The sequence below is a fragment of the Acinetobacter sp. SM1B genome (assembly GCF_003289665.1).
In the GTDB taxonomy this organism is placed as follows: domain Bacteria; phylum Pseudomonadota; class Gammaproteobacteria; order Pseudomonadales; family Moraxellaceae; genus Acinetobacter; species Acinetobacter schindleri.
The window spans coordinates 2,072,318-2,178,900 of the sequence record NZ_QMBM01000001.1 but is presented as its reverse complement, the minus strand read 5'-3'; the positions used below and the strand labels follow the sequence as shown (position 1 = coordinate 2,178,900).

Sequence of the window (106,583 nt, the reverse complement as noted above, 5' to 3'; positions counted from 1 at the left end):
CGCAATTTAAACCAGATTCCTTTTGGGGCTTTTATCCTTGCAGATAAAGGTTATCAAGGGATTTATACTTTGTATCCCAATAGCCTGTTGCCCTTAAAAGCCAAAAGACGCTGTAAATTGGATCCCAAACTGAAAATCTATAATCAGGAAATCAATAAAAGAAGAATCGGAATTGAGCATGTATTTGGCAGCCTGAAAACCTTCAAAATCCTTGCTGAGCGTTATCGATATAGAGGTAAAAGGCTTGGTTTGAGATTCAATTTAATCGCTGGAATCTACAACTTGGAACTGAGCAAAAAATGATTTATGAAAGAGGTCTAATGTATAACATGTTAAAAATTGAAAGTCGAATCCAGCGCCCGGAAGTTTGGATAATAGTATCTGTTGGATGAGAAAATCTGAGTTTGATAAATTGAAAAGCCGTGAGGAATGGAGAGATAAGTTTGCAGTTTGGGCAAGCTGGAATAGTAATGGGGAATATCTTGAGTATACTGTTCCAAAAGGTCAGAAACTGTATGGTTGGGAAGGTCCAGCAGCCTCTCAACAGCGAGGTGAGTTTTATTTAAAAGGTGGGGGAATACAAATAGTCTTGGATCCTAAAGATTTGATCTCTTCCGGCTTAAGTAAACGTAAATTAACTGGATGGGGGTATGGTACAGATACAATAATTGGTGATTTTTCAATTGTAGGTGTGCCAGCTTTAGAAACACGATTAGGAGATTATACTCTGGCTCCTCGTTCGGAAAATAAATCAAAATAATATATAAATTCTAGGTTTTTAATATGAATAATAGCGTCCATCCTAAAGAAGTCTATTTATTGGAAAAATTTAGTTCTTTAGATTTTTTTGAAATAATGAGAAATAATTATCATAATTTTTTAACAGGATTAGAGGGATTATTTGAGCTTTATATTCATAATTTGCCTTATGACTTGAGAACCTTACCTTTTTCAGAGCAGGCAGATATTAATTGGGGAGAAACAGTATTGCCAAATCTAAGAAATACGATGGATCGTATTGATATTGCTTATATAAAAATTAAATCAGGCGATTTTACATATCTTGATTGTGCGGCAGAAATTCGATCAAATGATAAAGGTCTTAGTGAATTTTCTTTCTATTGGATGGATAATTTACCTCATAACAAAGTTAAACAATGTTGGGATTATTACTTAATTTCGAAAAAATACGCTTTAATTATTGAAAAAACATATCCAACATATTGGGATAAAGGGTTTCTTAATAATGAGTTTCCAAAGGCAGAAATATTTAATGGAATAAATATAAAGTTGCCAGGTTCTTATCCTATTTATCGTTTAGATTCAAGAAATATAGTTAGATCTAAAGAAAAAATAAATAAAACAGGGGTTTATGTATGCAATGAATATGATAATAAATTGATATTCCTGGCAAGTAGTAAAGAAGATGATAATGGTTTTGCACCTAGATATGCATGTAGAAATAAGGAAACTAGAGAAAAATTATATTTTGAAACCTCTTGGACTTTAATAGAAAGAATTTCAGATCAAGGCGGTACAGTAGAATCTATTGTTATAGAAAATTTAAAAGCTTTAGCAGGCCAAAAATGTCCGAAAACAGGCTATTGGTGTAGTCCCGCAAATCAGTCTAATTCACGGTATTTTACAGAGGGAGATATTTTCCCTAAATTAGAAAGTGATTGGGGCGAAACAATTTGGTATTTAGAAGCAACAAATAAAGATTTAATTGGCTAAAATAAAACAATCGTAACTTGTTTAAATCTAAAAATATTTAGGTATTTAAAAGTATCCTATAAAAATAAACCCGCTTTTGAGCGGGTTTATTTTAATTCATATCAAATTACATATTTGGATATGAGAAGCACTGCTTCGCAAGAATTACCCTAACCTAACATTACATGTTAGGGTAATTAGGACCACCCGCACCTTCCGGTGTTACCCAGGTAATGTTCTGAGAAGGATCTTTGATGTCACAGGTCTTGCAGTGCACACAGTTGGCTGCATTGATCTGGAAGCGTTTTGAACCATCATCATTTTCCATGATTTCATATACACCCGCCGGGCAGTAGCGCTGAGCTGGCTCATCCCATTTTGGCAGGTTCACATTCACTGGAATTGAAGCATCAGTTAGTTTCAAATGCGCAGGCTGATTTTCTTCATGCACGGTGTTCGATACAAACACTGAAGACAGACGGTCAAAAGTCAGCTTGCCATCCGGTTTTGGATAGTTCGGCTTGAAGTTCACCGCATCAACAGTTTTCAATGTCTTAAAGTCTGGCACCAGGTCATGCAGGGTGAATGGCACTTTAAACACGTTCTGGTCGATAAAGTTGAATGCACCACCCATCCATTGCCCAAACTTATGCATTGCAGGGCCAAAGTTACGCGCGCTATACAGTTCTTCTTTCAACCAGCTGTTGTTGAACTTGTCTGTATAAGCAGTCAACTCTTTTACGAAGAAATCTTCGCCTTCAGTTACACGTGCAACTGCCAGGTCACCGCCTTTCTCTACACCGGCCTTGATTGCTTCAAAGACTGCTTCACCGCAGAGCATGCCTGACTTCATCGCAGTATGTGAGCCTTTGATCTTGGCAAAGTTCAGGAAGCCGGCATCATCACCGATTAAAGAACCACCTGGGAAAGTGAATTTTGGTAGTGAGTTAAAGCCACCTTTGGTCACAGCACGTGCACCATAAGAAATACGCTTACCGCCTTCCAGATACTGTTTGATCAGAGGATGGGTTTTCCAGCGCTGCATTTCCATAAATGGATACATATGTGGATTTTCATAAGAAAGATCCACGATCATGCCCAGTGTCACCTGGTTATTTTCCGCATGGTATAACCACCAGCCACCTGAAGAACCGGTTTCATTGAGTGGCCAGCCTGCACCATGCATAACCAGACCTGGCTTGTGCTTGGCAGGATCGATTTCCCACAGTTCTTTAATGCCGATACCGTAATGCTGTGGATCTGCATCCTTGTCCAGATTGAATTTCTGGATCAGGCGTTTACCTAAATGACCGCGGCAGCCTTCAGCAAAAATGGTGTATTTCGCGTGCAGCTCGTAACCTGGAGTAAAGTTATGGGTGGGTTCGCCATCTTTACCAATGCCCATGTCACCCGTCTGGATGCCTTTGACTGAACCATCTTCATGGTAAAGGATTTCAGAGGCAGCAAAGCCTGGGAAGATCGAGACTTCCAGTTCTTCTGCTTTCTGGCCTAACCAGCGCACCACGTTTCCCAGTGAGATGACATAGTTGCCATCGTTATGCATAGTTTTAGGCACCATCCAGTGCGGAGCTTCTTGTGATTTTTCATCAGAGAGCAGGAAGAAGGTTTTGTCTTCAGTCACTGGGACGTTTAAAGGTGCACCTTGTTCTTTCCAGTCCGGGAACAGCTCGTTCATGGCACGTGGTTCAAGTACAGCACCAGAAAGAATATGAGCACCGACTTCGGAGCCTTTTTCCACGACACAAACGGACAGATCATTCAGGTTGTTTTCAATTGCAAGCTGACGGATTTTGATCGCAGCAGAAAGACCCGCAGGGCCTGCGCCTACGATGACTACGTCAAACTCCATCGATTCACGTTCGATGTGCTCCATGTGGGACTCCTCATATTACATTCGGTGGCAACCATAATCGGATGATCGGGTGCTGCCATGAGTATTTATAATTCCTGGACACAAAAAGATTAGTGTCTTTCATCTTGTGGGCTAGTATAGTTTTAAACCCAGTTTAAGCCAATTGGCTGAAACATATTATTTTTCCGTCATTAAGGTCTTCTACTATGGATAAGTCAGCAGAAACGAATCATCCGACGAAAAAAACAGCCATGAGTGATGATAAAAATTTAACAAATATTGCACAATACATAAAAGATGCACAGGGCAGTCACAAAAGGTCAATACCCCCTTTAGATCAGTGGGAGCCAAAGCATTGTGGCACAATGGATTTGAAGGTTTTAGCCAATGGAGAATGGTGGCACGAAGGTCAATTGATTAAACGCCAAGCCATGATTGACCTGTTCTCAACAGTGCTCTGGAAGGAAGATGGCAAATTCTATCTCAAAACCCCAGTTGAGCAGATCGAAATTGAAGTCGAAGATGAGCCCTTATTTGTAGGGCAGGCTGATCAGGTAGAAATTGATGGAAAAAGCTATATTCAGCTGACGACAACGACGCAGGATGTAATCATCGTAGATAAAGATCATCCAATTTTCATGCGTACTTTTGGTGATGAACAGCGCCCTTATGTGCATGTGCGTTTTGGCATTAATGCATTGATTCAGCGAGCTGCCTTTTTACATCTGGTAGAAATGGGTGAGCTCGTCGAAAATTCTGAAGGCGACACGGTATTAAACTTGAAAAGTGGTGATTTAGACTTGCATTTAGGCACCTGAGGTTTAAGCTTTGTGCCATGTCTGTCCATTTGAGCAAACAGCCCCTGTATGAGCGCCATTTATCCGATTCCGTCCACACTCGATCCCATTATTGACGTTACTGCAGATGCACCCATTGGGATTTTTGATTCAGGAATTGGAGGCCTCTCTGTTACACTGGAAATCGCGCGCCATTTACCGAATGAACGTTTCGTCTATTATGCCGATACTGCCAATGTGCCTTATGGTCCGCGTGAGGATCAGGACATTCGTGAGCTCACCGCGCAGGCAATTGAATGGTTATATCGCAAGGGCTGTAAGGCTGCTGTTGTGGCATGTAATACCGCTTCAGCTTTTAGTCTGGATTATTTGCGTACGCATTATGGCGAGCGTTTTCCAATTATCGGTCTGGTACCGGCTTTGAAGCCGGCAGTTTTGGCGACCCATTCCAAAACTGTGGCCGTGCTTGCCACACCAGCAACTTTTCGCGGTCAGCTGATCAAAGAAGTCATGACCCGTTTTGCCGAGCCCGCAGGGGTAAATGTGATTCCAGTTACCTGTCTGGATCTGGTGCCTTTTGTCGAGGCTGGCGAGCAGATGAGTCCCGCGTGTCTAGCGACATTAACCAAGATTTTACAACCAGTTGTAGATCAGGGTGCAGACTATTTAGTACTTGGATGTACACATTACCCCTTCCTAAAATCGTCAATTCAGTATATTTTTGGTCATAAAATGACATTGATTGACTCTGGATTGGCAGTTGCAAGACAAACCGCCCGTATTTTGATCAAAAATGAGTTATTATTTGAAGGCGAGCGTAAAGAAAGTGTAAGAATCGAAATTTTTGTCAGTGGTAAAAATGCTGAACAAGTTCAACCGATTATACAGCACCTGATGCCGGATGATATTCAATGGTCTGTAAGTAATATATAAGCTGAGTTTTAAGTCAGTGAATTACATTATTTTAAAATTTGATATTTTTAAGTGGGGCACGCATATGCAACAGCTCATGGAAATCGAGGTGAACTTTGCATATTCGCGGTAGTTGGAGAGGGTTTGGAATGCTGGATAAACGTTATCAGGTCTTTATATCCACATCTGGTTCGGAAATGCAGCCAGAGCGTATCATCTTGTCGCAAACGCTGGTGGGTATGGGATTCTTCTCCTGGGGGCTGGAACAGCGTAATCCACTCAGTACTGCCTTTGCTCGCCGTCAAATTGATGACTGTGACTATGTGGTAATCCTGCTGGGAAGCCAGTATGGTGAACAGTCCGTTTCTGGCGTTGGCTATATGCACCTTGAATATATCTATGCAGTAACCAAGCAGAAACCGATTATTGTATTTATGCATGATGACCCTGCCTCTCGTGAGCCGTCCCTGCATGATGCCAAAGCGGAATTGCGTGAAAAATTCAATGACTTCCGAAAACTGCTACAAAATGAAGTCGATCAGGTCTTTACCTATCGTAGCCTGCGTGATCTGGAAATGGCAGTTCGCCTGAACATGCCCCAGATGCTAGAACGCTATCCGGTGACTGGCTGGGTACGTCCCCAAAATGCCCAAGCCCTGCATGATGAAATTGATCAGCTCAAGGCACGTATTGCCCAAATGGAAGCAGAAGCAGGCAAGCGTGAGCCTGATCCATTCCTGAGCTTGCCTAAAGTGTCCATGCATGAAATTTTTTCTTTTGAATATCGCATGCATGCCTATCAGGATGGTAACTTTAAAGAGCTCAAAATTCAGAAAAAACTGACTTGGGCTGAGCTTCTGGCAATTCTTGGATCTACTTTTGTCAATCCAACGCCAGAAGAATTCTTCTCTAAGCGTCTGAATGAATATTTAAATGAAACCGGTCTGGAAGATGCACGTATAGAAATGCCACGTGCTCATGCCGTGGCACGTGCACAGATGAACATTCGTGCCTTGCATAGCCTGAAAATGCAGATGCGACAAAATGACTGGATTGTACCGACTGGCCGTGATGACCGTCAGCGTTTACTATGGCAGATCACGGCTAAAGCCCAGAAATTGATAGAAAGTAATTTACTGGATAAAGATCGGGTTTTTCAATATAAGTCAGTATATTAATCCATATTATAAATTTATTGAAAACTGTTAAAGTACAGGGGTTGACCCCTCAAGACGGATGATCTGAATGTTTGCTAAACCGAAAGTCACCATTATACTGGCAAATCTCGGTACCCCTGATGCTCCTACCGTTCCCGCAGTACGAACTTTTTTGCAGCAGTTCCTGTCCGATCAGCGTGTCATTGAAATCCCCAAACCGGTCTGGCAGATCATTTTGCGCCTGTTTATTTTACCTTTCCGCCCTAAACGGGTTGCGCAGGCTTATGCACAAGTATGGGCTAAAGATTCACCCATGCGTGAAATCCTGCTGCAACAGGTTGAAGCAGTCAGAGCAGAATTGACTCAGCGTTATCCGCAATTCGAGCTGAATGTGGTGCCCGCCATGACCTATGGCAATCCGAACATTCAGACTGTTCTTAGCCAGATCAGCGCACAACCTCAGGATCACGTGATCCTGTTGCCCTTATTCCCGCAGTATTCAGCCACTTCCACTGCGCCGCTGTACGATGCAGTCGCGAGATGGGTACTGACTCAGCGTAATCTTCCGGGTTTATCACTGATTCGTGATTATTATCAGCATCCGCTGTTTATTCAGGCATTGGCACAGAGTGTGCGTGACTATCAGGCGATTCATGGCAAGCCAGAAAAGCTGTTAATGTCGTTTCATGGTATTCCACAGCCTTATGCCGATAAAGGCGATCCCTATGCTGACCGTTGCCGTATCACCGGGAAACTGGTAGCTAAAGCTTTAGGGTTATCTGAAGATCAGTATGCGATTAGCTTCCAGTCACGTTTTGGCAAGCAGGAATGGGTTAAGCCTTATACCGATGCCTTGATTGAAGAGTGGGGCAAGCAGGGTGTGAAATCGATTCAGGTCATGAGTCCGGCTTTCTCGGCGGATTGTCTGGAAACCCTGGAAGAACTGGCAATGGAAAATGCGGATACCTTCAAAGCTAATGGTGGTGAACGCTATAGCTATATTCCGGCATTGAATAGCCGCGAAGATCATTTGCAATTGCTCAATTCATTGCTACAGGCTAATCTTGATGCATTGACTCATACTCTCGCTCACTAATTTTTTGAGGTTTTAAAGCCTATGCTCCAAGTCAAAATTGTTCCTGTAACTGCCTTTCAGCAAAACTGTTCCATTTTATGGGATACAGACAGCAAAGAAGCAGTTTTGATTGATGCCGGAGGTGAGCCAGAAAAACTGAGAGCAGAAGTCGAAGCGCTTGGTCTGACGGTCAAAGCATTATGGCTGACCCATGGTCATTTAGACCATGTTGGAGCGGTAGGTGCTTTGAAAAAAGCCTGGAATGTGCCGGTGATTGGTCCACATAAGGATGATGCGTTCTGGCTGGAGATGATTCAGGAAGTATCTGCTCGTTATGGCTTCCCGATTCCGGAAAAGGTAGAAGTGACTGAATGGCTGGAGGGCGGTGAAATACTGAAACTGGGGGACGAAGAGTTTGAAGTTCGTTTTGCACCGGGTCATACTCCAGGTCATGTCATGTTTTATAACCGCAATCATGGTTTGCTGTGGACGGGGGATGTGCTGTTTAAGGGCTCGATTGGTCGTACTGACTTCCCACGTGGCAATCATCAGCAATTACTTGATTCAATTCAACGTGAATGCTTTAGCCTGCCTGAGGAAACTCAGTTTATCTCAGGGCATGGTCCAATGAGCACGATTGGTTTTGAAAAGCAGCATAATCCTTTTGTCGCAGGTAAAGCAGGTTAAGGGCTTAATGTAAACGTAGTAGTTATCTAAAAAATGAAAAAGGAATCGATTCTAGATTCCTTTTTTATTTGAGTGGGTTAATGGGTTATACAGATTACATATTAAGCGAAAGGGTCATTTTGTAGTTTATGTACCTGAAGTTTAATAATCCAAAAAGCCAGTGCAATGAGTATACCAATGCTAATAAAAAAATAATCATGGCGCATGATACCCGTGCCAATACTGAGACAGCATAGTAGAACAAACAAGAACATGACAGTCTTGAGTATAATTACTAACATTTATAAATCCCCAAAAAGATAAGTCATTGACATTCTTTATAAATTTTTATGTTTTCCTACTTGTTTAAAGTGAAAATTACTTTATTATCAACTATATAGAATGTTTTCACAGTTTAACATTTGACCGAAAATAAATTCAAGATAAATACTGACCTTAGTTTAATAAAACTTATAAGTAATTCTTCTTTGAGCTAGGATTTTTAACAGACTGTGCAAATATTTTGGTTTTTACTTCAAGCGAAAGGATCATGTTGCAGTTGCCGGATTTGCAGTCTTAATATCACGATGACCAGAACCAGCAGGATACCAATCAAGATAAAGATATAGTCCTGTTTCCAGAGCCCAAGGCCAATACTGGTGCAGCATAGCAGGATCAAAAACAGCATAAAAATTTTAAGCAGGAGGATAAACATCGGCATGTCCTCTTTTTTTGTTATTTTATTGGAATAGTTATTTAAATTTTATTTTATTAATCAATAATATAGTCTTTTTAGGCTAGTCTAGCAAAAAATGAAAAAGGAATTCAATCCGAATTCCTTTCCTCTGGTCAGTCTCATTTAAAACTGGTCTTCTTCACGGCCTCCATCAGCTTGCGGAGCATCTTGAGTCGGCAGCTTATAGTCTTCATTGGCCCAGGCACCCAAATCAATCATCTTGCAGCGTTCGGAACAAAAGGGACGAAACGCATTGTCTTCCCACGTAGTCAGTGCACCACAACGTGGGCATTTCAGGGTCGTTGGCATGGACAATACTCCACAAAAAATTGGATTCAATTAGGCAAACATAGCCGCACTTGTTAGACTTATGCGGTTTTCATTAGTTTGATCTGATTATGCCAATTCGTCAATTTCAAGCGCAGCGTATGCATGCCCCTCGTGATTTTCAAAGCATCAGCCCTGAACCGATTTGTGTCGAAATTGGTGCAGGCAAGGGCAAGCATGCCTTGTTATTTACCCGGACACATCCAGAGCACAAACTGATTGCAATTGAACGGACCCGTGAAAAATTTCTGGCCATGCAAAAGCAGCATGAATTGGAAGGCCAGCCAAATTTAAAAACCGTACATGCTGATGCCCTGCCATGGGTGGTACATGCACTGTATCCTGGTCAGGTAGAGCAGTTCTTTGTCCTGTATCCAAATCCGGAACCACATAACCCGGCACAGCGTTGGGCCAATATGCCGTTCTTTGAATTTTTGCTATCACGGCTGAAAACAGGTGGTTCGATTACGTTGGCAAGTAATATTCCGGAATATATTGATGAAGCTGAACAGCAGATGAAAGAGCTATGGAACCTGCCTTATGACAAGCAGATCATTGCATCCGATTCGGCCCGTACTCATTTTGAGATCAAATATCTGGAACGTGGTGAACTTTGTCAGCAGCTAATTATTACGAAACCTGAGGGTTATACCACCCGCTTTGATGATTTCCAGCCTCTGCAGGGGCAAAATGTTGCGCCTGTGGAATAAGCCATGAGTAAACGCATTGCGATTGTTGGTGCTGGCCCGGCAGGGCTGATGGCAGCAGAAGTGCTGAGCCAGCAGCATTATGACGTACATGTCTATGAGCAGAAGCCTTCAGCTGCACGCAAATTTCTGATGGCAGGCAAGACCGGCCTGAATATCTCGCATGCTGAACCGGTGGAACAGTTTATCCAGCGGTATGATCAGGCTGAATGGCTAGCGCCGTGGGTAAAACGCTGGGATGCTGCCTGGATCCAAGAGTGGATGCAAGATTTGGGTATTGAACCTTATATTGGTTCTTCTGGACGGGTGTTTCCAACCGAAATGAAGGCCGCTCCACTGTTACGTGCCTGGTTAAAACGTCTGGTCGAGCAGGGGGTACAGTTTCATTACCGCCATCAGGTAACGCAGTTAAAACAGAATCAATTGGAACTATTGGATCTGAAAACTGATGAGCCACGAACAGAACTCTTTGATGCGATTATCCTCGCCTGTGGCGCGGTATCCTGGTCAAAGCTTGGCAGTGATGGTCAATGGCAAGCATGGCTACAGACAGAAGAAATTGAGCCTTTTCAGGCCAGTAATGCCGGAGTGGAGTATCCATGGTCCAGGTTTATGCAGCCTATCTTTGGTCAGCCACTGAAACGGGTTGCAGCCTGGGTGGAAGACAGTGACAAGACTATGGGTGATATCGTCATTAGTTATTATGGTCTTGAAAGTGGCTTGATCTATAAACAGGGGCGTGGTTTGCGTGAACAGGTTAAACGTGGTCAGCCCATGCAACTGTATCTTGACCTGTTTCCCGATCAAAACGCAGCGCAACTGGCGCATAAACTGCAACCCAGCAAGAAGCAGTCTTTAAGCAATGTCTGGCGCAAGGCAGGACTGGAAGGCGCTAAAGCTGCACTGGTGCGAGAGCTGGTGCCTAAAAATATCTGGCAGGATGCTGAACATCTGGCACAGCAAATTAAACAGTTGATGGTTCCTCTTCAGGGATTCCGTCCAATTGAAGAGGCAATTAGCTGCGCAGGTGGGGTAAAACGTGATGTGCTGACGGAACATTTGCAACTTAAATCCAATCCCTATGTATTCCTGTGTGGAGAAATGCTGGACTGGGATGCGCCCACCGGTGGTTATCTGTTGACTGCCTGTATGGCAACCGGTCGTGCAGCGGGTAAAGGTGTCGCGGCTTATCTGTCTGATTCTGCTTAAAGCGAAGATATTTTAGACATTCACAGTCAGTAATTTTTTAGGCTATATTGGGCGAAAATCATTCACAAGGAGGTTTGCTGATATGTCGACTCAAGATCATTATGCCGGTAGCTGTCTCTGCGGTGGAATCCAGTATGAAGTTCGTGGATCGCTGGGTGATATTATTCAATGTCACTGCCGCCGTTGCCGCAAAGCTACCGGAACTGCCTTTGCCACCAATAGTCCGATTGCCAAAGCAGATTTTCGTCTGCTGCAAGGACAGCAACTGCTAAAGTCATTCACTACCACGACCGGCGTGAGTCGAAATTTCTGTAGCGAATGTGGTTCTCCGATTTATAGCGTGAAAGCAGATCTACCGGATGTTTATCGTCTGCGTATTGGCAGTCTGGATACACCGATTGAGCAGAAACCGACTTGCCATTTCTATGTCGGTTCTAAAGCTGAGTGGGAGGACATTCACGATACCTTAGCGCAATATCATGAACGTCCTTAACAAAAAGCAGATCAGTCTTACTGGGCTTTAGCCTGAGTTTCTGCATACTGGTTACGCCAGTGTTCCAGCTGTTCCTGAGCATGCAGATATTGTCCCAAACCTTTTACATTTTCCTTGGCATCATGCTGGATCGCTTTATCTGAAGAGGTTGTGCCCAGCAGTTTTTGCTGTTGTTCCCAGTATTGATAAATTAGCCCCTGAATATAACGACCCTGTTCAGTTTTTAGTTCCAGACTTTTTAATAAAGTCAGTGCAGACTGGATATGGTCGCGCTGGCGTTGCTGCATAAATTCTTCAGTCAGATTACCTTCCTTACGCATACGCTCAGTTTCAGCTTCAATATCCTCATTTAAGGATTGCAGGCGCTGCTCAAAGTCATCCAGTACGGCAATATCATGTTGATCATCCGCTGTTTGCGGAAAATCTTTCACCGCTTGTGTTTTCAGTTCCTTCATCACTTCTTCAGCTGCTTCATTTTGCTGGGGCGCTTCCTGTTTCGGCGCATCTTTCTGATTACACGCCACCAGCAACAGGCTAGAGGCAAGCAAGGTGATGCGGCTGAAGTTCTGAATATTTGGCATTGTTTTGTCCTGTTAAAGTTTTATCAAGGCGTTGGAATTTTTTGAAAGACATAGACATGGGTGATATAGGGGAAGTCAATCTGTTCATCAGGCTGCTTGCCAGTATGTTCTCTTACGATCTGTTCAAACTGAGATTTGAGTTGCTGCTGTGCATCATCAGACTGGGCGGCGATAAAGCTGGTCGAGAGCAAACGTTTGGACACCACCTGTTCCACAGTTCCAGAATGAAGCTGTTGCAAAGTCGTTTCTGCTACCGGGCTAAACAGCTGCTGATCCTGAAATACATCGCGCCACTGACCACTATGGTAGCGTGGCGTATCGCCTTCCATGGGGAGAATAAATTCTGCCAGAGCTTTGACCCAGTCGACATTAACATCACGCTGGTTCCAGATCAGGACCAGATAGCCCTGATCTTTCAGAATCCGATGAATTTCCTTAAGGCTGTCGAAATTGGCGAACCAGTGAAAAGACTGTGCGCAAAATACAGCATCCATCAAGGCATTTTCTAGCGGCAGGGCGTCACTCATCGCCTGCAAGGTCGGAATATCTGGATGAACCTGCTTGAGTTGCGTTAACATCTCTGCGACAGGATCAACCGCCAGAATATGCGAACTGAGTAATTTCAGCTGGGGCAGGAATTTACCGGTACCGCTCCCCAAATCAAGTAATTGGGCATGATGGGGTAAGCCAAGCTGCTGTTGCAACCAGGGCACTAATGCTTCAGGATAACTTGGGCGCACCTGCTGATAGCGCTCAGCAGCGCTACTAAAACCTTGTTGTGCAGCAGGATGTAATGATTGTGTCATATTTTGCGCTTTTTAATCTTGGTCTTCGCTATAAAATAGCATATTCATTTTTGCATCGTTTTGCGCCATTGAATTTGTAATGGAAGCGTTCGTTTTATAGGCATGGGAAAGTTATGGAAAAACAAATCGTCTTTGAAGATGAGCACATTCGCGCAATCTTTATGCCGGGTTCATCTTCAGAACTGATCTTCTCCTTTGGGGATCTGATTACCCGTGCCAAGGGAACCACCATCAATGCAGAGAAGTCGCTGCAAAAGTTTGAATTCAATGTGCTCGGGATTATGCCCAAGGATAAATCCTGGTTTCCACAAGCGTCTATGCAAGCCATGCTGGACGCAATTGCTGAACTGATTGCACCATTTGAGCAGCGTATTGCCTATGGCGGTTCAATGGGCGGTTATGCGGCGATTAAATATTCCAATGCTCTGGATGTACAGCGTGCCGTAGCCATGGTGCCGCAATACTCGATTGATCCGGAAGATGTGAAAGACGCCCGCTATAATATGTTCTATCAGCCGGAACTGAATGGCGAGATGCGCATTACTAAGGCAGATGTCAGTGAGGATCGTGAATACATTATTATTTATGATCCGCACTATGCACAGGACCGTGCGCATTATCATAAGCTCAGAGAAGTCCTGCCGCCACATCACGTATTGCATCTGGCCTTTACCAATCATGATGCCATTGCCGTGTTGGCAAGCTCCGAACTGGTGAATGATTTCCTGCTACATGAATTTGATGCCAGCTATTTTTATCAGAAGATGCGCCGGGTCAAAAAGAACAGCAAGTTTTATTACCGTAAGGTGATTGAAAACCTGTTGCCACGGCATCGGATGGCCTTGGGCCGTATCCTGAAAAATAATGATCTGCAACTGGATTCACAGTTTTTTGATGCCAATCAGAAGCAGACTATTTTGCGTGAGTTACTCAGCAATAAACAGTTGGATCAGCATGATCTGATGAAACTCGGCATTCAGGTCAACCTGCCGCAGGAAAACCGTCAGATCCTGTTGGATATTTATGGGCATGGTCTGGTGTTCAATGTCATCAGTAACAAGATTGAAAGCTATGCCGATCAGGCGATTGCGCTGAACCATAAATTCCTGATTCCAATTTATGCGCGCGGCAATGGCCTGTTGACCATCAGCTTGAATGACGAACGTTATCTCGTCGTCATGAATGACCGTCATATGATGAAGCTGGTCAAGGAACAGGAACCGCTTTCGGTCGGAATGCACCCAATTCTGATGAAACGTTATACAGATTTCTATATGTTCAGTTATAAGGAATTAAGTCTCAAAACTGATGAATACGGTGCAGCGGCATTTGTTGATGACAGTGACAAAAATACGCACTTTGTGACACGCAGTGAAGCGAATTAACTTGAAATATCACTTAAAAACAATGGCTTGACTTATTGTTTTGCTGGCATAAGATATAGTTATGCGGTATGGATTTTTCATCACCGCACGCGATCGTTTTCGTGAGAAGGGGGTATATCTTATGCAATCTACACAGTTCGCCACCATATTTTTAATGCTAACTTTGGGCCTGCCCAATCTCGCATTCGCCAAAGACAGCGTACACCCGACCATTATTTTCCTGAGTGCAACTATCGTATTTTTGATGATTCTGACCGTTTATATTGTTTATAAAATTCGTCATTCTGTGCGTAACCATCTGGATAAACCACTCGATTAAACAAGGCAGGATAAAGTCTAAAAAACGGTTGAAAACCCTGTATGACTTGTTTTAAATGACAGGATAAATTGTCTAACAGGATTGAGGGTCAGGCCATGAAAGCCGTATATTTGGATTATGCTTCTCTAGATCAACAGGATCTCGACTTTCAGGTACTGCATGGCGTATTTGACGAGTTAACCTTATATCCTGCTACTTCTGTGGCTGAACTTTTGCCACGCGTGCAAGATGTCGACGTCATCATCACCAATAAAGTCATGGTAAATGCCGAAACCATTCAGCAATGCCCTCAACTGAAACTGATTTTAATCTCTGCGACTGGTACCAATAATGTTGACCTGGCCGCAGCTAAAGCACGCAATATTGTCGTGTGTAACTGCCAAGCCTATGGCACTTCCGCTGTCGCCCAACATACCCTCATGTTAATGCTCAATCTGGCGACGTCTTTCCTGCCTTATCAGCAAAAATTACAACAAGGCGAATGGCAAAAGGCGACACAATTCTGTTTGCTGGATGCACCGATTGTAGAACTGTCTGGTAAGACTCTCGGCATTGTGGGTTATGGCGAACTGGGTAAGGCTGTCGCTAAATTGGCAGAAGCGTTTGGTATGAAGGTGATGATCGGATCATTACCCAACCGTCCGGGGGATGCCTCACGTGTACCATTCGCGGAGTTATTGCCACAGGTTGATTTCCTGAGTTTGCATTGCCCACTGACTGAAGATACCCGTAACCTGATCAGCCATGCCGAGCTGGAAGCTATGAAATCAAGTGCTTTCCTGATTAACTGTGCGCGTGGCGGTATTATTGATGAAGCGGCTCTAGCACAGGCATTACGTAAAGGCAAAATTGCAGGTGCTGCCACCGATGTACTGACGATAGAACCGCCGAAAGAGGGTAATATTCTGCTCGATCCAGGCATTCCGAATTTGATCATTACACCGCATAATGCTTGGGGCAGTGTCGATGCCCGCCAGCGCATCGTGGATCAGATGGTGGAAAATGTTAAAGCCTTTCAGGCGGGCCAGCCGATTCGCCAGGTGAACTGATCTGATTTAGTTAATCCAGATATTATATTCTCTTCAGATTAAAAAAGCCCTTAACGGGCTTTTTTAAATGTTCTATTTTTTAGAGATCATCCACTGCATAACTGGTTGCACCACCTGAACTGGATGGTGACTGCGGTGTGACATTTTGCGTTGCTGTTGAAGATTGGCTTAAAGGCTGCTGCTCAATCGGGACTTGCTGTTGCTGATTACTGCGCCAGACATCTTTGGTCTGCTGGATTTTCTGACCGGTTTGCTGAGCCACTTGCGTTGCGCCTTGGTCTACTTTTTCAATGGTGGTGGCTGCGGTGGATTTGGTATTGTCCCAGGCACGATCCACACCCGGCTTGATCTTGGCAATGCCTTTTTCTGCAGCTGCACCCACTTTTTCAGCGGTATTGATTACACCTTGTTGGGTTTTATAAGCAAATACATGCAGCAGATTGGGATTATCACCATAAGGAACAATCGGTTTTGCATCTTGCTGCGTTTCACTGGCTTGAACAGTCTGGATAAAAATAGGCGCACACATTAATAATGCGGTGCTGAGGATCTTGGTTTTTTTCATCGTCGTTTTTTTCAGGGTCATAAGGGATCGACCTCGCAGATTGGGATAACGGTCTTGATTCTGTTTTCAGTGTAATGGACGGCAATGTAAAAACAATGAATATTCTGTGCGATTCACTTAAATGATCTGAGAAAAAAAGGAAATAAAGCTGGCTGATCTCAAGAATAAGTAGAGAATAAATTTGATAGGAAAATTATTTGAAAGAGAAGCTGCCCCATATTTGATGTAAATACAGGGCGGGGTGCTTAGTTACACTGTTCGATTGCTTCTTTGGCAAAGTGGTTACGTAGTGCCAGGAAGTTCTTTTGAGCAGTTTCGCTGTGCAAGTCAAATTTCTGTGCAGTGCTGGTGTTATCGCGCTGGAAAGTTGCTGAGCCAGCATCAATCAGAGTCAAACCTTTAAATGACCATTGTTCAATTACGCGGCTGCTTTCAAGCTGACCTCTAAATTCGATCACGCATTTGTCCATGAATTTGGTCAGTTTTGCGCTGTTGTTCGTCGTTTCAGGATAAACCTCAAGATTCTGTACTTCCTGTAATACGCCGAGTTGAAGTTGTGGAACAGTCGGTTGAGATGTACACGCTGAAAGGGCAATACCCGCAAGACCAGTCAAAATAAGAGCTTTAAATTTCATATGATTCTTTCTTGTTGAGTGTTGTTAGGTTGAGTATAGGGATTTGAATGAAAAATGGCTATAAAAACTAGTTTTCAATTAATTCAAATATCGCTTCACCATTGTTTACCTGAATTAGTATTCTTTCACCTTTAAGTGTAGGTTCGATTTTAAGTAAGAATAGCCCTGTATTAAGAATTAAATCATTAAGATTTTTAAATCCGTATTCCATTTTGATTTTTTGATTAGCATCAGGAAATTTTTTATTAATTGATATGCCTACGGTTGTCAGTGAAATCCAACCATCATTTTTTTTATTATTAATGATTAAACTTTCAATTTCTTTATAAATTTCATCTGCAGGGAAGAGGAAACGTGTCTTAAACAGATTGGATTTTAAAAAATTAATTTGAGTCTCTAAGCTTTTTTGAGCCGTCAAAAAATATTGATCAAATTGATCTAAAAAAGGCTTATGCTTTTTCTCCAAAGTTAATAAAAAATCAACAGCTGCTTTGGATTCATCGAGATTGGATAAATTATATTTTTCTTGAAAGTGATGTGTTATGAAATTTCGATCTTTAACAAATTCTTGTAGTTGGCTATTTAGTTTATGATGACTGTGTTCACATAAATTAAAAGATACTTTCATATCTAGACGAAGAGCATCTTCAGGTTCAGGAATGATCGTATCTTCCTCTGAGGGATTCACGAGAAACAATGAATTTAAAGCTTTTGTAGTTAAACCACCTAATGTTTGATTTTGTACAGATGGTTCTATAATCAGTGGTAGATCATTGGGTTTAGAAATAATAGTTCTATTCATCTTCACGAGGCTTTTTAGCCTCATCTCTATTGTTTGAAAACGAATAAGGTGTTTTCCAAGTAAGGAATAAATTCTTTCTCTAATTTCATCGATATTTTGCATTCTAAATATATTAAAAAAACCCCACTAATTTATAGCGGGGTTTTATTTAACTTACAAGAAGTTATAACTTAATGCTGTAATACCGAAATATCCGCAACTTTAGTGAACAGGTCACGAAGCTGAGTAAGCAGACGTAAACGGTTTGCTTTCAGTTCAGCATCATCCGCCATCACCATGACACCATCAAAGAACGCATCTACTGGTGCACGCAGGGCAGCCAATGCAGACAGCGCAGCAGTGTAGTCTTTGGCAGCAAATAACGGCTCAACCACAGGCGTGATTCTCGCAAGTTCAGCGAACAATGCTTTTTCAGCATCTTCAACCAGGTTTGCTTCAACAACTTGACCTTCAGGTGCAGCTTCTTTTGCAAGAATGTTTGCAACACGCTTGTTGGCGGAAGCCAAAGCAGCAGCTTCAGGTAATGCACGGAAGTGATTGACTGCATTTACACGCTTGTCAAAATCAAGCGGTGATTTTGGAGACAACGCTTGAACTGCTTGAATCACATCAACAGCAACGCCTTGGTCTTCGTATTTCGCACGGTAACGACCTTCAAGGAATGCAACCGCATCTGCCAAAGTCTTATCGTGATCTTTTAATACATCGCCATAGGCAGCAAGTGCTAGTTTGATCAAATCTTCAATTGAAACATCAAGCTCGTTTTCAGTCACAAGACGCAGAATACCAATCGCAGAACGACGCAGCGCAAACGGGTCTTTAGAACCTGTAGGCGCCTGACCAATACCGAAAATACCAGTGAGCGTATCTAAACGGTCTGCAAGGGCAATGGTTGTACCTGTTTTGGTCTTAGGTAAAACGTCACCAGCGAATTTAGGTAAATATTGCTCACCTAAAGACTCAGCCACTTCATCATTTTCGCCTTCAAGACGTGCGTAGTAAGTACCTGCAATGCCTTGAAGTTCTGGGAATTCACCCACAAGCTCAGAGGTTAAGTCACATTTTGCAAGAAGCGCAGCTTTTTCAGCATCAGCAGGGTTTGCACCTGTAATAGGCGCTAAAGCAACAGCCAATTTCGCAATACGTTCAGACTTGTTCCAAAGCGTACCTAATTCTGCCTGGAAGACCATGTTCGCCAATTTCTCTTTACGAGAAGCAAGTGGTTGTTTTTGGTCTTGTAAGAAGAAGAATTCAGCATCCGACAAACGTGGACGAACCACTTTCTCGTTACCTTCAATAATTTGTGTCGGGTCTTTCGACTCAATGTTTGACACAGTAATGAAGTACGGTTGAAGTTTATTATCGCTATTCACTAAGCAGAAGTACTTTTGGTTGTCCTGCATCGTAGTGATCAATGCTTCTTGAGGAACAGCTAGGAAGCGTTCTTCGAAGCTTGCACGAAGCGCAACAGGCCATTCAACCAGTGCAGTCACTTCGTCACGTAAATCCGCAGGTACAATCGCAATGGCATTGACTTCATCAGCAAGTGCTTTCACTTGACCATCAATGATTGCTTGACGCTCTTCAAAAGAAGCCACAACATGCGCTGCTTTTAACTTCGTAAGATATTCATCAGCATGTGCAAGGGTGATTGCTTCAGGTGCATGGAAACGGTGACCATAAGTCACATTACCTGCTTTGTGATCTTGAATGGTTGCATCAACCACATCGTTGTCTTTTAACAACACCACCCATTTTACAGGACGAACGAATTCAGTACGGCTTGCCGCAGAACGCATACGTTTTGCAATTGGAAGATTATCTAACGCATTTTGTAAAATTTGCGGTAAAAGCACATCAAGGCTTTGACCTTTCACGTCTTTTAAGTAACACACTTTCTCAACTTTACCGGCTTGGAAAGTAGAAACTTGATCAACCGTAATGCCTTGACCGCGCATAAAGCCTTCAAGCGCTTTCGTCGGTTTGCCTTCAGCATCATAAGCAGCTTGAACAGCAGGGCCGTCAAAACGTTTTTGCGTATCGACTTGAGCAGCATCGACATTTACGATTTTAAGTGCTAGACGACGTGGCGCTGCATAAGCTTCGATTGCGTCGAAAGCCAGACCTGCATCTTTTAAGCCCTTTTCAGTTTCAGCTTTTAAAGCATCACGTAATTTTTTCAGGCTTTTTGGTGGAAGTTCTTCACAGCCAAGTTCAAATAAAACTGTATGTTTAGACATTATTTGTTCTCCGCTGGTTTTTCTGCTTGAGCCGCTTCTGCTTCTACTTGAGCTTTAAGCTGAGCCAGGACTTCGTCACGTAGGTGAGGTTCTGCCATTGGGAAACCAAGTTTCGCACGTGCAGCCACATAGCTGGTCGCGATTGAACGTGCCAGAGTACGAACACGCAGGATATAACGCTGACGTTCAGTCACAGAAATTGCGCCACGTGCATCAAGCAGGTTAAAGCTATGCGATGCTTTTACCACTTGCTCATAGGCAGGAAGTGGCAGTTTCGCTTCGATTAAACGCGTTGCTTCAGCTTCATAGAAGTCGAACAGTTCAAACATTTTATCGACTGGTGCATATTCAAAGTTATAAGTCGATTGTTCTACTTCATTTTGATGGAACACATCGCCATAGGTCACTGTACCGAACTGACCTTTGGTCCAAACTAGATCGTAAACTGAATCAACGCCTTGCAAGTACATTGCCAGACGTTCCAGACCGTAAGTGATTTCGCCAGTTACCGGGTAGCATTCAACACCACCGACTTGCTGGAAGTACGTGAACTGAGTCACTTCCATACCGTTCAGCCAAACTTCCCAACCTAAGCCCCAAGCGCCAAGTGTTGGAGATTCCCAGTTATCTTCCACAAAACGGATGTCGTGAACTAAAGGATCAATACCGATGGCTTTTAAAGAATCCAGATAAAGCTGCTGGATATTGTCCGGGTTTGGCTTTAATACCACCTGGAACTGGTAATAGTGTTGCAAACGGTTCGGATTTTCACCATAACGGCCATCTTTCGGACGGCGTGATGGCTGAACATAAGCCGCGTTCCAGGTTTCAGGACCTAGCGCGCGAAGGAATGTTGCAGTGTGGAATGTCCCTGCACCCATTTCCATGTCGTAAGGTTGCAAAACGACGCAGCCTTGCTCCGCCCAGTAGTTTTGTAAGGCAAGAATTAAGCCTTGGAAGGTATCAATATGCGATATGGCGCGACTCATGGTCATCCACTTAAAATTAGAGAAAAATTGTGCTTGATTATAAGGATTTTGCGAAGGCGTGGCAAAGGTTATCCATGAATTGCCTGCGCCACTTTTTATTCGCCTGACGCAACTGCCTGTTCATGCGCACGCAGACTGAGAAAGATAAAAAATCCGATAGAGGGCAGGCTAAAGCAGGAAATCATGAATAGAGTACTGAGCAGATCATTGGAACTTAGGAAATAAGCCAGAATCAGCGTTGCCAGAATACCTACCAGCACAATACTGAAGATATGAAACTGCTGTAGATGGTGTAATACGAATAGACTGATACATAAAGGAATATAGATCAGGCAGAGATAGAACAGCAGCCCGAAAATGTACATGATCAGCATGAAAGTCACCATCGAGAGTAGAAGTGAGCTCGAAGTCATAGCCAGGAATAACAAGTGCAAGATCAGCAGCACGAACATCAAAGGGCCATAGAGTGAGGCTAAACCGAGTACAGGTGCCAGCAACAGTTGTACTGCAATTCCGGTTTTGGTTTGTTGTAAAGACTGGATTAGAAAATGCATCGTTTTTATTCTTGTTTGAGAGAAGAAAATACGCCGCTTAGGCGCGGTCCTGATTATAATTTTTTAGATAGAGCACCCTCAGCATAAGCAGAAAAACCAATGAGTAAAAGATATAAAATAAATACATCTTTAAAGCCAAGGGTTTTATAATGCCTGCACTCCCCAAAACAATAATTCAGGCCAACCGTGTTGCATAGTTCCTCAGAATGGCTGCAAAGCCTCAAGCCAAATTTTAAAATTCTCCCTGTCAAAGACCGTATCCTGTGTGGTTTAGGTGCATTGATCGGTCTGGCACTGTCGTCTTTAATCAGCCTGTGGGCACTGGGTGATTTTCAGGCGTGGTATATCGCGCCGATGGGTGCTTCGTCAGTATTACTGTTTGCCGTACCTGCCAGTCCGCTGGCCCAGCCGTGGAATATGGTGGTTGGAAATACTATTGCCGCGATCGTAGGGGTGAGCTGTAGTTTGCTGTTTCCCAGCCCGACCCTAGCATTCAGTCTGGCCGTAGCAATTGCGATTATATTGATGTTAAGCACCGATTCTCTGCATCCACCGAGTGGGGCGGTGGCGATTACAGCAGTACTGGGCGGCAATGCCATTCATGAGCTGGGCTATGCTTTTGTGTTCTATCCGGTCTTGCTGAACTCGGTACTGTTGATGGTGGTAGCGATTGTATTTAACCGGATATTGGGTAAGGCTTATCCGCAACAGCTGCAGATTAATACTCGTTCTAAAGATCCAACCCCGACCCAGAAAGTGACGATTCAGCCACAGGATATTCAGGCTGTACTTGATCAACAGACCCAGTTACTGGATATCAGTGAATATGATCTGCAAAAAATTATTCTGGAAGCACAGAGCAAGGCCAGTGAACGTGCTGACAGCCCATTCCTGTGTCAGGACATCATGAGTAAAGACGTTGCCAGCTTGCAGGAAAGTGATGATATCCGGCATGCCTTGGCGAAATTCCGACAGATGAACCTGATGAGTCTGCCGGTAGTGAATGCGGAAAAGAAACTGGTTGGAACTTTGGCGATGTATCAGCTGGTGGAATGGTTTGAGCGTGCTACCGACATTCGCAGTGGCTGGGAATCTGAAGTCGGACATATTATGAGCCGGAAGGTGGTGACTGTACAGCCAGGCCAGCCGATTCAGGACCTGGTGCCGTATTTCGTTGAGCGTTCCTTTAATTATATTCCGGTACTGGACGAAGGTCAGCTGGTCGGTATCATTAGCCGTGCTGACATGATTGCTGCTTTATATCAGGAGTTAAATCATTTCAAGCTGAGTGCCTGATCTGGACGGATGTAGATCTATCTTCGAAAATGAAAAAGCACGCCGTAGCGTGCTTTTTTAATCCATTCATCTTTAGAGAAAGAACCAGTAAATAAATAGCGATACCAGGAAAATACACATGATGTTGAGGACAAAGCCAACTTTCATCATTTCCGACTGCTGAATATAACCGGTACCAAAGACAATCGCATTCGGCGGTGTTGCTACAGGCAGCATGAAAGCACAGGATGCACCGATTCCAATCACAATCACCAGAATTTCTTTAGGCATTCCCATCTGATCGGCAATGGCGGCAAAGACCGGCACCAGTAGTGCAGCGGATGCGGTATTACTGGTAAATTCGGTCAGGAAAATAATGAAGGTTGCTACCACAAAGATAATCACTAAAGGTGAAGTATCACCAAAAGTATTTGCCAGAGTTTGCCCCAAGACCAGAGAGCTGCCTGAATCTTTTAAAATGGCACTCAAGGTCAGGCCGCCGCCAAACAGATAGAGCACGCCCCAGTCAGTATTCTCTGCAATCTGCTTCCAGGTTGCGGTACCTAAAATTGCCACCATACATGCGGCCAGAATCGCAATCCAAGTATCTGGCTGGCTGATTCCAAAGTTCTCGGTCAGCTTTTTACTGAAAATCCAAGCCAGGGCAGTACAGATAAATAGTAACATTGCTGCAATACGGCTGCGGGTCCAGGGAATATCTTCAGTGACAAACTGTACTTTGTGATTCAGCTTGGGACGCAGCACCAGATAAAGACTGATCAGCATCGCAGGCAAGATAATGAACATCATTGGCAAACCAATTTTCATCCAGTCTGCAAAGTCATAACCCAGCGCTTTGGCAGCAATGGCATTCGGTGGCGAACCTACGATTGTACCTAGACCACCAATACTGGCGGAGTAGGCAATCCCGAGCAGAATAAATACGAAGGTTTTACGTTCTTTCTCGACATCCAGATGCGAAAGTAAACCCAGCGCCAGCGGTAACATCATGGCTGCGGTAGCGGTATTGGAAATCCACATGGACAGGGCGGCAGTCACGGCAAAAATGGCCAATACTGAAATACCTAAATGTCCACCGGATAAGGAAATAATCCACATGGCAATTTTCTTGTCCAGCTTTTGGATATGCAGCGCCGTTGCCAGTGCAAAACCACCAAAAAACAGGAAAATAACCGGATCGGCAAAGGTGGTTAAAGCAGCTTGTGTGGTAATGGGTACCAGCGCATCGCCGTCGGCCATCGGCATGGCTAACAGTACTGCCAGTATGGGAATCAGCAGGGCAGTAATAGTGATATGAATTGCTTCTGTCAGCCATAAAATACCAATAAAAGCCAGCAGAGCCAGACCTTTGCTAGCATTCTGGTCATAAGGTAAAACCTGATACAGGATAAAGGCTACAATGGCCGCGATGATAATCAGGATCCATCCTTTCATTACGCCTTTGGGCATAACGTTGGTGGGGGTGGCAAGGTTTTGACTTGTCATACGCACACTCCTTGTTTTTATACAGCTAATTTTTATGAAGAATCTTTCTAATCATAAAGAGGTTTGATTACAAATTATACTAATTTAAAAAAAGATGATTTGAATGTTGTAATAATGCAGTACTCTGCCATAGAGCCTGTATGCCTAAAACCATCAGCAAACCTAAGACTAAAAATTTAAAATGCCGCTGTGACAGGCGATGACGGATTTTTCCGCCAATCCAGACGCCAATCAAAGCAAAAATGGTAATACCGATCAAAATGGATTGTTGTTGTGGATTAATCTGGATCAGGATTGGGAACAATAAAAGTAACTGGATCAGTTTACTGACAATAAAATTCAGGTTACTGATAATGACGATATCGGTCTTGCTGAGCTGGCTGCTGAGCAGATACATCATCAGGAAAGGAGCCATGGCATTGGTCGCTCCACCAATCACACCAGCCAATAAACCAAAACACACCATACTCAGAATATGCGGGTTGCTCTGAAAAGGTTTGGAGCGAAGCTGATCTAGTACATAAAATATAATTACTGTTCCTAGCAGCAGTTTGAGATAGCCTTCATTCAGCCATAGCAGCAGTTTGACTCCGAACAAACTGCCAATCAAGCTGCTTAAAATCAGTGGCCAATAATGTTTGAGATAATAGCGAATGCTCTGCAGCAGACTGTGCCGCGGATCAGCATTCAGCATCAACAGATTCAGGAGTAGGCAGGGGAAAATGACCAGTGTCACTGCCAGACTCAATGGATATTGGCTGGATAGTACCGCAGTACTCATCATCGGGAAGCCAAAACCACTCAACCCATGCAACAATGCTGCTACAGCACATAAGCACAGTACAATCCATTCAGCCTGTGTCATCCTGAATCCATTTCAAGGAGTTTTTAACTAAGTTATAGAGAAATCAGCCGGTTGACAAAGGCTAGAGAAATAATTTAACAATTTATTAAATCGCCTGAAGCAGGCAAAAAAAAGCTGTGGTCATTAGGGGAAATGCCACAGCGCAAAAGGGAATTACTATTTACTCTATAAAAAGGAAACTTACAGCGGATCTTTATTTACATCACGAATTGGTCGTTGATAGCCCGTAGACTGATGCGGCGTATGTTCAACCATAGCTTGTTTTTTTGGCATGATCAGCCAAAGTACAAGATAAACCAGGATACCTGGGAAAGCGGCACTCATTATAGAGATCACCACGAAAATCAGACGCAGTAAATTTGCATTCCAACCAAAACGTTCAGCAATACCACCCATCACACCTGCAATCATGTTCGAGCGGTTAGAGCGATATAAACCAACATTGGCCATTCAGGTCTCCTTAATAATTAAGATAAAAGAACAACGACGTTCCTCTTAAAATATGGAGCTAAGTCATTATTTTTAAAGTGTCTAAATACAATTTATTCGTAAATTTATGTAAACTGGGATTAAGTATTTTTCTCGGAATCTTTAACATGAAGACGAAGGTTCCTGAATTTAATAATAATCTCCTGCCTTTGATTTTATAAAAATGCTTGGCTGTTCATAATCTGGTTGAATTAAATGAAATTTAAGGTGTTTAAAGTTTTCAAGAGACTGGAGTATCAGCTCGGTGTGATATTGCTGGGTACACTCGGGCTGGTGGGGTGTGAGCGTCATTCGGGTAAACCGATCAGTGATACTGAACTTGAGTTGCACCATAAAGAGGAGGTGGCTGTTTCTCTCGCTAATCAAGCGCTAGATGAAAGTACTCAAGCCAAGAAACTGACTGATATTGCTGGTCATGCCACTTTCAGAGAGGAAGATGGCTTTAATGGGCAGCCTATTCCAGATTATGCGGTTGACTTCGTTGGACGCTATTACACGGAAGTCAGTTGTAATGATGATGGTTTTTCTCCCTGCAAAAATGGCAAGGCAATGTTTATTCTCACCCTTGCCCCGAATGGTCTGGTATATCGCAGTATCTTGCAACATGGTCAGCTATTTACCTTCCAAAACAAGATGGCGACACCTTATTCAACCTATCGTAAAGACCGTTGGGAATTGAATCCCACTCGTAAGGAGCTGGTGGTCTACCGTAAAGAGGGCCTGGTTTTGTATTATACTGTCAAAGACAATACCAAGCTGGTGATGAATATTGCAAAAACCCAGCAAGAAAATCGTCAAGAGCTGATGGATCGACATTATGTGCTGCCACGTATATCTTATGAACTGGTAAAAGATATTGATAATCAATCCCCTTCGCCACAATAAGGCGAGGGTAGACTAAGAAAACTCACAAAAATCCTGATGCGTTGAAATAGCCCAGATACAGATAAAAAATTATAAGACGATTGAAAGAAAACTGTAGCTTGGTGGTGGTATAGGACTTGAAACCACGCCTCATAGTTTAAAAAGCTCTTGTTCTAGCAACTAGACGAATAACGCACAAATATATCTAAAATAATCCCAGCATATTTTAAAATGAAGAGAGCAAGAATTCAGAAAATACAAATCAAAGCCGTGATCGGTTGATGATCTTGATTGGAATATACAGGTGTTATGATCTTCGCAGAATAGAAGAAGAATGGTGGGTCGTCCGCGACTCGAACGCGGGACCAACGGATTAAAAGTCCGCTGCTCTACCAACTGAGCTAACGACCCTGAGGAGTAGAAATGATGAAGATCATTTTTACGACGCAAGATTTGGTAATTGCGCTATCCCGAAGGATAAGATGGTGGGTCGTCCGCGACTCGAACGCGGGACCAACGGATTAAAAGTCCGCTGCTCTACCAACTGAGCTAACGACCCATATCATTTGATGGAGCGTATTGTAGCAAGATATGAAATCAGCGCAAGTAAAAAATAACAAAGTTGCCCATGTTTGATTATAAATACAACAAATTGAATTTATATACACAAAAAATAGGCAACTTCAGCACTTAGAAGCGATATTGATAGGCCTGGATGTTGGTAAAAACTTCTTCCGTTACATCGCAATAAGCATCCGCTCCCGGCAAGCACACCAGTAACCGCTCATTAGTCTTGCTTGGATCAAATGCTTGCTCTTTCAATTTATTTTTCTGGTATTTAAAAGTACCCGTGGTTTCGACCTGTTGCTGTATACGCAGAAATACCGGAACCGAATAAGCAGGCAGACATTTCTTAAAACAGCTCAACATCTCTTTCAGATCAGTATCGTTCAGTTCAGCTTCCGGTTTCAGTGTAATGGCTGCCATACCAGCACGACCATTGGTGTTTGGAATTTCTACCCCATATACCACTGCCTCTACAATCTTGTCATACTCGGTCAGCATGTTTTCCACTTCGGTCGTCGATACATTTTCACCTTTCCAGCGGAAAGTATCCCCCAAACGGTCGACAAACTGCGCATGACGGAAACCGATGTCGCGGACCAGGTCGCCGGTATTGAAATAGGCATCACCTTTGCAGAACACATCTTTCATAATGACAGACTTATTCTTTTCCGGATCGGTATAGCCATCAAATGGCGAACGACGGGTAATTTTACCAATCAACAGACCTGTTGTGCTTTTTTTGACGCGTTTACAGTGACCTTTGGCATCACGTACCGGCTCGTTTTTGTCTTTATCGAATTCAACAATCGCGTAGGGAGTTGGGGAGAAGCCGACAGTATTGTCAAAATTGAACACATTGCTGAAACCGACATTGCCTTCACTGGATGCATATAGTTCAAGTACTTCTTCAATACCGAAACGGTTTTTGAACTTATCCCAGATATTTGGACGCATACCGTTACCGATCATTTTCTTGACGCGGTGACCTTTTTCCAACTCTGAAGAAGGTGCATCCATCAGGTAACGGCAAAGTTCCCCGACATACCCGATTGCAGACGCATCAAATTTTTGTACATCTTTCCAGAATGAAGAGGTCGAGAATTTACGGCGAATTGCAAACGTCCCTGCACCGGCAATCACACCACACCAGCATACCACCATACCGGTCGCATGATACAGTGGCAGGGTGCAGTACATCACATCCTCTGTACCCAAGTTAAGCACATGACCATAGGTGCCATAAGCAAGGGTCCAGCGGCTATTGGTAAAGATTACGGCTTTCGGTAGACCAGTAGTGCCGGAAGTATAGATGTAGAACAGACCATCTTTACCTTGCACAATATGTGTTGTTGATGGATTGAATTTCGGGAAAGTATCAATGACTTCAGCAAGATTGATAAAACCTTCAGGTGCCTGACCAGGATTTTGCTGTGTAGGCTGATCGGCAAACCAGTGGAAACGGTCCGCCGCGATATTTAGTTCATCACGGATCTCGGCAATCGCGGCGTGACATTCATCACCCACAATTACTGCAATCGGTTTGACCAGATTAATGCTATGTGCCAGCACCTTACCGACCTGTGAGGTATTCAGCAGGGCGATGGTCACGCCAAGCTTGGCCAGACCAATCACGCTGGCGAGCATTTCCGGACGGTTCTCGACCATCAGGGCAACGACATCACCTTTTTTCGCACCTAGCGACAGGTAGTAATGTGCAATCTGGTTAGCCCAGCCATTCAGTTCTGTATAGCTAAAGCTCTGGTCTTCAAAACGCAGTGCAATACCTTCCGGGTTGCGCTGTACCGCTTTTTCAAAAGCGAGACCCAAACCTGCAGCAGTATTCGGGGTACGTAAATAAGCCTGCCTAAGTCCATTGACCAAGTTCGGCACTTTTTTCAGGAAAGCGGGGATTTTGGCTGCGACATCAGCAATACCAATCAGATCATGTTGTGTGGTTTGGCTCATGGGAATCCTATTTTTTTTACGTATCCGATACGTGCACTGAATATGCAATAACTGTCCGTTGTAGTTTTAATGGTTGATTTAAAGAGTAATCAACCTAATTTGACAAAATCTAGCAAAAAAAACCTAGTCACCGAAATGACTAGGTTTTTTTAAGTTACTGCAATTGGGCGAATTATGACTCAGTTGCAGTATTGGCTTTCTTCGGTGGACGGCCACGTGGGCGACGTGGACGGGCAGGAGATTTCTCTGCTTTTTCCGCTTCTGTTTCCACTGTTTCTGCTTTTGCTTCAGTTGCTTCAGCAGCATTTTCAGCGGCTGATGCTTCTTCTTCAGCGGCAGCAACTGGTGCTTTAGCTGTAACAGGTGCATTTTCAGGCTGTTCTGTAGCTTCTGGCTCAGTTTGAGCTGCTGTTACTGCAGTCTCGGGTTGATCAGCAACTAAAGGTTTAACAGGCTCATCAGTTCTTAGAACTTCAATCGTTTCAGCTTGTTGTGCTGCCACCGCCTGAGCTTCAGCAGCGGGTTCAGTCGGTTTTTCTTCCGGTTGAGCTGCCTGTTTTGCTTGTACAAGTGCCTGTTCCGCAGCAAGTTTTGCCAGACGACGACGCTCGCGAGGATCGTTAGCTACACGCTTTTCTGACACAGGTTTTGGTGGAGTCAGATCCAGTACTGGAGCGGGTTCTGGTTCAGGCTGAGCCTTATTCACTTCCACATCACGCGTCACCGGTTTTTTCTCGGCAGTCACTGCTACAACAACAGTTTCATTGTATTGCTGCGTGAACTTGTCCAGTGCACGGTTGAAGGTCGCCATCAGGCCGAACTGCTCAATCAGTACTGAACAGTCTTCACCGTACACCTGACGGATCAGGCTGCCTACGGTGTACTGACCAAGTGTCGGTACTTGTGAAGGACGAAGCTGAGCGGCCTGAGCCTGCTGACCTTGTGCCGCACGACGGTCACGACGACGTTGACGTGGGTCATTGCTGGCACGAGACTTTTCAGCTTTCGGCGTTACTTGTTCAAGCGCTGCTGCTGGAGCAGGGGCTTCAGTCAGATCAACCGCTTCAGTTTTCTCTTCCAGTTTTGCTGCCATCGTTGCTATGGCTGGTGCCTTTTCAGGTGCAGTTTCTTCAGTCGGAGTAGCCACTACAGGTGCTGTACCGTTCAGCGCTACGATTTCACTTTGGCCTTGATCGACATTCACCATCATAGCCGTTGGTGTAACGTCCTGACGCGGTGCATCAATCAGCTCTACGCGTACTTGACGTTCATTAGCTGCTGGAGCTTCAACTTGAACAGGTGCTTGAGGAGCAGCCGGTTGCTCATTCAGTACGCTTTGATCGCGGTGACGATTTGGGCGTTCTGGACGTTGCTGGTTGCGACGGTCACGACGTGGTACAGCATGTTGCTGTTCAGCTTGAGCATCCTGGTTGTGCTCTTGCTGATGGCGCGGGTTCTTGCGCTTTTGCTCACGTTGTTCTTGACGCTGTTCCTGGCGAGACAACTGAACCACTTCTTCATGCACTTGTTGCGGTGCATTGTCATGTTGTTGCGGCTCGCGTTGCTCTTTGTGCTTGTTGTTGCGCTGTTTTTTATGGCTGCGTTGTGATTTTTCTTCACGTTCAGCTTTTTCAGCCTGATCACGCTCTGGCTTGTGTGCCACAGTTGATGGTGCAAGGTAAGCATTGCTGGTTGGTGTAGCAGCTGGTTGTGGGACATGCTGCGGAGTCTGCTGTGCAACAGGTGATGCAACCTGGCCGAATTGACCACGGCTGACTGCGCCATTATTTACCAGCTGTTCAATCGCAGCAGCTGCATTATTGGCAGTGCGAGATTGATCCACAGTTGCAGCCTGTTTTTGTACAAACAGGTTTTCTAACCATGCACATGGGCTGGCAGCAGGTGCAGCAACTTGGGCAGGTGCCTGTTGGGCAACCGGCGCTTGCTGTGCAGTCTGGTTCTGATTTTGCTGGTTTTGATGTTGATTATTACGGCGTTTATTGTTTCTGCCGTTGTTTTGTTGCTGAGCAGGCGCTGGTGCGGCAGCAGGCGCATTTTGTTCTTCTTCTAAATGCCACTCAGAAGACTCATAACCCAGTTCTTTTTCGCTTGAACGTGTTGCTTCAGTGCGTTCATAGCTCGTCGGTGCAAAACCTTCAGGATTATAAGAAATCTCGTAATGCGGTGTTTCCAGGTGCGGGTGCGGCAATACAGTCACACGTGTACTTGAAGTCTGTTCCAGGTAAACCAGGCTGTGACGCTTTTCATTCAATAAGAATGCTGCAATTTCAACAGGTACTTCAACCTGAACTTCACCATGACGTTCACGCAGAGCAATTTCTTCCACTTTACGCATGATTGAAAGTGATAAAGAACGCAGGTCACGCACCATACCTGTGCCATGACAGCGTGGGCAGACATAGCCCGTGGCTTCTTCAAGTGAAGGACGTAAGCGTTGACGGCTCATTTCCATCAGGCCAAAACGTGACAATTGACCAAACTGAATACGTGCGCGGTCACTTTGGGTTGCTTCACGCAGTTTTGCTTCAACCATGCGCTGGTTGCGGTCTTTGGTCATATCGATAAAGTCGATCACGACTAAGCCACCAATATCACGTAAACGTAACTGGCGTGCAATTTCTTCAGCAGCTTCAAGGTTGGTATTTAACGCGGTATCTTCAACATCCTGACCACGAGTCGATTTTGCCGAGTTGATGTCGATTGACACCAATGCTTCAGTCTGGTCAATCACGATTGAACCACCTGAAGGAAGTTTTACTTCGCGCTCATAAGCCGTTTGGATCTGGCTTTCGATACCGAAGTGCGCAAATAATGGCTCATTTAAAGTATAGGTTTTCAGCTTGTCTAACTGACGTGGCATGACCGCTTTTACGAAGTTATAGGCTTCATTATAGGCTTGTTCAGAGTCAATCAGAATTTCAGCAACGTCGTCACGTAAATAATCACGGATCGCACGAGTTACTACGCCTGCTTCCTGATGAACCAGCATTGGTGATGGACCAGAGCTTGCAGTGCTTTGAATTTGAGCCCAAAGGTCTAACAAGTGCTGTAAGTCGAGTTGCAATTCTTCTTGTGAACGACCGATCCCGGCAGTACGCACAATCACGCTCATGCCGCGAGGTACATTTAAAGACGCCAGCATCTCTTTCAGTTCTTCACGGACTGAACCCGAAATCTGACGGCTGATCCCCCCACCTTTCGGATTGTTTGGCATCAATACCAGATAACGACCAGCAAGAGAAATGAAAGTAGAAAGGGCAGCACCTTTATTGCCACGTTCTTCTTTTTCTACCTGAACCAGAAGCTCGGTGCCTTCAGTGATCAGTTCGCGGATATTCGAAGTTTGGCGAGGATCTGCTTTGTAGTAAGTATTGGCAATTTCACGCATCGACAAGAAACCTTGACGACCCGCACCGTATTCAACAAATACAGCTTCTAAAGAAGGTTCTACGCGAGTCACGTGACCTTTATAGATATTAGATTTCTTTTGTTCACGGGTACGATTCTCTAAATCGAAATCGTAAAGACGCTGACCAGTGACAAGTGCAACGCGAATCTCTTCGGCATGTGTTGCATTAATCAACATACGTTTCATGGGTGTAACACCTTATAGTGATACACAGCAAAAAATCGCTATACACGTAGCGAACATCACACATCACGGATCAATGGCTCAAATCTGCAATGAATTTCATTGTGGTTTGAGTCTTTTATTCCCAGCGTCTATTTTGATATAGATCAGCTTTGGTTTTGATTCACGTATTGATGATGGCAATACGGCTTCAATCTTTAAACGATTAAAGTCACCTGAACGCTTCACTGGCGGACGAGCGGTGCATTGGATGTGAGTAACTTTCACTGTCACATTGCTCGAAGATCATCCCTTCTTTGTAGATAGAGTGTCTTGATACGGAATTATCGTCGTACCTTTACAAACTGTGCAGATCCAATGCATCAAACGCTGTAGCCTGAAGTCGTCTTCAGGGTGCGACTAATCTGATGTGTATCAGTTTACGTTTAAAAGCCAACTAGGTTGGCGACATATTTTTTCAGACAAACTGATTTATGTACCTGAGGTACAATTAAACGCAACAGTTTGCTTTTTTGCCGATATAATAAGCCTTCGGCGTCGGCATAATTCTTTTGGGACCTTCCCGTATTATGTGAGGGTTTAATTGAATGATCATGTACAGAAATAAATCTGTCATGCACCAACTTTTACTCACAAACGATGGTTTCCGTGCGCTGACTATATCAAACCTTGAATCATCTGCCTATGGGCTAAGCTTATGTTTCTTGTGTAAAGCATAGCCTAAGTGGTCATTTATTAATCAATTTCAATCAATTTTTAGGTCATAGTAACTGTATGAATTCTACGCAACAATGGCAAAACGTCACGTGGTTTGAGGTGGATGAGCACCAAGATGGACAGCGAATCGATAATTTCCTGTTTAGCCGTCTGAAAGGTGTACCAAAAAGCCGCATCTATCGTTTGATTCGTGAAGGCCAAGTTCGCGTTAATAAAAAACGAATTAAGGCAGAAACTAAACTGGCCATTGGTGACCAAATCCGTGTGGCACCGATACGTTATGAACAAAAAGATGAATCTGCTGCACCGGTTTCTGACAAGGTCGCTCAAGGTCTGTTGGCACGTGTAATCTATGAAGATGAAGGCTTGATGGTTGTCAATAAACCTTCCGGGATTGCGGTACATGGCGGTAGCGGTGTGGCCTATGGCCTGATCGAAGGTCTGCGTGCTGCAACGGATAAAAAATACTTGGAGCTGATTCATCGTATTGACCGTGATACATCCGGTCTGGTGATGATCTCGAAAAAACGTAGTGTGCTTAAAACCCTGCAAGATTTATTACGTGAACATAAAATTAAAAAAACTTATGCGGCAGTCGTGAAAGGGCAAGTAAGTCTGGATAAGCAACTTATTGATGCACCTTTACACCGTTATGAGCTGTCTAATGGTGAACGTCGTGTCCGTGTTTCTAAAGAAGGTAAGGATTCGAAAACCCAGTGGAATGTAGCAGAACGCTTTATGCATGCCACACTGGTCTATGCATCGCCATTGTCAGGTCGTACCCATCAGATTCGTGTACATGGTTTAAGCATTGGTCATCCGCTGGTGGGTGATGAAAAGTATGGTCATGAGACGGAGTATCGTGGGCCAAAACCACGCCGTTTATGTTTGCATGCCATGCGTCTGGAGATTCCGGGTTATCCGACCATTGAGGCACCTTTACCTGAAGATATGCAGAGTCTGGTTGCACAGCTTCGCGCGCAAAAGGCGGATAAGGTAGTCACACCTGCGGAAGATGATGAGTAAGTTAAACTTCTTATGTCTCTTTATTTATGACGATTTAGAGGCTAGGTTTCTCATCTAAATAGATGACAGGCGACATGGATGTCGCCGTTACTCTGTGGCATAGGGAAGTGCCATCAGAGTAACAAAGGATTTTTGCTACTTTTCATCCTTGAAAAGTAGATAATACCTATGCGAAAAGTAGCTGCTTATTGAAGTCAATTGTGGTGATGAATTAATTTAATACGTCTCTCCCTTGTGCAGCAGTGCTGCTCTTCTCCTGATAGGAGAGGACTCTAAAAGCTGAATCAAATCTAGGAAATCTTTATGAACTCACCTGTAAAACTGGTCATTTTTGATTGGGATGGCACTTTGTTTGATTCAGTTGGTCAAATTGTGGCTAGCCTGCAGTTTGCCGCGCAGCAATTTAATCAACCGCTGACCGATGCTAATGCCAAAAGCATTATCGGTTTAGGTCTGCCGGAAGTCGCACAACGATTATTCCCAGCTGTGCCAGAATTGCATGCGGATATTTTGCAGGCTTATTCAGAACATTATGTAGCGAACTCTGTTGAGGATGCCTGGTTTGAAGGTGTATCTGAGATGCTATACGCATTAAAAGATCAAGGGATTAAACTGGCTGTCGCTACAGGTAAAAGCCGTAAAGGGTTGGACCGTGTATTAAAGCAGACCAATAGTCTGGAACTCTTTCATGCGACTCGTGCTGCCAGTGAAACGCGTTCTAAACCAGATCCTTTAATGTTGGCTGAAATCCTGGCAGAAACTGGTATACATGCCCATGAAGCGATTATGGTGGGAGATACCTCTTATGACCTGGAAATGGCGCTGAATATTGTCATGCCAAGTGTAGGCGTAAGTTATGGTGTGCATACGTCAGAGACTTTAGCGAAGTTTAATCCGCTATCGATTGTAAATGATGTCAGCAGCTTACATGAGTTTTTATTGGCTAAAGTCCAATGGAAGGAAGCGATTTAATTCAGTATGCTGGGTTTTATCAAATGACAGACAATTTATACAGTTTAAATGTCTGTCATTGAATTAAATTCGCGCATTTAGTCTAATCTTTTAGTCTAAAGCTGCAAACTTGATCAATTTGAACGACCAAAATTGTTGAGAATTTTACTCGGGATTTTTCTATTAAAAATAATCAAATTATTGTTTTATATGAATTAACATAAGAAATATTTATAGCTATTAGCTATAGCGAAAAATAAAATAACTATTGGCATTCATTCATTAATTTTCCGATTCTTAGACTGTTTATTTTTATGCTCTTTTCAGAATCCGCCACTTTCCAAATTGCAGAACGTTTTTTGCTCTTGGTCTGGCTCGGTTCTGGATTCCAGTATAAACCTCATTTTTGCAGTTTAAGGAAACATCGATGTCGAATTCTGCTGTTGTTGAATCGGTTGCACAGGCATTACGTGCTGCTGAACTCTCGCAAACCGCGATTGCACCTATCCGTCCACAATTGGGTGGCGAAAGTGCAGATGTAGATATCGCATATGCAGTTCAAGAAGTGAATACTGTTCGTGCTTTGTCTGAAGGTCGTCGTTTAGTTGGTCGTAAAATTGGCTTAACGTCTAAAGTCGTACAAGCACAGCTTGGCGTAGATCAACCAGACTTCGGTATGTTGTTTGCGGATATGGCGTATGGCGATGGTGAAGCGATTCCTGCAGGCCTTTTGATTCAACCTAAAGTTGAAGCAGAAATCGCATTGGTGATCAAAGAAGATTTAACCAAAGAAAAACATACTTACGCAGACATTATCAGTGCAACTGACTATGCACTTCCTGCAGTCGAAGTGGTTGATAGCCGTATCGAAAACTGGAAAATCAGTTTAATCGACACCGTTGCAGATAACGCATCTTCAGCGGCTTTTGTATTGGGTTCACGTCCTGTGATACTCGACAACCTTGACCTTGTAAATTGCAAAATGACCATGACTCGCGCAGGTGAAGTGGTGTCTCAAGGCATAGGTAAAGCATGTCTTGCAAACCCGTTGAATGCCGCAGTTTGGTTGGCTGACGAAATGGTACGTCGTGGCCGCCCATTGCTTGCAGGTGACATCATTTTAACGGGTGCGCTTGGTCCAATGGTTGTCGCAAATGCAGGCGACGAATTTGTCGTTGAGATTGAAGGCTTTGGTTCAGTAACAGCTGCTTTTGCTGCTGAATAATCGAATATTGAGAGTACATTCATGAAAAAGATTAAATGTGCAATGATCGGTCCAGGTAATATTGGTACGGATTTGCTTTACAAGTTACAACGCAGCGAATGGTTAGAACCAGTATGGATGGTGGGTATTGACCCAACTTCTGAAGGTCTTGCGCGTGCAGCGAAAATGGGTTTAAAAACTACTGCTGAAGGTGTAGATGGTCTTCTTCCTCACGTTCTTGAAGATGACATCAAAATTGCATTCGATGCAACGTCTGCCTACGTTCATGCTGAAAACAGCCGCAAGTTAAATGAACTTGGCGTGCTCATGATTGACTTAACGCCTGCAGCGATTGGTCCATTCTGCGTACCACCAGTGAACCTTGAAGCATTGCTTGCAGCTGGCGAAGTGCCAAACGTTAACATGGTAACGTGTGGTGGTCAGGCAACAATTCCAATGGTTGCTGCAGTATCTCGCGTTCAACCTGTTGAATACGGTGAAATCATTGCAACTGTATCAACAAAGTCAGTTGGTCCTGGTACGCGTAAAAACATTGATGAGTTTACACGTACAACTGCAGGCGCAATTGAGAAAGTTGGCGGTGCGAAACAAGGTAAAGCGATCATCATCATTAACCCTGCTGAGCCACCATTGATGATGCGTGACACTGTTCACTGTCTAGTAGAAGGTGAACCAGATCAAGCGGCGATCACTGAATCAGTACACGCAATGATTAAAGAGGTTCAAAAATATGTACCAGGTTACAAATTAGTAAACGGTCCTATTTTTGACGGTAACCGTGTTTCAATCTTCTTAGAAGTAGAAGGTCTTGGTGACTTCTTGCCGAAATATGCAGGTAACTTAGACATCATGACAGCAGCAGCTGCACGTACTGCAGAAATGTTCGCTGAACACGTATTCAACAAAGAAGAAGCTTAAGGAGCAACCACATGTCTAAGATTATTGTTCATGATATGACTTTGCGTGATGGTATGCACCCGCAGCGCCATCAAACCACCGTTGAGCAAATGATTGCGATTTCAACAGCACTTGATGATGCCGGCGTACCTTTAATTGAAGTGACTCACGGTGACGGTCTTGGTGGTTCATCAGTAAACTACGGTTTCGCTGCTGCAACGGATGAAGAATACCTGTCTGCTGTTGTGCCACGTATGAAAAATGCAAAAGTTTCTGCATTACTTCTACCTGGTATCGGTACGGTTGACCATTTAAAAATGGCACATGAAATTGGTGTTTCTACCATTCGTGTGGCGACGCATTGTACTGAAGCGGATTGTTCGGAACAGCACATTACCGCTGCACGTAAATTAGAAATGGATACAGTGGGCTTCTTGATGTTAGCTCACATGGCTTCACCTGAAAAATTGCTTGAAGAAGCAAACAAGATGGTGTCTTACGGTGCAAACTGTATCTATGTGACTGACTCTGCGGGTTACATGCTTCCTCAAGATGTGATCGACCGCGTAGGTCACTTACGTCAACACTTGGACCCAAGTATCGAGCTAGGTTTCCACGGTCACCACAACTTAGGTATGGGTGTATCGAATACGGTTGCTGCTGTTCAAGCAGGTGCGGTACGTGTTGACTTGGCATCTGCGGGTCTTGGTGCTGGTGCGGGTAATACGCCACTTGAATTGTTCATCGCTGTGGCTAACCGTATGGGTATGGACACTGGCGTTGACTTGTTCAAAGTACAAGACGTTGCTGAAGACCTGGTGATTCCAATGATGCACAACCCAATTCGTGCAGACCGTGATGCGGCAACTTTAGGTTATGCGGGTGTTTACTCTTCATTCTTATTGTTCGCGAAACGTGCTGAAGCGAAATATGGCGTTTCTGCGCGTGAAATCCTGATGGAACTTGGTCGCCGTGGTACGGTTGGTGGTCAAGAAGACATGATCGAAGACTTGGCATTAACAATGGCGAAAGCACGTGAGCTTCAAGCTTAATTGTTAAAACGCAAGTTTTAAAAAAGCGTCCGAAAGGGCGCTTTTTTTATTTTTAAATTTAAAAATATTTAAGCAACACAATTAAAAATAAATTTAGAAATAACTTATGTATGCTGTCATACATAAATATTTGAACTGCAAAATAAATCCATTGAATTAAATAGCTATCATATTTTTTATAAATATAACTTATAGTTTTTAAATATTATAAAAAGCCTTAAACGTAAAAACGATTAAAAAATAGATTTTAAAGAGTTTATATATTTTTTAATATTGAATTTGAAATATAGAACAAAGAGTTATTTTCATTGTTTAGTAAAATAATAAAAAATATCTAAGATTTTAAAAATATTAAAGAAATGATAAATATATTCAAATAAATTCAGAAAAATAATTGGGATCAAAAAGTTAATACTGTGGTCGGATTTTAAATAAATACGTTGTTCAGCATGATGCAGCCATTACTTCTTATGTTGGTTAAGGACAAAGAAAATGCGTCGTCATAATTTAATGATAGCAATGATTGCTGCAACAGCGACTTTAGGGACAACAGCTGCTCAAGCTGATTTTATTGACGACAGTAACGTTCAATTAAAATTTAAGAATTTTTATTTAGAACGTAATTATGATAATGAATCTCAAAAAAACTATGGTAACTGGACGCAAGCGGTAACACTAGATGCTAAGTCTGGTTATCACGATATCGGTGGTGGGGTTCAGGTAGGTGCCGATGTATTAGCACAATATGCCGTAGGTTTGAAATCTCCTGATAATGTGAATGATATTCACATGCCATATAGCAACAAAGATCAGAAGACTGAACGTGATAATGCCAAGTTGGGCATAACCTTAAAAGCAAAAGTTGGTCAAACTGAATTGAAAGTAGGTGACTTACAACCCATGTCACCAGTGGTGTTCTTTGATCCATCTCGTCAATTGCTAACGACCTATAGTGGCGCATGGTTAGAATCTAAAGATATCAAAGACACTAAACTGACCTTGGCTTATATTGATGGTATTAATGCGCGTTATGATAATCAATATCAAAATTTAACGCTGTTCCCGCAAAATGATTTTGCTAAAGCTGAAGCTGCAGGTCTATCCACTGATGACGGTATGTATATCGTAGGAATCGACCATCAATTCACACCTAAATTTACTGGTAGCTATTGGTATGCCGATGTGACCAATATCTATAAACAGCATTATGTAGCTACAGACTATAAAACAACTGTCGGTGAAAAGACTAAGCTCGATGGACACGTTCGCTACTTTGATAACAGTGAATCTGGTGACAAACTTTATGGCAATATCGATAGCCAGGCGGTTTCTGCAGGCCTAAAAGTAAATCAGGGTGCTCATACAGTTCATTTGGGCTATCAACAAATGTTTGGTGATCATGGTACGAGAGCCACTATGTTCCCGACTCTGGGCGGATGGGTTCCACAACCATATTTAGACAACTGGTCTGTAGCAAGTTTTATTCGTAAAGACGAAAAATCATGGAGTCTCGGTTATACCTATGACTTCTCAGAGCTGGGTGCGAAAGGTTTAACTGCAACTTTACGTCATTTTGAAGGATGGGACGTAGATAATGGTGCTGGCAATGAGCGTGGTAGGGAAGATGAAAACAATGTAATTGTTAATTATGTTGTTCCTGAAGGTAAATTAAAAGGCTTAGGTCTCCAATACATGTTCATCGATACCAACTATGACAATATTGCAGGTGGCTTTGATTTGCAGGAACATCGTATTGCAACAACTTATACCTATAAATTCTAAAATTGAGAATTTAAAAGAGCGGTATACCAATACCGCTCTTTTTTATGTCATTTTGAAATTTAAAACCCGAATATTTATAAGGAATTATTTTAAAAATAGTTATACAAAACAATATCTTAAATTATATATTTTTTATAGTATGCAATCGTAATTTTGTATCAGTTGAGCTGTGCTAAGCGGTTAATATAAAGCTGTAAAAATTCATTTTTTAAAGAGTCAACTTGCCGTCGACCTCTGAATAGATGGACACGCAAGCTAAAGACTGTACGAGGAATCAACATGAGCACTGTTCAAATCCCTGATTATAAAACAGATCCATTCTTTGGCTTAGAAGACAAATGGATTGAAACTGCAGAAGGTGAGTTGACTCACTACCACGAAATTGGTGAAGGTACACCAATTCTATTCCTTCATGGTTCTGGTACTGGCGTATCTGCTGCTGCAAACTGGTGGTTGAACCTGCCTGCAATTGGTGAGCAAGCACGTTGTATCGCAATTGACACGATTGGTTATGGTCAAACTGTTGTTGCACCTAACACTGCTTATGGTATCCGTGCCTGGGTTGATCACGCGATCCGTACTCTAGATGCTCTTGGCATTGAAAAAACCTGGTTGGTAGGTAACTCTTTAGGTGGCTGGTTGGCATTCCAATTGGCACTGGATTATCCAGAGCGTGTTTTAGGTATTGTATCTATGGGTACCGGCGGTGCAAAACAGACTGCTGCACTGAAAGCACATGCAAATCCAGTATTGACCGAAGAAGGTATCAAAAAGACACTTTCTATGTTCGTTGTGAACAAAGACCTGATTACTGATGAATTGGTGAAAGTACGTTTTGCTTCTGCTGCAAATGACTATGCATCAAACCGTTTGATGGATGTTGTAGGGGCACGTGACCGTGACCGTTTCGAATTCCCGTTAGACTTCGAAAAGATGAAAGACATCACTGTTCCTGTACTTTTGATTCACGGTACTCAAGACGTGGTGATTCCAGTTTCTCGTACTTGGGACATCCTGAACATCGTGCCAAATGCTGATGCACATATTTTCAGCCAATGTGGCCACTGGTCTCAAGTTGAAAAAGCAGATGAGTTCAATACTGTCATTAAAAACTACCTGGCTGTTCACGGCGTAAAATAAGTCGTAGCTCGGTGAAAAAGGATGGCTGAAGCCATCCTTTTTTTATACTTAAAAAGATAAAATTAAATGCATTCAATGAGGGTGATTCTCATTAACCACTGATTTAGATTTAAACATAATTTGCACAATATCTTTGGCGTCTAAATCCTTTTTTCTTACCCTTAAAATCGCATTAGACTTAAGTTGTAAAAGCAGGGGATGGTTTGAGTAGTAAATAATCAATTTGGAAATTTTGATAGATTTTTTTAATACAGCAGCTGGCTGAAATATAGATTAAAACGTTAAATACAGATGTTTCTGTTTGATTAAAAAATACACATTTGAATTGAGGGAATAAAAAACGCGCCTCTGAGCTTGTCAGTAAGCGCGTCGGGATTAAGCTAAAGGCTTATTTTTACTGATCGCGATTAATATCGAGATAGAATACACGTGTCAGTAATTCAAGGAATTTCTTCACTGCAACCGAATTGCCATCTTTACGGTAGCTGACATATAGATCCAGATAAGGCAGCTCAACGTCTAAGGGGCGAATCACCGTATTGTTCATGGTCAGTGGCGCGATATAGCCTGGCAGAATAGTACAACCTAAACCAATCCCGATTGAGTTGATGTTAAAAAGAATATTGTTTGTTTTCTGCACAATATTAAATTCAATACCATTGGCTTTAGCGAAGTCCAGGATAGCATTGTGCAGCGTCAATGACTGTTCTGCTGAAGGAATAATAAAATCAATGCCATTGAGAGCTTTCACCGGAATACGGTCATATTTCGCAAGTGGATGATCTTTCGGAAGAATAAAGATCAACGGTTCACGAATAACAAACTGGCTTTCAATCTCGTCACTGTTGAAGTTATGACGGGTAAAGGTCAGATCTAGCTCACCTTTTTTGAGCAGTTTCATCTGTTCAGTGTTATTCAGGCTGAGCAGTTCAATTTTCAGGTCTGGATTTTGAACACGCAGATTTGGCAGCACATAAGGGAAGATTTTCATCTCCGCTACAGGAACGAAACCAATGCGCAGCATCTGCTGTTTGGCTTGTGATACCTGGCGTGCCATGGCAATCGCTTTATCTGCTTGAGCCAGCGTCAGGCGTGCCTGTTCAAGGAATACGGCACCTTCCTCGGTGAGTTCGACTTTACGCTTAGTACGGTTGAGTAGCTTTACGCCGACATCTTCTTCCAGGTCTTTGATTTGCTGACTCAAAGAAGGCTGTGCCGTATAAAGTTTGAGTGCCGCCTTACTAAAGTTCAGTTCTTCAGCAACGGTAATAAAGTAACGAAGATGTCGTAATTCCATAAAACTAGCCCGCCGAGTAATCCAAAAAATGTATTACTATAATTTTCAGGCAGTATAGTGCATAAGCAACTATATGGTGAAGCTTATTTTACCATTCACAAAGTAAATGAATGTGTCGTAAAAAAAGTGTTTTAATGGAGAATATCGCCAAGTGATTAATTGGTGAAATCTATTAATCAAAACAAAAAAAATATTTCCGCAAATTCACTCAAAAATCCATCATCGTTGAAAAGTTGAGTCTATTACTTTGTGCCATATCTGGTCACAGGAGAGCTTTTCATGAGTGGAAAAATTGATGTGCGCGAAATCGACGCTTTAGTCGATGCACAAAATGGACGTATCACGCCATCTATCTATACAGATCCTGACATTTACGAATTAGAACTTGAACGTGTCTTCGATCGTACATGGTTGTTCCTTTGCCATGAAAGCCAGATTCCTAAGGCCGGTGACTTCTTCAACACCTACATGGGTGAAGATCCAATCATTGTGGCACGTCAAAAAGATGGCTCAATCAAAGCATTTTTAAACCAGTGTCGTCACCGCTCTATGCGTGTAAGCTTCGCTGACTGTGGTAATACCCGTGCATTTACTTGCCCGTACCACGGCTGGTCATACGGTATTGACGGTTCTTTAAAAGATATCCCGCTGGAAGATCGTGCTTACCCGCATGGTGCATGTAAAGAGCAATGGGGTCTGGTTGAAGTGAATCGTGTGAAGTCTTACAAGGGCTTGGTATTCGCTTGTTGGGATGAAACCACGCCTGATCTCGAAGAATACATGGGCGATATCGCTTGGTACTTAGATGGCGTTGTTGACCGTCGTCCAGATGGTACAGAAATCATCGGTGGTGTCCACAAGTGGGAAATCGAGTGTAACTGGAAATTTGCAGCGGAACAGTTTGCATCTGACCAATACCATGCATTGTTCTCTCACGCTTCTGCGATCCAAGTATTGGGCGCAAAACCAGATGACGAATCATCTAAGAAATTAGGTGCTGCGCAAACTGCTCGTCCAGTTTGGGAAACTGCCAAAGATGCGATCCAGTACGGTTCACGTGGTCACGGTTCAGGCTTCTTCTTCACAGAGAAACCAGACGCAAACGTATGGGTTGACGGTGAAGTTGCCAACTACTTCCGTGAAACTTACGAAGAAGTGAAAGAACGTCTAGGCGAGACTCGTGCATTGCGTCTTGCAGGTCACAACACCATGTTCCCAACTTTGTCTTGGTTGAACGGTACTGCAACACTTCGCGTATGGCACCCACGTGGTCCAAACAAAACTGAAGTATGGGCATTCTGTATCGCGGATGCTGAAGCATCTCAAGAAGTAAAAGAAGCATTTGAACGTTCTGCAACGCGTGCCTTTGGTCCAGCCGGTTTCCTAGAGCAAGATGACTCTGAAAACTGGATCGAGATCCAAAAAGTTTTACGTGGTTATAAAGCGCGTCAAAACAAACTCATTATGGAAATGGGTAAAGGTAACGAGAAAGTACGTGAAGATGGTATCCCGGGTATCACTAACTATATTTTCTCTGAAACTGCAGCACGTGGTATGTACCGCCGTTGGGCAGATTTATTGATTCATAAAAAATGGGAAGACGTTGAAGCTGCGGCTGACGAATACGAGAAGGAGCTTATGAAATGAGTCAAATAAGTTTAGAACTTCATCACCAAATTAGTCAGTTTCTGTATCAAGAAGCCAAGCTTCTTGATGACTGGAAATTCCGCGAGTGGTTAGACACGCTAGCTGAAGATATCTCTTACACGCTACGTACTACACCAAACGCTCAAACGCGTGACCGTCGTCGTTCAGTTGAACCACCTACTACCTGGGTATTCAACGATACGAAAGATCTTTTAGAGCGTCGTGTTGCACGTCTTGAAACTGGTATGGCTTGGGCTGAAGAGCCTCCATCACGTACCACTCACATGGTGAGCAACGTGATTGTTGAGCCGACTGAAGTTGAAGGCGAATACGATGTGTACGTGACATACCTTCTGTACCGTACCCAGAAAGAGAAAGACGTTACGATTTACTGTGGTAAACGTCATGACAAGATCCGCAAAGTTGAAGGCGGCCTGGGCTTCCAGATCTTCAATCGTAAGATAACTCTTGACCAAGTTACCTATAACTCACATAACCTGAGTGTGTTCTTCTAATGAATAAGATTTTTGTTTGCCAAGTTGACGAATTAGACGAAGGCGAAGCGTTAAAAGTGGATTGCGGCGTAAACGGTATCGAAGCGCTTGCAGTATTCAACAACGGTGGCGAATTCTTCGCAATGAACGACCGCTGTTCACACGGTAATGCTTCTATGTCTGAAGGCTACCTTGAAGACGACGGTACAGTGGAATGTCCACTTCATGCAGCTCGTTTCTGTTTGAAAACAGGTCAGGCACTTTGCTTACCAGCAATTGACCCAATTCAAACATTCCCAGTTGTACTTGAAGATGGTGCGTTATATGTAGAGATGGCAGGAGAGTAATCATGGGTTGGCTACAAGGCGAAGTTGCACTGATCACTGGTGGTGGTTCAGGTCTCGGTTGGGCACTGGTAGAACGTTTCCTGGAAGAGGGCGCACAAGTGGCCGTTCTTCAGCGTTCACAGTCTAAAGTCGATGCACTGAACGCACATTTTGGTGACCGCGTGCTGGCAATCGCAGGTGATGTGGCTAGCTATGAAGACAACGTCCGTGCTGTTAAAGCGACTGTAGAGCGTTACGGTAAACTCGACTGTTTCGTGGGTAATGCCGGTATCTGGGATCACTATGCCGATATCATCAATACTTCAGGTGAGCAGCTGGAAAAAGCCTTTGATGAGATTATGGGCATTAATACCAAATCTCTGATCTTGGGTGCCAAAGCTGCACTGGATGAGCTCGTGAAATCTGAAGGTTCAATCATTTTTACACTGTCAAATTCTGCACTTTATTCTGCAGGTGGCGGTCCAGTTTACACAGCATCGAAACATGCGGGTGTGGGCATTATGAAAGAACTGGCTTACGAACTTGCACCTAAAGTCCGCGTAAACGCCGTTGCGCCATCAGGTATGAATGTGAACATCAAAGGCGCTGCATCTTTGGGTCAGGAAAATCTTGGCCTGCTCGATGCACGTGATCCTGAGAAAATCGCACGTGGTATGCCACTGAATTTCTTACCTGAGCCGGAAGATATGACTGGTTCATATGTGCTCTTGGCATCTCGTCAAAATAACCGTCCTTTGACTGGTGTTCTGATCAATGCAGAATGCGGTCTGGGTATTCGCGGCTTACGTCAGCCACGTGCCGGTTTCTTTGACGAATAAAAATCTAGTCTGAAATGGACTTTTCGGCAGCCTGTTCTTGGCTGCCTTCCTTTTAAGGAGTCTCTCATGGCCGTTAAACTTATTTGTGCATCGCACAGTCCTTTAATGGAATTTGCTTCACCGCAGGAAAAACGCAAAGAACAGGCCGTTCGTGAAGCGTTTGAAAAACTGTCTGCTGAAGTAAAAGCTTACGACCCAACCCTGATCATTACCTTTGGTCCTGACCATTTCAATGGTTTCTTCTATGACCTGATGCCAAGCTTCTGCGTGGGGATCCGCGCGACGGCTGCAGGGGACTGGGACTATGGTAAAGACAACGCACACATTGATGTACCTGAAGACAAAGCACTGGGCTTGGTCCGTCGTGTACTCGATGAGGGTGTGGACGTTGCGTATTCTTACCGTATGCAAGCCGACCATGGCGTGACTCAGCCATTGCACTTCCTGTGCGACGGCAAACTTGATCGTTATCCAACGATCCCAGTTTTCATTAATGGCGCTGCAGCACCAATGCCAACCACGAAGCGTACCATCGCTTTAGGCCGTGCTGTAGGTCAGTTCATCAAATCTCTGAACCTTGAAAATAAGCGTGTACTTGTTTTGGGGACAGGTGGTCTGTCACATGATCCACCAACTCCGCAAATGGGTTCTGTACCTCCAGAAGTGGAAGAGTTCCTGATTGCTGGTCGTAACCCGACACCTGAAGCACGTAACGCGCGTCAGTCAAAAATTATTGCAGTGGGCCAGAAATTGGCAGCGGGCGATACCTCTGTTGCAGTTCCTCTGAATGCTGAATGGGATATCGCATTGCTTGAAAAATTCAAGAATGCTGACTTCGCTGCACTGGAAGCCATGACTGAAGCTGAAATCCGCCGTGATGGTGGCCGTGGTGGTCAGGAAGTTCGTTCGTGGATGGCTGCATTTGCTGCTTTAAGCGAAATGGGCGAGTACGAAATGACAACGCACTGTTATGAAGAAATCAGTGAATGGATTGCGGGCTTCGGCATCGTATCTGCAGAGTTAAAAGGTTAAAGACATGAGCAACATCGAAACCATCGTAATTGTAGGTGCTGGCCAGGCAGGTGCAAGCGCGATTTTAGAACTTCGTGGCAACAAATACGAAGGTAAAATCATTCTGATCGGTGATGAAACGCATCTTCCTTATGAGCGTCCACCACTGTCTAAAGACGTGATTCTAAAACCTGAAGAAACCAAGATTGAAATTTTGTCAGAAGAAAAACTGGCTGAACTTGGTGTAGAAACCATTCGTGGCAATGGCGTGAAAAAAATCAACGCTGAAGCGAAAACGGTTGAACTTCAAAATGGTGACGTTGTTGCTTATGACAAACTGTTGCTTGCCACTGGCGGCGCAGCTCGTCGTCTGCCAAACTTTGATGCGCTGGGTAAACACGTTTATACGCTACGTAACCTAGAAGATTCACAAGCACTTGTCCCAGTATTGCAATCAGGCCGTCGTATTGTCTTGATTGGTGGTGGTGTTATCGGTCTGGAACTGGCTTCTTCTGCACGTTTCAAAGAATGTCAGGTAACTGTAATTGAAATGGGCCCTATGGTCATGGGTCGCTGTTCACCTCGTATCCTGAGCGAATTCCTGCTTGAACAACAACGTCTGGCAGGTATCGATGTTCGTCTGGAAACCAAAATTGCAGATTGCAAACTGGATGGTGAAGAAGTTGTGATTACCCTTGAGGGTGGTGAAGAACTTCGCGCTGATGCTGTAGTTTATGGTATTGGTATCGTGCCAAATGCACAGTTGGCAGTTGAAGCTGGCCTGGATGTCGATTTCGCGATTAAAGTAAATGAAAATTGCCAGACTTCAAATGCAGACATCTATGCAGCAGGTGACGCGGCAACTCAATTACGTAACTGTGGTAACCACCGTCGTGTCGAAACTTGGGAAAATGCCAACCTGCAAGCAGGGATCTTTGCGCGCCATGTGATGGGCGTTGAGCATCCGACACCTAACCCGGCATGGTTCTGGACAGATCAGTTGGACATCAACTACCAGTTCGTGGGTGACATGGCGGCTGCTGAATGGCAAGTTCGTGGTGAAATCAATCCAGAGCTTCGCGCTGAATCATCATTCGTGATGTTTGGTGTGACTGATGGCGTTATTGTTGGCGGTATCACTGTAAATGCGGCAAAAGAAATGCGTCACCTGAAAAAACTGATCAGCAAGAATGCAGCGTTTGAAGCAGATAAATATTTAGATCTCAGCCAGGATCTTCGTAAACTTGTGAAGTAATCTGAGTTTACAAAAGGGCAGACCTCGGGCAACCTGGGTCTGCTTTTTTATGTCTGTCAGATTGTGCTGTCATGACCTTACATTCCATTGTGATTTGAAATGGCTTTGTGTAGGTTTGGCTTACTTTTCAAAGATGAAAAGTAACAAAAATCTTTTGCTAAACTGAGGATATATCCCTATATCCCACTTTAGCGGCGGCATCCCTGCCACCATCAGTATTGTCGATTGTGGATTTGAACGAGAAGTTACTTCAATTCTTTCTGATTAAAATTTAATTGAGTCTTTTATGAATTCAAATTCATCTCCCATGCTGGTGACGGCAAGTATTTATGCCTTGCTGGTGCTGATCTGGGCAGCGACGCCACTGGCGATTGTCTGGAGTGTGGCGGAAGTGCATCCCATGTGGGTGCTGATCATCCGTTATTTTGGGGCATCCTTAATTGCCTTAGCCCTACTTAAAATCATGCGTGATCCGCTGCCATTTGACGCAGTGTCCATGAAAAGTTATTTGGCAGGTAGCTTAAACTTGATTGGCGCACAGCTGTTTATTTATCTTGCAGCCAATTACTTAACTTCAGGTTTGATGGCATTGATTTTTGGCTTGTCACCGCTGATTGCGGGTTTAATCGGTCATGTGATTTTAAAGACTCATAAATTGGTGTGGTTGCAATGGCTCGGTATGGCGGTTGCAGTGAGTGGCTTAACGTTTGTATTTGCCGACTCTGCTGAAAGCAATGTGAATCCTTGGGGCGTAGTGCTGATGGTGATTAGTATGATCTCTTATATCAGCTCCATTTTTTGGGTCAAACAGATTAATGCACCGCTGAAGCCGATGTCACAAGCCACAGGCTCATTGATGATTTCTGCTGTCGGTTCATTGGCACTGGTTCCTTTTATTTGGCAACATTTTCCGACTCAAATACCAAGTACCAATGCCATCATTGGGTTTGTCTTTACTATGATTTTGTCGTCCATTGTGGCAATGCTGTGCTACTTCTGGCTTATTCGTCGTTTGGCAGCGTCGACAGTGTCTTTAAGCAATGTGATGACACCTGTGATTGCACTGGTGCTTGGGGCAACTTTAAATAATGAACACATTAGCTCAAACGCCTTTGTTGGCATTGTGATCGTGATGTTTGGAATTGTGATGTATTTCTGGAAGGAATGGCGCGAGCAGTATTTTTCTAAATCCTAAACTGTATTATTCAAATTAAAAAAATATTTAGAAAGGAAGCCAAAGCTTCCTTTCTGGTTTTTTGATGCAGAACCGGGTAGGGATGTCTTTTCTATCCCTTTCAGAACGGCAGATGAGCTCAAATCCAGGCTTTAAGTCAAAGATAGTCGCATCAGACACAATAAACAGTATTGCTAGCTTTGTTAAGTATACCCATCAAACCCAAAATTTGCTGCTAATGTTCCACATGGAACAGTTGCACCTGCTACACATCCTCATAATCAATAATCTAATGACAGATCCTCCAGACCTATACGTCATTCAGCAAATGAGGCGAATACATACTGATTATGCTCATAATTCCAGGCAAAAAGTATGCTGATCGGTACAGGTGGTAACCATTGTAAGGATGAAGATTCTTGGAAAAAATGAGAACAACAAAACAATAAACAATTTATGTCAGCAGTTTATTAAGATGCAAAGAGATAAAATGAAAAATCAAATAGATCCATCTGTTTGAGGAAAAACTAGGACAACTTTGAATGTCATCTGAATCTAATAAAATTGTGGTCTATGCAGCGTTATTTGGCAACCTCGCTATTGCACTGGTTAAATTCGTCGCAGCCTATATTACCAATAGTTCTGCGATGCTCAGTGAAGCGATTCACTCGGTGGTCGATACTCTAAATGAAATTCTGCTTCTTTACGGCATGAAAAAGGCAGAGCAGCGCCCAGATGCCCACCATCCTTTTGGCTATGGCCGTGAACTGTATTTCTGGGCCTTTATTGTGGCATTGATTGTCTTTGCACTGGGTGCGATTGTATCCATCTATCAAGGCATCCTGCACATCATTCATCCTGAAGAAATGCAGGATCCGATGATCAACTATATTGTGCTGGGTATTGCGATTCTGTGTGAAGGATTCTCCTGGACAGTAGCTTTAAGAACCTTCCGTAAAATGAAAGGCAAGATGGGCTATTTCGAAGCCTTTAGACGTAGTAAAGATCCGACCACCTTTACCGTATTATTTGAAGATACTGCTGCGCTAGTAGGTCTTTTTATTGCCCTGATCGGGATTTTCCTGGCTCATCAACTGAATATTCCTGAACTGGATGGTGCTGCCTCTATTCTGATTGGTGTCGTGTTGGCGGTATCGGCCTGGTTACTGGCACGTGAAACCAAAGGCTTATTGCTGGGTGAAACAGCAGATCCTAGACTGCGTGAAAATGTACTTAACATTGCCCAGCAGGATGCTGCGGTCTATAGCGCCAATGGTGTATTAACCGAGCAAATGGGTGCACATCAGGTAATTGCCTCCTTAAGTCTTGAATTCAAAGACGATCTGACTTCTGATGAAATTGAAGCTTGCGTCAACCGGATTGAAGCGCAGATCAAACAGATCCATCCGGAAATTATTACCCTGTTTGTGAAACCACAAACTCAGGCCGTCTGGCTGGAACGTACCCAGGGACGTGTATAAAAAAGCTATTTTTTTAATTGATATGGATAGAAAATATCTTCAAATAGCAGCCTTTTAAACTGCATATTCAGATCACTGTTTTAAATAGGCGCAGCGGCGTTTGCTTTTGCCAATAACATCCCTAAAGACAACAGTAGGCAGACGCAAAAGTGCGTCTTGAACTAAAAAATCTCAGGATTCAAATCAATCTTTGTAATGATTGATAGACTCATGTTGTCGCTGGAGCGCCTTTCTTACATCTATGTTCTATAACTTTAGTCGAATAACAAAAGCAATCTTGAAGATGGTTTAATTTTCATCAACTCACCAGTTCTCTGCAATTTCCCCTAGAAAATTGCAAAAAATAAATAATGAATGAATTTACAAGCTTTTAGATAGAAGAAAACGATGGTTTGTATTCATAAAAATTGTTTTAGCTTGTCACATAAAAGGGGTATGTTGAAGTAAATAAGATGTTTAAACAGTTCAGATCAAACAGACTTTATAAAGTTTTGGAGCTACAAAATGACACAAGATTTGCAAGCATCCGGCTGCCCATTTCATCAAAAACACGAAGGTACAGCGGCAAGCAATGCCAGCTCACACAATACGGACTGGTGGCCAAATGCGCTTAACCTCGACATTCTTTCTCAACACGATAGAAAAACCAATCCTTTTGATCCCGACTTTGATTATAAAGCAGCATTTAATTCCCTTGACCTTGAAGCAGTAAAACAAGACCTGCGTGAACTGATCACGACCAGCCAGGCATGGTGGCCAGCAGATTATGGCAGCTATATTGGTATGTTTGTTCGTACTGCCTGGCACCTGGCAGGTTCTTACCGTAAGCAGGATGGACGTGGTGGTGCCAATACGGGTAACCAGCGTTTTGCACCGTTGAACAGCTGGCCAGATAATGTCAATACCGATAAAGGCCGTCGTCTGTTATGGCCGATCAAGAAGAAATACGGTAACAAGCTCTCTTGGGGTGACCTGATTATCCTTGCAGGGACAGTGGCGTATGAAGTTGCAGGTTTGAAAACTTTCGGTTTTGCTGGTGGTCGTGAAGATATCTGGCATCCTGAAAAAGATGTGTACTGGGGTGATGAACGCCAATGGCTGGCACCGACCGAAAGCCGTTATGAAAATAACCAAGATCGTTCAACGCTAGAAAATCCTCTTGCTGCGGTGCAAATGGGTCTGATCTATGTCAATCCTGAAGGAGTGGATGGTGTACAGGATCCTTTACGTACGGCACAGGATATGCGAGTCACTTTCGACCGTATGGGCATGAATGACGAAGAAACAGTTGCCTTGACCGCAGGTGGTCATACCGTAGGTAAGTCACACGGTAATGGTAAAGCAGATTTGCTTGGACCAGATGTTGAAAGCGCAGATATCGAATTTCAGGGCTTGGGCTGGCATAACCCGGAAGGGACTGGTAACGCGGCGAATACCATGGTCAGTGGTCTGGAAGGTGCCTGGACCACCAACCCAACCAAATGGGACAATGAATTCTTCTATCTGCTGCTCAACTATGAATGGGAAAAAACTGTTAGCCCGGCAGGCGGGAAACAGTGGGAACCGATTAACATCAAGGAAGAAGACAAACCATTTGATGCACATGATACCAGTGTACGCCGTAATCCGATGATGACCGACGCTGACATGGCACTGAAAATTGATCCGGAATACCGTAAAATTTCCGAGCGTTTCTACCGAGATCCGGCTTATTTCTCTGAAGTATTTGCACGCGCATGGTTTAAACTGACCCACCGTGATATGGGGCCAAAATCCCGTTATCTTGGCCCAGACGTACCAGCTGAAGATCTGATCTGGCAGGACCCAATTCCAAAAGTGGACTACACCTTGTCTGAGGCTGAAATTGAGGAACTCAAAGCAAAATTACTGATTAGTGGTTTAACCCCAACCGAACTGATCAATACGGCTTGGGATAGTGCACGTACTTACCGTGGTTCGGACTATCGTGGTGGTGCCAATGGAGCGCGTATCCGTCTAGAGCCACAACGTCAATGGGAAGGGAATGAACCGGAACGCCTGAATAAAGTATTGAACAAACTTGAAGAGATTCAGGCGGGTCTTGAGAAGAAAGTCAGCATTGCCGATCTGATTGTATTGGGCGGTAGCGCAGCAATTGAACAGGCAGCCAAAGCAGCAGGTGTAAATATCAAGGTGCCATTTACACCGGGCCGTGGCGATGCATCTCAGGAACAGACGGATGCCTATTCATTTGAAGACCTGTTACCGAAATACGATGGTTTCCGTAACTGGCTAAAAGATGAATATGTGGTTCAGGCTGAAGAGCTGCTAGTCGATCGTGCACAACTGTTAGGGCTGACTGCACCTGAGATGACTGCGCTGGTTGGGGGGATGCGTGTACTCGGAACCAACTATGGTGGTGCGCCAGAAGGTGTCCTCACCAACAATGTTGGTGTCTTAAGCAATGACTTCTTTGTGAACCTGACGGATATGAACTATCAATGGAAAGCAACTGGCCGTAACCAGTATGACATTGTTGAACGTGCGACAGGTGTGAAGAAATGGACTGCAACACGTGTAGACCTGGTCTTTGGTTCGAATTCGATTCTTCGTGCTTATGCAGAAGTGTATGCTCAGGATGACAATAAAGAAAAATTCGTGCGTGACTTTGTCAAGGCATGGGTCAAAGTCATGAATGCAGACCGTTTTGATGTGAAACGATAATTTTTCGATCTTGAAATAGGAAACCGGTCGTAGGGCCGGTTTTTTATTACCTGAATTTTTATTGGTCAATCAGCTCATAGAACGACCAGTCATGAAAAATAGATGGTCTTACTGAAAACTTAATAGGTATTCGCCACTTTTTCTCTATACTGGACTGAAAACCACACAACAAAAATAAAGATTAAGGAAGAGAAGATGAACACATGGACAACCCATCAGATCAGCAATCAGTTTGATGAAAAACAGGACTATAACCTGTTTGCAACTGACGCCACTTTGCAGGAAATTTTGCAAAGCTATGGTAGTCAGGATCAGACAATTTTAAATGAAATGGGGCAGGTGGTGGGTTCATCAGAATATTATCAATATGCCGATTTGGCAAACCGGCATACGCCTATTCTGCATGCTTTTGATGCCCGTGGTCGCCGTCGTGATTACATTGAATTTCATCCTGCATGGCATCAATGGATGCGCATTAATCGTCAGTTTGATAGTCATGCACATCCTTTTAATCAGGCTGAATCAAAATCTAAATGGGTCGACTGGGCAGCACGGTTTTACCTGAGTGGACAGGTAGAATGTGGCAGTCTGTGCCCAACTTCGATGACCCTTGGCAGTATTCCCTTAATTCAGCGTGAACCGGAACTTTGGGCCAAAATCGGCGATAAATTATTATCTACTGAATACGATGCACGTGATCTGCCGATTGCCCAAAAAAAATCAATCTGGCTGGGTATGGGGATGACCGAAAAGCAGGGTGGTTCCGACGTTCGGGCGAATGAAACCTTTGCCGTGCCTATCGGTGAATCAGGTCGAGGGCAGGCTTATCTGCTGACCGGGCATAAATGGTTTTTTTCAGCACCGATGTGTGATGTCCATCTGGTCGTGGCGAAAACTGAACAGGATGGTCTGGCCTGTTTCTTTGTTCCACGTTGGCGTGAAGATGGAACCAAGAATAATATTCATGTACAGCGACTCAAAGACAAAGTTGGGAATCGTAGCAATTCCAGCTCGGAAGTTGAGTTTCAGGAAGCTTGGGGCATCATGATCGGTGAAGCAGGACGGGGTATCCCAACTATTATTGAAATGGCGAACTACACCCGTCTGACCTGCTCGGTTGGCAGTACTGCGATGTTACGTCAGGCGCTGGTGCAATGTCTGGCCTATACCCGACAGCGTAAGGCTTTTGGCAAGCATCTGGCAGCACAGCCCTTAATGCAGGCAGTGCTGGTTGATCTGGCACTGGAAACAGAAGCGGCAATACAGCTGAGTTTCTATCTGGCTTCTTGTTATGAAAATGATGATGCCTTGTCACTGGCCTGGAAGCGGATTATGACCCCGGCTGCCAAGTTCTGGGTGTGTAAGCGTACTGTCGAGCTGAGCGGCGAAATGATGGAAGTTTTTGGCGGCAATGGCTATGTCGACAACGGCATCATGGCGCGTATTTTTAAAGAAGCTCCGGTGAATAGTATTTGGGAAGGTTCGGGCAATGTCATGTGCCTGGATGTGCTACGTGCGATACAGCGTGATCCGGCATCCATGCAGGTCCTGTTGCAGTCGCTGGCTGAAGGGGTGCAACAGCAGCCGCTGTTACAGCAGGAATTACAGGCGCTGATGCAGCTGTTCCAGCAGCCTGCAGATGAACTGCAATTTATGGGGCGTAGTCTGGTCAGCCGCTTGACTATTTTAGCCCAAGCCGTATTACTGCAACGTCATGCACCTGAATTTATTTTTAATGCATTTATTCAGACCCGATACAGCAAGTTTCATGGACGAGTAGTAGGTATGATGAGTGCCAAACAAGTAGATGTAGAGAGGATTTTGGAACGGGCTTTAGCTCAAGACTCATCTTCATAAAATATTAAAAAGGAGGAGAGAATAGCTTCTTGTTAAAAGTTATTCTCAAATCCTAAAAATATTGAAAACCACTTGAAATATGCTGAATAGAGCGCAATATATGCACAGTGTCAATTCAGATGCTATGTCAAAAAACAGGTGAAAAGATGGCAAAGAAAAAGCAGCTGCCAGAAGCAGTAATACATAACTTTGTGGCCAAACACATGCATGAGGTCAACAAAAGCCAAGTGTTTACAGACCGCAAAAAAGATGCAAAACGTGGCTATAGCAAGCACAAAAAAGGGAGATACTCAAATGACTATCTCCCTTTTTGTTTATGGCAGTTTTGTTCAGCCTAAGCTCCCACGATTCGGGTCGCGCCTTTCACCATATCTCCCAGACCATGCGTGCGGAAATAATGTTCCATCCAGCTTTTTACGACCAGCGGATTATCCAGTTTTAGCACATGTTCCAATAAGTCCTGAGCATCCGGCATGGGGACATGACAAATCGTCTTACGCACCCGCAGAATATTACTTGAACTCATTGACAGGGTATTAAAGCCCATGGCCATCAGCAGCACAGCCGAAATCGGATCACCTGCCATTTCCCCGCATATACTGATCGGTTTTTCATTACGATGACAATCCTGTACCAAACGGGTCAGGGCACGTAAAACGGCAGGGTGCAAATGCGAATAAACGTTGGCGACACGCGGGTTATTACGATCCACTGCCAGTAAATATTGGGTCAAGTCATTAGAGCCGACCGAGAAGAAGTCGACAAATTCAGAAAATTCATCAATCTGATACAGGACACTCGGCACTTCTAGCATGATACCAATTTTAGGCTTGGTGATCTTGACCTGTTCTTCTTCCTGGACTGCAACCCAGTCACGTTCCAGCAAATATAGTGCTTCTTCTACTTCGCTGACACTGGTGATCATTGGTAGCAGGATATGTAGATTATTCAGTCCAATACTGGCTTTTAACATCGCACGAATTTGCGAAGAGAAAATTTCTGGATGATCGAGGGTAAAACGAATCCCGCGCCAGCCCAATGCCGAATTTTCTTCTTCAATCGAGAAATATGGCAGGTCTTTATCTGCCCCAATATCGAGGGTACGCATTACCACCGGTTTATTGGCGAAATGAGTAAGTTGCTGGCGGTAAATGGCACGCTGTTCTTCTTCACCCGGGAAGCGGTCGCGCAGCATAAACGGAATTTCAGAACGGTATAAACCGACACCTTTGGCACCGCGCTGTACACCACGCACCACATCAATCATCAAGCCTGTATTCACGAACAAGCGTACAGCCACACCATCTGGGGTAATCGCATCCTTGGTTTCATACTGACGCAGATCTTTGGCGAGCTGTTCTTCTTCTTTCTGAATTTCTTTATAACGGGTACGCAGACGACGTGGCGGATTGATAAATACCCGACCCTGATGCGCATCAACAATCATTTCGACATCATCAAGGGTATTGATAGGTAATTCGGTCACACCCACTACGGTCGGAATACCGAGTGCACGCGCGACAATCACCATATGTGAATTCATTGCACCTTCAGTGGTGACAATCGCTGCAATTTTATCAACGGGTAATTCTACCAGCGCTGCGGTCGAGATTTCCTCGCCAATCAGGATGCTTTCATCGGTCAGTTCACGATGGCTTTCATCAGCTTCCTGTAATTTAGCCAGAATCCGGCGGCCTAAATCTTTCAGGTCAGCAACACGTTCACGTAAATAGTCATCTTCCATCTGGGCAAACTGCGCCACATGGTTTTCAATGACAATTCGTACCGCTCCTTGCGCCCAGTGACCTTCACGGATCAGTTCCTTGATTTCAGCTGGCAGGGCATTTTCGTCCAGCATACGCAGGAACACACTGAACAGTGCACGTTCCTCAGCCATGAGAGCATCCTGCATCTTGTCATCGAGAGACTGGATTTCCTCACGTACGGAATTTAGCGCGTTGTCGAGCAGGGCAAGCTCTTCGCTGATGTCATCCGCTTCACGATCCGGAACAGCACCCAGATCCGCAGGCGGATAAAGAATCACGGCACGACCTAGAGCAATACCACCTGAACCTGATACGCCCTGGAAGGTTTTATAAGCAGGCAGATTGCTAGGTTTGCGGAACACGTCAATATTGCCGACTGCATGGGCATGGGCAATTACACCGGAGAGCTGAGCACAGAGCGTCACTAAGAAGGATTCAGCAGCTTCTGAGAAATCCTGAGGTTCTTTATTCTGAACAACAAGAACGCCCATGACCTTACGGCGGTACATGACCGGAACGCCAAGGAAAGAGTTATAAATTTCTTCCCCCGTTTCAGGTAGATAAAGGAAGCGTTCATGTTTCGGAGCATTGTCGAGGTTGACGATTTCCTCGCGCTGTCCGACCAGCCCCACCAGACCTTCACCAGTTTGCAGCGACACATGGCCCACCGCTTCAGGTTTTAGGCCCTTAGATGCCATCAGTAGATAGCGCTGGTTGCGCTCATCCAGCAGATAAATGGAGCAGACGTCGACCTGCATCGCCTGGGCTACCTGATTAACCATAATGTCGAGCGATTCATGCAAACTGGCTGACGCATTGATCTCTTGAACAATACGTCTCAGGGTCTCCAGTTGCATATTCGACATTCGCGCTGCTCCTTCGTAATTTAGGGTCCGGTATCTTCTTTATTTATAACAATAACTGCCTAAAAAATCTGCATATTTGTGCAGTTTTTAAGGTTTTTCCTTGGGAAGTTGCTGACACAGTTCTACCATGGCCTTGCGGTATACGTCACGTTTAAAATTCACGACCTGACCGAGCGGGTACCAGTAACTGACCCACTGCCATTGATCAAATTCGGGCGGGTCAGACAGATCAAGTTGAATGTTCTGTACTGACGCCGTCAATTTGAGTAAAAACCACTTTTGTTTCTGTCCGATACACACCGGATCTGAATCCGTACGAATGTACCGGTGCGGCAAACGATAACGCAGCCAGCCTTTGGTTTGCGCTATAATTTGGACATGTTCGGGCAGTAAGCCGACTTCTTCTCTCAGCTCACGGTAGAGTGCCTGCTCAGGGGTTTCTCCATATTGGATACCTCCTTGTGGAAATTGCCATGCATTGTGTCCAATGCGCTTCGCCCATAAAACTTGTCCAGCATCGTTTGCCAAAATGATCCCGACATTCGGTCGGAAACCTTCAGAGTCGATCATTTGGCACCTAATATTGTGTAATTTATGCCTTGCCCTCGGGGATTTTTATTTCTGTATCCAGCACGAAAAAAGCAAAGTTTAAAAATGTTAAAATTGCTATGATCTTAACGAATTTCTATCGACTAGCGGAGATAGATTTACAATTTTTTTCTTAAATTTCAGTTTTTACGAGTATTTTCATGAAATTGGCGCTATTTGATCTCGATCACACCTTGTTAAATACAGATTCGGATCATTCTTGGGGAGAGTTCTTGGTCAACGAGGGCCTGGTTGACCCTGTTCATCACCGTGCCATGAATGACAAGTTCTATGAAGATTATAAAAAAGGTCAGCTGGACCCCTATGCCTATAATGAATTTGTCTTTGAATTTTTAACCAAACATGACAATGATTATCTGACTGAACTACATCAGCTCTTCATGCAAAAAGTCATTCGTCCGCAAATGCGTCCAGAAGGTTTTAAGGCAATTGAACGTCACCGTGAAGCAGGACATGAATTGGTCGGTATTACCGCAACTTCTGACTTTATTACTGCGCCAATTTTCCGTGAATTTGGCATTAATGAAATTATCGCGACGAATGCTGAAATTGTTGATGGTAAATATACCGGTAAAGTGATCAATACTGCCTGTTACCAGAAAGGCAAACTGATTCGCCTGGAACAGTGGCTGGAAGGCCGTGATGTGACCGAGTCCTGGGCCTATTCGGATTCAATCAATGACCGTTTCTTGCTGGAACATGCTGATCATGCCATTGCAGTCAATCCGGATGATCGTTTAGAAGCACTGGCGAAAGAGCAGGGCTGGAAAATTCAGGACTGGTCGATTTAATTATCTGAAGCGAGCAAATCTGTGAAGCACAACTCAGGTTGTGCTTTTTTATGTGCACAGATTCAAGGTGAAAAATAAACTATTGTCACACTAGCTCACTGCAGCTCATGCTAAGCTTAATTTGCATAATGAGAATAAGGGAAACTCAGAGGTAGTTGAAATGAATAAAGTAAGACCACGCATGACGCACCTATTTGAACAGTTGGGCCTGGATGCCAGTGAGGAAGGAATTGCAACCTTCATTAACGATCATCAGCTGCATAAGGATTTTAATCTGCTGGATGCACCCTACTGGTCTGAGGCACAGCGCCAGTTTCTCGCTGAAAAGATTGCGTCTGATGGTGAATGGGCCATCGTGGTAGACCAACTGAATGAATCCCTGCATGAGGATGCGACCATCGAAATCTGAATGTATCTTAAAATCAAAAGCCAGTCCGATGACTGGCTTTTTTATTTGATTTTGGCGTTTTAACGTATGCGTTTCCATAAAGTGACCTGTGACAGGGTATGCTGATATTTACGCGCTGTTTCACGGATCACAAAAGGAATATCTATAGGTTCAGCCAGCATTTCAAAATGTGGACTCAATAATTTCTGTATTCCATCTAAGGTCGTACAATTTTCTCCAGCCCGCTGAAAACCGCCCAGCCATTCACTACGCGCGGTATGTTCGTCCAGCCAGGTATAAGGTGAAGCCAGCATCAGAATACCGCCAATATTCAGTCGCTGATGAATCTCGTGCAAAAAGGCTTTAGGGTGGTGCAGCCGGTCAATCAGATTGGCTGCCAGAATGAAATCGTATTCCTTAAATTGCAGTTTTAGATTGCAGGCATCCGCCTGATAAAACTCGACCTTGTGAGCAACCTGATCAAGTCCAGTCTCTTGCAGTGAACAGGATTTATATTCGACCAGTTCACCTTCAACCGGAATGGTATAACCTAAAGTTGCACCTTGCGCTAAGGCTATACCTTGCTGAATAAAACGTGCCGAGAAATCTAGACCTGTTACCTGTTCAAAATGCTGCGCCAGTTCAAAGCTGGCGCGTCCTGTGGCACAGCCAAGATCAAGTGCTTTTTTTCTGGCAGTTTTTACAAAATAAGGCTCGGCGAGGATAATGAGAGACCTGGCAAAATTCGGAACGCCAAAATACTCCTGACCATACTGAAATTCCAGATACTGCGAAATCAGTTCATCCGTCTGATAATGTGAATGATAAGGTGAAACTGGTTCATCTGATCCAGCCACATAGCGAAAACCCGCATGCTGGAAAAAGTGTCGTCTAAAGGCATAGCGGGAACTATGCAAAGCTTCATTACCCCCTGAAATCCAGGAACCGCCTTTAATCAGATTATGCCGATCATCGAAGGTTGGGGTACTAAAGTCATCATAAATTGGATGGACCTGAAAACCTTCAAAGGGATAGATTGCAGTTTCAGTCCATTGCCAGACATTGCCTTGTACATCATAAAACTCGCCTTGCTGGAACTGATGTACCGGACAAGGATTAGGTGCATGTTGCAAGGCAATATTGGCTTCTAAAGGCAGCGGTCGTTTAGGATCCAGGCCGACATGGTCATACAGCCGATACCATTCATCTTCGTTCGGCAAACGGATTGATTCACCGGTTTGTAGTGATTTCCAGTTACAAAAGGCTTTAGCTTCGTGGTAATTTACCTCGACTGGCCAATCCCACGGCATTGGAATTTCTTCCAGCATGATACGCAAATGCCAGCCATCCTCTTTTTTGATCCAGAAGCTTGGATGTTGCGCTTCAATAAATTCCAGCCAGGCTTTACCTTCTTCACTCCAGTATTCTGACTGCTGATAACCATCAGCTTCGACAAAGTTGAAAAATTCCTGATTGGACACCAGAAATTGTGATGCCTGAAACTCGTTGATTTCAGCTTCATGCAGACCGTATTCATTGTCCCAGCCATAATATGGATCAGTGAAATTTTTATTCAGTCGAACCGTTCCCGCAGGAACAGGAAGAAGCTGGTTTTCTGGTGCAGGGCCAGTCAGGATTCGGGCATGCCATAGTGGATGATTCTGCACATATTGCAGTTGGTGTTGTCGAATCAATACTGACGAAGTTTCCAGATGGATTCGTTCATGTTCAATGCCCATCAGGATCGACCACCATGGATTCTGCCAGTTGAGGGGGAGTTCTAGAGGTGCATTTTCTATGATCTTCAGTACCAGGGCTCGTACCCGGTGCCGATACGCTTTTACTTCACTGACTTCAGGCCAGTCATAATTCTGTTCATCCAGATCGTCCCAGCTCATCTCATCTACACCGATGGCAAAGATACTTTCCATATATGGGTTCAGCTGTTGAGGAATCAGTTTGCTGAACAGCAGTTTATTGACAAAAAAAGTAGCGGTATGACCGAAATAGAAAATCAGCGGATGACGCAGGCTAATCGGTTTGACATAAAATGCTTCTTCATTGCGCAGACAGTCAAACAGGAATTCGTAGGTGTCAAAGGTATTCAGGAAATATTCACGAATCACATGGCGCGCTGTGGAAATGTCTTCAAAGTTTAAATTAGGTGTTGGAAGCAGGCGAATTTTGCCCTGTTGCCAAGGGCTGTCGTCTGCTAAATATGTAGGTGACTTACTATTTGGCTGGTTAGATTTAAATAAGGTTGAATCGGGCTGCATCCATCAGACTCCATTAAGAATTTTAAGATATTCCACTGGTAAGTCCGCGCAGGGAATATCTTAAACTTAATGCAAAGCAGGATGCAGTTGTTGCTCATTTAGGTAACAAAATGCTGCGAATTGAATCCATCGCAGCCTCTTATTTTAAAATGAAGTGACTTAGAGTTTAGGTTGTTGCATTAACTCAACCAGGGCCTGTGCAGCTTTGGACTGGGTACGTCCCGGATGCCAGACCATGCCAAGCTGACGATTCATTTCCAGAGGAATATCCAGCTGTTGCAAGTCATGATTTACAAGAGTTTGTGGTAGTACTGACCAGCCCAGACCAATGGAAACCAGCATGCGGATCGATTCGAGTGGATTATTACTCATGGTGATTTTTGGTTTGACGCCACGTTTCTCAAACTCTGCCATGGTAATTTGCGTGGTATAGGTTTGTGCAGACGGTAATAGGCTCGGGTAATGCACCAGATCTTCCAGTGACAGATTCTTCTGCTGGGCCAATGGATGAAATGGAGCAACTACAAACACCAATGGATCGTTCCAGATAGTCACATAGTTCAGCCGTTCATCGCCATGTGGAGGTAAAGTCAGGAAAGCCAGTTCCAAGTCACCGGCAATCACCTGTTCATGCGCCTGTTCAGAATCAACAAAGTGCACATCCAGGGTCACATCCGGATATTGCAGTACATACTGACGCAAATGTGCTGGAAGGTGATGCAGACCAATATGATGACTGGTACCAATTTTCAGTTTGCCCTGAATCTGGCCTTGTTCATGACTGAGAGTATGATGAATATCGCCCAGTTCATTCAGCCAGTTTTTCACTTTCGGTAACAGCGAATGTGCGGCATGGGTTGCTTGTACACCACGACCAGCTGATTCAAATAGCTTGACTCCAAAATACTCTTCCAGACTATGAATCCGTTTGGTCACGGCGGGTTGAGTAATAAAAAGCTGATCTGCCGCCAGAGAAATTGATCCGGTTTCCATGACTTTTACAAAGGCTTCAAAGGCTGCGAGATTCATCTTAATCACCTATAAAGATTTTTTATGCGTATCTCTATTGTTGTAATATTTTAAGAATAAATCAAAGGAAAAGTTGTATCTATTGCTGTAAAATCCGACATTCATTGATTGCTAATACAATAGATCGGTGGAAATGGCGGCTTGAACCCAGAAAAATATTTTATAAAAATCGGATATGCATCAATAAAAAAAGCCACCGAGGGTAAGCGGTGGCAAAACGAGGAATAAGGACAGAAAAGAATTTAGGCTGTGATTTCCTCATTATTGTTCTGTTCAGATTTAGCCTCCCAGGCTTTTTCGTGGAAGAAGAAAGCAACAGCCTGAACAGTCGGTTCTAATAAACTTAATGCAATTGCCATGGCTAAACTACCAGTCACAAAATAACCGACTAACATGGCTACCGTGATGTGCATGATGTAATAGCTCAAGGTTTTCTTGAACATACGCTGATTATCTACAACAAATTTTTGAACGTGTGCCATGTCGATATTCCTCAAAAAAATAAATTCAATGTTTCTGTATGAATAAATAATAATAATTCTCATTTAATTTGTAAAAACGTATATTTTGCATAAAATGATCGGAAAATTAGATTAAATAAAAATCAATATCGGTCTGTTTAAAATCCAATTTTAGATATTCCAAAAAGTTTATTAACTAATAAAAATGATAAATTAGATTTATGTGACCGCAGCGATATAATCAAAATTAGAGATAGAATTTACCCAGTCCAGTGGAGTACATCGACATGGCAGGCGAGACCCAAACAGCAAAAACATTATACGATAAGTTATGGGATGACCATTTAGTAAAACAGCGTGACGATGGTTCAGCTTTACTTTATATCGACCGTCATTTATTGCATGAAGTAACTTCTCCGCAGGCATTCGAAGGCTTACAACTGGCGGGTCGTAAACCATGGCGTTTAAGCGCGAACGTGGCAACGCCAGACCATAACGTACCGACTTCTACCAAAGAACGTTCAGAAGGTATTTCTGGGATCGAAGATGAAACTTCACGTATCCAGGTACAAACCTTAGATGACAACTGTAAAACTTTTAATGTGGTGCAGTTTGACATTAATGATGTTCGCCAAGGTATTGCGCATGTTGTGGGTCCAGAACAGGGTTTGACCTTGCCAGGCATGACGGTTGTATGCGGTGACTCACATACTGCAACACATGGTGCTTTCGGCTGTTTGGCACATGGTATCGGAACTTCTGAAGTTGAACATGTATTGGCAACTCAATGCCTGGTTCAAAAGAAAATGAAAAACATGTTGGTGCGCGTTGACGGCAAATTGGGTCAAGGCGTAACTCCAAAAGACGTGGTTTTAGCCATTATTGGCAAAATCGGGACTGCGGGCGGTACAGGCCATGCCATCGAATTTGGCGGTCAGGTCTTCCGCGACATGTCGATCGAAGGCCGTATGACTGTATGTAATATGGCGATCGAAGGCGGTGCCCGTGTTGGTATGGTCGCAGTCGATGATAAAACCATTGAATATGTGAAGAACCGTCCATATGCACCGAAAGGTGAGCAGTGGGATCAAGCGGTTGCTTACTGGAATACCTTGCATTCTGATGAAGGTGCGCACTTTGATACCGTTGTGGTATTACAAGGTGAAGAGATTGAACCACAAGTATCTTGGGGGACTTCTCCTGAAATGGTGATTCCAGTCTCTCAAGCAGTGCCTACTTTAGAACAAGCCAAAGATGATGTACAACGCAATGACTGGACACGTGCTTATCAATACATGGGTTTAACTGCTGGTCAGGCCTTGTCTGATATCCGGTTAGACCGTGTATTTATCGGCTCTTGTACCAATTCACGTATTGAAGATATTCGTGCTGCGGCTGAAGTGGCGAAAGGTAAAAAGGTTGCATCGAGCATTAAACAGGCGATGGTCGTTCCAGGTTCTGGTTTGGTCAAAGCACAAGCTGAAGCTGAAGGTTTAGATAAAATCCTGATTGAAGCAGGCTTTGAATGGCGTGAGCCGGGTTGTTCAATGTGCTTAGCCATGAACGCTGATAAGTTACAGCCGGGCGAGCACTGTGCATCTACCTCGAACCGTAACTTCGAAGGTCGTCAGGGCAATGGCGGTCGTACCCACTTGGTGAGCCCAGCAATGGCAGCAGCAGCAGCAATTGCCGGTCACTTTGTTGATGTACGTTCATTCTAATCGGCTAATAGGAGCAAAGACATGAAAGCTTATACCGTTGAACAAGGTATCGTTGCACCATTAGACCGTGCTAATGTAGATACCGACTTAATTATTCCAAAACAGTTTTTAAAATCGATCAAACGTACCGGTTTTGGTGAAAATTTATTTGATGAATTGCGTTACCTGGATGAAGGTTATTTAGGTCAGGATAATTCAAAACGTCCCTTAAACCCTGATTTTGAGTTAAACAAACCACGTTACCAAGGTGCATCAATTTTAATTTCACGTGCAAACTTCGGTTGTGGTTCAAGCCGCGAGCATGCGCCATGGGCATTGAATGAATACGGTTTCCGTACCGTCATTGCTCCGAGCTATGCGGATATTTTCTTCAATAACAGCTTTAAAAACGGCATGTTGCCAGTAATCCTGTCTGAAGAAATTGTTGACCAGTTATTTAAAGAATGTGCTGCGACTGAAGGTTATCAATTAACAATTGATCTTGCAGCGCAAGAAGTGCGTACCCCGTCAGGTGAAAGTTTCAAGTTTGAAGTTGATCCATTCCGCAAGCATTGTCTTTTAAACGGTTTGGATGACATCGGTTTAACTTTGCAGGATGCCGATGCGATTCGTGCTTATGAAGAAAAAACCAAACAATCGCGCCCTTGGGTATTTGCAGAAATTAGTGGCTAAATCTAGTTAAATTGTCATAGCGGGAAAGTCTAACCCTTGCTAATATCGTGAAATCATGGAAATTTCGTTTGGGTTAGACATTCAGCATGGCCAGCTATTGGAAACAGTTATTTGCATTGGGTACGGTTTCGATGTTAATGACAGCATGTCAGACCATCGATACGATACAGTTGAAGAAATTGACAGATTCGGCTGTAAATAGTTCAGATGCCCTGATTTATTGTTCAGGTACCCACGATTGTAATTTTGAACGTATGGATGATATCAAGATCATCAATGCTGAAAAACGACATGTGGAGAGTGAAGCGCTCAAGCTCAAGCTTGTGCGTTTACAAGCAAAAAGCCTGAAAGAGCCTAATCCGGTTTACCTGTCGGTACCCGCGGGGCAGCATGAACTGGTGGTACGCTTTTATCCGATTAGTCCGGATAAGGCCGAAGTTCTACATGTATTCCAGAACTTCCAGGCCAAGCATAAGTACACCTTTAAGATGTATCGTCAGCGCTCGACTCGAAACACCAGCTTATTGCAGGCCTCTGCACCTGATCCACTGTGTGTAGATCTGTTGCAAAACACCAAAATAATTCGACGCTTCTGCAAGCCATACAATGTTGAAACTGGCATTGCTGAGTTTGTAGAACAGAAAATTTAACCCAGTCAGCGAAATGCTGACTTTATAAATGGAATATCTCATGTCTAAACAAATTTTGATTTTAGCTGGTGACGGCATCGGTCCTGAAATTGTGAAAGCAGCAGAGCAAGTGCTGACTCGCGTAAATGAAAAATTTAATTTAGATCTAAGCTGGGAACATGGCCTGTTGGGTGGTGCTGCGATTGATGCACATGGTGCACCTTATCCAGATGTGACGTCTGAGCAGGCAAAAAAAGCTGATGCAATTCTGCTTGGCGCTGTGGGTGGTCCTAAATGGGATACGATTGAACGCTCAATTCGTCCTGAACGTGGTCTGTTAAAATTGCGTAGTGAACTGAACCTGTTCGCGAACCTGCGTCCGGCGATTCTCTATCCGCAACTTGCTGATGCGTCTAGCCTGAAACCTGAAATTGTAGCTGGTCTAGATATCCTGATCGTACGTGAATTGACAGGTGGTATCTACTTCGGTCAACCACGTGGTATCCGTGAATTGGAAAATGGTGAAAAACAAGGTTTTAACACTGATGTGTATTCAGAGTCTGAAATCAAGCGTATTGCCAAAGTTGCATTTGAACTTGCCGGTCTGCGTGGCGGTAAAGTATGTTCAGTCGATAAAGCAAACGTGCTTGAAGTGACTGAGCTTTGGAAACAAACCGTTACTGCATTGAAAGAAGAGCAATATCCAGACATCAACCTGTCGCATATGTATGTCGACAATGCTGCAATGCAGTTGGTACGTGCGCCTAAACAGTTTGACGTAATTGTCACTTCTAACCTGTTCGGTGACATTCTGTCTGACGAAGCGGCAATGTTAACGGGTTCAATTGGTATGTTGCCATCTGCTTCTCTAGACGAGAATGGCAAAGGCATGTACGAGCCATGTCATGGTTCTGCACCAGACATCGCAGGTCAAAACCTGGCAAATCCATTGGCAACCATTCTGTCTGTTGCAATGATGTTGCGTTACACCTTCCGTGAAGAAGCGGCTGCAAAAGCAATTGAAGATGCAGTAGGTCATGTATTGGACCAAGGTTTACGTACTGCGGATATTATGTCCGAAGGCATGAGCAAAGTCGGTACGGTAGAAATGGGCCAGGCAGTAGTTGCTGCATTGAACTGAGTTTCACTCCAGAACTGATCAATAAAAAAACGCAGCTCAGGCTGCGTTTTTTTGTGTCTGCTGAATTAGCAGGTTCGGCCAGTATATTTTACTGCTTGCGCAAGATTGTCCTTGAGTTCAAAAACAATTTTACATTGCAGGTTCACGTCATAGCCGCGCGATGGGCTATGTGTCACCGGAATGGGTACTGTTCCAGTACCGGCAACCGGATGCTGAGCAACAGAGAGTGGAAGTGCAACGGGACGCTGCACGATATAGACCAGTTGCCCGGCTGAAAGTACGGGTTCATTTACCTGTTGGTAGCCGAGTTTGCTTAAATCCAGATTGGCATAAATGGTTTGGCTAGACTGTCCAATATACTGCTGTAAATAAGCGTCACGTTCGGCTTGAGACAGGGTAGGCGTATGCGTACATGCAGACAACAGCAGAAGCATACCTGGTAATACGAGTTTTATTTGGCGAAATGCAGATAACATATTCTGACTCCTACAAAAGCCATTGCGGTTATTGTAGCGAGTAGAAAACGAGCTTATTGTTGTAATTTGACACACGGTAGAGAGAAGTATCCTGATAAATTGGACCTCTCATTAAATCCCATACAGGTTTTAAACTTCACTGGACATAATTTAGCAAGCTTTACCGGTATAACGAATGTCCTGAACAATTTCATCTTTCAAGTCAAACCAGATTTGGCATTTCATCTTAATGTTATAACCTCCATTCGAAGGCATTGGAATTGGTGCACCAGGGGAGATACTTTGACTAATATTAGGTGTACCCATCGGAATATTCACATCTCGGAAAATAGTATAACTGAGAAAGTCTGCTGTCTGAATGGGGTGCTGGGAGGTTTTAAATCCCATTGCACGAAGATCAAGTTGGCTGCGAACCTGTGCGGCAGTTTGACCGATATAGGGCTGTAGAGAATGATGCAGATGCTGATTGCTGCCTGTAGCACATGCAACAAAAGACAAGCTGGAAAGCAGAGTCAAATATTTCATATTCATTGTTTTTATAAATATTGTTTTAATTAAATTGAATAGTCTTGTAATTCTCAGGCTATGTCAATTTTTTTATTTATTGGTAAATAATGAATAATTAAAGTCACAAAAAAAGCCACCCTGATCAGTGGCTTTTTTTACTGACGCTAAATCTTAGCGTGCACGATAAGTGATGCGACCCTTAGTTAAGTCGTAAGGAGTCATCTCCACTTTTACACTGTCGCCAGTTAAAATACGGATGTAGTGTTTACGCATTTTACCAGAGATATGAGCAATCACTTCGTGACCGTTTTCTAAACGTACACGGAACATAGTATTAGGAAGCGTCTCGGTGACAACGCCTTCGAACTCGATGAGTTCCTCTTTATTGGCCATAGCCTACCTAAAAGAATAAATTAGAAAGGCGCAAATTATAGTCAATTTTTTCGTATAACACAAGGCATAGCAGGCTTTAGACTGATCATCTGAAAGCAAAATAAGCGAAGCATCAGTACAAATATTTTAACTAAAAAACTGCTTGTTGATGTTGTCACTTTGGTCAATCACAGTTAATCTAAAAAATATCTTTTTAGGTATAAATGAAGCACATACAAGGAAGGTTTTTGAGTGGGTCAGCTAACAGATGCATCGGTTGTACTGCGATTAGGCTACCAGGCGATACGTCGTGCGGGTTTGCCAACCGAAGAATTGCTTACTAAAGCAGGAGTTGCCTTAAACCAGGTTGAAGCCAATGACCGTACCCCGTTGAGTGCACAGTATGCATTCTGGGTCGCGGCAGAAGAGGTCAGCAAGGATCCTGATATCGGCTTACATTTGGGTGAACACCTGCCACTTTACCGTGGTCAGGTCATTGAGCATTTGTTTATTTCATCAGAAAACTTTGGTGAAGGGCTAAAACGTGCCTTGGCTTACCAGCGCCTCATCAGTGATGCCTTCCATGCGCAACTGGTCGTGGAAGATGACCGCTGTTATTTGACCAATGGTGAGCAGCTTTTTGCCGAAAACCTCGTCAATCGTCATTTCACTGAATGTGCCATGTCTGGTGTGCTGCGTTTCTTTAAGTTTATTACCGAAGGGCGCTTTGAACCGATTTATATCGACTTCAATTTTTCTAAAGGTGCAACTGATGATGAATACTTCCGTGTCTATGAATGCCCAGTAAGTCTGGGACAGAAAGAAACACGTCTTTATTTTGATCCGAGTATTCTTGAATATCCGCTTTGGCAGGCAGAACCAGAATTACTCCAGCTGCATGAGCAGTTAGCAATTGAAAAGCTGCAAGAGCTGGCACGTTATGATCTGGTGGGTGAAGTGCGCCGTGCCATTGGCTCAACCTTGGAAAGTGGGGAAACCACGCTAGAAACAGTCGCTGCCCAGCTGAATATTACTCCCCGCCGTTTGCGTACCCAGTTGAGTGAAGCCAATACCAGTTTCCAGCAGATCCTTTCGGATTATCGTTGCCGTCTGGCTAAACGCTTACTGGCAGGCACCAGTGAAAGTGTAGAGCGGATTGTTTATCTCACCGGTTTTTCTGAACCAAGTACCTTCTATCGTGCTTTTAAACGCTGGACCAATGAAACGCCAGTTGAATATAGAAAGCGCAAGCAGCGTTGAATCCCTTCTAACCTTCCTTTAAAAAGGTAGGAATTTCCCCTCCTTCCAGAAGGGGGTAGGGGAGGTAAATTAATGAAAAGGATTCAATTATTCTGGCATGTTTAACCAATGTGGTCCTAAAGGCACTTTTGGTAAATTAAATTGTTCAGGATAATGCGCCTGAATAAAGTAGAGTCCATCTGGTGGTGCAGTCACACCTGCCGCTTTGCGGTCTTCCGCAGCAAAGATGACATCAATCTGATCGATGTCATACATGCCCTGACCAATTTCCAGCAAACAGCCCATGATATTGCGCACCATATGATGCAGGAAGCCATCAGCCTGAATATCCAGGACCAGATAGTGACCATGACGAATTAGGCGACAGTGATGCACATGGCGTACAGGTTGATTGGATTGACAGGCAGAGGCACGGAAACTTTCGAAATTATGTGTGCCTTCAAACTTTGTCGCAGCTTCAATCATCTTGTCGACATCTAAATCGTAATGGATATGGGTGACCTGTTTATGCAATAGCGCAGAACGCACAGGGTGATTGTAGACTACATAACGATAACGACGGGCTTGGGCTTTAAAACGGGCATGGAAATCCATGTCCATTTCCTGAATCCACTGAATTGCAATATCTTTAGGCAGCTGACTATTACAGCCGCGTAACCAGCCATATTCGGAGCGATCAGCAGAGGTATCGAAGTGAGCAACCATATTGGTGGCATGCACGCCGGCATCAGTTCGACCTGCACCATGCAGGATAATAGTTTCATTGGCGACTTTAGACAGAACCTTTTCAATCGTTTCCTGCACGCTTGCTACGCCGGGCTGTTGGGTTTGCCAACCTCTGTAGTGTGCTCCACTAAATTCAATACCGACTGCAAAACGCTGCATATTCACCTCAAGATTCAACTAATCAGACCAATGGTGATGCCATTGTTCCACGCTGTCGTATTGTAAATACATTTTCAGGGCTTTTGCATATAGATCGGCATGGCCATAGGCATCATTGAGTAAAATCCGGCAGTCCTGTACCCATTCAGCAATAGCATAGCGTTGGTCTGTGCTCCCGAAAGGTACCTGTGTAGTCAAAACTACAGCACAGCCAGCATTATAGAAATCATCAAAAAGTTGAATGAGATCAGGATTAACTGCGAGATTTCCTGTGCCAAAGCCCTGCAGAATCAGGAAGTCTGGAGGTGAAGCCAATAATTGCTTAAGGTTATGAAGCTGCTGATCTAGCCCAATTGGCTGCATCATGATACTCAGGCAATTAAATTGCTGTGCCTTAATCAAATCTTGTGCAGTAATGCTATGTGTATATAGTTGTGGTGGAATTTTTACTTCTGCATCTATGCCAGCAAAGGCCTTGAGTTCAGTAGTATGTTGCTTTAACGCTGTTCTGCCATGAACCAGTTCCTGGTTAAATGCCAGATAAACGCCCATCTCGACCTGCTGTACAGAATCTAGAGCAAAGCATAGGTTGTCCAAAGCATCACTGAATTCGCGTGGCTGCTTGCCAGCTGCATTTAATAATGGGTACTGGCTACCAGTTAAAACCACATAGGCAGATTGCCCTAAAAGATGCGCCAGCACGGCACAGGCATAGCTCATGGTATCTGTACCATGAATGATAACAAAGCGCTGATAATCCTGAGCCTGCAGTTGCTGAATAAACTGAATCAAGGCTAGCCAGTCAGGAGCAGTACATGCACTGCTGTCCTTAATTACAGGGGCGCAGAAGCACTCTACCAAATGCGTGTCTTCATGCAATAATTCTTTTAGTTTTATAAAAAAAGATTCGGCAGGCATAGGAGCGAGTGGATCACCAACGCATCCAAACGTACCTCCCATATAAATCAATGCAATATTTTTCATCATAAAAAAAGCAGCCATAGTGACTGCTTTAGTGTAGAACGAATTTACTTAAGAAGCGATTCGATTCAGTAATTGATCAACATGGGTACGTTGTTGTGGACTGTAGTCCGCTTCCTTTTCTGTCAGGATTTCACGTGCGGCATCATAGGCACCCAATTGAATATACTGCTCTGCCAATTCCAGATTTAATACTACTTCATCAGTTTCCGTTAATTCAGGGAATGATTGAATCAGTGGATCATTTTGATGAGCGGTTGAAGTAACAGGCGTAGATGGAATATCAAAACTGATTGCCGCGCTGGCTGGTTTTTCAGGAACGGCATCTAGTTTAAAGTCCAATTCTGAGACAGCAGGGACTGCTGGACTTATAGGTTCATGTGTAGCTAAACCTGATAAATCAAATTCTGGTACTGCGATTTCTGGCTGAGTTTCTGTGGTTGACGTTGTATCTGCCGAGAAAGAAAAATCAAGAGGTTGAACTGATTCTGCAGTAGGTACTGGTGTCACTTCTGGTTTTTCTGAGTTGCCTAAGTCAAGCTTAAAGTCCATAACCGGTGCGGCAGTTTCAGGCTCGGCAGCAGGTGCAATTTCAGTTTTAGCTTTTATTGAGCTATCTAAGTCAAAGCTAAAGTTTAGTGCAGATGTGGCAGTATCTGATGTTGTCTTCGGTGTAGGCTCAGATGCAGGAGCGTCAGAGAAGTTAAACTCTAAACCTGTAGCTCCTGGGAGATCCTGGGCTGCATCACTTGCCGGTTTAGTTAGAGTGGGCTCAAAATTAAATTCCAGCGGCTGGATATCATTCTGTGATAGCGCCGGCTCAAATACAGCTTTTTGAGGCTTATTTTCTTGTTGCAGTTCATCAAAAGCGAGGTCATTAACTACTGGGCTGTGGGTTGGGGATAGCTCTTCAAAGGCAGCAGTGTTGTCTATAGATGCTGTCTCAGTTACTGATGAGCCAGCGCTTAACTGTGCAGAAGGAAAATCACTTGTATCCTTGGTTGAAGTAGCTGAATTTTCAAACTCTGCCTTTTTAGTTTCTGCCTGCGCAAGAATGTCATCCAAACCGAGTGAACGGACATGTGTGATTAACTGAGAAATGGCAAATTCATCTTTCTGCTGAATATGGATATCAAGGAGCAACAGATACAGTTCATGCTGGCGGTTGTCTTTTTTGAGTGCCTGATTGATTTGCGCTTCAGCGGCAAAGAAATTTCCTTCATTGATCAGGCGCTCAATTTTCTTGCGCAGATCTGCTGAAAGAGCAATAGCTTCCTGAGGGTTCGTTGCAACTTCTTCAACCACCCGGGTTTTTGCTGGGGTAGCCCGTGCTGAACTGGTGGTTTTTCTCGCTTTCGCTGTAGTTGCCTTTGGTTTATCTGACCCTTGAGCATCCTGACGTTTTTTGACTACGATCAGAACGATGATCAATAAAATTAATGGAATCACATAAATCAGCATGATAAGTACCCCTTAGAGATAGAGGGCTCCATATATCCACTCATCCCTGTAAATCAATGTATGTAATGATTAGTTAATTGGCTTTTTTATCTGCCTGTTGTGCTTTCAACTGCTGTTGCAGTCGGGCAAGACGGGCATTTAATAATTGAATTCTCTGATCCTTCTGATTAAGCGCCAATTCTAATTCAGTTACGTTTCTCTGTAATTTAACGGTTTTTTCTCGAACTGTCATAACTTTTAATGACAACTCTTTCGAAGTTTGACGGTCTAATGTGTTTTGATTTGCAGAAAGTTGCTTAGTTTCTTGTTGGTTCTCAGCAACCAGGCTCATTTCAGCTTGATTTAAACGATATTTGGTACTGCCTTTAGCCTTATTCTGAACTTGTGCAAGCTCAGCTGTCTTTATGGTAATTGGCTGTTTTTGTGCGGGCGCAATATTCAAATTCAGTGCCGCACCACGCTTCAGGCGATTCGCATCTCCGCCAATAAAGGCCTGTTCATTATTTTTTTTAATTTGCTGCATGACTTCACCGACACCGCGGTTTTGTTCCTGAGCAATACGTGCAGCAATTTTCCAGAGAGATTCATTGGATTGAACCACATAACTTGCTTTTGCAGTAGATGTCGGGCTCGTTTGAGGAGAGTGTTGCACTGGAGCCGGAGCTGCTTGAGGCGTTTTTTTAGGAGGGACTTGCTTCTGTTTTGCTACTTGATCTTCAGCATATTTTTTAACTAATGGGTCGCTGGAATTGGATTGTGGTGCAGCAGCAGGATAGGTTGCCACTGGCTTTTGATTTTGTACTATTTGAGCTGGTATATCTTGATTCTGCTGTGCAACAGGTGCTGCTGAAGCACCTTCCGCTACCTGAGTTTTTGCTTGAGCTGTGGTAGTGACTGGATTTTTTTGCAGACTATTTGAAGCTAGAGGCTTTTGTTGACTAGCTGGCATTGCAGGTTCAGGGATTGGTGGTGGTGTCGTCAAAGTACTTGTGACTGGACGCATATTCACAGCTTTAATAGCTTCATCAACTTTGGCTGGAGCCTGAACAGCAGGAGTTGTTATCGATGTTGTCTGAGGGATAGAGTTTGGTGATAATGGTGGTGGAGTAAGACGCTGTACAGCCAATGGTTTTTCCATAGCTTTGGTATTCGCTGTTGAAGTCTTGTATTGCGTACTGACAGGTAAATTTAAACCAATTTCATTTTCATTCACCACCACGACTGGGGTTAATGTTCGTTCATTCGCGCTGATTGAAGCTTTTAGCAGATCTGTCTTGGGTTTGAGTGTGGTCTTGATATGTTGTAAGCGTGCTGCATTGCCTTCTTTAACCTTAACTACAAAATTCAGATCATTTTGAGTGATTGGGCGTGAAGAGGTAATAGTAATCACACCTGTGCCATTGCTGCTACGACGGGTAAAAAAATTAAGATGCCCGGGAGGTTGATGTGTAGTGCCCAGCGTCATTAAATCTTCTGACGTAGCTAAACTCACTTCAATCGGTATATTGATATCTGACTGACGGAAATTCATTTCCGCATAGAGTAATTCCCCGGGTGCCGATTGAACCTGAACTGGCTCAACCGTGATTGCAAAAACAGGCTGTGCCATCATCATGGTTAAAGTAGCAATTTTGAATTTTTTATATACAGTCATCTTCATTCTAGGCTCAGCATCGGTCATATTATAGGCAGTATGACTCGATGATTAGGATGTCTATGTTTGTTCAACTATTTTCTTGATAGTGACACAAAAAAGCCGATCAATAAAGATCGGCTTTTAGATTGATTATAACGTGCTTAATTAAGCATTTTTATAATCGATCAGAATGCGTAGCATACGGCGTAAAGGCTCAGCAGCACCCCAAAGTAACTGGTCGCCTACAGTGAATGCACCCAGATATTCTTTACCCATGTTCATTTTACGCAGACGGCCGACTGGAACAGTCAATGTACCGGTTACTGCGACAGGCGTCAGATCAGTCATTGATGCTTCACGTGTATTTGGTACCACTTTGGCCCATTGGCTAGACTGACGGATCATATCTTCGATTTCATTCAAAGGTACGTCACGTTTTAGCTTCAAGGTAATTGCCTGAGAGTGACAGCGCATGGCACCGATACGTACACAGTGACCATCGATTGGAACGATCTGCTGGTTGCCCAGGATCTTGTTGGTTTCAACCTGACCTTTCCATTCTTCTTTCGACTGGCCGCTTTCCAGCTGCTTGTCGATATATGGAATCAGAGAACCAGCTAGCGGTACACCAAAGTTTGCAGACGGGAAGCCTTCACCACGTTGTAATTCAGCAATTTTAGAATCGATGTCCAAAATTGGAGAGCGTGGATCATCGAGTAGGTCTTTAGTATTGTTATACAGGTAACCCATGCCTGTGATCAGCTCACGCATGTTTTGTGCACCTGCACCAGATGCCGCCTGATAGGTCATCGAAGTTGCCCATTCCACCAGGTTGTTCTGGAATAGAGAACCTAGGCCCATCAGCATCAGGGAAACCGTACAGTTACCGCCAACGAAAGTTTTAGTACCTTTCACTAGGCCATCTTTGATTACGTTCAGGTTAACCGGGTCAAGTACGATGATTGCTTCATCATCCATACGCAGCGTAGACGCAGCGTCAATCCAGTAACCATTCCAGCCTGCAGCTTTCAGCTTAGGGAAAACCGCAGTGGTATAATCGCCACCTTGGCAGGTAATAATGACATCCATTTGCTTCAGACGATCAATATCTGTCGCATCCATAAGTGCTGGGGCAGTTTTACCACCAAATGCCGGTGCTTCACCACCTGCATTACTGGTAGAGAAATAGAATGGCTCAAAATGAGCAAAATCATTCTCTTCAACCATACGTTGCATTAGGACGGAACCAACCATCCCGCGCCAACCGACCAGACCTACTTTCATGTCACTTTGCCTCGGTGCGTTAAAAAATTAAAGGGGGTTCGAGTGTACCAAAAAGGGACTCAACTGCAATAGCTACACAATAGAAACATCAATAATATTGAGCGAAATATCTTGTTTATGTTACATACAAAATTGATAACGCAGATTTTCTTCTAGAAAAAATAACAACATAGTAAAAAGAGTCACTTTATGATTTTGTTTATTCAGATATTGTCAGTGCTGGTCATCTGGCTCAGTTTCTGGTCCCTGATTCCTCGTGATGAATGGTGGATCCGTGGCGCCGATTTCCCGCGACTACAAATTCTGATCATTGGCTTCATTGCACTAGGACTTTATATATTCTGGGAGCATTCCTGGACCTTGATAGACCAAATTATTTTTGTAGGGCTGCTCGCGGCACAAGCCTACCAGTTGAAGATGGTCTTGCCTTATACCTTTATCTGGAAGAAACAGGTGAAGAAGGTCAAACGGCAGCAACTGGATCCAAGCAAACAAATTTCTTTACTGGTTTCTAACGTGTTAATGACCAATGAAAAATATCATCTATTACTCGAACAAATTCAACATTTAGCTCCAGATCTGGTACTGACGCTGGAGACCAATTCAGAATGGCAGAAACAACTCTCAGTGATTGAAGCGGACTATCCCTACCGTGTACCTGTGCCTTTAGATAACCTGTATGGGATGCATCTCTACAGTAAATTAAAACTCAGCGATACCGAAGTGAAATTTATTTTGAGTAATGAAATTCCTTCAATTCATACCACAGTCACTTTACGTTCTGGCCATCCGGTTCAGTTATATTGCCTACATCCAAAACCGCCAAGTCCGACTGAAGCCAAGGACTCGAAACTGCGTGATGCTGAATTGCTGATTGTTGGAGATCAAATCAAGGATCTCGATGAAAGCTGTATTGTGATGGGTGATTTAAATGATGTCGCCTGGTCACGTACTACACGTTTGTTTCAGCGTATTAGTGGCTTGCTCGACCCGCGTGTCGGGCGCCGTTATGTTAATACCTTTCATGCCGATTATCCGATGTTCCGCTGGTCACTTGACCATGTCTTTCACAGTACCGACTTTGCTTTAGTCCATATGGAGCGTTTGCCACATGTGGGCTCGGATCATTTTCCGGTGTTTGTGGTACTACAAACCGGGCGAGTCTTTGATCATGTACAAGAAGAACTGGAACAGACTGAAGAAGATGAGCAACAGGCTCAGGAAGCTATACAAGAAGGTATTGAAAAAGCTGAGAAAGAAGAAAAAATAGTCACGGATGAAATTGCTCAAACTTACAAAAATGGTTCAAAAGTGTGATGGATTTATCGGAAAAGTGTACGAAATGGCTTACACAGATTGGGGTCTTAAACGATATTTATTCCTCGATGATTCCAATATTCTGCTTATATCAGCACAGGGAGTCGAGAAGGGAATTTCTCATAAGGAAGACGAAGCTGAATGAAGACATCATGGATATGATGATGAAATGGAAATCACAAAAAACCAAGAATTAAAATGTTGAAAGCACAACCTCATTAACCCGGGTTTTTACAGGATGTAGAGCCCGGGTTAAACTATTTTAGAGCTTTAATTTTCTTTTTTATTTAATTGATTATTAAAACAATTTATTGAGGTGAAATAATGTCTGAAAAACGTGTATGCAGTTTATTATTTCTGACAGTGACTCAGCCCAGGAATTTGAAATATTTGAAGTCTATCATGCCAATCGATGGTCAGCAGCTAAAAGACGCAACTGCTTTTAGAAGCCTTGAACCATTCTCATAGTCTTGTGACTGCCCATATAAATGGTTGACTGGTTGGACTCGGTAATGCCATTTTTGATGGCTAACTGGTGATGTATTTTCCCATTTACTGGTTCATCCAGAACTACAAGGGTAGGGCATTGGTCGCCGAATTATGCAGGCCATTCTACAGCGTTATTCAGGATTTCATCAAAAAATTTTAGTTGCTGACCAGCATGCTACCGGCTTTTATCAGGCTTTAGCTATGTTGGTCATACTGAAGCCATGTGGATTTATCAGGAAATAAATCATTAATCCATGATGAAAGAGTTCGAGAACTCAATAAATCGAATCATAACCCTGTGGGCGGGTCTTAAAACGGCGATGGAACCACATATATTGCGTTGGGGCGATCCGTAACTGGCGTTCAATAATCTGGTTCACGCGAGTGGCATCATCCAGTTCATCTGCGCTTGGCAGGTTTTCAACGGGTGGCTCAATCAGGACATGATATTTGGGATTTTTGATATCGCCGTGACGGTAGAAATACAATGGGATCGCAGCGGCTTTGGTCATTTTTAATAAACGACGATGTGCGGTCACGGTTGCAGCAGGAACGCCAAAAAATGGTGACATTACGCCTTGTTTTAAACCGAAATCCTGATCCGGGCTGTACCAGATCGCATGTCCATTTTTCAGATTACGCACCAGACCACGCATATCATCATGGTCAATCTGGTTAGCATAAATTGTGGCACGGCAGCGATAAATCAGCATATCCAGCAAGGGGTTATTCTGCGGACGATAGACGACATCCGGTTCAAAATATTGGGCACACAGGTAGCCGCCAGCATCCAGCAGGGTAGAGTGTGTACCCAGTAATAATGCACCTTTTCCTTCAGCTTGTGCTTGCTGGATATATTCCAGACCTTCAATAGTTACACGGCCTTTAAACCACTTTGGCGTGTACCAGGCATTTAAGGTTTCAAACACACCGAGCATCTGGTCAATAAAGACCTGACGGGAATTTTCCTGCACTTCTTGTGCAGACCATTCTGGAAAACACACTTCCAGATTGCGCACTGTAGTTTCACGGCGAGATTTGAGATATTTATAACTTAAGCTACCCAGTAAAGAAGCCAGACGGTACTGAATCGCCCAAGGTAAAATCGCCAGAATCATCAGGAATACAATGCCAATCCATATGCCCCAATACTGGGGAGACAGGAAGGCCCACTGAAATTCACCGGGTTGGTAATCTGGCTTTTTACTCATAATCTGCTATTTAAACCTCAAGATATCTGCAGTGTAGCAGAAGAGCTTTTTGAAACAAAAAAGTGAAAATAAAAAAAGCATCTGTATGAATACAGATGCTTGGCATGGGAGAAATAGAAAACTTAAGCTTTGGTCATATTTTCCAGTTCATCCCAACGTTCCATTTTTTCCAGCAAAATCTCGTCAATTTCACCTAAACGTTCAGATGCCTTGGTGGCTGCTGCTGCATCTTTCACAAACCATGAGCCATCTGCCAGTTTGTCAGAAAGTTCAGCCTGTTCACTTTCCAGTGCTTCGATTTCTGCAGGCAATTGTTCAAGTTCACGTTGATCTTTGTAGCTGAGTTTCACCTTTTTCGGTGCAGGAGCAGCCGCTGCGGCTTCAGCTTTGGCTGCAGCTTTTTTAACGGCAGATTTTTGATCGACCGCTGTCTGGTTCGGACGTTGCTCTAAATAATCCTGATAACCACCGATGTATTCATCAATATTGCCTTTACCATCAAATACCCAGGTTGAGGTCACGACGTTGTCCATAAAGGCACGGTCATGCGAGATCAGCAGTAATGTGCCTTTATAGCCACTTAACATTTCTTCTAATAGTTCAAGGGTCACCATATCCAGATCATTGGTTGGTTCGTCCATCACAATCAGGTTTGATGGTTTAAGCAACAGTTTTGCCAGCAAAATACGGTTACGTTCACCACCAGACAGTGCTTTTACTGGTGTACGGGCACGTTCAGGTGAGAACAGGAAATCTTGTAAATAGCTATAGATATGACGACGACTGCCATTGATATCGACATGGTCAGAACCTTCAGCGACGTTATCTTTTACCGATTTTTCCAGATCCAGTACGTTACGTAACTGGTCAAAATAAGCCACTTCAAGCTGTGTACCAGTTTTCACCGTACCGCCATGCTCAAGCTGGCCTAAAATCGCTTTAATCAGTGTGGTTTTACCAACACCGTTATCACCGACTAAACCAATACGATCGCCACGCATTACCAGTGCCGAGAAGTCATTAATGATTGGTGCATTGTCACCAAATTTCACGCTGAGGTGTTTAATCTCAAATACGACTTTACCAGAACGGCTCGCATCCTGAGTTGCCATGCTCACTTTACCTTGTTGTGAGCGGCGTGCTTTTGATTCTTCGCGTAATGCTTTAAGCGCGCGGACACGACCTTCGTTACGGGTACGACGCGCTTTAATCCCTTGGCGAATCCATACTTCTTCTTCAGCAAGACGCTTGTCAAACAGCGCATTCTGCTTTTCTTCGGCTTCCATCTGCTGTGCTTTAAGCTCGAGGTAACGTGAATAGTTACCTTCGTAGCTACGCAATGTACCACGATCCAGTTCAACAATACGGGTTGCAATGCTGTCTACAAATGAACGGTCATGCGAAATAAACAGGAGGGTTAAATTATTTTGATCGAGCAGGAATTTCTCTAACCATTCAATGCTCTCAACGTCCAGATGGTTGGTTGGTTCATCAAGTAACAGAACGTCTGGTTGAGTGAGCAGGGCACGAGCCAGCAGCACACGACGCTTACGGCCACCGGATAAATCGGCAAGGTCTGCATCCGGATCCAGGCCCATTTTACTCAGGATAGAGTTCACCTTGGTTTCTAAAGCCCAGCCATCCAGCTGATCCATCTTGTGCTGCAATGAACCCATGCGGTCACAAGCTTCCATATCACCCAGTACGCAGGCTTCGCTGGCTTCATGATAAGCACGTAGAAATTCTGATGCTTCACCTGCGCCATCTGCCACGATATCCGCGACTTTGCCCGAATCCATCGGCACGTCTTGGGCCAACATGGAAATTGTGATGCCATTTTGTAAGGAAACTTCACCACTGTCAGGTAACAGGCTTCCTTCAATCAGTTTAAGTAAGGTAGACTTACCTTCACCATTACGGCCAATCAAACACACTCGTTCACCGCGTTCTAAATTAAAGTTAGCGCCGTCGAGCAGTGCAGGTCCGCCAAACGCGAGTTGGACGTCCCTTAGGGTAATATATGCCATAATGGTTTCCTGAAATCCTATGATGAGGACTTAAAATGACTAAACAACAAAATCTAAATGAACAGGCGTCATTTTCCGCACCCATTGAAGATTTGCAAGTCCGAATTGCATTTTTGGACGATTTAGTTGAACAGTTGAATCAGCAGGTGACCAGGCAGAATCTGGAAATCATCAATCTTCAGAAGCAAATGACGCTGTTATATCAACGTGTTGAGTCGGCAGATTTGTCTGAGGGCATTGCAGAATTCGACCCGATTATTGATCGACCACCGCATTATTAATTATGTAATTGGTCATGTAGAAAACCCTCCATTGTGAGGGTTTTCGCTTTAATGGGTCTATGCTTTGTTTCAGCAGAGTAATCCTAGTCAGTAAAACTAGCCATGCTTAAAATAATTTGACCTTTTTCACGCTTGCCCCTCTAATAGCGCTTCCAGGTTTTGTTCAGATTGGTGTTCCATGTCACAGAAAGTTGTTTTACTCGATCTTGAAAATAATTTCCCGACCGCCACTCTATTACGTGAAATCACCAAGCATTATCCAATCTTGTACCTGTTTAGCTGTGCCGGAAAGTTTGAATTTGAACTGGAAGACCTGACCGAACTGGCAGGCTGGATCGCCAGTGGGCAAGTGGTCATTCTGGACATTCCTGAAGCTGAACACCGTGAATATGAATATGCGGTCATTGTCGGACAGCTGATGGCACTGCTGGAACCGGACACGCATGTGGAACTGATTTCAGCCATGGACAGCAGTGAAATGCTGATGCAAATGCTGATTGCATCTGACATTAGCTGTAGCCTGATTCAGGTACAGGCAGAACCGGAACAGGATAAAAAAATCTCTCCTAAATTCAAGATCCCAAGTCTCGACACCATTCAGCAGAAACCCACTTTACAACTGGTGAAAAAATATTGTGATGCACTGGCGAAAATGCCAGGCAAGCCAACCACATTGGAAAGCCTGAAAAATTCTGTGGCAAATATTTTGCAAGTACTGCCAGGTAAAGCGCAGCATGTAGTCGGAATGCTGATTAACCTCAAGATTGTAAAACGCTATGAAGATCAGATTGCCTTCCGTAAAAAGGTATTAAAGCAATGGTCACAACTGGATCTGTCTGCTGCACCAAGTACACCACGGGATCTAGGTCAGGCCATTGCTGAATTGACCCCGGAAGAGCCAGAAAAAGTCATTGAAGAACAATCTGCCATTCAGTCTGTACAACAGGGATTGTTCAAAAACTTTGACCGCATTGATCCGGTACAAATGGAAGTGGCACGCAAGCTGCGTGAACTACAAGGTGACAAGCCTAAAGATATTTATGAATTGCGAGATTTACTGGAACAGTTATTTCCAAAATCCGATGTGCGTTTATTGCTGAAGGAACTGCTGGAGAAAGGCTATATTTACTGGAATGGTCATGAAGTTCTCTATAGCCATGAGATGTTCCTGAATTAATTTTGTCGCGCAAACTTGCGTTTTATATTGAGCTTATGCAACTCTAATAATAGAACATAAAGGTTGAGCTATGGAAAATACAGGAATCTGGGTTGCTGTCGTCATCATTGTATTTGTACTGGGATCTATTTTTGGTCTGCGTGTCAGCCCACGGGAAAGAGCTTTGGGTATGATGCGTGAGAAAGCCCGCAAGATGGGATTACACCCACGTCTGGTTGTGGCTCCTGACTGGACCAAAGTGCCGATGGCCACTGAAAAGCGTGCCAGTATGGTGGCTTATTATAGTGTGCTGATACCAGACGCACGTTTGCCACTGATGCGTGCCCGTGTGGTCGATCAAAAGCTTGAGCTGGTACAAGGCGATGACAAATTTAAAGATTTTCCCATTGCATTAAAAGGCATTTATGCTATTGATATGCAGGCAAACTGTGTTGGACTGTATTGGGATGAAGAAGCTGATCTAAAAGCGGCCCAGCTCGATGACATCAAGGCACTATTACATTCCTTGGCTGAACTTTAATTTTTTAGAATATACAGGATTAACGGTTAATTATGGCGAACGCTCCTCGGTCCACATCAAAAAGCAGCACAGCGAAGTCTTCCGACGCTGGAAATAAGCGTGCCTTAGTGATTGTGGAGTCGCCTGCAAAAGCGAAAACAATCAACAAATACCTCGGTTCGAACTACATTGTGAAATCATCTGTCGGTCACGTGCGTGATTTGCCGACAGGCGGCTCTGCCAAAAGTACAGAGAAAAAGCCAGCAACGCGAACCAAGCTGACTGAAGCAGAAAAAGCGGAAAAATCACAGCAGGCGTTGATTAACCGTATGGGCGTAGACCCGGAACACGACTGGAAAGCCAAATACGAAGTCCTGCCGGGCAAAGAACATGTGGTTGCCGAACTGAAAAAACTGGCCTCGCAAGTCGATGAAGTCTATCTGGCAACGGATTTGGACCGTGAAGGGGAAGCGATTGCCTGGCATTTAAAAGAAGTGATCGGCGGTGATGATTCACGTTACCAGCGTGTGGTCTTCAACGAAATTACCAAAAATGCCATTCAGGAAGCATTCAAGCATCCAACCCGTCTGGATACCAACAAAGTCAATGCTCAACAGGCACGCCGTTTCTTGGACCGTGTTGTAGGCTTTATGATCTCGCCATTGCTGTGGGAAAAAATTGCCCGTGGTTTATCGGCAGGTCGTGTGCAATCCGTTGCAGTAAAACTGGTGGTTGAGCGTGAACGTGAAATCCGTGCCTTTATTCCTGAAGAATACTGGCAAGTATTTGCTGATACCAAAGCGAAAAAAGATGACATTCGCCTGGAAGCAGTGAAGCAAAACGGTAAGACCTTAAAGCTGCACAATAAAGCTGAAACTGATGCTTTGTTGAACCTGATCAAAGATGCTGAATACAAGGTGATGAGCCGTGAAGATAAACCGACCAAGGTCAATCCAAGCGCGCCGTATATCACTTCAACGCTACAGCAGGCAGCCAGCACACGTTTAGGCTTCTCGGTGAAGAAAACCATGATGCTGGCCCAGCGTCTGTATGAAGCGGGCTTTATTACCTATATGCGTACTGACTCCACGTTCTTGAGCGATGATGCAGTCAATATGGTACGTGGTCATATCGAATCTGAATTTGGTGAAAAATACTTACCAGCCAAGCCAAACCGTTATGGCAATAAAGCCGGTGCGCAGGAAGCCCACGAAGCAATTCGTCCTTCAACCGTTGGCCTGAAAGGTGATAGCCTGGTTGGTGTGGAACGAGATGCACAGCGTTTGTATGACCTGATCTGGCGTCAGTTTGTTGCCTGTCAGATGACACCTGCTGAATATTTATCTTCTACGATTTTAGTCGATGCCAATGGTGTGGAGCTGAAAGCTAAAGGCCGTACGCTGGTATTTGATGGTTTCACCAAAGTTCGTGGTGCCAACAAGGCAGATGACGATATTTTATTGCCAGCTGTCAAAGTGGGTGAAGTCCTGAAGCTAGAGAAACTTGATCCTTCTCAACATTTCACTAAACCACCTGCACGCTTCACTGAAGCATCCTTGGTAAAAGAGCTTGAAAAACGTGGTATCGGCCGTCCTTCGACCTATGCCGCGATTATCTCGACCATTCAGGATCGTGGTTATGTAAAACTGGAAAACCGTCGTCTCTTTGCCGAGAAGATGGGTGAGATCGTCACCGATCGTCTGGATGAAAGCTTCAATAACCTGATGAACTACGACTTTACTGCAGACCTTGAAGGTCAGCTGGATAAAGTGGCAGATGGTGAGCGTAACTGGAAGGATCTGTTAGACAGCTTCTATGGCGACTTCAAGAAACGTCTAACCAATGCTCAGGGTGAAAACGGCATGCGCCGCAATCAGCCTGTAGAAGTTGAAGCTGTACATTGTAAAGAATGTGACCGTCCGATGCAGATCCGTACCGGAACAACGGGTGTATTCCTGGGTTGTTCAGGTTATAACCTGCCACCGAAAGAACGTTGTAAAGGCACACTGAACCTGACCCCGGTTGAGTCTTTGGCTGCACTGTCTGACGATGATGCCGCTGAAACTGCTGACCTGATGTCGAAAAAACGTTGTCCGATCTGCTCGACTGCCATGGACAGCTACGTCATTGATGGCGGTCGTAAACTGCATATCTGCGGTAACAACCCGGACTGTGCCGGTTTTGAACTGGAAGAAGGTGAGTTCAAGATCAAGGGCTATGATGGCCCAACCATTCCATGTGACAAATGTGATGGCGAAATGCAGCTGAAGACTGGCCGTTTTGGTCCTTATTTTGCCTGTACCAGCTGTGAGAATACCCGTAAAGTCTTGAAGAATGGTCAGCCTGCACCTCCGCGCGTTGATCCGATCAAGATGGAACACCTGCGTTCAACCAAGCATGATGATTTCTTTGTTCTGCGTGATGGCGCAGCCGGTCTGTTCCTGGCCGCGAGCAAGTTCCCGAAAGTCCGTGAAACTCGCGCACCGAAGGTGGCGGAACTACGTACCGTTGCCGAGCAGCTGGATCCAAAGTATCAGTTTATCTTGCAGGCGCCAGATGTAGATCCTGAAGGTAATCCAACTCTGGTGAAATTCAGCCGTAAGAACCAGTCGCAATATATTGGTTCAGAAACACCTGAAGGTAAGCAAACCAAATGGTCTCTGGTTTACCAAGATGGAAAATGGGTTGAAGCCTAAAAGCTAAAAATAAAAAATGCCGACATCAGTCGGCATTTTTTATGGCAGAATAAATTTTAGAAATTTGATTAATAATAAAATTTGGGGAAGGTGTGGATATTCAAACAAAAAAATTCGCAGTGCTCATTGATGCGGATAATTCATCGATTAATGCAATCGCATCAGTATTAGAAGAAGTTGCTAAATACGGTATTGCCAGTGTTAAACGTGTTTATGGAGATTGGAGCAGTGAAACCTTAAAAAATTGGCGCGATGTTTTGCTTCCACATGCAATTACACCTGTACAGCAATTTGCCTATACCAAAGGTAAAGATGCAACAGACATGATCCTGATTATTGATGCTATGGATTTACTTTATGCAGGTGCATTAGATGGGTTCTGTATCGTATCCAGTGATAGCGATTTCACGCCCTTAGCTTCACGTATTCGTGAAAATGGTCTCACCGTCTATGGTTTTGGCAAAAAAGCTACTCCTGAAGCATTCAAAAAAGCTTGTGACAAGTTTATTTATATTGAAAACTTACTTGTAGATAGTGAAATTAAAAATAATGAGGATAGTGAAGAAACAGATTTAATTGATAAAAAAGTTTCGGATATTAGCAAGACAAGTGGACAAAAAACCATATCTGCCCAAAAGGAAATTCAATTACCTGAAGGGATGGACCGAGCCACGCTTAATTTAATTTATAAAGCTGTAAAAGATAATGCAGATGAAAATGGTTGGGCCAATTTAAGTATGGTTGGGCAATACATAAGTGCGGTAAAACCTGATTTTGACTCTCGTAATTATGGTCGTGCCAAACTTTCTGGATTAATCAAGACTTTAAATCTTTTTGAAACTAAGATTGAAATGAGCCAGATGTTTCTTAGAAAAATAAAAAAACAGAGTGCTTAAAGCATGTGGAAAAAAATCCGAATCCTGATTCTGCTACTGATTTTATTTGTGGTCGCAGTCAATGCCTATCGTGACCAAAACCAGGACTGGTCCAAGCCTATTTTTGTCTTGTTGCATCCAATTAATGCTGATGGTTCAGCAGCTACCCAACAATATATTCAGCAGCTCTCGGCTCAGGATTTAAATGGAGCACAAGAATATCTGGAAAAGGCTGCGCAGCAGTATCGCGGTCAACCAACCTACTTCTATTTTAATCTTGGACGTGAACTGAAAGAATTACCACCTAAAGTTCCTGAGCAGGCCTCAGTTATAGATACCATTTTCTGGAGCCTGAAATTCCGTTTCTATGCCTGGCAACAGCAGCAAAGTTCAGATCCTTCGGCCAATGTGATCTTATATTTAAACTACTATGATCCGGCACAGCATAAAGTGTTAAAGCATTCAACAGCTTTACAAAAAGGCCGGATTGGATCAGTGAACCTGTTCGCTTCCAGGAAACAGACTGAACAAAACAAGATTGTCCTTGTACATGAGCTATTACATGCCTTTGGAGCCAGCGATAAATATGATCTGGCGACCGGTCAGCCGATGTATCCTGTGGGATATGCATTTCCAGATCAGCAACCTTTGTTTCCGCAAGCCAAAGCAGAACTGATGGCAGGGCATATTCCAACCTCTCAAACGTCAAGTAAAATGCCAGAATCTTTAAGCCAGACTCTAATTAATGAGATCACTGCGATTGAATTAGGTTGGAAACACTGATTGGATAATGCTGAATTTACCCCACAACTTTAGTCGTGCTTGTAAATAAATTTGATACTGGCTTATGAGCTTATAGATAGACTGAAACTTCTAACCATAAAATATTAATAATTGAGAAGAATATGCATACTTTTGTCCTGGCACCCGATTCCTTTAAGGAAAGTATGTCAGCCGAGCAAGCGTGCCAAGCTATGCAACGCGGTGTTCTACAGGTCTTTCCTGATGCATGCTGTATCGCTGTGCCTATGGCAGATGGTGGTGAGGGAACAGTAGAGGCCTTGCTGCGCTCCTTGGATGGTCAAGGTATTACCTGTATGGTGACTGGGCCTTTAATGACTCAACAAGTGTCTACTTATTTTGCCATAGTCGATTATGGTCGAACTGCCGTCCTTGAAATGGCCAAAGCCAATGGCATTCATCTGCTGGAAAGCTCCCAACGTAACCCCATGCTGACCTCAACCTATGGCACAGGAGAGATGATCAAACAGGCATTAGATCGCGGTATTGAAAAAATCATTGTTGGACTTGGTGGTAGTGTCACCAATGACGGCGGTGCCGGGATGTCACAGGCATTGGGTGTCCAGTTTTTCAATAGTACAGGTGAAGCGATTCAGGTCTGCGGCGGTAATCTAGATCAGATTAATCAAATAGATATTTCCCAGTTAGATGCTCGTTTGAAAAACACCGAAATTCTAATCGCTTCTGATGTCAATAATCCACTGTGTGGACCGAATGGCGCCTCGGCAATCTTTGGACCGCAGAAGGGAGCAACTCCGGAAATGGTGCAGCAACTGGATCTTAATCTCAACCATTATGCTAATCTGGTCGAAGCAAGTTTAGGTATTTTTATAAAGAATGTAGCAGGCTCGGGTGCAGCGGGTGGTTTGGGTTTTGGCCTTATGGCATTTGCGGATGCCAAGTTGCAATCCGGTGTGGAATTGATTATTGAGCAAAGCCGATTAGCCGAAAAAATTGCTCAAGCGGATTATGTACTGACTGGTGAAGGCAAGATTGACAGCCAAACGGCCTTAGGCAAAACACCGTTTGGCGTTGCTCAGGTCGCACAGCAGTTCAATAAACCGGTGTTAGCTTTTGCTGGTCTGGTGGGTGAAGGAATTGAGTCTTTATTTGATGCCGGCTTTAGTCAGATTGTGGGAATTAATCCACCAGATTGTAGCTTGGAAGAAGCATTAAAAAATGGGGAAGTGAATCTGGAAAAAGCAGTGTCCAAAACTATTAAAAATATTTGGGAACCGAGGACTTAGTGTTCTCTTACAAGATAGTCATTGCTGCACAAACTTTACATAATGGTAGATAATAACGCGTAAGCAGATCTTACTTTTCATGGGTGAGAAAAAGCACTGCTTTGCAAGGTAACAAAAATCCTTTGCTGGATTGAGGGGATATCCCTATACCCTAATCCAGCAGACGGCATCCATGCCATCGACCCTATAGCAAATCAAGAGATAAAATTGGGTGCTGTTTCAGCGCGGATGAAAAGCCATAATTATAAGAGCGATCTGTTAAACTACACGCATCCACAGAATGATGAGTGACCATGAGTTTAGCCAGCCTAATAGATGAACTGAACCCCCAACAAAAACAAGCTGCGACGACTGAAGCAAAGCACAGTTTGGTCTTGGCTGGGGCGGGCTGTGGCAAAACTAAAACCATCGTCGCACGTGCAGCTTATCTGATCGATCAGGGCGTACCTGCGAATCAGATTCAGATTTTGACTTTTACCCGTCGTGCAGCCAGTGAAATTGTCGCACGTGTGGAATTGGCTTTGGGGGAGGAGGCCAAAGGTCTGCGGGCATCGACTTTTCATACCTTCTGTATGTATCTGCTGCGCCGTATTCCCAAAGCATTTGGACTGGAGCAGTTTTCGATTATTGATCGTGATGATCAGTTGATGATGTTCCGTCTGATTCGCGGACGCGATGACAAGAAAAACCCGAATTACCTACCCAAGCCACAAGAGTTGTGTGACCTGTATTCCTTTGCACGCAATACCCGTCAGAAGCTGAGTCTGGCGCTGGAAAAACAGATGCCGGAATATCTGGCGCTGAAAGACCAGATTGCTGACATCATGAAAGAATACGAAACACGTAAAAAGGCACGTAGTTTCCTGGACTATGACGATATTCTGGCGGTGGTCGCGAGTGCATTGGCACAATCAGAAGGACTGGTGGATTATGTTGCTTCAATCTGCCGTCATATGCTGGTCGATGAGATGCAGGACACCAATCCATTGCAATGGGCCTTGCTAGAACCACTCAAAGATCATATCAGTCTGTTCTGTGTTGGAGATGATGCACAGTCAATTTATGGCTTCCGTGGTGCGGACTTTGAAAATATTCACCATTTCAAAGAGCGTGTGCCTAATGCACAGATTTTTAAACTGGAAAAAAATTACCGCTCGACTCAGGAAATTCTAGACCTGTCCAACTGGCTGCTGGATCAATCCGAAATTAAATATGACAAGCGGCTGGATGCACATCGGGGTGAAGGCATTAAGCCAAAAATGCATATCTTCCCCAACGAGTTTGATGAAGCTAAATGGATCGCCATCGATATCAAAGAGCGTCATTACTTACAAGGCAGTAAATGGTCTGATCATATGGTGCTGGTGCGTTCCAGTTTTGCGGCACGCCATATTGAAGCGGCCTGTATTGCTGCCAATGTACCGTATCGCTTTATCGGTGGGATGAAGCTGTTAGAAACCGCACATGTTAAAGACTTGTTGAGTTTATTGCGTGTGGTTGCCAATCCGCTGGATGATATTGCCTGGATGCGTTTCCTGACGCTGTGGAATGGCGTAGGTGATGTCGGTGCGAGTAAACTGTCACAGCAACTCTTGGCAGAGCCTGAGATGGATATCATTGCAGACAAGCTGGAAAAATTTGGCAAGATTCCGCTGGAATCCATTCTGATCATGAAGCAGATGGCTGTGTTAAAAACAGAAGTTGAAGCCTGTGTCAGTCTGGCCATTCAAGCCATCGAATACCAGCTTGCTGAAAACTATAAAAAAGACTGGAATCGCCGTCAGGGTGATTTTGAACTGGTCAAGCAGCTGGCTTCCAAACATGCCCAGCTGAGCGAGTTTCTGGAAGAATATGTGCTCGATCCGGTATCGATTTCTGAAATTGAACGCCAGTCAGATCCTGATGTGGTGACTTTAATCACCATCCATTCTGCCAAGGGTACAGAGCAGAAGGTCTGTTATGTGGCGAATGTGACACCAGGACAGTACCCTCATGCGCGTGCGCAAGGTGATTTTGATGATGTTGAAGAAGAACGTCGGGTGTTGTATGTAGCGTTGACCCGTGCGCAGAATGAGTTGATTTTGACAAAACAGAATCTGAATCACTGGGCACGCGAAACCGTGGATGAGCAGGGCCGTAAAGTAGAGAGTTATTTTATGAATGACCTAACTCGCCATCTGTGTACTACGGAAACCCATTACAAGACCCGTCAGCAAACCGTAAAAAGTGCCTTAATCGAACGCCAGTCGATTAATTTAGATTTTGGTATTGATCTCGATTAAACTAGACAGATATTGTTGTATGCAAAAAGTAGAGTAGGCGAGTGCTTTTTGATGTTTTTTGCCTATCTTCTTAAGGTTATCAAATGAAAATTTTAGTTCGTAACTTGGAACGTACTGTGACAGAGACTGAGTTACTGGAATTGTTCAAGCAATATGGCACAGTAGATACTTGTACGCTGGTGCTGGATGCTGAAACTGGTAAGTCTAAAGGCTTTGCCTTTGTAGAAATGCCGCATGGCCGTGAAGCAGTTAAAGCGATCAAAGGTCTGAATACCTTGCGCTTACATGGTACAGGCATTCGTGTGAAACAGGCTGAAGAAAAGCCACAGGCGTAAATAGAAAAAGGAGCAGATAATGCTCCTTTTTTATGGAAATAACTTTTCTGAATGACCAAATAGTTAGAGCTTCTGATTGAATAACTCAATCCAAATTTTATTGTCTATTCAATAAAATAGAGTTCTGTCATAAATCATTTTTTAATCATTATAAAGCGAAGCAGTGCATCTCATTCCAGAGGGATAAGGGACTTTCAATATCTATTTAAGTATGAATAGCATGATCATTTTTTGATTTATGAAAGAGATTTAATGACTCTTCAAAAATTAAAATAAATTGCATTAGTAATTCAGCCCGGTTGTTCATATTTCCTGAAAAAATCAATAAATAAAATAAATTCCATTGTAAAAATAATGATCTGGTCTTAAGTTATAAAAGCCAAAATTTGTTTTAACACTTAGGAAAAATCCATGACTCGTGTTGCTCGCTATCATGCGGACCGTACCAATCAGAAACTTTATTTCGCCCGTCTTGCCTGTCAGCAGGCAGAGCAAACCGATCATGTCCAGCAGGCTCAGGCACATCGTGAATCAGCAGTTTTCCATTTGCATGGTGCAGTCCTGGCTTTTTTGCAGGAACTGGTGCGTTACTACCGTTTAAATGATCTGAGTCCGACCTTGAAATCGATTGAAGAGCAGATGGCTGCGAAAGGGCAGATCTCTCCAGAAGTCACCGTAATGCAGCAACTATCTAAAGACGGCTTTATCGCTGAGCTGAAGCGTACTTATCGTTTGTGTCAGTACACACCCGAGCCGAGTGTACCGGAGCCTGAAGATGAAACATCTTCCAAACTGATTATTAAAGTCACTCAAACACCTCAAGCCTGGTTACCAGATACAGCAATCCTGCGTGAATGGCATCGAGACCTGACACAATTGATTGATGGTTTTCGCAATGAGATGGTGGAATTTTAATCCGACCAATGACCCTTGAAATTGAAATTATTAACCATATATCCAATAAACAGCGATGCAAAGTGATTCTGCGCTTTGCCACCATGTTGAACATGGAGGACATATGTCTATAGAACAATTGAAAGAACTATTTGGTAGTCAAGAAGCGATTTTAGAACTCGTTCAACTGGAAAGTGGTGAGTTAGCATTACGCAATGCAGGCTCAGAAAAACAGCCATTGGTCATTATTCAGTTTAATGATGAAGTAAAAGCACTTCTCGGTGATCAGACCCCGGTGGTTGCTCAGCATATGATTCAGGCGGCTTTATTTGGCCTGCTCGAAAAGCAGGCAAATGAAATGCAGGCTGAAATTGTGGATGAAAAACCAAAATATTTAAGTTGATTGCTCTCCCATTCTGAATAAAAAAGCGCACTTTAACGTGCGCTTTTTTATTGGATTTATTTCATTATTAAATATATACCAAAAAAAATAATATGGATCACTGTGGTTAACCAAAACTTTTTTCGGAACTCTTGTTTTTGTGATTTATGTCTTAAACTGAGCTGAGCAACTAAAGCACCTATCCAACCACCAAATAAACTCAGATTATGCAGAGTTTGCTCTGGTGTACGACGTTTATTGTTTTGGGCTGATTGTTTATCTTGCCAATAAGCGAAGAACGTGATGAGGTTAATCACTGCATAATAAACTAAGACCCAAACCGAGATTTGTCCTGTCAAAAATAGAACTAATAAGGTAAGAATAAATGGGTAAGCTGCAATTTTAGACAATAAGCTTTTGCCACCTTCTTGTTGTTGATGGCGTTGGTCTCTTAATCGTTGACGTTCATAATCATGTAAAAACTGAATATTGGTTGCTTGTAAGTTTTTCTTAGTCCCTTGTACAACATTATAAATCAGTTCATCACCATCTACAGGGCGTCTGGTCTTATAACTAAAATTTTTAATATGAACAAAAACACGTTCTGAAGTTTCATGGGTAGTCGCGAATCCAAAGCCTTGGTCATCTTTCCATGTGGTTAATTTACCTTTATAACGCATACTATTCCCCCACAAGAATCCTGTTTAAAAGACTTTAAAATCAAATATAAAAGTCTATAAGTTATTTAAATTAGGAGTTTATTATAAAGTCGATCAATTTTTTTGTCATAAAAAAGGCAGATACTCATGATCTGCCCAATTTAAAAAATTAAAATTTAATGTGCCGAACCATGTTGATGAGCCATCTGAATCTGATGCAGGATATGACGACTCATGTTCTTCGCCATTTCTTCTTTAGCATAGTAGACCGCACCCACATTATCGCGGCGGATGACTTCAGCTTCTTCCTTACTTTCGGCACAGACCAGTACCTGAATTTCAGGATTTAAAGTTTTGGCAATATCCACGATTTTATGAATATCCAAAATATCCATAGGGGAAATGACCAATAGACGTGCATGCTGAATATGCGCCTGAATCAAGACGCCTGGTTCAGTCGCCACACCCGATACCGCTGCAATGCCTTTGGCACGCAATTTTTCAACAATCTCCCGGTTTTCTTCAGCAATCACAACTTTAATATTTTGTTCCATCAAGGAAGTCGTGATGCGACGTCCCACTTCACCATGGCCGACAATCACTACCTGATCGCGCAGGTAGTCCTGGGATACTTCATCAGGCAGCATGGCCAGTGGATCGCCACTGCGCTCCAGTAAACGCGCCAGGTTGGAACGTTCGCGAATCCATTTCTGTACTGGTTCGATGGCAGCGAAAATAAAAGAGTTCAGGGTAATTGAAATCAAGGCACCCGCCAGAATCAGGTTTTGCCCTTCCAGTGACAGCAGATTTAGCGATACCCCAAGTGCAGCAAGAATGAACGAGAATTCACCGATTTGCGCCAGTGACGCACCCACTGTCAGCGCTGTGTTGATTGGATAACGGAAGAACAGTACCAATGCCATCGCAGCAATGGTCTTACCAATCATAATAATGGCAACAACCGCCAGCACATGCAGGGGTTGCTCAATCATAATCCGCGGATCAAACAGCATACCGACAGAAACGAAGAATAGAATCGAGAAAATTTCACGTAGCGGAAGGGTTTCTTCTTCTGCACGATGGCTGAAGTCAGATTCTTTCACGACCATACCCGCAAAGAATGCACCTAGTGCCATGGAGACACCAAAGACTTTGTAGGCACCAAAGGCAATCGATACAGCAGCGGCCACAACAGTTAGCGTAAACAGTTCACGTGAGCCTAGACGCGCGACAACCTGCATGATCATTGGTATTAGACGTTTACCAACAATCAGCATAAAGGCAATAAAGCCTGCGACCTTGAGTAGGGTAATGCCCAAGGTGAGCCAGATATTCCCATCACTGCTACCTTCCAGTGCCTGACCACCGAGTAAAACTGCGGTTGCAGGAAGTAACACCAGTGCCAATACCATGACCAGATCTTCAACCAACAGCCAGCCTACAGCAATCTTACCGTTAATGGATTCAAGCAGACCACGGTCTCCCAGTGCTTTTAGGAGCACGACAGTACTGGCACAGGAGAGACTTAAACCAAAAACAAGCGCAGAACCAAAACTCCAGCCCCAGAGCATGGATACACCAACGCCAAGCAGGGTAGCCACTGCAATTTGCAGGATCGCACCAGGCAGGGCAATGCGCCTTACCTGCATCAGGTCATTTAAGGAAAAGTGCATCCCGACACCAAACATCAGGAACATGACGCCTAATTCGGCAAGCTGGTTGGCGAGCTGGATGTCACCGACTACCCCAGGGGTATTGGGGCTAATCAGGATCCCGGCAATCAGATATCCGATCAAGGGAGGTAGACGCAAGCGCGCAGCGATATAGCCGAATGCCAGCGCCAGTCCAAAGCCTACAGCCAGTAATATGATGAGATCTACGTCATGTGGCACTAAACACTCCTTTAAGATGAATTTTAAAATTTCAGTTTTTTATGGGAAATAAGCACAAAAAGTGCCAAAACAAAAAGAAAGTTTATCAAGCTGAATAAAAAAAATGCAAAAAAAAACGACCCTAAAAGGTCGCTTTTTTTCAAAAAACTAAAATTATTTAATTTTAGCTTCTTTGAAGATCACGTGTTGACGGATTTTTGGATCAAATTTTTTGATTTCCATTTTTTCCGGCATAGTACGTTTGTTCTTAGTAGTGGTATAGAAATAACCTGTACCAGCTGAAGAAACTAAGCGAATCTTATCACGCATTGTCCTGACTCCTTACTTAGATCTTTTGACCTTGAGCACGAAGGTCAGCAACAACCTTTTCAATGCCCAATTTATCGATAATACGCATACCTTTAGTAGTAAGACGAAGACGTACGAAACGTTTTTCGCTTTCTAACCAGAAGCGGTGTTGGTGCAGGTTCGGCTCGAACCGGCGCTTAGTTTTGTTGTTGGCGTGTGAGACGTTGTTACCAACGACTGGACGCTTGCCGGTAACTTGGCAAACCTTAGACATGGTGTAACTCCATTGATTTAGCCAACAGCAAATCTGTATGGCCAGTCAAAAATAAACGGATTGAATTCATTCAAGGGGCGTTTTATACCAAAAATGCGCTTAAAAGACAAGCGATTTTGTCTAAAACCGGGCATGAGTTGGTGCAACAGCTCATGCCTTGATCATTTATCGAAGAAGAGTCTTCGAAATCAGTTTATGAATCGGCTTATTAAACGGCGGGAGAATGTATTTCAAGCTATACAGCTTAGGATTGGACATTACAGACCGTTCATGCGACAAACTGAAGAAGCCTTCTGGCCCATGGTATTTACCCATCCCCGAAGCGCCAACGCCGCCAAATGGCAGGTCATCCTGTGCAACATGAGTGAGTACCGTGTTCTGGCCGAAGTGCCCTGAATGGGTACGCTGTGCGACATAATCGGCACGCGCCTGATCAAAGTCGAAATAGTATAATGCAAGTGGACGCGGACGGCTATTAATAAAGTCGATTACATCGTCAATTTGATCATATTCCATGATTGGCAGCAGCGGACCGAAGATTTCATTTTTCATGATATCCATATCTGGCGTCACATTGGTCAGAATGGTCGGTGCTATTTTACGCAGATCTGCCGGTGTTTCATTACGCGGGTTGATTTCAATAACCTGGGCGCCATGTGCACGTGCATCCTCTAAATAGCCTTGCAGACGGTTGTATTGCTTGTCATTCACAATCGAAGTGTAGTCCTGGTTATGGGTGATATCTGGATACATGGTTTCCACATAGCTGCGGAAATGGTCGATAAATTCAGCGGTTTTACCGCGTGGCAGGAACATATAGTCAGGGGCCACACAGGTTTGACCGGCATTCCAGAGTTTACCTACCGCAATACGCTCTGCCACATCTTCAATATCAATAGATGGATGAACCAGAACAGGTGATTTACCACCGAGTTCCAGAATCACCGGCACCAGATTTTCTGCAGCTGCTGCCATTACGGTTTTACCCACCGCGGTTGAGCCGGTGAAAATCATTTTATCGAAAGCCAAGCGGCAAAAGGCATCAGATACTGCACCGCCACCAGTAATGACTGCGACCAGTTCTTTTGGAAAGGCTTCCGCCAAGGCTGTTTCAAGTACCGCTCCAAAATGAGCAGAGGCACTCGAAATTTTTATCATGGCATGGTTGCCTGCAGCCAGTGCACAGACCAGTGGTCCTATCGAGAGGAGTAAAGGATAGTTCCAAGGCGCAATAATGCCGACCACGCCCAATGGCTGGTACTGCACCCAGGCTTTGGCTGGCTGGTGAATAATACTGACGTGACGCTTGGATGGTTTCATCCAGCCAGTCAGATTCTTGCTGTAATATTTGATGTGTTCCAGGCAGGTCAACAGTTCCCCGATTTTGGTTTCCCCAATCGAACGGTTGCCATAATCCTGATTAATTGCATCGGCAAATTGATCTTGATACTTAACTAAGATACGCTTAAGTCGAGCTAAACGATCGATACGTTCCTTTGCAGTCGGCAGCGGGTAACGTAAGTAGGCATGTTTTTGTTGTGCCAGAATGTCATTAAGGCACTGGCTGTCAAAAAAATGTGGTGTCATTAATGTCGTTTTTGTGTGACTGTTCATGCAGCACTACCACTTTTAAGAAAATCGATTATTTATTTTTAGAGTAAATACTCTAATTAGTCAAGTTACTTTGTGTACTCGACCGTCAATGCGCTGCTGGTGCGTGCGGGTATATGAACTGAATGGTTATTTTAGGATGTCCCAAACCAAAACGTTGAAAACGAAAGAACGTATTTTGCAGCTCAGTTTGCAGTTATTTAATGAGCGTGGTGAGCGTTCTGTTACGACGAATCATATTGCTGCTGAACTCGGTATGAGCCCGGGTAACCTGTACTATCATTTCCGTAACAAGAATGAAATCATCAAGGAACTGATGGAGCAGTACCAGAAGGAAACCCTGGAAATGCTGGCATTGCCGGATGACCGTCCGCTGGATGCTAATGACAAGATTCATTATTTCCAGGTGCTCAGCAGCCAGTTATGGGCTTATCGTTTCCTGCATCGTGATGTTTATCACCTGGTGGAAAATAATGAAGACTTCCGCAAGCTGTATCCGCGCTTTGCGGGTGAAGTCATGCAGCAGGGACAAAAAATCTATAAAGCCTTTGTCAATGCTGGCTTAATGGAAATGACTGATTCGGAAATTGAAGCCTTAATTATCAACTTGTGGATCGTGCTGACCAACTGGACCAACTTCCTGTATATGTCTGGTCATATTACCGACTCGAACCATCTGGAAGAAAAATGGGTATGGCAGGCATTGCGTCAAATGGTATTCCTGGAAGGTGCCTATCTGCGTGGTGAGAGCCGTCATACCTATGAAAGCCTGTTGAACTCTTTTGGTTCTTCCGAGCTTTTTGCCAGTCTGTCATCCGCTAAAGATCGGGAAACTGAACAAACTATTCAGAATAATTAAGAAACGCGCTAGAATACTCGGCTTATTTTTTAATTTATCTGATTAGTGACGTTTACCAACATGAATATGACGACTGCTAACACCGCACGTTTATTGATTACTTGTGAAGACAAGCCGGGCATCGTGCAGGCTGTTTCAAGCTTCTTGTATCATCAGGGCGCCAATATTACTGCGCTTGATCAATACGCGACAGAAGCTCAGGGCGGACGTTACTTCATGCGTGTTGAGTTTGAACTCGATAACCTGCAAAGTCGTAAAGAAAGCCTGTTACAGACTTTTGCTGTCAATGTTGCGGAACGCTATAACATGCATTGGCGTCTGGCGCTGGTAAGTGATGTGAAAAAAGTCGGCATTCTGGTGTCTAAAGTTGATCACGCTTTACTTGAGCTGTTATGGCGTCATGCACGTGGCGGTCTGCCATGTGAAATCACCAAAGTGGTATCGAATCATGAAACGCTGCGTGAATCGGTTGAAAATTTTGGTATTCCATTTGAAGTAGTACCAGTGACTAAAGACAATAAACGTGAAGCTTATGCAAAAATTGATGAGCTGATGCAAGGCAATGATTTGTTAGTACTGGCGCGCTATATGCAGATTCTGGATGAAGAATTTGTACAAAAATGGGAAATGAAAGTGATCAACATTCACCATTCATTCCTGCCAGCGTTTGTCGGTGCAAATCCGTACAAGCAGGCTTATGAAAAAGGTGTGAAACTGATTGGTGCGACTGCCCACTATGTAACGGCTGATCTGGACCAAGGTCCAATCATTGAGCAGGACGTAGAGCGTGTAAACCATGACTTTACTGTAGAGCAGCTGCGTGAACTGGGGCAGGACGTAGAGCGTAATGTACTGGCGCGTGCCGTAAGATGGCATCTGGAAGACCGTATTATTGTGGATGGTAACAAGACAGTGGTATTCCAATAAGTCTTGCATCATCATTCAAAAAGGCATACTTTAAGTATGCCTTTTTTTATTTGAGTTGTTTCTCTCATTTGTCGAAAAAAATGAAGAAAGTTGGGGATTGTTATTGCAAATGAAAACCCTTCTCATTTATTATTGGCGTACTTTAATTGTGCTAACCGATGAGCTTGATTATTTGTTTCATATCATCTCTTCAAGGTAAAAGATTTAATGAGCCAAGTTGCTTCTCCTATGATGCCTACTCCACCCAACCAGATGAAAAAGAAAGTCGCAGCTGTTATGGCAGCTGTACTGGTGGGACATGTTGGCCTATTGTGGGCTGTCAGCCAGATGGAAGCACCTGAACTCAAGCCTGTAGACAAGGAGCCGATGAAGGTTCGCTTTGTAAAACTGCAGGAAGCGCCAAGACCATTACCTCCGAAGCCAAAGCCTGAGCCGAAGAAAGAGCCGCCGAAGCCGAAAGAGGTCAAGATTGTTGAAAAACCGTTGCCACCACCTCCGAAAAAGGTTGAAAAAATCCAGGAAGTGAAGAAGGCTGAAACGCCTAAGGTTGTGGCACCACCAGTTGAAGCAAAACCAACGCCAAGTCCGGTTGTACCAACGGTTGTGAAAGAAACCAAAGTCGCTCCGACACCTCCACCAGCACCTGTGGCACCGCCTGCGCCTGTTGCGCCACCGGCACCACCTGCACCTCCTTCTCCTAAGAGTGTTTCTTTGGGTGGTGGTGTGACCTGGTTGCGTACGCCAAAAGTATCGATGTCAGCAGGTGAGTTGAGAAGTTCCTGTTCCATGGTGGTCGATATCTCAGCGAATGAACAAGGCAAGGTAGTGGCTGCGACAGCACGTAATTCAAGCTGCAGTCCTTCGATTAACCGTAAGGTCGAGTCTGCTGTACGTCGTGCACAATTAACCAAATATGTTGAAAATGGCGTTGCTTATCCAACACGTGTTGAGCAGCCCTTTGACTTCCAGATTACCAGATAACGGCTAACCCATTAGGAGTTCGAATATGAACTTTTCAGTTTATTGGCAACATGCTGATGCAGTCAGTAAAACACTTTATTTTGTGTTACTGGCAATGTCGATTGCGACATGGACGATCTTTGTACTGCGTTTACTCGGTACGCGCCAACTCAAGCAAGTGGCTTATGCACAGTTATCTGATGCCCTAGATAAACTGAAATCAAAAATGGCGCCTTTGGGCTTTGAACAACGCAAAGCCGTAGCTGAACAAGCATTGCTACGCCAGATTGCAGCTGAAAAAGCCAATGCGGAAAAAGGTGTGTCAGTTCTGGGTACCATCGCATCGATTTCACCTTTCATTGGTTTATTCGGTACAGTATGGGGTATCTTCCATGCACTGGTAGCAGTGGGTAAGAGCGGTCAGGCAGGTCTGGCTCAGGTGGCAACACCCGTAGGTGAAGCACTGATCATGACAGGTCTGGGTCTGGCAGTGGCGATTCCAGCTGTATTGGCTTATAACATCGCGGTACGTTTTAACCGTGGTTTATCGCATGAACTACAAGACCATGCTCATAGCTTATTGATTGATACGATGCTGCAACAGGGATCTGCCAAGAAAGCTGAAACTAAAGTTGCACAAGACAGTTTAGTGGGAGGTCAAGTTTAATGGCTTTTCAACTGGGTGAAGACAACGATACAGGCATGAATGAGATGAACCTCATTCCCCTGATCGACATTATGTTGGTATTGATGATCATCTTCCTGGTGACAGCGACCGTTGCGAACCCATCAATTCCATTAACCTTGCCACAAACGACTGCGGAAATTATTGATCTTCCGCCAGAGAACATTACCATCAGCATTAACTCTCAGGGTGATGTGGCATGGAATGGTGATGTGCTTAGCCTGGAACAGCTGGAAACCCGTTTCAATGAAGCTGGGCAGGCAGAGCGTCAGCCAACGATTGTATTGAAGGCGGATAAAGAATCACGTTACGACACCGTTGCTCAAGTGATGTCACGCGCGAGTGGAGCCGGACTCACCGATATTGCTTTTGCAACCGATAACTGATTTTTCCAAGATCAAAAAGAGCGACCTGAGATGGTCGCTTTTTTTATGACAATATTGCTTTACTTCAACAGTTCTACAAATTTGGCACGTAGCTTGTTGAGCTTTGGGGGAATGGCAAAGTTGCAATAACCCTGACTTGGGTTTTTGGCAAAAAAGTTCTGATGATAATCTTCAGCTGGATAGAAGGTCGGAGCAGGACTGAGTTCAGTGACTACATTTAAACCTTCAGCCTTCAGTGCATCAATAGTTTCTTGTGACTGCCGTTGCTGTTCTTCGTTCAGATAGTAGATGACAGAACGATACTGTGTACCGACATCATTGCCTTGGCGATTGAGCGTTGTTGGATCATGAGTGGCAAAGAATACATCCAGCAATTGCTTAAAGCTGATCTGGGTTTCATCGAAATCAATCAGAATCACTTCTGCATGGTTGGTATCACCATTACAAATCTCTTCATAGGTTGGATGAGTGGTATGTCCGCCGGCATAGCCACTAACAACTTTGCTGACACCACGAATTTGCAGGAATACCGCTTCGGTACACCAAAAGCATCCACCACCAAATAGCGCCTGTTGCATAATCTTGTCCTTAATTCCGAGTTTCTGTCTCTATTCTACGCTGTAAATATCAAATAGAAAAAAGCCTGTAAAAACAGGCTTTTTATTTAAGCTTTAGCGCGGTTGTACCGGACTTGCCAGCTGGATGACTGGGTTGCCATAGCTATCGAGCAGCTTCAGGGTTTTACCAAAAACCTGATAATGGGTTACTTTAGCCAGGGCTTCATTAAATTCCTGATCCAGATTGTCATTGTTCAGACAAGCCATTTTTGTACCCGCCATCTGGCTAAGATTCAAAGTGTCTTTGCCGGCAGTATAGCTGCCCATAATGCGGTTACAGCCATCGGCACCGCTAACACGCTGAGTGGCAGCATCAAATTGCAGGCTTGGGATATTACGTGTGGTAGGTGCAGTGGTGATTTCTGTACTGCCAATGTGAGTGACAATCCAGGTGCGGTTCTGAAGTTGCTGTAGATTTTCAACCGCTTGGGAAGAGGTCTGGTCTGGTGTGGTTTGACAGCCTGTTATTGCCAGCGCTGAAACGAACATTGCAATTGTGGTCACTTTTTTTAACATTGGGCTTACTCTTTTTCTTTGATACATTACTGTATATAAACAGAAAAAATAGAATGATACCAATACAATTTGTATCTTCGGGTTCCCGGGAAGATAGGTTCTATTCTGCTTTTGGCGCAGGTAATCCTTGCCGCAGTAGAACGGAAAATTGTTCACTACTGACCTGAGCAAATTCTTTGACACGTGGGTTTACATGCGCTCGAGCATACCAGGTGCTTAGGTCCCAACCCTGATTTAGCGCTTGCAGGTCATACATATAATTCGGCAAATAACCCGACGCCAGCAGGCGATAATCTGTTGGTAATGGTTTCTGGGAAACAGCCTGAACCATATCAAACACCAGGGTAGTGCAATTACTGGTTAGAGTGTTATACCACTTCGGCTGTTGAGCCAGATCATCCACCTTGTTGAGATATTCTTTGAAAAGCGCCTTGGCTTGTGCCTGTGGCATATTAATCGGAAAAAAATATACCTGCTCACCGCGAATATTGCTACGGGTATAGATAATATCCCGTTCATCGGCCGCCACCAGACTCAGCTCAAACTTGCGGAAGAAGCCGCCGATAGCAGAGAAATCTTCATTTTTTTCCTTACGGATTTCAATCGAAAAGGTCAGTGGCTTCTGGTCAGCAAAGTCAAAACTCACCAAGGTATGGGCAATATGCGGTCCCATCCAGTAAGAGGTGATGACATTGACCCCGGTGATCTGATTTAAATTGATGCTGCGACTTTCCCAGCGCTCAATATATTTCCCATTTGGCAGCCAGACAAAATTACGCACATTATGTAAGGTGACTTGATCGCCTTGTTGTTCATAACTGAGAATACGGGCAACTTCAGGATTCCACTCCCGGTCCTGACGAGCGTCCAGGCTGAAATACCAGAACAGGCTAAACAGAAAAGCCAGAATATAAAGAAGGGTATCTACACCACGTGAAATCAGATGACGGCTAAAATAAATGCCGAGAACTGCACAGGCTAAAACAATCCAAAGACCAATCAGCACAGAACTGCCAATCATGCCTAAGGGTTGCTGTACCCAAATCGCAAGGCACAGCCATAGACTTGATGCGATGACAAACAGGGTAAATACTGCATTCAGTAACCAGAATAGCCAGTGAGGTGCAGGATTTCCCTGTGTATGCATAATTGAATCTTTAATTAAAAATTATTCTTCATTTTCTATAAGTTGCAAACTCAAAAGCAATCCCGGTTTTGTCGTCGATATGTTGTTCGGAAAAAACTTTTTTGAATTCAGCAGGAATTTCTGGGTAGAAGGCATGACCTTGTACATCCAGTTCGACATGGGTCAGTTCCAGACGGTCAGCAATACTCATTGTCTGTTTGAAGATTTCACCACCCCCAATAATATAAATAGACTCCGGTTTTTCTGATGCTTTTACATCTGCAACAGCTTGGCTCAAGGCATCTTCAATCGTGTGTGCGACTTTAGTACCTTCAAAAGACCAGTCTGTATCACGGGTAATGACCCAGTTGACACGTTTAGGCAAGGCACGTCCCATGGATTCAAGGGTCTTACGTCCCATCACAATTACACCGCCCTGGGTGATTTCCTTAAAATGTTTTAGATCTGCTGAGATATGCCAAGGCAGGTCATTGTCCTTACCAATACAGCGCTGCTGATCCATTGCAACGACATGAACGACTTCTAAATCCTGAAATGCCATACCCACACTCAAAAACAAGTAAAAATTGTTCCTATTAAAATGCAAAATCCCACTTTAAGCAAAGTGGGATTTCGATTTTCTTGGGTTTGGGAAAAATTAAACCGCGACAGGCGCTTTAATTCCCGGATAGGATTCATAGCCGACAATTTCAATATCTTCAAATTTGAAATCGAACAGATCTTTAATTTCAGGATTCAGTTTTAACTGACATAGACCTAAAGGCTCACGACTCAGCTGAAGTTTGGCTTGTTCAAAGTGGTTGGCATACAGGTGTGTATCACCACCCGTCCAGACAAAATCACCGACCTCAAGATCACAGACTTGTGCGATCATATGGGTGAGCAGGGCGTAGCTGGCAATATTGAAAGGGACACCTAAAAACACGTCAGCGCTACGCTGATACAGCTGGCAAGATAATTTGCCATTATGTACAAAGAATTGGAACAGGGTATGACAAGGTGGCAGTGCCACTTGACCTGCTTCGTTCGGGTTCCAGCCAGACACAATCAGGCGACGTGAGTTTGGATTAGTTTTGATCTCATTCACCAACCATTTGATTTGATCAAAACCATCATTTTTATAGCTGCCATCTTCATTTTTTGTGGCACCAAAGTTACGCCACTGATGACCGTATACAGGACCAAGCTCACCTTCTGGGCGGCCAAAACGTGCAGTCTGTTCCGCAGTTGACCATTCATCCCAAATACTAACTTTATTATCTTTCAAATATTGAACGTTGGTATCGCCTTTGAGGAACCACAATAGCTCAATCACAATAGAGCGGAAGTGGACTTTTTTGGTGGTCAGTAAAGGGAAACCCTTGGAAAGATCAAAGCGCATCTGATGACCAAATACCGAACGTGTACCAGTGCCGGTACGGTCGCCTTTATCGCCGCCGTTGTCGAGGATATGTTGTAAAAGGTCAAGGTATTGGCGCATAAGTCTCTCTTAAAATCCGTTGAAAAATTGCTTTTTTTTGAACTGAGCAATTTAAAATTGCGCTCATCATAACATTTTTTTTCGCAGTTCCACATCGCCGGGAAGGTGACTGGAGGAGAGAGATAATGCAATAAAAAAGCATCCATAATGGATGCCTTTTTTATTGCCTGCTTTAAGCTGTTGGCTTGCCAGTATGTACTGTGTCAATCAGATCAGACAAGTCATAACCGAGCGATTGTGCATAAGCCAAATATTCCTGCTTAGTCGCTTCATCAATGGTTGGGGTGCGATGCAACAGCCACAGATACTTCATGCTTGGCTCACCGACCAAAGCCGTTTGATAACTAGCATCCAGCTTTAATACCCAGTAATCTCCCTTGGTAAATGGCACCCAGCGTAAACCTTCTGGCAGGAAACTGACCTCAAGTTTGGCATTGGCAGCATCTACAATCGTTGCTTCACCAATGGATTCATCCAGCTTGTCATCACCATCCAGACAACGGTTCTGAACACGTACGCTACCACTTTCATTCAGGCTATAAACAGCTGAAATATCAGTGCTGTCTTCAGGTTGATGTTTCATTGGGAGACGGGCAATTTCATACCAGGTGCCTAAATATTTGGTGAGATCAAAATTTGAAACGGTAGGGATATCATGATTCATTATTTTCTCCGTTTTATTTCAGTTCATTTTTTGCGCTCAATCAGTCTAAACATGAAGCTGCTAAAGAAAAGATGTAATCATGTAGGGAAATGTTGTGTTTGTTTTCAATGGGATGGGATGGGAATGGGTAGAGCATATACAAGAAATGTTAAGTAGGTCAGAATCTAGTCATATTTTTATAATTTATTGCTTAAAAATATGTCGATTAATTAATTTATTGTTCAATAAAAATTAATATAGGACTTACGCACTGTTATTTATAGACTCTCTGTGGTAGCAGATGATT

At 43.8% G+C, this 106,583-nt stretch carries 101 protein-coding genes and 2 tRNA genes; 58 read left to right on the top strand and 45 right to left on the bottom strand.

The genetic code is table 11. From position 1 onward, the window contains the following. The 3 genes from C8322_RS10555 to C8322_RS10545 all read left to right on the top strand — a co-directional run. On the top strand, positions 1 to 303 hold a 303-nt coding region (locus C8322_RS10555; protein WP_146747334.1), incomplete at its 5' end, for a transposase family protein. A gap of 64 nt (positions 304 to 367) precedes the next feature. Then, positions 368 to 760, top strand: a complete 393-nt coding sequence (locus C8322_RS10550) for a hypothetical protein (RefSeq protein ID WP_228127326.1) — start codon at positions 368 to 370, stop codon at positions 758 to 760. A 23-nt stretch (positions 761 to 783) separates the two neighbouring features. Beyond that, positions 784 to 1,734: a hypothetical protein gene (locus C8322_RS10545; RefSeq protein WP_004813446.1), complete on the top strand. Its 951-nt coding sequence runs from the start codon at positions 784 to 786 to the stop codon at positions 1,732 to 1,734. A gap of 160 nt (positions 1,735 to 1,894) precedes the next feature. Here C8322_RS10545 and C8322_RS10540 read toward each other — a convergent pair whose 3' ends face one another. Then, a complete protein-coding gene (locus C8322_RS10540; RefSeq protein ID WP_004813444.1) occupies positions 1,895 to 3,607 on the bottom strand; it encodes an electron transfer flavoprotein-ubiquinone oxidoreductase in 1,713 nt (570 codons plus the stop codon). 185 nt (positions 3,608 to 3,792) lie between these two features. Between C8322_RS10540 and C8322_RS10535 the strand changes: the two genes are divergently transcribed. The 5 genes from C8322_RS10535 to C8322_RS10515 all read left to right on the top strand — a co-directional run bounded on the left by C8322_RS10535 (position 3,793) and on the right by C8322_RS10515 (position 8,214). Next, positions 3,793 to 4,404, top strand: a complete 612-nt coding sequence (locus C8322_RS10535) for a DUF1285 domain-containing protein (protein ID WP_004813442.1) — start codon at positions 3,793 to 3,795, stop codon at positions 4,402 to 4,404. A 48-nt stretch (positions 4,405 to 4,452) separates the two neighbouring features. Then, the gene (gene murI / locus C8322_RS10530) at positions 4,453 to 5,316 is read left to right on the top strand and encodes a glutamate racemase (protein ID WP_004813440.1); all 864 of its coding nucleotides are present in this window, start codon (positions 4,453 to 4,455) and stop codon (positions 5,314 to 5,316) included. Between the two features lie 128 nt (positions 5,317 to 5,444). Next, a complete protein-coding gene (locus C8322_RS10525) occupies positions 5,445 to 6,473 on the top strand; it encodes a DUF4062 domain-containing protein (RefSeq protein WP_004813438.1) in 1,029 nt (342 codons plus the stop codon). Between the two features lie 67 nt (positions 6,474 to 6,540). Continuing rightward, positions 6,541 to 7,548, top strand: coding sequence for a ferrochelatase (gene hemH, locus C8322_RS10520; protein WP_004813436.1), 1,008 nt, complete (start codon positions 6,541 to 6,543; stop codon positions 7,546 to 7,548). A gap of 21 nt (positions 7,549 to 7,569) precedes the next feature. Further along, positions 7,570 to 8,214 carry an MBL fold metallo-hydrolase gene (locus C8322_RS10515; RefSeq protein WP_004813434.1) on the top strand — a complete coding sequence of 215 codons (645 nt, stop codon included), beginning with the start codon at positions 7,570 to 7,572 and terminating at the stop codon, positions 8,212 to 8,214. Positions 8,215 to 8,728: 514 nt separating this feature from the next. On the opposite strand, the gene C8322_RS10505 is transcribed toward C8322_RS10515, so the two are convergent. Together C8322_RS10505 and C8322_RS10500 are read right to left on the bottom strand one after the other, a co-directional pair. Further along, the gene (locus C8322_RS10505) at positions 8,729 to 8,908 is read right to left on the bottom strand and encodes a hypothetical protein (protein WP_004813430.1); all 180 of its coding nucleotides are present in this window, start codon (positions 8,906 to 8,908) and stop codon (positions 8,729 to 8,731) included. Between the two features lie 144 nt (positions 8,909 to 9,052). Then, the gene (locus tag C8322_RS10500; RefSeq protein WP_004813427.1) at positions 9,053 to 9,238 is read right to left on the bottom strand and encodes a DNA gyrase inhibitor YacG; all 186 of its coding nucleotides are present in this window, start codon (positions 9,236 to 9,238) and stop codon (positions 9,053 to 9,055) included. A gap of 83 nt (positions 9,239 to 9,321) precedes the next feature. On the opposite strand from C8322_RS10500, the gene C8322_RS10495 reads away from it, so the two are divergent. The 3 genes from C8322_RS10495 to C8322_RS10485 all read left to right on the top strand — a co-directional run bounded on the left by C8322_RS10495 (position 9,322) and on the right by C8322_RS10485 (position 11,665). Further along, a complete protein-coding gene (locus tag C8322_RS10495; protein ID WP_171058630.1) occupies positions 9,322 to 9,966 on the top strand; it encodes an SAM-dependent methyltransferase in 645 nt (214 codons plus the stop codon). Positions 9,967 to 9,969: 3 nt separating this feature from the next. After that, positions 9,970 to 11,172 (top strand): TIGR03862 family flavoprotein, encoded by a 1,203-nt coding sequence (locus tag C8322_RS10490; protein ID WP_004813423.1) that lies wholly within the window; start codon positions 9,970 to 9,972, stop codon positions 11,170 to 11,172. Between the two features lie 82 nt (positions 11,173 to 11,254). After that, a complete protein-coding gene (locus tag C8322_RS10485) occupies positions 11,255 to 11,665 on the top strand; it encodes a GFA family protein (protein ID WP_004813421.1) in 411 nt (136 codons plus the stop codon). A gap of 17 nt (positions 11,666 to 11,682) precedes the next feature. Here the strand turns inward: C8322_RS10485 and C8322_RS10480 are convergent, their stop codons facing one another. Next, positions 11,683 to 12,246, bottom strand: a complete 564-nt coding sequence (locus C8322_RS10480) for a hypothetical protein (protein WP_004813419.1) — start codon at positions 12,244 to 12,246, stop codon at positions 11,683 to 11,685. Positions 12,247 to 12,269: 23 nt separating this feature from the next. Next, complete coding sequence (locus tag C8322_RS10475) at positions 12,270 to 13,052, bottom strand: class I SAM-dependent methyltransferase (RefSeq protein ID WP_004813417.1); 783 nt, start codon at positions 13,050 to 13,052, stop codon at positions 12,270 to 12,272. Between the two features lie 113 nt (positions 13,053 to 13,165). On the opposite strand from C8322_RS10475, the gene C8322_RS10470 reads away from it, so the two are divergent. From C8322_RS10470 to C8322_RS10460, 3 genes are all read left to right on the top strand, one after another. After that, the gene (locus C8322_RS10470; protein ID WP_111810592.1) at positions 13,166 to 14,437 is read left to right on the top strand and encodes a hypothetical protein; all 1,272 of its coding nucleotides are present in this window, start codon (positions 13,166 to 13,168) and stop codon (positions 14,435 to 14,437) included. Positions 14,438 to 14,558: 121 nt separating this feature from the next. Next, positions 14,559 to 14,756, top strand: a complete 198-nt coding sequence (locus C8322_RS10465) for a hypothetical protein (RefSeq protein WP_004813413.1) — start codon at positions 14,559 to 14,561, stop codon at positions 14,754 to 14,756. A 95-nt stretch (positions 14,757 to 14,851) separates the two neighbouring features. Then, a complete protein-coding gene (locus C8322_RS10460; RefSeq protein ID WP_004813411.1) occupies positions 14,852 to 15,805 on the top strand; it encodes a 2-hydroxyacid dehydrogenase in 954 nt (317 codons plus the stop codon). A gap of 79 nt (positions 15,806 to 15,884) precedes the next feature. Here C8322_RS10460 and C8322_RS10455 read toward each other — a convergent pair whose 3' ends face one another. The 6 genes from C8322_RS10455 to C8322_RS10430 all read right to left on the bottom strand — a co-directional run bounded on the left by C8322_RS10455 (position 15,885) and on the right by C8322_RS10430 (position 21,590). After that, positions 15,885 to 16,391, bottom strand: a complete 507-nt coding sequence (locus C8322_RS10455) for a hypothetical protein (RefSeq protein WP_004813409.1) — start codon at positions 16,389 to 16,391, stop codon at positions 15,885 to 15,887. 224 nt (positions 16,392 to 16,615) lie between these two features. Continuing rightward, on the bottom strand, positions 16,616 to 17,005 hold the full coding sequence (locus tag C8322_RS10450) for a hypothetical protein (protein WP_004813407.1): 390 nt from the start codon (positions 17,003 to 17,005) through the stop codon (positions 16,616 to 16,618). 67 nt (positions 17,006 to 17,072) lie between these two features. Then, positions 17,073 to 17,909: an OST-HTH/LOTUS domain-containing protein gene (locus C8322_RS10445; protein ID WP_034424745.1), complete on the bottom strand. Its 837-nt coding sequence runs from the start codon at positions 17,907 to 17,909 to the stop codon at positions 17,073 to 17,075. Between the two features lie 68 nt (positions 17,910 to 17,977). After that, the gene (gene glyS / locus C8322_RS10440; protein WP_004813403.1) at positions 17,978 to 20,047 is read right to left on the bottom strand and encodes a glycine--tRNA ligase subunit beta; all 2,070 of its coding nucleotides are present in this window, start codon (positions 20,045 to 20,047) and stop codon (positions 17,978 to 17,980) included. Then, positions 20,047 to 21,036, bottom strand: a complete 990-nt coding sequence (gene glyQ / locus C8322_RS10435; RefSeq protein WP_004813401.1) for a glycine--tRNA ligase subunit alpha — start codon at positions 21,034 to 21,036, stop codon at positions 20,047 to 20,049. Before glyQ ends, glyS begins: the two co-directional genes overlap by 1 nt. Before the next feature lie 95 nt (positions 21,037 to 21,131). Then, on the bottom strand, positions 21,132 to 21,590 hold the full coding sequence (locus tag C8322_RS10430; RefSeq protein ID WP_005220808.1) for a hypothetical protein: 459 nt from the start codon (positions 21,588 to 21,590) through the stop codon (positions 21,132 to 21,134). Positions 21,591 to 21,776: 186 nt separating this feature from the next. Between C8322_RS10430 and C8322_RS10425 the strand changes: the two genes are divergently transcribed. Further along, positions 21,777 to 22,886: an HPP family protein gene (locus C8322_RS10425; protein WP_111810591.1), complete on the top strand. Its 1,110-nt coding sequence runs from the start codon at positions 21,777 to 21,779 to the stop codon at positions 22,884 to 22,886. 72 nt (positions 22,887 to 22,958) lie between these two features. Here C8322_RS10425 and C8322_RS10420 read toward each other — a convergent pair whose 3' ends face one another. The 3 genes from C8322_RS10420 to C8322_RS10410 all read right to left on the bottom strand — a co-directional run bounded on the left by C8322_RS10420 (position 22,959) and on the right by C8322_RS10410 (position 25,686). After that, entirely contained in the window at positions 22,959 to 24,371 is a 1,413-nt protein-coding gene (locus C8322_RS10420; protein ID WP_004813395.1) for an SLC13 family permease, read from the bottom strand. Positions 24,372 to 24,450: 79 nt separating this feature from the next. Then, positions 24,451 to 25,236, bottom strand: a complete 786-nt coding sequence (locus C8322_RS10415) for a sulfite exporter TauE/SafE family protein (protein ID WP_008303377.1) — start codon at positions 25,234 to 25,236, stop codon at positions 24,451 to 24,453. A gap of 180 nt (positions 25,237 to 25,416) precedes the next feature. After that, a complete protein-coding gene (locus C8322_RS10410) occupies positions 25,417 to 25,686 on the bottom strand; it encodes a PspC domain-containing protein (RefSeq protein ID WP_004813390.1) in 270 nt (89 codons plus the stop codon). 234 nt (positions 25,687 to 25,920) lie between these two features. Here C8322_RS10410 and C8322_RS10405 point away from each other — a divergent pair, with 234 nt between their 5' ends. Further along, on the top strand, positions 25,921 to 26,610 hold the full coding sequence (locus C8322_RS10405) for a hypothetical protein (RefSeq protein WP_111810590.1): 690 nt from the start codon (positions 25,921 to 25,923) through the stop codon (positions 26,608 to 26,610). Positions 26,611 to 26,924: 314 nt separating this feature from the next. Here the strand turns inward: C8322_RS10405 and C8322_RS10400 are convergent. The 4 genes from C8322_RS10400 to C8322_RS10385 all read right to left on the bottom strand — a co-directional run bounded on the left by C8322_RS10400 (position 26,925) and on the right by C8322_RS10385 (position 32,737). Then, positions 26,925 to 27,000 (bottom strand) — tRNA-Lys (locus C8322_RS10400). Between the two features lie 72 nt (positions 27,001 to 27,072). Then, a tRNA-Lys gene (locus C8322_RS10395) sits at positions 27,073 to 27,148 on the bottom strand. A 131-nt stretch (positions 27,149 to 27,279) separates the two neighbouring features. Continuing rightward, positions 27,280 to 29,121 carry a long-chain-acyl-CoA synthetase gene (locus C8322_RS10390; RefSeq protein WP_111810589.1) on the bottom strand — a complete coding sequence of 614 codons (1,842 nt, stop codon included), beginning with the start codon at positions 29,119 to 29,121 and terminating at the stop codon, positions 27,280 to 27,282. Between the two features lie 172 nt (positions 29,122 to 29,293). Continuing rightward, entirely contained in the window at positions 29,294 to 32,737 is a 3,444-nt protein-coding gene (locus C8322_RS10385; RefSeq protein ID WP_004813384.1) for an Rne/Rng family ribonuclease, read from the bottom strand. A gap of 771 nt (positions 32,738 to 33,508) precedes the next feature. Here C8322_RS10385 and C8322_RS10375 point away from each other — a divergent pair. The 7 genes from C8322_RS10375 (at position 33,509) to C8322_RS10345 (ending at position 41,524) form a co-directional block, all read left to right on the top strand. Then, on the top strand, positions 33,509 to 34,477 hold the full coding sequence (locus C8322_RS10375) for an RluA family pseudouridine synthase (protein WP_004813383.1): 969 nt from the start codon (positions 33,509 to 33,511) through the stop codon (positions 34,475 to 34,477). A gap of 303 nt (positions 34,478 to 34,780) precedes the next feature. After that, on the top strand, positions 34,781 to 35,449 hold the full coding sequence (locus C8322_RS10370) for an HAD-IA family hydrolase (RefSeq protein ID WP_004813381.1): 669 nt from the start codon (positions 34,781 to 34,783) through the stop codon (positions 35,447 to 35,449). A gap of 406 nt (positions 35,450 to 35,855) precedes the next feature. Further along, positions 35,856 to 36,653, top strand: a complete 798-nt coding sequence (locus C8322_RS10365; RefSeq protein WP_004813379.1) for a 2-keto-4-pentenoate hydratase — start codon at positions 35,856 to 35,858, stop codon at positions 36,651 to 36,653. Between the two features lie 21 nt (positions 36,654 to 36,674). Further along, on the top strand, positions 36,675 to 37,571 hold the full coding sequence (locus C8322_RS10360; protein WP_004729408.1) for an acetaldehyde dehydrogenase (acetylating): 897 nt from the start codon (positions 36,675 to 36,677) through the stop codon (positions 37,569 to 37,571). A gap of 11 nt (positions 37,572 to 37,582) precedes the next feature. Then, complete coding sequence (gene dmpG, locus C8322_RS10355) at positions 37,583 to 38,602, top strand: 4-hydroxy-2-oxovalerate aldolase (protein WP_004813375.1); 1,020 nt, start codon at positions 37,583 to 37,585, stop codon at positions 38,600 to 38,602. 492 nt (positions 38,603 to 39,094) lie between these two features. Then, complete coding sequence (locus C8322_RS10350) at positions 39,095 to 40,384, top strand: OprD family outer membrane porin (RefSeq protein WP_111810588.1); 1,290 nt, start codon at positions 39,095 to 39,097, stop codon at positions 40,382 to 40,384. A gap of 279 nt (positions 40,385 to 40,663) precedes the next feature. After that, positions 40,664 to 41,524 (top strand): alpha/beta fold hydrolase, encoded by an 861-nt coding sequence (locus C8322_RS10345; RefSeq protein ID WP_004813371.1) that lies wholly within the window; start codon positions 40,664 to 40,666, stop codon positions 41,522 to 41,524. A gap of 394 nt (positions 41,525 to 41,918) precedes the next feature. Here C8322_RS10345 and hcaR read toward each other — a convergent pair whose 3' ends face one another. Next, positions 41,919 to 42,821 carry a DNA-binding transcriptional regulator HcaR gene (gene hcaR / locus C8322_RS10340; RefSeq protein ID WP_111810587.1) on the bottom strand — a complete coding sequence of 301 codons (903 nt, stop codon included), beginning with the start codon at positions 42,819 to 42,821 and terminating at the stop codon, positions 41,919 to 41,921. A gap of 279 nt (positions 42,822 to 43,100) precedes the next feature. On the opposite strand from hcaR, the gene hcaE reads away from it, so the two are divergent. The 11 genes from hcaE (at position 43,101) to C8322_RS10280 (ending at position 55,946) form a co-directional block, all read left to right on the top strand. Next, on the top strand, positions 43,101 to 44,468 hold the full coding sequence (gene hcaE / locus C8322_RS10335) for a 3-phenylpropionate/cinnamic acid dioxygenase subunit alpha (RefSeq protein WP_111810586.1): 1,368 nt from the start codon (positions 43,101 to 43,103) through the stop codon (positions 44,466 to 44,468). Further along, complete coding sequence (gene hcaF, locus C8322_RS10330) at positions 44,465 to 44,983, top strand: 3-phenylpropionate/cinnamic acid dioxygenase subunit beta (RefSeq protein ID WP_004781816.1); 519 nt, start codon at positions 44,465 to 44,467, stop codon at positions 44,981 to 44,983. Before hcaE ends, hcaF begins: the two co-directional genes overlap by 4 nt. Beyond that, the gene (hcaC, locus tag C8322_RS10325; RefSeq protein WP_111810585.1) at positions 44,983 to 45,309 is read left to right on the top strand and encodes a 3-phenylpropionate/cinnamic acid dioxygenase ferredoxin subunit; all 327 of its coding nucleotides are present in this window, start codon (positions 44,983 to 44,985) and stop codon (positions 45,307 to 45,309) included. The genes hcaF and hcaC overlap by 1 nt, the downstream gene beginning before the upstream one ends. Positions 45,310 to 45,311: 2 nt before the next feature. After that, positions 45,312 to 46,127, top strand: coding sequence for a 3-phenylpropionate-dihydrodiol/cinnamic acid-dihydrodiol dehydrogenase (gene hcaB / locus C8322_RS10320; protein ID WP_111810584.1), 816 nt, complete (start codon positions 45,312 to 45,314; stop codon positions 46,125 to 46,127). Between the two features lie 66 nt (positions 46,128 to 46,193). Then, entirely contained in the window at positions 46,194 to 47,159 is a 966-nt protein-coding gene (locus tag C8322_RS10315) for a 3-carboxyethylcatechol 2,3-dioxygenase (RefSeq protein ID WP_111810583.1), read from the top strand. Positions 47,160 to 47,163: 4 nt separating this feature from the next. Further along, positions 47,164 to 48,393, top strand: coding sequence for a 3-phenylpropionate/cinnamic acid dioxygenase ferredoxin--NAD(+) reductase subunit (hcaD, locus tag C8322_RS10310; protein WP_111810582.1), 1,230 nt, complete (start codon positions 47,164 to 47,166; stop codon positions 48,391 to 48,393). Between the two features lie 286 nt (positions 48,394 to 48,679). Then, positions 48,680 to 49,588, top strand: coding sequence for a DMT family transporter (locus tag C8322_RS10305; protein WP_111810581.1), 909 nt, complete (start codon positions 48,680 to 48,682; stop codon positions 49,586 to 49,588). Between the two features lie 521 nt (positions 49,589 to 50,109). Beyond that, positions 50,110 to 51,048, top strand: a complete 939-nt coding sequence (locus C8322_RS10295) for a cation diffusion facilitator family transporter (RefSeq protein WP_111810579.1) — start codon at positions 50,110 to 50,112, stop codon at positions 51,046 to 51,048. A gap of 504 nt (positions 51,049 to 51,552) precedes the next feature. After that, a complete protein-coding gene (gene katG, locus C8322_RS10290) occupies positions 51,553 to 53,751 on the top strand; it encodes a catalase/peroxidase HPI (RefSeq protein WP_076753004.1) in 2,199 nt (732 codons plus the stop codon). A gap of 195 nt (positions 53,752 to 53,946) precedes the next feature. Next, complete coding sequence (locus C8322_RS10285; protein ID WP_111810578.1) at positions 53,947 to 55,608, top strand: acyl-CoA dehydrogenase family protein; 1,662 nt, start codon at positions 53,947 to 53,949, stop codon at positions 55,606 to 55,608. Positions 55,609 to 55,754: 146 nt separating this feature from the next. Beyond that, positions 55,755 to 55,946, top strand: a complete 192-nt coding sequence (locus tag C8322_RS10280; protein ID WP_108676021.1) for a hypothetical protein — start codon at positions 55,755 to 55,757, stop codon at positions 55,944 to 55,946. Here the strand turns inward: C8322_RS10280 and ptsP are convergent. Together ptsP and C8322_RS10270 are read right to left on the bottom strand one after the other, a co-directional pair. Further along, positions 55,943 to 58,240 carry a phosphoenolpyruvate--protein phosphotransferase gene (ptsP, locus tag C8322_RS10275; protein ID WP_004813340.1) on the bottom strand — a complete coding sequence of 766 codons (2,298 nt, stop codon included), beginning with the start codon at positions 58,238 to 58,240 and terminating at the stop codon, positions 55,943 to 55,945. The two genes, C8322_RS10280 and ptsP, sit on opposite strands and share 4 nt — an antisense overlap. Positions 58,241 to 58,327: 87 nt before the next feature. Continuing rightward, the gene (locus C8322_RS10270) at positions 58,328 to 58,810 is read right to left on the bottom strand and encodes an RNA pyrophosphohydrolase (protein WP_004813339.1); all 483 of its coding nucleotides are present in this window, start codon (positions 58,808 to 58,810) and stop codon (positions 58,328 to 58,330) included. 179 nt (positions 58,811 to 58,989) lie between these two features. On the opposite strand from C8322_RS10270, the gene C8322_RS10265 reads away from it, so the two are divergent. Both C8322_RS10265 and C8322_RS10260 read left to right on the top strand, forming a co-directional pair. Next, positions 58,990 to 59,640 (top strand): HAD family hydrolase, encoded by a 651-nt coding sequence (locus C8322_RS10265; RefSeq protein WP_111810577.1) that lies wholly within the window; start codon positions 58,990 to 58,992, stop codon positions 59,638 to 59,640. Positions 59,641 to 59,800: 160 nt separating this feature from the next. Further along, on the top strand, positions 59,801 to 60,049 hold the full coding sequence (locus tag C8322_RS10260; protein ID WP_004813337.1) for a DUF2789 family protein: 249 nt from the start codon (positions 59,801 to 59,803) through the stop codon (positions 60,047 to 60,049). Positions 60,050 to 60,108: 59 nt separating this feature from the next. Here C8322_RS10260 and ovoA read toward each other — a convergent pair whose 3' ends face one another. The 3 genes from ovoA to C8322_RS10245 all read right to left on the bottom strand — a co-directional run bounded on the left by ovoA (position 60,109) and on the right by C8322_RS10245 (position 63,815). Beyond that, a complete protein-coding gene (ovoA, locus tag C8322_RS10255; protein WP_111810576.1) occupies positions 60,109 to 62,304 on the bottom strand; it encodes a 5-histidylcysteine sulfoxide synthase in 2,196 nt (731 codons plus the stop codon). Positions 62,305 to 62,463: 159 nt separating this feature from the next. Further along, the gene (locus C8322_RS10250) at positions 62,464 to 63,333 is read right to left on the bottom strand and encodes a LysR family transcriptional regulator (RefSeq protein ID WP_004813333.1); all 870 of its coding nucleotides are present in this window, start codon (positions 63,331 to 63,333) and stop codon (positions 62,464 to 62,466) included. A 242-nt stretch (positions 63,334 to 63,575) separates the two neighbouring features. Continuing rightward, entirely contained in the window at positions 63,576 to 63,815 is a 240-nt protein-coding gene (locus C8322_RS10245) for a DUF2061 domain-containing protein (protein WP_008303316.1), read from the bottom strand. A 266-nt stretch (positions 63,816 to 64,081) separates the two neighbouring features. Here C8322_RS10245 and leuC point away from each other — a divergent pair, with 266 nt between their 5' ends. The 4 genes from leuC to leuB all read left to right on the top strand — a co-directional run bounded on the left by leuC (position 64,082) and on the right by leuB (position 67,957). After that, positions 64,082 to 65,515 (top strand): 3-isopropylmalate dehydratase large subunit, encoded by a 1,434-nt coding sequence (leuC, locus tag C8322_RS10240; RefSeq protein ID WP_111810575.1) that lies wholly within the window; start codon positions 64,082 to 64,084, stop codon positions 65,513 to 65,515. Between the two features lie 21 nt (positions 65,516 to 65,536). Further along, positions 65,537 to 66,187, top strand: coding sequence for a 3-isopropylmalate dehydratase small subunit (gene leuD / locus C8322_RS10235; RefSeq protein ID WP_008303314.1), 651 nt, complete (start codon positions 65,537 to 65,539; stop codon positions 66,185 to 66,187). Positions 66,188 to 66,273: 86 nt separating this feature from the next. Next, positions 66,274 to 66,837 carry a hypothetical protein gene (locus C8322_RS10230; RefSeq protein WP_004890345.1) on the top strand — a complete coding sequence of 188 codons (564 nt, stop codon included), beginning with the start codon at positions 66,274 to 66,276 and terminating at the stop codon, positions 66,835 to 66,837. Positions 66,838 to 66,877: 40 nt separating this feature from the next. Next, the gene (gene leuB / locus C8322_RS10225; RefSeq protein ID WP_004890344.1) at positions 66,878 to 67,957 is read left to right on the top strand and encodes a 3-isopropylmalate dehydrogenase; all 1,080 of its coding nucleotides are present in this window, start codon (positions 66,878 to 66,880) and stop codon (positions 67,955 to 67,957) included. 65 nt (positions 67,958 to 68,022) lie between these two features. Here leuB and C8322_RS10220 read toward each other — a convergent pair whose 3' ends face one another. From C8322_RS10220 to infA, 3 genes are all read right to left on the bottom strand, one after another. Next, the gene (locus C8322_RS10220; protein ID WP_108675778.1) at positions 68,023 to 68,433 is read right to left on the bottom strand and encodes a hypothetical protein; all 411 of its coding nucleotides are present in this window, start codon (positions 68,431 to 68,433) and stop codon (positions 68,023 to 68,025) included. A gap of 150 nt (positions 68,434 to 68,583) precedes the next feature. Next, the gene (locus tag C8322_RS10215) at positions 68,584 to 68,964 is read right to left on the bottom strand and encodes a hypothetical protein (protein WP_071320760.1); all 381 of its coding nucleotides are present in this window, start codon (positions 68,962 to 68,964) and stop codon (positions 68,584 to 68,586) included. Between the two features lie 147 nt (positions 68,965 to 69,111). Next, a complete protein-coding gene (gene infA / locus C8322_RS10210; protein WP_001284370.1) occupies positions 69,112 to 69,333 on the bottom strand; it encodes a translation initiation factor IF-1 in 222 nt (73 codons plus the stop codon). Positions 69,334 to 69,564: 231 nt separating this feature from the next. On the opposite strand from infA, the gene C8322_RS10205 reads away from it, so the two are divergent. Next, positions 69,565 to 70,572 carry an AraC family transcriptional regulator gene (locus C8322_RS10205; RefSeq protein WP_048882553.1) on the top strand — a complete coding sequence of 336 codons (1,008 nt, stop codon included), beginning with the start codon at positions 69,565 to 69,567 and terminating at the stop codon, positions 70,570 to 70,572. 87 nt (positions 70,573 to 70,659) lie between these two features. On the opposite strand, the gene truA is transcribed toward C8322_RS10205, so the two are convergent. The 5 genes from truA to asd form a co-directional block, all read right to left on the bottom strand. Beyond that, positions 70,660 to 71,457 carry a tRNA pseudouridine(38-40) synthase TruA gene (gene truA / locus C8322_RS10200; protein WP_111810574.1) on the bottom strand — a complete coding sequence of 266 codons (798 nt, stop codon included), beginning with the start codon at positions 71,455 to 71,457 and terminating at the stop codon, positions 70,660 to 70,662. 18 nt (positions 71,458 to 71,475) lie between these two features. Further along, complete coding sequence (locus tag C8322_RS10195) at positions 71,476 to 72,444, bottom strand: asparaginase domain-containing protein (RefSeq protein ID WP_171294456.1); 969 nt, start codon at positions 72,442 to 72,444, stop codon at positions 71,476 to 71,478. 45 nt (positions 72,445 to 72,489) lie between these two features. Further along, the gene (locus C8322_RS10190) at positions 72,490 to 73,899 is read right to left on the bottom strand and encodes a hypothetical protein (RefSeq protein ID WP_111810573.1); all 1,410 of its coding nucleotides are present in this window, start codon (positions 73,897 to 73,899) and stop codon (positions 72,490 to 72,492) included. A 73-nt stretch (positions 73,900 to 73,972) separates the two neighbouring features. After that, entirely contained in the window at positions 73,973 to 75,559 is a 1,587-nt protein-coding gene (locus C8322_RS10185) for a hypothetical protein (RefSeq protein WP_111810572.1), read from the bottom strand. A 141-nt stretch (positions 75,560 to 75,700) separates the two neighbouring features. After that, positions 75,701 to 76,819, bottom strand: coding sequence for an aspartate-semialdehyde dehydrogenase (gene asd / locus C8322_RS10180; protein WP_048882548.1), 1,119 nt, complete (start codon positions 76,817 to 76,819; stop codon positions 75,701 to 75,703). A gap of 189 nt (positions 76,820 to 77,008) precedes the next feature. Here asd and C8322_RS10175 point away from each other — a divergent pair, with 189 nt between their 5' ends. Next, complete coding sequence (locus C8322_RS10175) at positions 77,009 to 78,136, top strand: endonuclease/exonuclease/phosphatase family protein (protein WP_111810571.1); 1,128 nt, start codon at positions 77,009 to 77,011, stop codon at positions 78,134 to 78,136. 764 nt (positions 78,137 to 78,900) lie between these two features. On the opposite strand, the gene C8322_RS10165 is transcribed toward C8322_RS10175, so the two are convergent. After that, a complete protein-coding gene (locus tag C8322_RS10165; RefSeq protein ID WP_008303264.1) occupies positions 78,901 to 79,836 on the bottom strand; it encodes a lauroyl acyltransferase in 936 nt (311 codons plus the stop codon). A gap of 122 nt (positions 79,837 to 79,958) precedes the next feature. Further along, on the bottom strand, positions 79,959 to 81,863 hold the full coding sequence (locus C8322_RS10160) for an ATP-binding cassette domain-containing protein (RefSeq protein WP_008303262.1): 1,905 nt from the start codon (positions 81,861 to 81,863) through the stop codon (positions 79,959 to 79,961). Positions 81,864 to 81,898: 35 nt separating this feature from the next. On the opposite strand from C8322_RS10160, the gene C8322_RS10155 reads away from it, so the two are divergent. The 11 genes from C8322_RS10155 to C8322_RS10105 all read left to right on the top strand — a co-directional run bounded on the left by C8322_RS10155 (position 81,899) and on the right by C8322_RS10105 (position 93,353). After that, on the top strand, positions 81,899 to 82,144 hold the full coding sequence (locus C8322_RS10155; RefSeq protein WP_004813295.1) for a SlyX family protein: 246 nt from the start codon (positions 81,899 to 81,901) through the stop codon (positions 82,142 to 82,144). Between the two features lie 178 nt (positions 82,145 to 82,322). Next, positions 82,323 to 83,321, top strand: coding sequence for a hypothetical protein (locus tag C8322_RS10150; RefSeq protein WP_111810570.1), 999 nt, complete (start codon positions 82,323 to 82,325; stop codon positions 83,319 to 83,321). A gap of 70 nt (positions 83,322 to 83,391) precedes the next feature. Then, the gene (locus tag C8322_RS10145) at positions 83,392 to 83,841 is read left to right on the top strand and encodes an ammonium transporter (RefSeq protein ID WP_004813293.1); all 450 of its coding nucleotides are present in this window, start codon (positions 83,392 to 83,394) and stop codon (positions 83,839 to 83,841) included. Positions 83,842 to 83,873: 32 nt separating this feature from the next. Further along, positions 83,874 to 86,516, top strand: coding sequence for a type I DNA topoisomerase (gene topA, locus C8322_RS10140; protein WP_111810569.1), 2,643 nt, complete (start codon positions 83,874 to 83,876; stop codon positions 86,514 to 86,516). 92 nt (positions 86,517 to 86,608) lie between these two features. Further along, entirely contained in the window at positions 86,609 to 87,412 is an 804-nt protein-coding gene (locus C8322_RS10135) for an NYN domain-containing protein (protein ID WP_004890306.1), read from the top strand. A 3-nt stretch (positions 87,413 to 87,415) separates the two neighbouring features. Beyond that, on the top strand, positions 87,416 to 88,174 hold the full coding sequence (locus C8322_RS10130) for a hypothetical protein (RefSeq protein WP_111810567.1): 759 nt from the start codon (positions 87,416 to 87,418) through the stop codon (positions 88,172 to 88,174). A gap of 122 nt (positions 88,175 to 88,296) precedes the next feature. Next, positions 88,297 to 89,439 (top strand): glycerate kinase, encoded by a 1,143-nt coding sequence (locus tag C8322_RS10125; RefSeq protein WP_111810566.1) that lies wholly within the window; start codon positions 88,297 to 88,299, stop codon positions 89,437 to 89,439. A gap of 293 nt (positions 89,440 to 89,732) precedes the next feature. Beyond that, complete coding sequence (locus C8322_RS10120; RefSeq protein WP_111810565.1) at positions 89,733 to 91,721, top strand: ATP-dependent helicase; 1,989 nt, start codon at positions 89,733 to 89,735, stop codon at positions 91,719 to 91,721. Between the two features lie 83 nt (positions 91,722 to 91,804). After that, positions 91,805 to 92,056 carry an RNA recognition motif domain-containing protein gene (locus tag C8322_RS10115; RefSeq protein WP_004813282.1) on the top strand — a complete coding sequence of 84 codons (252 nt, stop codon included), beginning with the start codon at positions 91,805 to 91,807 and terminating at the stop codon, positions 92,054 to 92,056. 411 nt (positions 92,057 to 92,467) lie between these two features. Continuing rightward, entirely contained in the window at positions 92,468 to 92,971 is a 504-nt protein-coding gene (locus C8322_RS10110) for a DUF6586 family protein (protein WP_111810564.1), read from the top strand. Between the two features lie 103 nt (positions 92,972 to 93,074). Next, the gene (locus C8322_RS10105) at positions 93,075 to 93,353 is read left to right on the top strand and encodes a hypothetical protein (protein WP_004813278.1); all 279 of its coding nucleotides are present in this window, start codon (positions 93,075 to 93,077) and stop codon (positions 93,351 to 93,353) included. Positions 93,354 to 93,409: 56 nt separating this feature from the next. Here C8322_RS10105 and C8322_RS10100 read toward each other — a convergent pair whose 3' ends face one another. From C8322_RS10100 to C8322_RS10080, 5 genes are all read right to left on the bottom strand, one after another. Further along, on the bottom strand, positions 93,410 to 94,012 hold the full coding sequence (locus C8322_RS10100; protein ID WP_004890290.1) for a DUF1294 domain-containing protein: 603 nt from the start codon (positions 94,010 to 94,012) through the stop codon (positions 93,410 to 93,412). 155 nt (positions 94,013 to 94,167) lie between these two features. Then, positions 94,168 to 95,883: a cation:proton antiporter gene (locus C8322_RS10095; protein ID WP_004890287.1), complete on the bottom strand. Its 1,716-nt coding sequence runs from the start codon at positions 95,881 to 95,883 to the stop codon at positions 94,168 to 94,170. A gap of 153 nt (positions 95,884 to 96,036) precedes the next feature. Next, positions 96,037 to 96,192, bottom strand: a complete 156-nt coding sequence (gene rpmG, locus C8322_RS10090) for a 50S ribosomal protein L33 (protein ID WP_001205031.1) — start codon at positions 96,190 to 96,192, stop codon at positions 96,037 to 96,039. 16 nt (positions 96,193 to 96,208) lie between these two features. Beyond that, positions 96,209 to 96,445 (bottom strand): 50S ribosomal protein L28, encoded by a 237-nt coding sequence (rpmB, locus tag C8322_RS10085; RefSeq protein WP_004813275.1) that lies wholly within the window; start codon positions 96,443 to 96,445, stop codon positions 96,209 to 96,211. 165 nt (positions 96,446 to 96,610) lie between these two features. After that, positions 96,611 to 98,059 carry a coniferyl aldehyde dehydrogenase gene (locus tag C8322_RS10080; protein ID WP_034591954.1) on the bottom strand — a complete coding sequence of 483 codons (1,449 nt, stop codon included), beginning with the start codon at positions 98,057 to 98,059 and terminating at the stop codon, positions 96,611 to 96,613. A 136-nt stretch (positions 98,060 to 98,195) separates the two neighbouring features. Here C8322_RS10080 and C8322_RS10075 point away from each other — a divergent pair, with 136 nt between their 5' ends. From C8322_RS10075 to C8322_RS10055, 5 genes are all read left to right on the top strand, one after another. Beyond that, positions 98,196 to 98,915, top strand: coding sequence for a TetR/AcrR family transcriptional regulator (locus C8322_RS10075; protein WP_008302057.1), 720 nt, complete (start codon positions 98,196 to 98,198; stop codon positions 98,913 to 98,915). A gap of 60 nt (positions 98,916 to 98,975) precedes the next feature. After that, on the top strand, positions 98,976 to 99,842 hold the full coding sequence (gene purU / locus C8322_RS10070) for a formyltetrahydrofolate deformylase (RefSeq protein WP_004813265.1): 867 nt from the start codon (positions 98,976 to 98,978) through the stop codon (positions 99,840 to 99,842). Positions 99,843 to 100,049: 207 nt separating this feature from the next. Beyond that, a complete protein-coding gene (locus tag C8322_RS10065) occupies positions 100,050 to 100,823 on the top strand; it encodes an energy transducer TonB (protein WP_008302056.1) in 774 nt (257 codons plus the stop codon). Positions 100,824 to 100,848: 25 nt separating this feature from the next. After that, on the top strand, positions 100,849 to 101,469 hold the full coding sequence (locus C8322_RS10060) for a MotA/TolQ/ExbB proton channel family protein (protein ID WP_008302054.1): 621 nt from the start codon (positions 100,849 to 100,851) through the stop codon (positions 101,467 to 101,469). After that, a complete protein-coding gene (locus C8322_RS10055; protein WP_005220866.1) occupies positions 101,469 to 101,873 on the top strand; it encodes an ExbD/TolR family protein in 405 nt (134 codons plus the stop codon). Before C8322_RS10060 ends, C8322_RS10055 begins: the two co-directional genes overlap by 1 nt. A gap of 59 nt (positions 101,874 to 101,932) precedes the next feature. Here C8322_RS10055 and msrA read toward each other — a convergent pair whose 3' ends face one another. The 6 genes from msrA to C8322_RS10025 form a co-directional block, all read right to left on the bottom strand. Continuing rightward, positions 101,933 to 102,451 carry a peptide-methionine (S)-S-oxide reductase MsrA gene (gene msrA / locus C8322_RS10050; RefSeq protein ID WP_008302052.1) on the bottom strand — a complete coding sequence of 173 codons (519 nt, stop codon included), beginning with the start codon at positions 102,449 to 102,451 and terminating at the stop codon, positions 101,933 to 101,935. A gap of 93 nt (positions 102,452 to 102,544) precedes the next feature. Further along, complete coding sequence (locus tag C8322_RS10045) at positions 102,545 to 103,006, bottom strand: META domain-containing protein (RefSeq protein WP_008302050.1); 462 nt, start codon at positions 103,004 to 103,006, stop codon at positions 102,545 to 102,547. Positions 103,007 to 103,106: 100 nt separating this feature from the next. After that, positions 103,107 to 104,153 (bottom strand): DUF4105 domain-containing protein, encoded by a 1,047-nt coding sequence (locus tag C8322_RS10040; RefSeq protein ID WP_008302048.1) that lies wholly within the window; start codon positions 104,151 to 104,153, stop codon positions 103,107 to 103,109. A gap of 28 nt (positions 104,154 to 104,181) precedes the next feature. Beyond that, the gene (gene dfrA44 / locus C8322_RS10035) at positions 104,182 to 104,694 is read right to left on the bottom strand and encodes a trimethoprim-resistant dihydrofolate reductase DfrA44 (RefSeq protein ID WP_004813248.1); all 513 of its coding nucleotides are present in this window, start codon (positions 104,692 to 104,694) and stop codon (positions 104,182 to 104,184) included. A 96-nt stretch (positions 104,695 to 104,790) separates the two neighbouring features. Further along, entirely contained in the window at positions 104,791 to 105,633 is an 843-nt protein-coding gene (gene thyA / locus C8322_RS10030; protein ID WP_004813246.1) for a thymidylate synthase, read from the bottom strand. 172 nt (positions 105,634 to 105,805) lie between these two features. Then, complete coding sequence (locus C8322_RS10025; RefSeq protein ID WP_004813244.1) at positions 105,806 to 106,297, bottom strand: lipocalin family protein; 492 nt, start codon at positions 106,295 to 106,297, stop codon at positions 105,806 to 105,808. Between the last annotated feature and the right edge of the window lie 286 nt (positions 106,298 to 106,583).

Bases quoted from the DNA above. Each gene is read 5' to 3' on its own strand.
- C8322_RS10545 (WP_004813446.1), top strand. From the start codon at position 784: ATGAATAATAGCGTCCATCCTAAAGAAGTCTATTTATTGGAAAAATTT.
- C8322_RS10540 (WP_004813444.1), bottom strand. From the start codon at position 3,607: ATGGAGCACATCGAACGTGAATCGATGGAGTTTGACGTAGTCATCGTA.
- C8322_RS10535 (WP_004813442.1), top strand. From the start codon at position 3,793: ATGGATAAGTCAGCAGAAACGAATCATCCGACGAAAAAAACAGCCATG.
- murI (WP_004813440.1), top strand. From the start codon at position 4,453: ATGAGCGCCATTTATCCGATTCCGTCCACACTCGATCCCATTATTGAC.
- C8322_RS10525 (WP_004813438.1), top strand. From the start codon at position 5,445: ATGCTGGATAAACGTTATCAGGTCTTTATATCCACATCTGGTTCGGAA.
- hemH (WP_004813436.1), top strand. From the start codon at position 6,541: ATGTTTGCTAAACCGAAAGTCACCATTATACTGGCAAATCTCGGTACC.
- C8322_RS10515 (WP_004813434.1), top strand. From the start codon at position 7,570: ATGCTCCAAGTCAAAATTGTTCCTGTAACTGCCTTTCAGCAAAACTGT.
- C8322_RS10505 (WP_004813430.1), bottom strand. From the start codon at position 8,908: ATGTTTATCCTCCTGCTTAAAATTTTTATGCTGTTTTTGATCCTGCTA.
- C8322_RS10500 (WP_004813427.1), bottom strand. From the start codon at position 9,238: ATGCCAACGACCCTGAAATGCCCACGTTGTGGTGCACTGACTACGTGG.
- C8322_RS10490 (WP_004813423.1), top strand. From the start codon at position 9,970: ATGAGTAAACGCATTGCGATTGTTGGTGCTGGCCCGGCAGGGCTGATG.
- C8322_RS10485 (WP_004813421.1), top strand. From the start codon at position 11,255: ATGTCGACTCAAGATCATTATGCCGGTAGCTGTCTCTGCGGTGGAATC.
- C8322_RS10480 (WP_004813419.1), bottom strand. From the start codon at position 12,246: ATGCCAAATATTCAGAACTTCAGCCGCATCACCTTGCTTGCCTCTAGC.
- C8322_RS10475 (WP_004813417.1), bottom strand. From the start codon at position 13,052: ATGACACAATCATTACATCCTGCTGCACAACAAGGTTTTAGTAGCGCT.
- C8322_RS10470 (WP_111810592.1), top strand. From the start codon at position 13,166: ATGGAAAAACAAATCGTCTTTGAAGATGAGCACATTCGCGCAATCTTT.
- C8322_RS10465 (WP_004813413.1), top strand. From the start codon at position 14,559: ATGCAATCTACACAGTTCGCCACCATATTTTTAATGCTAACTTTGGGC.
- C8322_RS10460 (WP_004813411.1), top strand. From the start codon at position 14,852: ATGAAAGCCGTATATTTGGATTATGCTTCTCTAGATCAACAGGATCTC.
- C8322_RS10455 (WP_004813409.1), bottom strand. From the start codon at position 16,391: ATGACCCTGAAAAAAACGACGATGAAAAAAACCAAGATCCTCAGCACC.
- C8322_RS10450 (WP_004813407.1), bottom strand. From the start codon at position 17,005: ATGAAATTTAAAGCTCTTATTTTGACTGGTCTTGCGGGTATTGCCCTT.
- C8322_RS10445 (WP_034424745.1), bottom strand. From the start codon at position 17,909: ATGCAAAATATCGATGAAATTAGAGAAAGAATTTATTCCTTACTTGGA.
- glyS (WP_004813403.1), bottom strand. From the start codon at position 20,047: ATGTCTAAACATACAGTTTTATTTGAACTTGGCTGTGAAGAACTTCCA.
- glyQ (WP_004813401.1), bottom strand. From the start codon at position 21,036: ATGAGTCGCGCCATATCGCATATTGATACCTTCCAAGGCTTAATTCTT.
- C8322_RS10430 (WP_005220808.1), bottom strand. From the start codon at position 21,590: ATGCATTTTCTAATCCAGTCTTTACAACAAACCAAAACCGGAATTGCA.
- C8322_RS10420 (WP_004813395.1), bottom strand. From the start codon at position 24,371: ATGACAAGTCAAAACCTTGCCACCCCCACCAACGTTATGCCCAAAGGC.
- C8322_RS10415 (WP_008303377.1), bottom strand. From the start codon at position 25,236: ATGACACAGGCTGAATGGATTGTACTGTGCTTATGTGCTGTAGCAGCA.
- C8322_RS10410 (WP_004813390.1), bottom strand. From the start codon at position 25,686: ATGGCCAATGTTGGTTTATATCGCTCTAACCGCTCGAACATGATTGCA.
- C8322_RS10405 (WP_111810590.1), top strand. From the start codon at position 25,921: ATGAAATTTAAGGTGTTTAAAGTTTTCAAGAGACTGGAGTATCAGCTC.
- C8322_RS10390 (WP_111810589.1), bottom strand. From the start codon at position 29,121: ATGAGCCAAACCACACAACATGATCTGATTGGTATTGCTGATGTCGCA.
- C8322_RS10385 (WP_004813384.1), bottom strand. From the start codon at position 32,737: ATGAAACGTATGTTGATTAATGCAACACATGCCGAAGAGATTCGCGTT.
- C8322_RS10375 (WP_004813383.1), top strand. From the start codon at position 33,509: ATGAATTCTACGCAACAATGGCAAAACGTCACGTGGTTTGAGGTGGAT.
- C8322_RS10370 (WP_004813381.1), top strand. From the start codon at position 34,781: ATGAACTCACCTGTAAAACTGGTCATTTTTGATTGGGATGGCACTTTG.
- C8322_RS10365 (WP_004813379.1), top strand. From the start codon at position 35,856: ATGTCGAATTCTGCTGTTGTTGAATCGGTTGCACAGGCATTACGTGCT.
- C8322_RS10360 (WP_004729408.1), top strand. From the start codon at position 36,675: ATGAAAAAGATTAAATGTGCAATGATCGGTCCAGGTAATATTGGTACG.
- dmpG (WP_004813375.1), top strand. From the start codon at position 37,583: ATGTCTAAGATTATTGTTCATGATATGACTTTGCGTGATGGTATGCAC.
- C8322_RS10350 (WP_111810588.1), top strand. From the start codon at position 39,095: ATGCGTCGTCATAATTTAATGATAGCAATGATTGCTGCAACAGCGACT.
- C8322_RS10345 (WP_004813371.1), top strand. From the start codon at position 40,664: ATGAGCACTGTTCAAATCCCTGATTATAAAACAGATCCATTCTTTGGC.
- hcaR (WP_111810587.1), bottom strand. From the start codon at position 42,821: ATGGAATTACGACATCTTCGTTACTTTATTACCGTTGCTGAAGAACTG.
- hcaE (WP_111810586.1), top strand. From the start codon at position 43,101: ATGAGTGGAAAAATTGATGTGCGCGAAATCGACGCTTTAGTCGATGCA.
- hcaF (WP_004781816.1), top strand. From the start codon at position 44,465: ATGAGTCAAATAAGTTTAGAACTTCATCACCAAATTAGTCAGTTTCTG.
- hcaC (WP_111810585.1), top strand. From the start codon at position 44,983: ATGAATAAGATTTTTGTTTGCCAAGTTGACGAATTAGACGAAGGCGAA.
- hcaB (WP_111810584.1), top strand. From the start codon at position 45,312: ATGGGTTGGCTACAAGGCGAAGTTGCACTGATCACTGGTGGTGGTTCA.
- C8322_RS10315 (WP_111810583.1), top strand. From the start codon at position 46,194: ATGGCCGTTAAACTTATTTGTGCATCGCACAGTCCTTTAATGGAATTT.
- hcaD (WP_111810582.1), top strand. From the start codon at position 47,164: ATGAGCAACATCGAAACCATCGTAATTGTAGGTGCTGGCCAGGCAGGT.
- C8322_RS10305 (WP_111810581.1), top strand. From the start codon at position 48,680: ATGAATTCAAATTCATCTCCCATGCTGGTGACGGCAAGTATTTATGCC.
- C8322_RS10295 (WP_111810579.1), top strand. From the start codon at position 50,110: ATGTCATCTGAATCTAATAAAATTGTGGTCTATGCAGCGTTATTTGGC.
- katG (WP_076753004.1), top strand. From the start codon at position 51,553: ATGACACAAGATTTGCAAGCATCCGGCTGCCCATTTCATCAAAAACAC.
- C8322_RS10285 (WP_111810578.1), top strand. From the start codon at position 53,947: ATGAACACATGGACAACCCATCAGATCAGCAATCAGTTTGATGAAAAA.
- C8322_RS10280 (WP_108676021.1), top strand. From the start codon at position 55,755: ATGGCAAAGAAAAAGCAGCTGCCAGAAGCAGTAATACATAACTTTGTG.
- ptsP (WP_004813340.1), bottom strand. From the start codon at position 58,240: ATGTCGAATATGCAACTGGAGACCCTGAGACGTATTGTTCAAGAGATC.
- C8322_RS10270 (WP_004813339.1), bottom strand. From the start codon at position 58,810: ATGATCGACTCTGAAGGTTTCCGACCGAATGTCGGGATCATTTTGGCA.
- C8322_RS10265 (WP_111810577.1), top strand. From the start codon at position 58,990: ATGAAATTGGCGCTATTTGATCTCGATCACACCTTGTTAAATACAGAT.
- C8322_RS10260 (WP_004813337.1), top strand. From the start codon at position 59,801: ATGAATAAAGTAAGACCACGCATGACGCACCTATTTGAACAGTTGGGC.
- ovoA (WP_111810576.1), bottom strand. From the start codon at position 62,304: ATGCAGCCCGATTCAACCTTATTTAAATCTAACCAGCCAAATAGTAAG.
- C8322_RS10250 (WP_004813333.1), bottom strand. From the start codon at position 63,333: ATGAATCTCGCAGCCTTTGAAGCCTTTGTAAAAGTCATGGAAACCGGA.
- C8322_RS10245 (WP_008303316.1), bottom strand. From the start codon at position 63,815: ATGGCACACGTTCAAAAATTTGTTGTAGATAATCAGCGTATGTTCAAG.
- leuC (WP_111810575.1), top strand. From the start codon at position 64,082: ATGGCAGGCGAGACCCAAACAGCAAAAACATTATACGATAAGTTATGG.
- leuD (WP_008303314.1), top strand. From the start codon at position 65,537: ATGAAAGCTTATACCGTTGAACAAGGTATCGTTGCACCATTAGACCGT.
- C8322_RS10230 (WP_004890345.1), top strand. From the start codon at position 66,274: ATGGCCAGCTATTGGAAACAGTTATTTGCATTGGGTACGGTTTCGATG.
- leuB (WP_004890344.1), top strand. From the start codon at position 66,878: ATGTCTAAACAAATTTTGATTTTAGCTGGTGACGGCATCGGTCCTGAA.
- C8322_RS10220 (WP_108675778.1), bottom strand. From the start codon at position 68,433: ATGTTATCTGCATTTCGCCAAATAAAACTCGTATTACCAGGTATGCTT.
- C8322_RS10215 (WP_071320760.1), bottom strand. From the start codon at position 68,964: ATGAATATGAAATATTTGACTCTGCTTTCCAGCTTGTCTTTTGTTGCA.
- infA (WP_001284370.1), bottom strand. From the start codon at position 69,333: ATGGCCAATAAAGAGGAACTCATCGAGTTCGAAGGCGTTGTCACCGAG.
- truA (WP_111810574.1), bottom strand. From the start codon at position 71,457: ATGCAGCGTTTTGCAGTCGGTATTGAATTTAGTGGAGCACACTACAGA.
- C8322_RS10195 (WP_171294456.1), bottom strand. From the start codon at position 72,444: ATGATGAAAAATATTGCATTGATTTATATGGGAGGTACGTTTGGATGC.
- C8322_RS10190 (WP_111810573.1), bottom strand. From the start codon at position 73,899: ATGCTGATTTATGTGATTCCATTAATTTTATTGATCATCGTTCTGATC.
- C8322_RS10185 (WP_111810572.1), bottom strand. From the start codon at position 75,559: ATGAAGATGACTGTATATAAAAAATTCAAAATTGCTACTTTAACCATG.
- asd (WP_048882548.1), bottom strand. From the start codon at position 76,819: ATGAAAGTAGGTCTGGTCGGTTGGCGCGGGATGGTTGGTTCCGTCCTA.
- C8322_RS10175 (WP_111810571.1), top strand. From the start codon at position 77,009: ATGATTTTGTTTATTCAGATATTGTCAGTGCTGGTCATCTGGCTCAGT.
- C8322_RS10165 (WP_008303264.1), bottom strand. From the start codon at position 79,836: ATGAGTAAAAAGCCAGATTACCAACCCGGTGAATTTCAGTGGGCCTTC.
- C8322_RS10160 (WP_008303262.1), bottom strand. From the start codon at position 81,863: ATGGCATATATTACCCTAAGGGACGTCCAACTCGCGTTTGGCGGACCT.
- C8322_RS10155 (WP_004813295.1), top strand. From the start codon at position 81,899: ATGACTAAACAACAAAATCTAAATGAACAGGCGTCATTTTCCGCACCC.
- C8322_RS10150 (WP_111810570.1), top strand. From the start codon at position 82,323: ATGTCACAGAAAGTTGTTTTACTCGATCTTGAAAATAATTTCCCGACC.
- C8322_RS10145 (WP_004813293.1), top strand. From the start codon at position 83,392: ATGGAAAATACAGGAATCTGGGTTGCTGTCGTCATCATTGTATTTGTA.
- topA (WP_111810569.1), top strand. From the start codon at position 83,874: ATGGCGAACGCTCCTCGGTCCACATCAAAAAGCAGCACAGCGAAGTCT.
- C8322_RS10130 (WP_111810567.1), top strand. From the start codon at position 87,416: ATGTGGAAAAAAATCCGAATCCTGATTCTGCTACTGATTTTATTTGTG.
- C8322_RS10125 (WP_111810566.1), top strand. From the start codon at position 88,297: ATGCATACTTTTGTCCTGGCACCCGATTCCTTTAAGGAAAGTATGTCA.
- C8322_RS10120 (WP_111810565.1), top strand. From the start codon at position 89,733: ATGAGTTTAGCCAGCCTAATAGATGAACTGAACCCCCAACAAAAACAA.
- C8322_RS10115 (WP_004813282.1), top strand. From the start codon at position 91,805: ATGAAAATTTTAGTTCGTAACTTGGAACGTACTGTGACAGAGACTGAG.
- C8322_RS10110 (WP_111810564.1), top strand. From the start codon at position 92,468: ATGACTCGTGTTGCTCGCTATCATGCGGACCGTACCAATCAGAAACTT.
- C8322_RS10105 (WP_004813278.1), top strand. From the start codon at position 93,075: ATGTCTATAGAACAATTGAAAGAACTATTTGGTAGTCAAGAAGCGATT.
- C8322_RS10100 (WP_004890290.1), bottom strand. From the start codon at position 94,012: ATGCGTTATAAAGGTAAATTAACCACATGGAAAGATGACCAAGGCTTT.
- rpmG (WP_001205031.1), bottom strand. From the start codon at position 96,192: ATGCGTGATAAGATTCGCTTAGTTTCTTCAGCTGGTACAGGTTATTTC.
- rpmB (WP_004813275.1), bottom strand. From the start codon at position 96,445: ATGTCTAAGGTTTGCCAAGTTACCGGCAAGCGTCCAGTCGTTGGTAAC.
- C8322_RS10080 (WP_034591954.1), bottom strand. From the start codon at position 98,059: ATGAACAGTCACACAAAAACGACATTAATGACACCACATTTTTTTGAC.
- C8322_RS10075 (WP_008302057.1), top strand. From the start codon at position 98,196: ATGTCCCAAACCAAAACGTTGAAAACGAAAGAACGTATTTTGCAGCTC.
- purU (WP_004813265.1), top strand. From the start codon at position 98,976: ATGAATATGACGACTGCTAACACCGCACGTTTATTGATTACTTGTGAA.
- C8322_RS10065 (WP_008302056.1), top strand. From the start codon at position 100,050: ATGAGCCAAGTTGCTTCTCCTATGATGCCTACTCCACCCAACCAGATG.
- C8322_RS10060 (WP_008302054.1), top strand. From the start codon at position 100,849: ATGAACTTTTCAGTTTATTGGCAACATGCTGATGCAGTCAGTAAAACA.
- C8322_RS10055 (WP_005220866.1), top strand. From the start codon at position 101,469: ATGGCTTTTCAACTGGGTGAAGACAACGATACAGGCATGAATGAGATG.
- msrA (WP_008302052.1), bottom strand. From the start codon at position 102,451: ATGCAACAGGCGCTATTTGGTGGTGGATGCTTTTGGTGTACCGAAGCG.
- C8322_RS10045 (WP_008302050.1), bottom strand. From the start codon at position 103,006: ATGTTAAAAAAAGTGACCACAATTGCAATGTTCGTTTCAGCGCTGGCA.
- C8322_RS10040 (WP_008302048.1), bottom strand. From the start codon at position 104,153: ATGCATACACAGGGAAATCCTGCACCTCACTGGCTATTCTGGTTACTG.
- dfrA44 (WP_004813248.1), bottom strand. From the start codon at position 104,694: ATGGCATTTCAGGATTTAGAAGTCGTTCATGTCGTTGCAATGGATCAG.
- thyA (WP_004813246.1), bottom strand. From the start codon at position 105,633: ATGCGCCAATACCTTGACCTTTTACAACATATCCTCGACAACGGCGGC.
- C8322_RS10025 (WP_004813244.1), bottom strand. From the start codon at position 106,297: ATGAATCATGATATCCCTACCGTTTCAAATTTTGATCTCACCAAATAT.